This window comes from Furfurilactobacillus milii (assembly GCF_021654115.1).
GTDB classification, from domain to species: domain Bacteria; phylum Bacillota; class Bacilli; order Lactobacillales; family Lactobacillaceae; genus Furfurilactobacillus; species Furfurilactobacillus milii.
In genome coordinates this window covers 230,687-346,029 of the sequence record NZ_JAIWJF010000002.1, presented here as the reverse complement: position 1 = coordinate 346,029, position 115,343 = coordinate 230,687, and the positions used below count along the sequence as shown (strand labels likewise).

At 43.4% G+C, this 115,343-nt stretch carries 114 protein-coding genes, 3 tRNA genes and 1 other RNA gene (2 of these 118 running past the window's edge); 33 read left to right on the top strand and 85 right to left on the bottom strand.

The features are described from left to right. The 11 genes from atpA to LDK34_RS04015 form a co-directional block, all read right to left on the bottom strand. A protein-coding gene (atpA, locus tag LDK34_RS04065) for a F0F1 ATP synthase subunit alpha (RefSeq protein ID WP_017261246.1) crosses the window boundary here: on the bottom strand, nt 1-1,168 show its 5' portion. Its footprint begins 365 nt before the window's first position; 1,168 of the gene's 1,533 nt are visible here — the first part of the coding sequence; its start codon is at nt 1,166-1,168; its stop codon lies beyond the left edge, outside the window. 27 nt (nt 1,169-1,195) lie between these two features. After that, nucleotides 1,196-1,741, bottom strand: a complete 546-nt coding sequence (gene atpH, locus LDK34_RS04060) for an ATP synthase F1 subunit delta (RefSeq protein ID WP_017261247.1) — start codon at nt 1,739-1,741, stop codon at nt 1,196-1,198. Next, entirely contained in the window at nt 1,725-2,249 is a 525-nt protein-coding gene (gene atpF, locus LDK34_RS04055) for a F0F1 ATP synthase subunit B (RefSeq protein WP_017261248.1), read from the bottom strand. The genes atpH and atpF overlap by 17 nt, the downstream gene beginning before the upstream one ends. 47 nt (nt 2,250-2,296) lie before the next feature. After that, nucleotides 2,297-2,509: a F0F1 ATP synthase subunit C gene (gene atpE, locus LDK34_RS04050; protein ID WP_017261249.1), complete on the bottom strand. Its 213-nt coding sequence runs from the start codon at nt 2,507-2,509 to the stop codon at nt 2,297-2,299. Between the two features lie 25 nt (nt 2,510-2,534). Next, the gene (gene atpB, locus LDK34_RS04045) at nt 2,535-3,239 is read right to left on the bottom strand and encodes a F0F1 ATP synthase subunit A (RefSeq protein ID WP_161000782.1); all 705 of its coding nucleotides are present in this window, start codon (nt 3,237-3,239) and stop codon (nt 2,535-2,537) included. Nucleotides 3,240-3,744: 505 nt separating this feature from the next. Continuing rightward, on the bottom strand, nt 3,745-4,374 hold the full coding sequence (gene upp, locus LDK34_RS04040) for a uracil phosphoribosyltransferase (protein WP_017261029.1): 630 nt from the start codon (nt 4,372-4,374) through the stop codon (nt 3,745-3,747). A gap of 76 nt (nt 4,375-4,450) precedes the next feature. Further along, a complete protein-coding gene (gene glyA, locus LDK34_RS04035; RefSeq protein ID WP_236941503.1) occupies nt 4,451-5,689 on the bottom strand; it encodes a serine hydroxymethyltransferase in 1,239 nt (412 codons plus the stop codon). A gap of 103 nt (nt 5,690-5,792) precedes the next feature. Beyond that, nucleotides 5,793-6,818 (bottom strand): L-threonylcarbamoyladenylate synthase, encoded by a 1,026-nt coding sequence (locus tag LDK34_RS04030; protein ID WP_178942821.1) that lies wholly within the window; start codon nt 6,816-6,818, stop codon nt 5,793-5,795. A gap of 32 nt (nt 6,819-6,850) precedes the next feature. Beyond that, nucleotides 6,851-7,696, bottom strand: coding sequence for a peptide chain release factor N(5)-glutamine methyltransferase (prmC, locus tag LDK34_RS04025; protein ID WP_178942822.1), 846 nt, complete (start codon nt 7,694-7,696; stop codon nt 6,851-6,853). Next, nucleotides 7,689-8,771 (bottom strand): peptide chain release factor 1, encoded by a 1,083-nt coding sequence (prfA, locus tag LDK34_RS04020; protein WP_178942823.1) that lies wholly within the window; start codon nt 8,769-8,771, stop codon nt 7,689-7,691. Before prfA ends, prmC begins: the two co-directional genes overlap by 8 nt. Nucleotides 8,772-8,805: 34 nt before the next feature. Continuing rightward, nucleotides 8,806-9,381, bottom strand: a complete 576-nt coding sequence (locus LDK34_RS04015; protein ID WP_017261024.1) for a thymidine kinase — start codon at nt 9,379-9,381, stop codon at nt 8,806-8,808. A gap of 214 nt (nt 9,382-9,595) precedes the next feature. Here LDK34_RS04015 and LDK34_RS04010 point away from each other — a divergent pair, with 214 nt between their 5' ends. Both LDK34_RS04010 and LDK34_RS04005 read left to right on the top strand, forming a co-directional pair. Then, entirely contained in the window at nt 9,596-10,957 is a 1,362-nt protein-coding gene (locus tag LDK34_RS04010) for a Mur ligase family protein (RefSeq protein ID WP_178942825.1), read from the top strand. Beyond that, a complete protein-coding gene (locus tag LDK34_RS04005; protein WP_178942826.1) occupies nt 10,957-11,664 on the top strand; it encodes a type 1 glutamine amidotransferase in 708 nt (235 codons plus the stop codon). The genes LDK34_RS04010 and LDK34_RS04005 overlap by 1 nt, the downstream gene beginning before the upstream one ends. A gap of 109 nt (nt 11,665-11,773) precedes the next feature. On the opposite strand, the gene LDK34_RS04000 is transcribed toward LDK34_RS04005, so the two are convergent. The 9 genes from LDK34_RS04000 to LDK34_RS03960 all read right to left on the bottom strand — a co-directional run bounded on the left by LDK34_RS04000 (nt 11,774) and on the right by LDK34_RS03960 (nt 20,786). After that, nucleotides 11,774-12,358 (bottom strand): hypothetical protein, encoded by a 585-nt coding sequence (locus LDK34_RS04000; protein ID WP_236941502.1) that lies wholly within the window; start codon nt 12,356-12,358, stop codon nt 11,774-11,776. A 48-nt stretch (nt 12,359-12,406) separates the two neighbouring features. Then, the gene (locus LDK34_RS03995; RefSeq protein WP_178942827.1) at nt 12,407-13,765 is read right to left on the bottom strand and encodes an amino acid permease; all 1,359 of its coding nucleotides are present in this window, start codon (nt 13,763-13,765) and stop codon (nt 12,407-12,409) included. 12 nt (nt 13,766-13,777) lie between these two features. Next, nucleotides 13,778-14,197: a hypothetical protein gene (locus LDK34_RS03990; RefSeq protein ID WP_178942828.1), complete on the bottom strand. Its 420-nt coding sequence runs from the start codon at nt 14,195-14,197 to the stop codon at nt 13,778-13,780. Between the two features lie 352 nt (nt 14,198-14,549). After that, nucleotides 14,550-15,515 (bottom strand): mannose-6-phosphate isomerase, class I, encoded by a 966-nt coding sequence (gene manA / locus LDK34_RS03985; RefSeq protein WP_161002457.1) that lies wholly within the window; start codon nt 15,513-15,515, stop codon nt 14,550-14,552. Between the two features lie 91 nt (nt 15,516-15,606). Next, on the bottom strand, nt 15,607-16,614 hold the full coding sequence (locus LDK34_RS03980) for a serine hydrolase domain-containing protein (protein WP_178942829.1): 1,008 nt from the start codon (nt 16,612-16,614) through the stop codon (nt 15,607-15,609). A gap of 633 nt (nt 16,615-17,247) precedes the next feature. Beyond that, nucleotides 17,248-17,928 carry an ABC transporter permease gene (locus LDK34_RS03975; RefSeq protein WP_178942830.1) on the bottom strand — a complete coding sequence of 227 codons (681 nt, stop codon included), beginning with the start codon at nt 17,926-17,928 and terminating at the stop codon, nt 17,248-17,250. Between the two features lies 1 nt (nt 17,929). Beyond that, nucleotides 17,930-18,868, bottom strand: a complete 939-nt coding sequence (locus tag LDK34_RS03970; RefSeq protein ID WP_178942831.1) for an osmoprotectant ABC transporter substrate-binding protein — start codon at nt 18,866-18,868, stop codon at nt 17,930-17,932. Further along, complete coding sequence (locus LDK34_RS03965) at nt 18,868-19,512, bottom strand: ABC transporter permease (protein WP_178943484.1); 645 nt, start codon at nt 19,510-19,512, stop codon at nt 18,868-18,870. Before LDK34_RS03965 ends, LDK34_RS03970 begins: the two co-directional genes overlap by 1 nt. A gap of 2 nt (nt 19,513-19,514) precedes the next feature. After that, the gene (locus LDK34_RS03960) at nt 19,515-20,786 is read right to left on the bottom strand and encodes a betaine/proline/choline family ABC transporter ATP-binding protein (protein ID WP_225439176.1); all 1,272 of its coding nucleotides are present in this window, start codon (nt 20,784-20,786) and stop codon (nt 19,515-19,517) included. Between the two features lie 138 nt (nt 20,787-20,924). On the opposite strand from LDK34_RS03960, the gene LDK34_RS03955 reads away from it, so the two are divergent. Together LDK34_RS03955 and LDK34_RS03950 are read left to right on the top strand one after the other, a co-directional pair. Then, entirely contained in the window at nt 20,925-21,131 is a 207-nt protein-coding gene (locus tag LDK34_RS03955; protein WP_178942833.1) for a hypothetical protein, read from the top strand. Between the two features lie 90 nt (nt 21,132-21,221). Next, nucleotides 21,222-22,205, top strand: a complete 984-nt coding sequence (locus tag LDK34_RS03950; protein ID WP_178942834.1) for a LacI family DNA-binding transcriptional regulator — start codon at nt 21,222-21,224, stop codon at nt 22,203-22,205. A gap of 245 nt (nt 22,206-22,450) precedes the next feature. On the opposite strand, the gene LDK34_RS03945 is transcribed toward LDK34_RS03950, so the two are convergent. Continuing rightward, on the bottom strand, nt 22,451-23,461 hold the full coding sequence (locus tag LDK34_RS03945) for a zinc-dependent alcohol dehydrogenase family protein (protein WP_178942835.1): 1,011 nt from the start codon (nt 23,459-23,461) through the stop codon (nt 22,451-22,453). 543 nt (nt 23,462-24,004) lie between these two features. Between LDK34_RS03945 and scrK the strand changes: the two genes are divergently transcribed. The 5 genes from scrK to LDK34_RS03920 all read left to right on the top strand — a co-directional run bounded on the left by scrK (nt 24,005) and on the right by LDK34_RS03920 (nt 27,461). Continuing rightward, the gene (scrK, locus tag LDK34_RS03940) at nt 24,005-24,877 is read left to right on the top strand and encodes a fructokinase ScrK (protein ID WP_161004235.1); all 873 of its coding nucleotides are present in this window, start codon (nt 24,005-24,007) and stop codon (nt 24,875-24,877) included. Between the two features lie 41 nt (nt 24,878-24,918). Further along, entirely contained in the window at nt 24,919-25,695 is a 777-nt protein-coding gene (locus LDK34_RS03935) for a DUF6198 family protein (RefSeq protein WP_178942836.1), read from the top strand. Between the two features lie 33 nt (nt 25,696-25,728). Beyond that, complete coding sequence (locus LDK34_RS03930; protein ID WP_178942837.1) at nt 25,729-26,121, top strand: VOC family protein; 393 nt, start codon at nt 25,729-25,731, stop codon at nt 26,119-26,121. A 231-nt stretch (nt 26,122-26,352) separates the two neighbouring features. Then, the gene (locus LDK34_RS03925) at nt 26,353-27,177 is read left to right on the top strand and encodes an undecaprenyl-diphosphate phosphatase (protein ID WP_178942838.1); all 825 of its coding nucleotides are present in this window, start codon (nt 26,353-26,355) and stop codon (nt 27,175-27,177) included. A gap of 35 nt (nt 27,178-27,212) precedes the next feature. Further along, nucleotides 27,213-27,461 (top strand): hypothetical protein, encoded by a 249-nt coding sequence (locus LDK34_RS03920; RefSeq protein ID WP_178942839.1) that lies wholly within the window; start codon nt 27,213-27,215, stop codon nt 27,459-27,461. 101 nt (nt 27,462-27,562) lie between these two features. Here the strand turns inward: LDK34_RS03920 and LDK34_RS03915 are convergent, their stop codons facing one another. The 4 genes from LDK34_RS03915 to LDK34_RS03900 all read right to left on the bottom strand — a co-directional run bounded on the left by LDK34_RS03915 (nt 27,563) and on the right by LDK34_RS03900 (nt 28,816). Then, nucleotides 27,563-27,949 (bottom strand): hypothetical protein, encoded by a 387-nt coding sequence (locus LDK34_RS03915; protein WP_236941501.1) that lies wholly within the window; start codon nt 27,947-27,949, stop codon nt 27,563-27,565. A 212-nt stretch (nt 27,950-28,161) separates the two neighbouring features. Next, a tRNA-Gln gene (locus LDK34_RS03910) sits at nt 28,162-28,234 on the bottom strand. Between the two features lie 55 nt (nt 28,235-28,289). Continuing rightward, nucleotides 28,290-28,362 (bottom strand) — tRNA-Glu (locus LDK34_RS03905). A 193-nt stretch (nt 28,363-28,555) separates the two neighbouring features. Beyond that, on the bottom strand, nt 28,556-28,816 hold the full coding sequence (locus LDK34_RS03900; protein WP_017262262.1) for a hypothetical protein: 261 nt from the start codon (nt 28,814-28,816) through the stop codon (nt 28,556-28,558). A 154-nt stretch (nt 28,817-28,970) separates the two neighbouring features. On the opposite strand from LDK34_RS03900, the gene LDK34_RS03895 reads away from it, so the two are divergent. Further along, nucleotides 28,971-29,192 (top strand): helix-turn-helix domain-containing protein, encoded by a 222-nt coding sequence (locus tag LDK34_RS03895; RefSeq protein WP_017262261.1) that lies wholly within the window; start codon nt 28,971-28,973, stop codon nt 29,190-29,192. A gap of 90 nt (nt 29,193-29,282) precedes the next feature. On the opposite strand, the gene LDK34_RS03890 is transcribed toward LDK34_RS03895, so the two are convergent. Beyond that, nucleotides 29,283-29,732, bottom strand: a complete 450-nt coding sequence (locus LDK34_RS03890; protein WP_178942841.1) for a universal stress protein — start codon at nt 29,730-29,732, stop codon at nt 29,283-29,285. Between the two features lie 245 nt (nt 29,733-29,977). Here LDK34_RS03890 and LDK34_RS03885 point away from each other — a divergent pair, with 245 nt between their 5' ends. Then, a complete protein-coding gene (locus tag LDK34_RS03885) occupies nt 29,978-31,984 on the top strand; it encodes a cation:proton antiporter (RefSeq protein WP_236941500.1) in 2,007 nt (668 codons plus the stop codon). On the opposite strand, the gene LDK34_RS03880 is transcribed toward LDK34_RS03885, so the two are convergent. Both LDK34_RS03880 and LDK34_RS03875 read right to left on the bottom strand, forming a co-directional pair. After that, entirely contained in the window at nt 31,974-32,591 is a 618-nt protein-coding gene (locus LDK34_RS03880; protein WP_178942843.1) for a CHAP domain-containing protein, read from the bottom strand. The two genes, LDK34_RS03885 and LDK34_RS03880, sit on opposite strands and share 11 nt — an antisense overlap. A 53-nt stretch (nt 32,592-32,644) precedes the next feature. Next, entirely contained in the window at nt 32,645-32,878 is a 234-nt protein-coding gene (locus LDK34_RS03875) for a hypothetical protein (protein WP_161001678.1), read from the bottom strand. Nucleotides 32,879-33,054: 176 nt separating this feature from the next. Here LDK34_RS03875 and LDK34_RS03870 point away from each other — a divergent pair, with 176 nt between their 5' ends. Beyond that, nucleotides 33,055-33,591 (top strand): GNAT family N-acetyltransferase, encoded by a 537-nt coding sequence (locus LDK34_RS03870; RefSeq protein ID WP_178942844.1) that lies wholly within the window; start codon nt 33,055-33,057, stop codon nt 33,589-33,591. 98 nt (nt 33,592-33,689) lie between these two features. Here the strand turns inward: LDK34_RS03870 and LDK34_RS03865 are convergent, their stop codons facing one another. The 7 genes from LDK34_RS03865 to LDK34_RS03835 form a co-directional block, all read right to left on the bottom strand. Beyond that, on the bottom strand, nt 33,690-35,042 hold the full coding sequence (locus LDK34_RS03865) for a glucose-6-phosphate isomerase (RefSeq protein ID WP_017262254.1): 1,353 nt from the start codon (nt 35,040-35,042) through the stop codon (nt 33,690-33,692). 280 nt (nt 35,043-35,322) lie between these two features. Continuing rightward, nucleotides 35,323-36,225: a GRP family sugar transporter gene (locus tag LDK34_RS03860; protein ID WP_178942845.1), complete on the bottom strand. Its 903-nt coding sequence runs from the start codon at nt 36,223-36,225 to the stop codon at nt 35,323-35,325. Nucleotides 36,226-36,276: 51 nt separating this feature from the next. Further along, nucleotides 36,277-37,305 carry an ROK family glucokinase gene (locus tag LDK34_RS03855; RefSeq protein WP_178942846.1) on the bottom strand — a complete coding sequence of 343 codons (1,029 nt, stop codon included), beginning with the start codon at nt 37,303-37,305 and terminating at the stop codon, nt 36,277-36,279. Between the two features lie 380 nt (nt 37,306-37,685). Further along, nucleotides 37,686-38,052, bottom strand: a transfer-messenger RNA (tmRNA) gene (gene ssrA / locus LDK34_RS03850). 137 nt (nt 38,053-38,189) lie between these two features. Beyond that, a complete protein-coding gene (locus LDK34_RS03845) occupies nt 38,190-39,572 on the bottom strand; it encodes an Nramp family divalent metal transporter (protein ID WP_225439177.1) in 1,383 nt (460 codons plus the stop codon). 417 nt (nt 39,573-39,989) lie between these two features. Further along, nucleotides 39,990-40,247: a hypothetical protein gene (locus LDK34_RS03840; protein ID WP_236941499.1), complete on the bottom strand. Its 258-nt coding sequence runs from the start codon at nt 40,245-40,247 to the stop codon at nt 39,990-39,992. A gap of 37 nt (nt 40,248-40,284) precedes the next feature. Then, the gene (locus tag LDK34_RS03835) at nt 40,285-40,749 is read right to left on the bottom strand and encodes a MarR family winged helix-turn-helix transcriptional regulator (RefSeq protein WP_236941498.1); all 465 of its coding nucleotides are present in this window, start codon (nt 40,747-40,749) and stop codon (nt 40,285-40,287) included. Nucleotides 40,750-40,972: 223 nt separating this feature from the next. Between LDK34_RS03835 and LDK34_RS03830 the strand changes: the two genes are divergently transcribed. After that, entirely contained in the window at nt 40,973-41,548 is a 576-nt protein-coding gene (locus LDK34_RS03830) for a DUF5067 domain-containing protein (protein WP_236941497.1), read from the top strand. Nucleotides 41,549-41,565: 17 nt separating this feature from the next. On the opposite strand, the gene LDK34_RS03825 is transcribed toward LDK34_RS03830, so the two are convergent. The 3 genes from LDK34_RS03825 to LDK34_RS03815 form a co-directional block, all read right to left on the bottom strand. Further along, entirely contained in the window at nt 41,566-41,742 is a 177-nt protein-coding gene (locus LDK34_RS03825; protein WP_162854104.1) for a hypothetical protein, read from the bottom strand. 109 nt (nt 41,743-41,851) lie between these two features. After that, on the bottom strand, nt 41,852-42,847 hold the full coding sequence (locus LDK34_RS03820; protein ID WP_178942849.1) for a 3-hydroxyacyl-CoA dehydrogenase: 996 nt from the start codon (nt 42,845-42,847) through the stop codon (nt 41,852-41,854). A 281-nt stretch (nt 42,848-43,128) separates the two neighbouring features. Further along, on the bottom strand, nt 43,129-43,836 hold the full coding sequence (locus LDK34_RS03815; protein WP_178942850.1) for a nuclear transport factor 2 family protein: 708 nt from the start codon (nt 43,834-43,836) through the stop codon (nt 43,129-43,131). Nucleotides 43,837-44,480: 644 nt separating this feature from the next. On the opposite strand from LDK34_RS03815, the gene LDK34_RS03810 reads away from it, so the two are divergent. Beyond that, a complete protein-coding gene (locus tag LDK34_RS03810; RefSeq protein WP_161004221.1) occupies nt 44,481-44,816 on the top strand; it encodes a hypothetical protein in 336 nt (111 codons plus the stop codon). A 485-nt stretch (nt 44,817-45,301) separates the two neighbouring features. Here LDK34_RS03810 and nagB read toward each other — a convergent pair whose 3' ends face one another. The 7 genes from nagB to murB form a co-directional block, all read right to left on the bottom strand. Then, complete coding sequence (gene nagB / locus LDK34_RS03805) at nt 45,302-46,015, bottom strand: glucosamine-6-phosphate deaminase (protein ID WP_161004220.1); 714 nt, start codon at nt 46,013-46,015, stop codon at nt 45,302-45,304. Nucleotides 46,016-46,363: 348 nt separating this feature from the next. Next, entirely contained in the window at nt 46,364-48,181 is a 1,818-nt protein-coding gene (gene glmS / locus LDK34_RS03800; RefSeq protein WP_178942851.1) for a glutamine--fructose-6-phosphate transaminase (isomerizing), read from the bottom strand. Nucleotides 48,182-48,528: 347 nt separating this feature from the next. Then, nucleotides 48,529-49,881 carry a phosphoglucosamine mutase gene (gene glmM, locus LDK34_RS03795; protein ID WP_178942852.1) on the bottom strand — a complete coding sequence of 451 codons (1,353 nt, stop codon included), beginning with the start codon at nt 49,879-49,881 and terminating at the stop codon, nt 48,529-48,531. A gap of 52 nt (nt 49,882-49,933) precedes the next feature. After that, nucleotides 49,934-51,106, bottom strand: a complete 1,173-nt coding sequence (locus LDK34_RS03790; protein ID WP_161001666.1) for a CdaR family protein — start codon at nt 51,104-51,106, stop codon at nt 49,934-49,936. Continuing rightward, nucleotides 51,103-51,942, bottom strand: a complete 840-nt coding sequence (gene cdaA, locus LDK34_RS03785) for a diadenylate cyclase CdaA (protein WP_178942853.1) — start codon at nt 51,940-51,942, stop codon at nt 51,103-51,105. The genes LDK34_RS03790 and cdaA overlap by 4 nt, the downstream gene beginning before the upstream one ends. A gap of 103 nt (nt 51,943-52,045) precedes the next feature. Further along, on the bottom strand, nt 52,046-54,193 hold the full coding sequence (locus tag LDK34_RS03780; RefSeq protein ID WP_236941496.1) for a cation:proton antiporter: 2,148 nt from the start codon (nt 54,191-54,193) through the stop codon (nt 52,046-52,048). A 211-nt stretch (nt 54,194-54,404) separates the two neighbouring features. Continuing rightward, nucleotides 54,405-55,316, bottom strand: a complete 912-nt coding sequence (murB, locus tag LDK34_RS03775) for a UDP-N-acetylmuramate dehydrogenase (RefSeq protein ID WP_236941495.1) — start codon at nt 55,314-55,316, stop codon at nt 54,405-54,407. A gap of 234 nt (nt 55,317-55,550) precedes the next feature. On the opposite strand from murB, the gene LDK34_RS03770 reads away from it, so the two are divergent. After that, on the top strand, nt 55,551-56,312 hold the full coding sequence (locus LDK34_RS03770; protein ID WP_178942856.1) for an exodeoxyribonuclease III: 762 nt from the start codon (nt 55,551-55,553) through the stop codon (nt 56,310-56,312). Nucleotides 56,313-56,441: 129 nt separating this feature from the next. Beyond that, nucleotides 56,442-56,975, top strand: a complete 534-nt coding sequence (locus LDK34_RS03765) for a 3'-5' exonuclease (RefSeq protein WP_161004214.1) — start codon at nt 56,442-56,444, stop codon at nt 56,973-56,975. A gap of 162 nt (nt 56,976-57,137) precedes the next feature. Here the strand turns inward: LDK34_RS03765 and LDK34_RS03760 are convergent, their stop codons facing one another. The 4 genes from LDK34_RS03760 to LDK34_RS03745 form a co-directional block, all read right to left on the bottom strand. Further along, entirely contained in the window at nt 57,138-57,656 is a 519-nt protein-coding gene (locus tag LDK34_RS03760) for a GNAT family N-acetyltransferase (RefSeq protein ID WP_178942857.1), read from the bottom strand. Then, nucleotides 57,649-58,122, bottom strand: a complete 474-nt coding sequence (tsaE, locus tag LDK34_RS03755; RefSeq protein ID WP_178942858.1) for a tRNA (adenosine(37)-N6)-threonylcarbamoyltransferase complex ATPase subunit type 1 TsaE — start codon at nt 58,120-58,122, stop codon at nt 57,649-57,651. The genes LDK34_RS03760 and tsaE overlap by 8 nt, the downstream gene beginning before the upstream one ends. Nucleotides 58,123-58,221: 99 nt before the next feature. Then, a complete protein-coding gene (gene pta, locus LDK34_RS03750; RefSeq protein ID WP_178942859.1) occupies nt 58,222-59,199 on the bottom strand; it encodes a phosphate acetyltransferase in 978 nt (325 codons plus the stop codon). A gap of 28 nt (nt 59,200-59,227) precedes the next feature. Continuing rightward, complete coding sequence (locus tag LDK34_RS03745) at nt 59,228-59,932, bottom strand: uracil-DNA glycosylase (RefSeq protein WP_178942860.1); 705 nt, start codon at nt 59,930-59,932, stop codon at nt 59,228-59,230. A gap of 189 nt (nt 59,933-60,121) precedes the next feature. On the opposite strand from LDK34_RS03745, the gene LDK34_RS03740 reads away from it, so the two are divergent. Together LDK34_RS03740 and apf are read left to right on the top strand one after the other, a co-directional pair. Further along, complete coding sequence (locus tag LDK34_RS03740; protein WP_178942861.1) at nt 60,122-60,676, top strand: LURP-one-related/scramblase family protein; 555 nt, start codon at nt 60,122-60,124, stop codon at nt 60,674-60,676. Between the two features lie 381 nt (nt 60,677-61,057). Further along, on the top strand, nt 61,058-61,732 hold the full coding sequence (apf, locus tag LDK34_RS03735; RefSeq protein ID WP_178942862.1) for an aggregation-promoting factor: 675 nt from the start codon (nt 61,058-61,060) through the stop codon (nt 61,730-61,732). Nucleotides 61,733-62,357: 625 nt separating this feature from the next. Here apf and smpB read toward each other — a convergent pair. From smpB to LDK34_RS03630, 21 genes are all read right to left on the bottom strand, one after another. Beyond that, entirely contained in the window at nt 62,358-62,828 is a 471-nt protein-coding gene (smpB, locus tag LDK34_RS03730; RefSeq protein ID WP_017262226.1) for an SsrA-binding protein SmpB, read from the bottom strand. 39 nt (nt 62,829-62,867) lie between these two features. Then, nucleotides 62,868-65,234, bottom strand: coding sequence for a ribonuclease R (gene rnr / locus LDK34_RS03725; protein ID WP_236941493.1), 2,367 nt, complete (start codon nt 65,232-65,234; stop codon nt 62,868-62,870). 29 nt (nt 65,235-65,263) lie between these two features. Then, nucleotides 65,264-66,025 carry an alpha/beta hydrolase gene (locus LDK34_RS03720; protein ID WP_178942864.1) on the bottom strand — a complete coding sequence of 254 codons (762 nt, stop codon included), beginning with the start codon at nt 66,023-66,025 and terminating at the stop codon, nt 65,264-65,266. Nucleotides 66,026-66,152: 127 nt separating this feature from the next. Then, complete coding sequence (secG, locus tag LDK34_RS03715; RefSeq protein WP_017262223.1) at nt 66,153-66,395, bottom strand: preprotein translocase subunit SecG; 243 nt, start codon at nt 66,393-66,395, stop codon at nt 66,153-66,155. Nucleotides 66,396-66,504: 109 nt separating this feature from the next. Next, nucleotides 66,505-68,067, bottom strand: a complete 1,563-nt coding sequence (locus LDK34_RS03710; RefSeq protein WP_178942866.1) for a ClC family H(+)/Cl(-) exchange transporter — start codon at nt 68,065-68,067, stop codon at nt 66,505-66,507. Nucleotides 68,068-68,095: 28 nt separating this feature from the next. Continuing rightward, nucleotides 68,096-68,758, bottom strand: a complete 663-nt coding sequence (locus LDK34_RS03705) for a TetR/AcrR family transcriptional regulator (RefSeq protein ID WP_236941492.1) — start codon at nt 68,756-68,758, stop codon at nt 68,096-68,098. 203 nt (nt 68,759-68,961) lie between these two features. Continuing rightward, entirely contained in the window at nt 68,962-70,281 is a 1,320-nt protein-coding gene (gene eno / locus LDK34_RS03700) for a phosphopyruvate hydratase (protein ID WP_017262220.1), read from the bottom strand. Nucleotides 70,282-70,371: 90 nt separating this feature from the next. Next, nucleotides 70,372-71,133 carry a triose-phosphate isomerase gene (gene tpiA, locus LDK34_RS03695; protein WP_178942868.1) on the bottom strand — a complete coding sequence of 254 codons (762 nt, stop codon included), beginning with the start codon at nt 71,131-71,133 and terminating at the stop codon, nt 70,372-70,374. Nucleotides 71,134-71,850: 717 nt separating this feature from the next. Then, nucleotides 71,851-73,050 (bottom strand): phosphoglycerate kinase, encoded by a 1,200-nt coding sequence (locus LDK34_RS03690; RefSeq protein ID WP_017262218.1) that lies wholly within the window; start codon nt 73,048-73,050, stop codon nt 71,851-71,853. 198 nt (nt 73,051-73,248) lie between these two features. Next, nucleotides 73,249-74,265: a type I glyceraldehyde-3-phosphate dehydrogenase gene (gene gap, locus LDK34_RS03685; protein WP_178942869.1), complete on the bottom strand. Its 1,017-nt coding sequence runs from the start codon at nt 74,263-74,265 to the stop codon at nt 73,249-73,251. Nucleotides 74,266-74,458: 193 nt separating this feature from the next. Then, on the bottom strand, nt 74,459-74,959 hold the full coding sequence (locus LDK34_RS03680) for a phosphatidylglycerophosphatase A (RefSeq protein ID WP_178942870.1): 501 nt from the start codon (nt 74,957-74,959) through the stop codon (nt 74,459-74,461). Nucleotides 74,960-75,162: 203 nt separating this feature from the next. Beyond that, nucleotides 75,163-75,939, bottom strand: coding sequence for a glucose 1-dehydrogenase (locus LDK34_RS03675; RefSeq protein ID WP_236941491.1), 777 nt, complete (start codon nt 75,937-75,939; stop codon nt 75,163-75,165). A 324-nt stretch (nt 75,940-76,263) separates the two neighbouring features. Beyond that, on the bottom strand, nt 76,264-77,256 hold the full coding sequence (locus LDK34_RS03670; RefSeq protein WP_178942872.1) for a LacI family DNA-binding transcriptional regulator: 993 nt from the start codon (nt 77,254-77,256) through the stop codon (nt 76,264-76,266). A 30-nt stretch (nt 77,257-77,286) separates the two neighbouring features. Continuing rightward, complete coding sequence (locus LDK34_RS03665; protein ID WP_236941490.1) at nt 77,287-78,753, bottom strand: UDP-glucose--hexose-1-phosphate uridylyltransferase; 1,467 nt, start codon at nt 78,751-78,753, stop codon at nt 77,287-77,289. Nucleotides 78,754-78,769: 16 nt separating this feature from the next. Beyond that, complete coding sequence (locus tag LDK34_RS03660) at nt 78,770-79,939, bottom strand: galactokinase (RefSeq protein ID WP_178942874.1); 1,170 nt, start codon at nt 79,937-79,939, stop codon at nt 78,770-78,772. Nucleotides 79,940-79,983: 44 nt separating this feature from the next. Then, on the bottom strand, nt 79,984-81,417 hold the full coding sequence (locus LDK34_RS03655) for a glycoside-pentoside-hexuronide (GPH):cation symporter (RefSeq protein ID WP_178942875.1): 1,434 nt from the start codon (nt 81,415-81,417) through the stop codon (nt 79,984-79,986). Nucleotides 81,418-81,467: 50 nt separating this feature from the next. Then, entirely contained in the window at nt 81,468-81,713 is a 246-nt protein-coding gene (locus tag LDK34_RS03650) for a hypothetical protein (RefSeq protein ID WP_017262211.1), read from the bottom strand. 254 nt (nt 81,714-81,967) lie between these two features. Further along, a complete protein-coding gene (locus LDK34_RS03645) occupies nt 81,968-83,011 on the bottom strand; it encodes an aldose epimerase family protein (RefSeq protein WP_178942876.1) in 1,044 nt (347 codons plus the stop codon). A gap of 313 nt (nt 83,012-83,324) precedes the next feature. Next, a complete protein-coding gene (gene nrdG, locus LDK34_RS03640) occupies nt 83,325-83,906 on the bottom strand; it encodes an anaerobic ribonucleoside-triphosphate reductase activating protein (protein WP_178942877.1) in 582 nt (193 codons plus the stop codon). Continuing rightward, the gene (gene nrdD, locus LDK34_RS03635; protein ID WP_236941489.1) at nt 83,851-86,061 is read right to left on the bottom strand and encodes an anaerobic ribonucleoside-triphosphate reductase; all 2,211 of its coding nucleotides are present in this window, start codon (nt 86,059-86,061) and stop codon (nt 83,851-83,853) included. The genes nrdG and nrdD overlap by 56 nt, the downstream gene beginning before the upstream one ends. 236 nt (nt 86,062-86,297) lie before the next feature. Next, entirely contained in the window at nt 86,298-87,116 is an 819-nt protein-coding gene (locus LDK34_RS03630; RefSeq protein WP_178942879.1) for an aldo/keto reductase, read from the bottom strand. 163 nt (nt 87,117-87,279) lie between these two features. On the opposite strand from LDK34_RS03630, the gene LDK34_RS03625 reads away from it, so the two are divergent. Continuing rightward, nucleotides 87,280-87,600 carry a DUF898 family protein gene (locus LDK34_RS03625; RefSeq protein WP_161001639.1) on the top strand — a complete coding sequence of 107 codons (321 nt, stop codon included), beginning with the start codon at nt 87,280-87,282 and terminating at the stop codon, nt 87,598-87,600. A gap of 5 nt (nt 87,601-87,605) precedes the next feature. Here the strand turns inward: LDK34_RS03625 and LDK34_RS03620 are convergent, their stop codons facing one another. Then, nucleotides 87,606-87,932, bottom strand: a complete 327-nt coding sequence (locus LDK34_RS03620; RefSeq protein WP_178942880.1) for a YrdB family protein — start codon at nt 87,930-87,932, stop codon at nt 87,606-87,608. Next, nucleotides 87,925-88,329: a MerR family transcriptional regulator gene (locus LDK34_RS03615; protein ID WP_178942881.1), complete on the bottom strand. Its 405-nt coding sequence runs from the start codon at nt 88,327-88,329 to the stop codon at nt 87,925-87,927. Before LDK34_RS03615 ends, LDK34_RS03620 begins: the two co-directional genes overlap by 8 nt. A 129-nt stretch (nt 88,330-88,458) precedes the next feature. On the opposite strand from LDK34_RS03615, the gene LDK34_RS03610 reads away from it, so the two are divergent. Both LDK34_RS03610 and LDK34_RS03605 read left to right on the top strand, forming a co-directional pair. Beyond that, the gene (locus tag LDK34_RS03610; RefSeq protein ID WP_178942882.1) at nt 88,459-89,493 is read left to right on the top strand and encodes a serine hydrolase domain-containing protein; all 1,035 of its coding nucleotides are present in this window, start codon (nt 88,459-88,461) and stop codon (nt 89,491-89,493) included. 179 nt (nt 89,494-89,672) lie between these two features. Continuing rightward, nucleotides 89,673-89,744 (top strand) — tRNA-Arg (locus LDK34_RS03605). 390 nt (nt 89,745-90,134) lie between these two features. On the opposite strand, the gene LDK34_RS03600 is transcribed toward LDK34_RS03605, so the two are convergent. Continuing rightward, nucleotides 90,135-90,416: a helix-turn-helix domain-containing protein gene (locus LDK34_RS03600; protein WP_178942883.1), complete on the bottom strand. Its 282-nt coding sequence runs from the start codon at nt 90,414-90,416 to the stop codon at nt 90,135-90,137. A 160-nt stretch (nt 90,417-90,576) separates the two neighbouring features. Here LDK34_RS03600 and LDK34_RS03595 point away from each other — a divergent pair, with 160 nt between their 5' ends. The 10 genes from LDK34_RS03595 (at nt 90,577) to pnuC (ending at nt 98,154) form a co-directional block, all read left to right on the top strand. Further along, nucleotides 90,577-90,798 carry a helix-turn-helix domain-containing protein gene (locus LDK34_RS03595; RefSeq protein ID WP_178942884.1) on the top strand — a complete coding sequence of 74 codons (222 nt, stop codon included), beginning with the start codon at nt 90,577-90,579 and terminating at the stop codon, nt 90,796-90,798. Between the two features lie 30 nt (nt 90,799-90,828). Then, the gene (locus LDK34_RS03590) at nt 90,829-91,269 is read left to right on the top strand and encodes a zinc-ribbon domain-containing protein (protein WP_178942885.1); all 441 of its coding nucleotides are present in this window, start codon (nt 90,829-90,831) and stop codon (nt 91,267-91,269) included. A 22-nt stretch (nt 91,270-91,291) separates the two neighbouring features. Next, entirely contained in the window at nt 91,292-92,458 is a 1,167-nt protein-coding gene (locus LDK34_RS03585) for a zinc ribbon domain-containing protein (protein ID WP_178942886.1), read from the top strand. Between the two features lie 59 nt (nt 92,459-92,517). Further along, a complete protein-coding gene (locus tag LDK34_RS03580) occupies nt 92,518-92,931 on the top strand; it encodes a zinc ribbon domain-containing protein (protein ID WP_178942887.1) in 414 nt (137 codons plus the stop codon). A 2-nt stretch (nt 92,932-92,933) separates the two neighbouring features. After that, nucleotides 92,934-93,320 (top strand): zinc-ribbon domain-containing protein, encoded by a 387-nt coding sequence (locus LDK34_RS03575; RefSeq protein ID WP_236941488.1) that lies wholly within the window; start codon nt 92,934-92,936, stop codon nt 93,318-93,320. Next, nucleotides 93,317-93,556 (top strand): hypothetical protein, encoded by a 240-nt coding sequence (locus tag LDK34_RS03570; protein WP_236941487.1) that lies wholly within the window; start codon nt 93,317-93,319, stop codon nt 93,554-93,556. Before LDK34_RS03575 ends, LDK34_RS03570 begins: the two co-directional genes overlap by 4 nt. 361 nt (nt 93,557-93,917) lie before the next feature. Next, nucleotides 93,918-94,340: a hypothetical protein gene (locus LDK34_RS03565; protein ID WP_178942889.1), complete on the top strand. Its 423-nt coding sequence runs from the start codon at nt 93,918-93,920 to the stop codon at nt 94,338-94,340. A 376-nt stretch (nt 94,341-94,716) separates the two neighbouring features. Continuing rightward, nucleotides 94,717-96,645: an SHOCT domain-containing protein gene (locus LDK34_RS03560; protein ID WP_236941486.1), complete on the top strand. Its 1,929-nt coding sequence runs from the start codon at nt 94,717-94,719 to the stop codon at nt 96,643-96,645. A gap of 114 nt (nt 96,646-96,759) precedes the next feature. Beyond that, nucleotides 96,760-96,981 (top strand): hypothetical protein, encoded by a 222-nt coding sequence (locus tag LDK34_RS03555; RefSeq protein ID WP_017262197.1) that lies wholly within the window; start codon nt 96,760-96,762, stop codon nt 96,979-96,981. 405 nt (nt 96,982-97,386) lie between these two features. Beyond that, nucleotides 97,387-98,154 (top strand): nicotinamide riboside transporter PnuC, encoded by a 768-nt coding sequence (gene pnuC / locus LDK34_RS03550; protein WP_178942891.1) that lies wholly within the window; start codon nt 97,387-97,389, stop codon nt 98,152-98,154. A 280-nt stretch (nt 98,155-98,434) separates the two neighbouring features. Here pnuC and LDK34_RS03545 read toward each other — a convergent pair whose 3' ends face one another. Beyond that, nucleotides 98,435-100,759, bottom strand: a complete 2,325-nt coding sequence (locus LDK34_RS03545) for a glycoside hydrolase family 65 protein (RefSeq protein ID WP_236941485.1) — start codon at nt 100,757-100,759, stop codon at nt 98,435-98,437. Between the two features lie 527 nt (nt 100,760-101,286). On the opposite strand from LDK34_RS03545, the gene LDK34_RS03540 reads away from it, so the two are divergent. Next, nucleotides 101,287-101,739 carry a Fur family transcriptional regulator gene (locus tag LDK34_RS03540; RefSeq protein ID WP_161001626.1) on the top strand — a complete coding sequence of 151 codons (453 nt, stop codon included), beginning with the start codon at nt 101,287-101,289 and terminating at the stop codon, nt 101,737-101,739. A 57-nt stretch (nt 101,740-101,796) separates the two neighbouring features. On the opposite strand, the gene LDK34_RS03535 is transcribed toward LDK34_RS03540, so the two are convergent. The 10 genes from LDK34_RS03535 to LDK34_RS03490 form a co-directional block, all read right to left on the bottom strand. Next, nucleotides 101,797-103,221, bottom strand: a complete 1,425-nt coding sequence (locus LDK34_RS03535; protein WP_236941484.1) for an MFS transporter — start codon at nt 103,219-103,221, stop codon at nt 101,797-101,799. 86 nt (nt 103,222-103,307) lie between these two features. Next, complete coding sequence (locus tag LDK34_RS03530) at nt 103,308-104,774, bottom strand: multicopper oxidase family protein (protein WP_178942895.1); 1,467 nt, start codon at nt 104,772-104,774, stop codon at nt 103,308-103,310. 24 nt (nt 104,775-104,798) lie between these two features. Further along, nucleotides 104,799-104,969 carry a hypothetical protein gene (locus tag LDK34_RS03525; protein WP_178942896.1) on the bottom strand — a complete coding sequence of 57 codons (171 nt, stop codon included), beginning with the start codon at nt 104,967-104,969 and terminating at the stop codon, nt 104,799-104,801. Nucleotides 104,970-105,051: 82 nt separating this feature from the next. Continuing rightward, on the bottom strand, nt 105,052-106,611 hold the full coding sequence (locus LDK34_RS03520) for a PucR family transcriptional regulator (protein WP_236941483.1): 1,560 nt from the start codon (nt 106,609-106,611) through the stop codon (nt 105,052-105,054). 505 nt (nt 106,612-107,116) lie between these two features. Continuing rightward, complete coding sequence (locus LDK34_RS03515) at nt 107,117-107,779, bottom strand: nitroreductase family protein (protein WP_236941482.1); 663 nt, start codon at nt 107,777-107,779, stop codon at nt 107,117-107,119. Between the two features lie 86 nt (nt 107,780-107,865). Further along, entirely contained in the window at nt 107,866-108,711 is an 846-nt protein-coding gene (locus LDK34_RS03510; RefSeq protein WP_178942900.1) for an acetoacetate decarboxylase family protein, read from the bottom strand. Nucleotides 108,712-108,762: 51 nt separating this feature from the next. Further along, nucleotides 108,763-109,623: an SDR family NAD(P)-dependent oxidoreductase gene (locus tag LDK34_RS03505; RefSeq protein ID WP_178942901.1), complete on the bottom strand. Its 861-nt coding sequence runs from the start codon at nt 109,621-109,623 to the stop codon at nt 108,763-108,765. Nucleotides 109,624-110,156: 533 nt separating this feature from the next. Next, nucleotides 110,157-110,309, bottom strand: a complete 153-nt coding sequence (locus LDK34_RS03500; RefSeq protein WP_017262184.1) for a hypothetical protein — start codon at nt 110,307-110,309, stop codon at nt 110,157-110,159. Between the two features lie 173 nt (nt 110,310-110,482). Beyond that, on the bottom strand, nt 110,483-111,919 hold the full coding sequence (gene nhaC / locus LDK34_RS03495) for a Na+/H+ antiporter NhaC (protein WP_161001623.1): 1,437 nt from the start codon (nt 111,917-111,919) through the stop codon (nt 110,483-110,485). 508 nt (nt 111,920-112,427) lie between these two features. Next, on the bottom strand, nt 112,428-113,345 hold the full coding sequence (locus LDK34_RS03490; RefSeq protein ID WP_178942902.1) for a prenyltransferase: 918 nt from the start codon (nt 113,343-113,345) through the stop codon (nt 112,428-112,430). A gap of 191 nt (nt 113,346-113,536) precedes the next feature. Here LDK34_RS03490 and clpP point away from each other — a divergent pair, with 191 nt between their 5' ends. After that, nucleotides 113,537-114,133 (top strand): ATP-dependent Clp endopeptidase proteolytic subunit ClpP, encoded by a 597-nt coding sequence (clpP, locus tag LDK34_RS03485; RefSeq protein WP_178942903.1) that lies wholly within the window; start codon nt 113,537-113,539, stop codon nt 114,131-114,133. A gap of 152 nt (nt 114,134-114,285) precedes the next feature. Here clpP and LDK34_RS03480 read toward each other — a convergent pair whose 3' ends face one another. Beyond that, nucleotides 114,286-115,343: the 3' portion of an ATP-binding cassette domain-containing protein gene (locus LDK34_RS03480; RefSeq protein WP_178942904.1), read on the bottom strand. 541 nt of this gene lie beyond the right edge of the window; the window shows 1,058 of its 1,599 coding nt (coding positions 542-1,599); its start codon lies beyond the right edge, outside the window; it ends in the stop codon at nt 114,286-114,288.

The window sequence follows — 115,343 nt, the reverse complement described above, 5'->3', positions numbered from 1 at the left end:
CGTATGAAGATAGGTCCAAACGCAATGTCCCAGCAACCTTCTTCATGGCTTTAACCTGCGCGTCACCACCAACACGAGAAACAGAAGTCCCAGCATCGATGGCTGGACGAACACCTGAATAGAACGAATCTGAATTCAGGAAGATCTGCCCATCGGTAATGGAAATAACGTTAGTTGGAATATAAGCCGAAACATCACCGGCTTGGGTTTCAATGATTGGCAAAGCAGTCATTGAGCCCCCGCCCATTTCGTCACTTAACTTCGCAGCACGTTCAAGTAACCGTGAGTGAGTGTAGAAAATATCCCCAGGATAAGCTTCACGACCTGGTGGCCGACGAAGAATCAAGGAAAGTTCACGATAAGCAACGGCTTGCTTTGATAAGTCATCATAGATGATTAACACATGCTTACCGTTGTACATGAATTCTTCACCCATTGCCGCACCGGCATATGGTGCCAAGTACAACATTGGTGCTGGCTCAGAAGGACCAGCAGAAACGACAATCGTGTAATCCATGGCGCCTAATTGACGTAAAGTTTCAACCTGTGCACGCACAGTTGATTCCTTTTGACCAATAGCAACGTAGACACAGATCATGTCCTGATCTTTTTGGTTAACAATTGTATCAATAGCTAATGATGTCTTACCAGTTTTCCGGTCACCAATAATCAACTCACGCTGACCACGGCCAATCGGTACCAAGGCATCAATCGCTTTGATCCCAGTCTGTAATGGTTCACTAACGGACTTCCGTTGCATAACACCCGGGGCCTTAAATTCAACAGGGCGCGTGTGATCTGTTTTCATCTCACCCTTGCCGTCGATAGGTTGACCTAGAGAGTTCACAACACGGCCAATAAGGGCATCACCTACTGGTACTTCCATAATCCGGCCAGTCCGTTTAACGGACGAACCTTCTTGGATACCATCGTAAGCACCCAAAACAACGATTCCGACGTCATCGGATTCAAGGTTTTGGACCATCCCATACACACCGTTATCGAATTCAAGTAATTCGCCAGCTAATGCATTATCCAGACCATGAGCACGAGCAACCCCGTCACCAACGTAGGTTACTGTTCCCGTTTCTTCAACGGTTAGCTCTTCTTGATAGTTCTCAAGTTGTTGCTTAATCAGAGCGCTGATTTCTTCAGCTTTGATGCTCATGCGGAATTCACCTCTTTGTTTAAAAATTTATCGCGTCAAACTTTGACGGATATGTGCCAGACGGGTACGAATCGAACCATCAATCACAGTGTTGTTACTGTTGACGATCACGCCACCAATAATATCTGGATTAACAATTTGATTTACGTGTACAGTTTTAGCACCGACCCGCTTAGCAATGCTGTCCGCTAGCCGCTGTTTTTGAGTCTCATCGAGACTTACAGCGGTAGTTACATCAGCATAAACTGTTTGGTTTTGTTCATCATAGAGCCGTTTGAACTCATCAATGATTGCGACCGTATCATCCAACCGGCCGTAGTCGAAAAGCATTTGTAAAAAGTTATGAACTAGCGGACTAGTTGAGCTTAACAAAGGCTTCAAGAGGGCTTCTTTCTCGGGGTTCTGTAAACCAGCACCTGTCAAAACCGTTCCCAAATTAGGCACGGATTGAAAAACGCCTTGGACTTGGATGAGCTCATCATAAACCGGTTCCAGTTGCTGCTTTTCGTTTGCCGCGTCAAACATGGCACGACCATAACGACGAGCAACTTGCGATTTAGCGAGTTTGGTCATCTTTTCCCAACCCTTCGATATAAGAATCAATCAATGCCTTTTGATCGTCGGCATTTAATTGCTTGTGAATGATCTTGGAAGCAATCTCAATAGACAAATCAGCCACGTCTTTACGTGCGCTTACAAGAGCGTCTTGACGTTGTTGTTCAATATCAGAAGTTGCGTTCTCGCGTAACTTCTGGGCATCTGATTGCGCTTGGTTAATAATCTTGTCACGTTGTTGATTACCCGCATCCTTAGCATCAGCAACAATTGTTGAGGCTTCTTGATGTGAGTTGGCAAGTGCATCACGACGTTGACTTGCTAAACTTTCTGCATCAGAGCGTGACTTTTCAGCAGAATCAATGTCGTTAGCAATTTTCGTGGCCCGGTCATTCATCATTTTCGTAACGGGTTTCCAAGCAAACACCTTAACTAACCACATTAACAATACAAATGCGACCATATAAAACAGCATATCGCCGTAATCAAAACCCTTTTCAGCCGCTAAAACTAATGGTGAAAACATCTATTGGCACCTCCCTTGTCAGAATTAGTACTTCTTTAGTCTTGAAATTACTTGTTCATAACTAAGAAGGCGATAACGATAGAAATGATTGGCATAGCTTCAATTAAACCAACACCAATGAACATCGTTCCACGAAGTTGACCGGATAATTCTGGCTGACGTGCCATACCATCCAAGGTCTTAGAAATAACCATCCCGTCACCGACACCGGCACCGATAGCTGCCGCAGCAGCGGCAATTCCAGCAGCAATTGCTCCCATAATATTGAATCCTCCTAAGAAATTTTTATTCCTCTACCGTAACTTTCCGAGAAATATATACTGTGCTTAAGGTTACAAAAACATAGGCTTGGATTGCCCCGATAAATACCGAGAATCCCTGCCAAACAATCTCAAGTGGTAACGCTACAATAATCGTTGGAAGACCGTGTGAGAAGGCCATTCCACCAATCAGTTTCAACAACGTCTCACCAGCGAAGATGTTACCGTAAAGCCGCAAAGCCAACGTTAACAAGTTCGTGAATTCTTCGACGAGGTTAATTGGTAGTAATGCTGCAAATGGTTTGAGATAAGAATTTGAAATATAACCACCAAAACCGAACTTAACCACACCCAAGTAGTGAGCCAACGCTAGTGTAACCATAGCCATCGTTAGCGTCACAACTGGATTAGCAGTTGGACTACGAACATAATCAACGCCGTTCACAGAAACCTGTAGGAACAAACCTAACTGGTTAGCGAAGAAAACGAAAAGAAACGCTGTAAACGCAAATAATCCAAGCTGACCACCATCACGTCCAGGTAATTGACCACGAACAATGCCGTTGGTGAAATCAATTATCCACTCCAAAATATTTTGGCCACCGGTTGGCTTCATCGTAATTCTCCTCGATAGGAAGAAAACGACAAAAAACACGATGGCAAACGCAATTGTAATCGAGATAATGTTGGCGGTGTTAAAAGTCAGCCCCAAAAATTGGAAGGAATCCACTAAATATCACCTCTTTCCGTAACCTTAGTTGTGTTGCAATATTGTGAACCAGCTCGTTACAGTTATGTAAAAATAGCCATAAAATCCGAGCCCCTGCTGTTCAAAATACAGAAATATGATACCACCATTGAAAATCAATCGCAAAAGAATTTCGCATTCTCTAATGTCTGATTATTCCTACTCCGACAAAGATTTTAGCGTTTTGCAACCGTTCTCAACAACTTCGAGAAAATTATTTACATTGTTCTCCTTTCATTAACAATTTTTATTAATGAACACTTTTCTGATTGTGAAAGAATTCTAAAAACAACACAATTGGAAAGTGTTCTTATTATAGTTCAGTCACTGCGAATTAGTGTCTAAATCTTTTTTAGTTTGATTATTTGATTACCGAACACGTTGTTAGCAGTACCCCAAGGGTGAGCAAATTAAAAAAGCTTCCTGACAACTGATCATCAGGAAGCTTTAAATCTCTCATTAAATATTAGAATCAGAAAACAAATAACTACTTTGTGCCAAACAAACGGTCACCAGCATCCCCTAAACCAGGCATGATATAACCATCTTCATTGAGCTTTTCATCCAATGCAGCCGTGTAAATATCAACTTCTGGATGAGCCTTTTGTAAAGCTTTTACACCTTCTGGGGCTGCTACTAAACACATGAATTTAAAGCTGTGTGCACCGCGTTGCTTAAGTGCATCAATGGCCATAATCGCTGAGCCACCAGTAGCTAACATTGGGTCAACGACAAAAATCTGACGTTGATCAATATCAGCTGGCATTTTGACGAAATACTCTACGGGCTGCAATGATTCTTCGTCACGATACATCCCAATATGACCAACTTTAGCAGCAGGGATCAAGTTCAAAAATCCGTCGACCATTCCTAAACCTGCACGTAAAATTGGCACAATAGCGACCTTTTTACCGGCCAATTGTTTCTTTACTGTCTTTTCGATTGGCGTTGTTACTTCGACATCTTCCAACGGCATGTCGCGTGAAACCTCGTAAGCCATAAGTGTTGAAATTTCGTTCACAACTTCACGGAAGACCTTCGTGCCTGTATCCCGGTTACGAATTATCGTTAATTTATGTTGAATCAACGGGTGATCAAGAACCTCAAACTTCCCCATCGGATGCCACACTCCCTTTTATTTTCTGAACCTAATTCTAGTCGATTTTAGCTCTGAACGCGAGTGTAATTCTTGATTAATTCACATTAATTGGATGCGCATCTGTTAGTTGACGCACCTTAACTGCTACATCACGGGCCACGGTGGCATCTTCAGGGTGGTGAATGATCGACAGAATCAGTTCTGCAACCTGTTTGCTCTCCGCTTCACCAAAGCCACGAGTAGTAATCGCCGGTGTGCCTAAACGTAATCCAGAAGTAACACGTGGACCAGCGGGATCGTTAGGAATTGCTTCCTTATTCGTCGTGATATCGACAGCATCAAGTAAATCCTGTAAGGCTGCCCCAGTTAATGAGGTACTGGTAAGATCTAGCGTCATCAAATGATTATCCGTACCACCGGTCAAAATTTTAACCTGATCATCCTCATTGAATACACTTGCCATCGCTTGCGCGTTCTTGATAACCTGTTCGCCGTAGACCTTGAACGCAGGCTGCAAGTCTTCACCCAGCGCAGCTGCTTTACCAGCAATCACGTGTTCCAATGGGCCACCCTGAGTGCCCGGGAAGACAGCTGAATTTAACTTTTTCGCGTATTCAGCCTTAGCCAAAATCAGTCCACCACGTGGCCCACGAAGTGTTTTGTGAGTGGTTGTCGTGACAACATCTGCATATGGTACTGGACTTGGATGTAACCCAGTTGCCACTAACCCAGCGATGTGAGCCATATCAACCATAAGCTTGGCGCCAACTGCATCCGCAATTTCACGAAACTTCTTAAAGTCAATGATACGGCTGTACGCAGACGCGCCCGCAACGATTAATTTGGGATGAACTTCCTGAGCCTGTTTTAAAATGGCATCATAATCCAACCGTTGGCTCTCTGGATCGACATGGTAGCCATAGAAAGTATACGTTTTGCCACTGAAGTTAACTTTAGAGCCATGAGTTAAGTGACCGCCATCATCCAGTGCCATCCCCATCACGACGTCCCCTGGCTTAATGAGGGCCATGTAAGCCGCCATGTTTGCCTGCGAACCAGAATGCGGTTGCACATTAGCGTATTCAGCACCAAAGAGTTGTTTGGCACGGTCAATTGCAAGTTGTTCCACAACATCGATATATTCACAGCCACCATAGTAACGGTGACCTGGATAACCTTCAGCGTACTTGTTGGTTAAAACGGAGCCTTGTGCGGCCCGAACGGCATCTGAAACAATGTTTTCAGACGCAATTAACTCAATGGTATGCTGCTGACGGTTCCCCTCGTTGGCGATTGCTTGCCATAATTCTGGATCTGTGTCTTGATAACTCATCGGCAATTCCTCCTTGACAGGTTCAGTAACCTTACGTGATCTGATGGTATTTAATTCTTCAAACCATATCTTCATTTTACGCTAATCGGAAATTATCACGCAATCAGATTTGTGACGTCGTGAAGAAAACATTACCGGCAGACTTCTTTAAACGGTTCATGTACGCCAGCCCAAGTCCGTTGGCTGGGAAACCCTCGGCCAGAATATCTTTAATTTCACCTTCGTCGTCAAAGTGGCGCAATCCCGCAAACAGCAAATGACTAGCGGTCGTCACATTTTGTCCAAGTTCAAATACTTCTACGTTCGTTGGCAATTGCAATCCTGCCAAACGCTCTTTGGTCGCCATCAACCCTATTTGGACAGGCTGCTGACCAGCCCAGTCTAATGCGGACTGCCAATCACCATCGTTAACGATGTAAACCTGGGCGGCTGGCGCGTAGTGTTTGTACTTCATTCCAGGAGCTTTCGGTGTTTCTTTAGCACCAACCTTGTGAACTTCCGTCGCAACAGTTTGCTTAATTACCGCTTCGATTTGTTCAGGTGTGACTGCTCCTGGCCGCAAAATGGCGGGTTGATCGGTTGACATGTCTAATACCGTTGATTCAACGCCAACCTTGGTTGGACCATCGTCAACGACACCCGCAATTTTGCCGCTCAAATCATGTAACACATGATCGGCCGTGGTCGGGCTTGGCTTACCAGACGTGTTGGCAGATGGACCTACCATTGGCCGTCCTAAAGCTTTAATTAACGCCAATGTCGTCTTGTTGGCTGGAAAACGAAATGCTGCTGTGTCCAGACCACCCGTGACGGCTTTGGACAATACATTTGGCTTCAATTTAAAAATCATGGTCAACGAACCTGGCCAAAAAGCCGTCATTAATTTTTTGGCGGCCTCCGATAGTGGTTCTGTTAATGCGGCCACCGTTTCAACATCGGCCACATGAACAATCAACGGATTGTCACTTGGCCGTCCCTTTGCTTGATACACTTGCTTAACTGCTGTCTCATTTGTTGCATCGGCCCCCAACCCATAAACGGTCTCGGTTGGAAATGCAACCAACTGCCCATCACGTAATGCCGCAGCAGCAGCTTCAATTTCCTGGTTTGAAAAACGCTTCGTTTCCATGCCCTTACATCCTCCTGTTCTAAAGTTCCCGTTCACCGTTGAACTCGAATCATTCGATCATGACCGGTAATATCTTGTCGCAATGTCACGTGTGCTTCAGGTAAAGCCGTCTCAAACAAATGTTTGACCGACTTGCCTTGGGCAAAGCCAATCTCGAAGTACGCAACGCCCTGGTCTGTTAAGCAGTCGGCCAGTTGTTGTGCAATCCGTTCATAGATTGCTAAACCTTGGTGATCCGCAAATAACGCTTGATGGGGTTCATAATCTAACACATTTTGATCCATCAAAGGTCGCTCATCCTCACTAATATATGGTGGGTTGCTAACAATCAGGTCAAACGCCTTATCTTCCACAGGTTGAAACAAATCGCCAACCTGCCAACCGACGTTTGCTCCTAGCGATTGTGCGTTTCGCTTAGCAACCTGAATGGCAGAATCACTAATGTCTGTTCCTGTTACCTGCCAGTGTGGCCGTGCTAATGCCATGCTGATGGCTAATGCGCCACTACCCGTGCCAATATCCAAGACACTTTTAGCGACATCATCATGATCAGTCAACACCCAATCAACAAGTTCCTCAGTTTCCTGCCGGGGAATCAATACAGCAGGTGTCACCATAAATGAATGTCCGTAAAACTGGGTCTTTCCGATCACATATTGAGCAGGCTCGCCTTTTGCAATCCGTTGGACGGCCTGCTGATAGGCTTCCCACTGAGCTGCCGTCAGCACATCTCTTAAACGCATCAATAACTGGGTTCGCGACCAATTAAACAAATCCATCATAATACTGGCCGCTAAGTTGGGGTCAGTATTTTTTAACTGTTGGTCAAAACAAGAAGAAGCCCACTGCTGGGCTTCTAAAATAGTTGGTTTATCCACGATTTAACTCATCCATCTTTTCAGCCTGTTCGTTTAACAGCAAGGCATCAATAATTTCGTCTAACTCGCCGTTCATCACGCGATCCAATTTGTTCAAGGTCAAATTGATTCGGTGATCCGTAACCCGGTTTTGGGGGAAGTTGTACGTCCGGATTCGTTCCGAACGATCCCCAGTTCCCACAGCGCTCTTACGTTGCTCGTCGTATTCGCTCTGTTCACGAGAAGCGTAATAATCGTACACACGCTGTTTCAGAATTTCCATCGCCTTAACACGGTTTTGCTGCTGCGACCGTTGATCCTGCATCGACACAACCACACCGGTCGGAATATGCGTCATTCGAACGGCCGAACTTGTTTTGTTAATATGCTGACCACCGGCACCGGATGAACGAAACACATCAGTCCGGATGTCTTTTGGATCTAAGTCGATATCAACATCCTCGTACTCTGGCATCACACCAACAGTTGCGGTACTAGTATGCACACGACCAGCAGATTCTGTCACCGGAACCCGTTGAACCCGATGTGCACCATTTTCAAACTTCAGTTTGGAATAAACTTTATCGCCTGTGATCATCAGGACAATTTCTTTAAAGCCACCCACTTCAGTCGCATTTTCGTCGATGACTTCTACTTGCCAGCCTTGCTTTTCAGCATAACGAGAATACATGTTGAATAAGTCCGCGGCAAATAAGCTGGCTTCATCACCACCGGCAGCTCCGTGAATTTCCATGATGATGTTCTTGTCATCATTTGGATCCTTAGGCAGCATCAAAACAGTGATTTCCTGTTCCAACTGGACTTTTTCGTCTTCCAATTCTTTTAGTTCTTCCTTAGTCAGCTCTTCCATGTCAGGATCAAGCTTTTCATGAAGTAAATCATTATCGTCGCTGATTTCATCCATCACTTTACGATAACGACGGTATTTTTCGACCGTTTCACGAATGCTCCCCTCTTCTTTGGACAGCTTCATAAAGCGATCTGAATCCGCAATGACCTCAGGGTCGCTCATGAGTTCGTTAAGTTCCTCATAGCGGTCCGACACGGCCTGCAGTTTATTAAACATTTCATCCATAACTTCTGTCTCCTACTTCGCTCGTTCTGTCAGTTTACTTCTGTAAAGGCGGGTTAAAATAATGCTCACGGCACACTGGATAATAACTTTCATTTCCGCCAATCTGGACCTGTTCACCCTCATAAACGGGCTTATTATCGTGAAAACGGAGATTCATGATCGCCTTTTTGGCACAGAACCAACAAATCGTTTTCATTTCTTCAATCTTGTCAGCGTAAAGTAATAGGTATTTTGATCCCTCAAACAATTCGTTGCGAAAATCATTCTTCAGTCCAAACGTCATCACCGGAATGTGCAGTTCATCCACAACCTTAGTTAACTCCAAAATGTGGTGTTTTTGTAAAAATTGAGCTTCATCAACCAGCACGCAAGACGCTTCCGGATCAATTTCATTAACGGCCTCGAAGACGTTAGTATCTGCTTTAATGGTGTGAGCTGGACGCTTCAAACCAATTCGGCTTGAAACGTAACCTTCACCATCACGAGTATCCACGGCACTTGTCATAATAATGACGGACTTGCCTTGTTCCTCGTAATTGTGCGCAACTTTTAAGATTTCAATCGTCTTACCTGAGTTCATTGCCCCGAACCGGAAAAATAACTGTGCCATGCGATGCCTTCCTCTGTCAAAAATTTTATCGCTTTCCATTATACCGAATGGACCAATGCTTGAACAGCACGACGGCCAAACATGTTTGAACTTGCTTTTTCTGATCAAGAGATTAAGTAGTTAGTGAATTCATTAAAACTGAGCATCCGTCAATGGGTTTTAGACGAGATGTGCTAAACTGGCTAAAGTTAATTACAGATTAAAGGAGCTTTTCATGTCATTACGAAGCGGGGTTGCCACAGCAGTTGGCAAGACATCATACTGGTTTTTACACACATTTATGCACGGTGGTTCATCATTGCCTGGCAAACTAGCAGCTCGGATTGACCCCGAAATTTTGAAACATTTGGGTCAAAATTATGATGTCATCGTGATTACTGGAACAAACGGAAAGACACTGACGACTGCCCTAACCGTGCGTGTTTTACGCGAAAAATACGATCATGTTTTGACAAATCCCACTGGTTCAAATATGGAACAAGGTATTGTCGGCACATTTCTTCATGCCAAACGGTCACGGGGGCAACGGCCACTAGCTGTCTTGGAAGTGGATGAAGCAAACGTTATTAAAGTAACGCGCTACATTAAGCCCATTGCGTTTGTGTTCACCAACATTTTCCGTGATCAAATGGATCGTTATGGTGAAATTTACACGACGTACAAAAAGATTATTGATGGCGTGCGGCTTGCACCTGAAGCGACTATCATTGCGAATGGTGACGCTCAACTCTTTAACTCAGTTGATCTGCCTAACCCCAAAATTTACTACGGCTTCAATCACCTCCCACAAGGTGATATGAAGGCACCGACGAATACGGATGGCATCCTGTGTCCAAAGTGTCAGCACGTTTTGCACTATCATTTTATGACTTACGGTAACTTAGGCGATTACTTCTGCCCTAACTGTGGTTTCCACCGTCCAGAACTTAACTATGCAGTTACTAAATTAGGTGCCATGACACCAACTGCATCAACGTTTGATTTGGATGGGGAACCATTTAAGATCGGCATCGGTGGTTTATACAATATCTATAACGCGCTCGCCGCGTACGCCGTTGGTCGTTTTCTCAATGTAGAACCTGCTCAAATTCGCCAAGCTTTCACCAGTGATGAACGCGTCTTCGGCCGCCAAGAGGTCGTTCACGTCGGCGATAAAGACGTTACCTTGATTTTAATTAAGAATCCCGTTGGTGTGAACCAGGTTATCGACATGATTTTAACGGAACCTGAGGACTTCTCATTCGTCGGCTTACTCAACGCCAATTATGCTGACGGTATTGATACTAGTTGGATCTGGGATGGTGAGTTTGAAAAGCTTGGTACTGCCGGTACTGGCGAGAATCCCAAAATAAAGGCATTTTTGACCGGTGGCGAGCGCTATAAAGACATTACGTTCCGACTCAAGGTGGCTGGTATCGATCAACCGATGATTGAACCTGACTTAACTAAGGTCACTGCCAAGATCAAGGAACTGCCAACAAAAAAAGTGTATGTACTGGCAACCTATACAGCCGTGCTACAATTACGTAAACAATTAGCCAATGAAGGTTTGATAAAGGAAGGAATGGGTGCTTAATGGCTAACTATCATTTAACAATCGCCCATCTTTACGGCGATCTGATGAATACCTATGGTGACGTCGGTAATATTTTAGCAATGCAGTATTACGCCAAAAAAATGGACGCTGATGTGACGACTAAGTTGGTCAGTCTCGGTGATCCATTTGATCCTAATGATTTTGATATTGTTTTCTTTGGCGGTGGACAAGATTTCGAGCAAACCATCGTGGCTAAAGACCTACCAACAAAGGCGGCAGCTATTACCGACTTTATCGAAGACGGCGGCCCTACCCTAGCTATCTGCGGCGGCTTTCAATTACTGGGCCAATATTATATTGGTGCAGATGGCGAGCGGATTACTGGAACCAAGTCTATGAGCCACTATACGAAGAATCAACATGACCATCGTTTTATCGGCGATACGATTATCAAAGATGAACAAACTGGTGAAGTCTATCATGGCTTTGAAAATCATCAAGGAATGACATTTCTTGGTAAGGATGAGGCGCCACTAGGAGTTGTCTCTGAAGGTGCTGGTAACAACGGTGCGGATGGCACTGAAGGTGTCCACTACAAAAATGTCTATGGCACCTACTTTCACGGTCCCATCCTGACTCGGAACGGTGACATTGCTAAACATCTGCTAGTCGCCGCATTAAAGCGCAAGTATCCAGACCAAGATTTTAGTGAACGGGAAAACATGGTTATTCCAGCAACGTTCTAACGTTTACAAGAATTCAAACAACTAAAAACGACACAGCGTGAAAAATCACGCTGTGTCGTTTTTACGTTACGCTAAAGCCAAGTTTCAAAACAAACACTTTGACAACTATCTATGCTCTCGCATGTGGTGCAGCCAACTGTGGCCGTTCACCATTTCGAGCCTGGACCCAGTCGTCGTTGTCCCACTCTTCTGTAGCACGGCGACCACCAAAGTAATCCCATTCGGAATTACGCTCAACTTCAACAATCTTGTTACCGCCAGCAACCGTGACCCAATTATACGACCCATTCTCATGAGCGAATTTGACCCACAAAACTGGGAACTGGTGCTCCTCGCCATTAGCGTTCACATAAGAACGTTGCTGATTTTCCACAACCAGCAAAGATAGACCGCGCGCAAAATCTGGATCCGTATCGGTCCAAACATCTTCGGCCAACTTCTCTGCCTCCTGAGTGCCCGGCAATGGCTGATCAGGTGCCTGTGTATAGTTGTGGTAACTTTGTAAGTCCTGACCATCGTTTGCATAGATAGTGGTTACCTGTGCACCATGTAATAAAAACGTTGGCTGCTCTTGATAGCGTTCAATCGTGATTGGTTCGCCGTTCCGTTCATGCGATTCAGTTGAAATCAAAGTATAGTCGTCTGGAATCCATAAGTAACGTGATTTATGATCCTTTAATTGAACAAATGCCATGTTGATTTCCTCCCATTCATAAACCGGCATTGTTGCTTACATTGCGCGTTATTTCGTCCGTCGAATAATGTCTGTCTTTGTTCGTTTGATGATAAACAGCAAAACCAGCCAACCACCGACAACAAAGACTGACACAATTGTTAACGCATTAAATAACATCACAATGACAACAAATGCCAAAAAGCCCAGTACGAAATAGTCACTTACAGGTGTTAAGGGCGTCAAAAACGTCCCGTCACCGACACCTACCTTCTGCCGGTATCGCAAATGAGCCACAACAATCATGACCCAGACAAACAAGAAACAAGTAGTCGACATCGTTGCCAAAATCGTAAAGATTTGGTTGGGAATGATGCCATTTAAAATTAATGCAATGACGATAATTCCCGCCGAAAAGGTCAGTGCGTTGCCCGGCACCTGTGTCTTAGATAAACGGCCCAGCTTAGCAATTCCTCGACCATGATAGCGATTCGTCAAGGTATAAAGCATCCGACCGGTCGAAAACAGCGCACTGTTACAAGCCGATGCTGCCGCAGTGATAACCACAAAATTAATAATGCTGGCGGCGGCCGGTATTCTAGCAGCTGCGAATACTTGAACAAACGGGCTTTGGTTCGCATTGGCCACCGTCCACGGAATGATCGTCATGATAATGAATAGTGCACCGACGTAAAACAAAATGATTCTTACCGGCAGTTCATTGATTGCCTTGGGGAGAATCTTTCGGGGGTCTTTCGTTTCAGCAGCGGTGAGACCGATTAATTCAATGCCAGCAAAACTGAAGACAACCATTGGCAACGCGGTCACGAAGCCACGCCAGCCGTTTGGCATCAGCCCACCATGACTGACCAGATTCTGCAAACCAACGACCCCGTTAGCCGTTCTGACATGCATGACAATCATGACCGTACCAATGATAATCAATAAGATGATGGCCGCCACTTTGATCAAAGCAAACCAAAATTCCGTTTCACCGAACAAACGAACTGTGATTAGGTTCAGTCCCAGCAAAACCAGCAACAATACGAGCCCTGGTAACCATTGAGGCAGCGAAGGCCACCAGAATCGAAAGTAAAGCCCAACAGCAGTCAGTTCGACCATCGCCGTCACTAGCCAACACAGCCAGTATGTCCACCCTGCGATAAAGCCAGCCGTCTCTCCTAAATATTGGCGAATAAAATCGACAAATGAATTAAATCGTTCATCAGAAAGAAGCACTTCGCCTAGCGCACGCATGATGATAAACGTGACTACCCCCGTTAACATATAACTCAGGAGAATTGACGGTCCCGCCAAATGGATGGCACGGCCAGATCCTAAAAACAGGCCAGTGCCGATGGTGCCACCAATTGCAATCAGCTGAATTTGGCGATTGCGCAGATTACGCGCCAGTTGTTGTTGTGCCATACAGATGCCCCCTTACTGTGAGCCTGCCGACCACGGTGCCCGTTGGAACAACGCTAATGCCGCCGGTCCGTCCAAATGCTGCGTTTGATAAATAAACGCATCGTCTTGCAATCGATTATATAAATCTAAGTCCGTCTCACGCAGATGAATCATATCTGTGACATTGATTTCAAACGGTGAAAAAGACCCATCATCATTAATGACTGTCAGAAAAATGCTATGGTGACCGACAGCCGCCAGCATCGCGGAAATATTATTCTGTAGTCCCTTTAGGAATTGTTGCTCAGCAGGTGCCACGTCATCGTCAATCACAACACCGGCGAGTTGATGCTGATACTGCGCCGCGACATCATCTGTTAACGTGTCGTGTTCCACGAGCTGCTTCATTCGTTCATACATCATCATAAGTTGATTAAGTGCCGAACTTGGCATAATTGTCACCTTCTTGTCCCTTTGTCAGTCTCACTGAACCTGCTTAAATATCAGATTCACCATGTAGCCTACCCATTTTCAAAAATGACAGCCATCAATGATAACTACATTTTCGATGCAAACATTAATTTCTTTATTTCAATTGGTAAGTTCGGTTGATTTAATTTAGTTCCCGTCGCTAATCACTAAAACCACTATTTTCCGAATAGGTTTACTTGGCAAAATTAGCTTTTACGCTTGATTGATGGGTACACAAAAAGACCTGCTACATGTTAGTAACAGGTCCGGTTGACTTCTCAATTGTTCAATTAATGCTACTTCCAGTGACAGCGATTGTGAACTTTAATCAGCACTAAGCCTTAGCGCCGGGTTCGCTGGCGATGATTTGCACATCACCTTTAACGGTCCATTCCTTGATGCCAAACGGAATAATGAAGTGCATTCCCTTAACCAGGGTGTATGGCTGCTCACCGGGAACAATCAGTTCACCACGGCCATCAAGTACAGATGCCAAAGTGTAAGGCGCCTTGCCACGACTAAAGTGGGCTTCTCCACCGTTTGTCCGCCATTCATAAACCGCAAAGAATTCAGAGGCAACGAACTTTGTGATTGTGGCCTTGCCAACTGTTGTTTTTGTAATATCAAGCTTTGGATCAACGTGCGGTACCGTGGTCACATCGATACTTTGTTGCTTGTGTAATGGGCGTTTGCGACCCTTAGCATCCGTCCGGTCCCAATCGTAAACACGGTACGTTGTGTCCGAACTCTGCTGTGTTTCAAGCACCATGATCCCAGCGCCGAGCGCATGGATCGTGCCACTAGGAACATAGAAGAAATCGCCGGCCTTCACCGGTACTGTTCGGAACAACTTGTCCCACTGGTCATTATTGATCCAGTCAGCGAGTTGTTCACGAGTTTGTGCATGATGACCGTAATAAAGTTTTGCACCCGGTTCTGCGGCAATCACGTACCAACACTCAGTTTTGCCAAGTTCATGCTCATGCTCTTCCGCATAAGCGTCGTCTGGATGAACTTGCACTGACAGGTCCTCGTGGGCATCCAAAATTTTTGTCAATAATGGGAACACATCACCCTTAGCATTGCCAAATACTTCACGATGCTGAGCCCAAATCGTGTCCAATGATTCACCTTTGAATTCACCATTTACAACCGTTGCGGGACCATGTGGATGAGCAGAAATGGCCCACGCTTCACCGGTGTGATCCGTTGGAATATCATAATTAAAGCGGTCGTGAAGACCAGTGCCACCCCAAATTTTTTCATGGAACACTGGAATCATAAACATTGGTTCAGTCATCAAACGCACCCCTAATTGTAATTAATTTGGATTTAACCCACAGCTGGGCTATACACTTCTTTCAGTTTAGCACAGTGTGTCGGCCGTTATTTTAACCACCAGCAACTTCATCCAAAAAGGTTCGGTATAACGACGGTCGCCACTCAATAAAGCGGTGATTTTTTTGGCTCGGATGCACTCGATTTGTCAATAACACTAACCCCTGTTTCGTAACCCGATCCAAAATGATGATGGTGCCGGTAAACCCCGTGTGAAAACTGACCAAATGTGTGTTATCCGAACTCGCTAATAAATTCCACCCTAATGAACGGCCCAAGTCGTGCGATGGTGTTTGATCTGTCCGCAACAAGTCACGCGTCTTGGCAGCCAAGACGTCGTCACGATCACTTAAAAACCACTGTGCAAAAGTTGTCATATCAGCTAATGACGCAAACAACCCAGCAGAGCCGCAATGCTTGCCTAAAATAGCGGCTTTCGGATCATGAACACGTCCGCGAATCAGACCTTGTTGAGTCAATTCGGTTGGCACACTGTTTGACGGATCTGGTGTAAATGTCGCCGCAACCATTTTCAGCGGTTTCAAAACGTGTTCCTCAATAATCTGTTGCACTGGTTGATGATACACGGCTTCCAACACATAGCCAATAAAAATCAGGCCAATATCGGTATAATGGTCGCGCTGTTCAAACGTGTCACCGACTGGCAACTGTAATAACGCTTGTTTAAGCTGATTGGCGGGCAACTCATTACGATGTGGAATGTATCCCGCAACCGCCGACGTATGCGTCAGCAGATCCCGTAGTGAAATGCGTTTATCATGCCATCCAGGAACGAACTGGGCCAATTTATCATCGACACTAAGCTGACCTTGCTCAACTAATTGTAATAATGCCGTCGTGGTACCAACTACCTTAGTCAACGAGGCCAAATCGTACAGCATCCCCGTTTTTAACGGTTCATGTTCAGGCCACCACTGGGCATCACCCTTCACCTTTTGGTACACTTCTGAGCCATCGATCAACGCGTAACTGACCCCGGGTACAATCTGGTCATCCAACAAGTCCTGAATTACACGTTGCGTTTGTTTGTAATCACGCATTTACTGTCACCTTTTTCAATAAAAGGCGCTGTCGTCAACTACTTCAGTGAACAACAACGCCTAGCACTCAATTTAAATAACAATCCTCATTAGCTAAAAATCCTGAATTTCCTAGTAGCTAAATCATAGTAATGTAGCAGCCGTTACGCTAATCGGAAACGCCGTTCCATGGGACCGGGTTCAACCCGCACAAAACGCGGTTTTCTCCCTTGATTATGAGCCGTCAAACCACGTCTCATAAGTCATCCCGCAACACTAAGCGGTTAAATTCTCGCCGCCAAGTGTTGCCGACACGGAACTCTGTTTCCGGTCAGCTCCACTACTACAAGAGTTAAAATTCTACAAATTTCCATTTACATATTTTGCACGCAAACCTGTCACTTTGTTAACCGGAGGGCGTCAACATTGATACCGAGCCGTGAAAGTTGTGTTAATTCGAATGTTTCTCTCGAATTTACACAACGGACTGTCGTGAAGACTCGGATTTTCACGAGGCTTTACGGCGAGGTGAAAGACCGCGAATTTCGGGCTCGACCCGGTCCCACGGCGGGTGTATCAATGTTGACAACCGTAAGCGTAATCCACGCTCATTAAAGTAGTGGCGCGCCTAGTTATTGAAGTTACAAATACTGTCTACTCTTCTGCACCCTGCGCATGATTGCGTCGTGCCGAAGGATCAAATAGCTTTTGTAGCCAACCCAACACTGCGTCGGAAACAATGGCCATTAAAGCGGTCGGTAAAGCGCCAGCTAAAATGATTGCACCACCATTTGTGGCGTTCGTGCCCCTGATAATGATATCACCAAGACCACCAGCACCAACGAACGAACCAATCGCAGTGATTCCGATTGCCAGCACTAAAGCGTTTCGAATGCCTGCCATAATAACAGACAACGAAAGCGGCAGTTCAATGTAACGCAGCACTTCAAGACGGGTCATCCCCATCCCCTTGCCGGCATCCAGAACATCTGGATTAACGTTTAACATCCCGGTATACGTGTTTTTGATAATTGGCAATAACGCATACAGAAACACTGTCACGATAACGGTATTCACGCCAAGACCAAGGCCAAGCATTAACACCGACAACATTGCTAGAGACGGAATCGTTTGAATAACATTGGCAATTCCGATTACCCAGCCACTCAAATGACGATTACGGGCAATCAAGATGCCAATCGGAATACCAACGATTGCAGCAAACAACACGCCATAAATCGAAATAAGGAAGTGTCGGTTAAACTGACTCAAAACATATAAGCCATTATGCTCAAAATAATACAGTAATTGTTGCCATATATTTAGCTGACTCATATTACCGGCCCCCTTCAAAATAATGATGTTGATGCAAGTAACGTTGGGCAACCGTCGCAGGTTCCTCAAGATTATTATCCACTTCATAATTCAACTTCTGCATCGTGTTCAAACTGATTTTGCCGCTCAGTTTACGCAGTGTCTTCTTCAGTTGGGGATACTTCTTTAAGGCAGCATCATTGGCCACAACGCTACAGTTATAGGGCGGGAAGAAATTCTTATTGTCCTTTAAAACCTTTAAGTTATAACTCTTAATTCGCCCATCTGTAGAATAGCCTAACACAGCATCCATCCGACCTTGTGACAACGCTTCATAAACCAAACCAATTTGCATGGGATACAAATCGCCAAACGAAAACCCATAAGTCCGTTTGAAATCGGCGTAACCGTCGCCATGACGATTCTCCCAAATCGGATCAATTCCCACTTTCATCTGACTCGCGTGTGACTTTAGGTCACTAACTGTATTCACATGATTCTTTTTGGCATACTCTTTCGTCACCATCCACGCATAAGTATCCGCAAATCCATAGCTCGGGAAGTACGTCATGTGATAATGCTTCTTAAAGTATTGATGAACGTAAGCATCCGTTTGGGCCTGCGTGCGAGAGCGGTCAATCTTTTTACCCATGATTGACTCTAAATCCGTTCCCGTATAACGCACCGCAGATAAATCCGCATCGTTACGCTTTTGCGCGTTGAAAGTAACGTTACCTGAACCCAAGTTTGAAACAATCGTTGCCTTATAATTCGTGTCATGCTCAATCAGATCTTTCAGCATTTCTGCCATGATCTGTGATTCCGTTGTCGACATGGATGCGATCCGAACTGTCCCTGTTGACGAGTTGTTGAGACCGGGAAAACCACAGCCACTCAAAAGCATCACACCAGCTAGCGCAACAATGACTAATGACCAAACTTTTCTTTGTAAATGTCGCATTAGCTTTGACCTCCTTCATCGCCGGTAACCCGCGGTGTTAGAGCCTTTTCTAGCAGACCCAACAAATAATCCACAACTAGCGCCAAAATAATAACGGGAATCGAGCCACCAAGAATCAGGTCCCCCCGGTACAAGTTCAAACCGTTGAAGATAAAGTCCCCGAGGCCACCTGCTCCGATATAAGAAGCCAACGTTGCCCACGCAATGACGTAAGTGCCTGACAAACGGACGCCAGCCATAATCACCGGCGCTGCCAACGGTAACTCGACCATTCGAATGGACTCAAGTTGGCTCATGCCCATCCCTTTGGCAGCATCCAAGACACTGGGATTCACATCTTCTAATCCTAAGTACGTATTTCTTAAAATCGGTAACAACGAATAGATAAATAACGCAATGATAGCTGGTTTAGCACCGATACCAAACAGTGGAATCATCAATGCTAGTAGAGCCATCGCCGGTACCGTTTGTAAGACACTGGCTAGCCCAATAACAATTCCAGCAATCTTTTTAAAGCGTGTCAACAAAACACCAAGTGGAATCGCCACGATTACGCCAAGAAACAAAGAAATTCCTGAAATATACAGATGCTGCCACGTTTTAAAGATTAATTGGCCACCAAAATTTTGTAGGAAGGTGATCATCATTAATCACCCACCTTTGTCTCATCGGATGTTGTTGTACCAGCAGATTCTGCACTGGCTTGCTGACCTTGGGCAGACTTAGCAGTTTGACTCATGGCACTGTCAGAACTCGGTTGAGTCGTCCCCGTTGTCTCCTGATCATCATTGCCTGTACTTTCCAATTTATCATCAACAAATAGCGCATCGTACACGATGTCCACCAGTGCAGCCCGCGTCACGATACCGACCAGCTTGCCATCGTCGTCCACAACAGGGACGTTTTTATAACCGTGTTTCAAGATACGATCCACGGTATCACGAATGACCGCATTCTCATTTACATAGAAAATGCGTTCGTTAAAAATATCACCCAGTTGTTTGGTTGGTGAGTAGTTATCGTTTAGGGTCTCAATATCCACAAAGCCACGCAAATGATTTTCTTTATCCGTGACCAGTAGCGTATCAACCCGTCGGTCATGCATCAGCTTCAACGCTTGAACCAAAGTTGCTGATGAAACCATCGCAACTGGCGTTTTTAACATCACCTGACCAACAGTGGTGATACTTGGCTTAGCCTGAATAAGGCGGTCACGGCCAATCAGTTCCTCAACGAAGTCATTGGCCGGGTGGCGCAAGATTTCTTCTGGCGTGGCCACTTGAACCATTTTTCCGTGAGACATCACAACAATGCGCGTCGCTAACTTCAACGCCTCGTCCATGTCATGCGTAACAAACACAAAGGTCTTACCAGATTTCTGTTGCAGATTTTTTACAAGATCCTGTAACATTTCACGCGTCACGGGGTCCAATGCACTAAAGGCTTCATCCATCAGGATAATGTCCTGATCCGCTGCTAATGCACGGGCCACACCGATTCTTTGTTGCTGTCCACCAGATAATTCAGCTGGATAACGATCTAGGAAGCTGTCTGGTAGTTCCACCATCTCAATCATTTCTTTAGCCCGTTGATTACGTTTGTCCTCAGACCACTTCAATAAGCGAGGCACCAACGTGATGTTGTCACGAATCGTCATATGCGGTAACAAACCAATATTTTGAATCACGTAACCAATTCGACGTCGCAATTGAACCGGATTCATCTTGGAAATGTCCTGACCTTCAATCTGGATCGTGCCAGAAGTTTGGTTTAGCATCCGGTTGATCATGCGCATGGTCGTTGTTTTGCCGGAGCCAGAGGTCCCGATAAAACAGATAAACTCGCCTTTTTCAATTTCCAGGTTGAAATCTTCAACGGCAACCTTATTACCGGAGTATGTCTTGTTTAAGTGGCTCATCGATAAGAACACGGTTATTCACCCTTTTTCTCTAGTTTTAAAAATTTACTTGCCTAAATTCATTAATTAATTGATGTTACCTACCACCCTAACGTGTTCAGCGTGTAAAATGCAAGAAAAGAGGAAGGATTGGTCAGTTTGTCTCAACAAGAGCTTCATCAGCACCTCGACGCCATTCAACGACGGTTGGTAATCGCCGCTGTTCTGGCCTTAGGATTGTTGGTCGTCCGAATGTTTATCATCAACACTTTTATTATCGTTGCCTTCTGGGCATGCGCCCTTTACGTGCTGGTCTTGTTTGGCCTGTGGCTGTGGTTGGAGTGGCAATTGCTGTTCCGCCACTAATCCAGCTTATTGAAAGTAACCGAATATGCTAAAATTAGTTTAATCATTCACAATGATGGGCACTTAGTGTTGCAAACGGAGGAAGTTAACATGGCAAAACACGTAACGTTAGCAGATGTTGCCAAGCGCGTCGGGATGGCCCCGTCGACTGTTTCTCGCGCTCTGAGGGATAGTCCCCGCGTGACACCTGCCACGCGAGCACGAATTCATCAAATTGCAGAAGACATGAACTTTCAGCCAAATACGTTGGCGCAAAGTATTCGTAACCAACAAACAGACACAATTGGCATCATTGTCAGCAACATTCTTAATCCCTACTTCACGGAGCTTCTTCGTGGCATCGGCGATGAACTAGCTTTGTCCGGCAAACGCATGGTGCTGTTTAATACGGACGAACAAGCCGCTAAAGAAACACGTTTTTTAAATGCACTGACCGGTCAGATGGTCGACGGCTTAATTATTGCCAGTACTGGTGGGATTGATAATTACGATAAATTAACGCAAACCACGCCCACTGTTTTCGTGGACCGGGTGCCCAACGCAGACAGCATTCATCACTATGACGCCGTGTTGACGGATAATCCGGTAGCTGCCCGTGACCTGACCCAACGCTTGATCGATGCCGATAGCAAACGGATTGGTTTCATCGGTAGCCAGGTCGCTTTTTCAGCAATCGAACGTCTCAACGGCTACCAACAGGCGCTCACGGACAATGGTTTGCCGGCCAAACGTAACCTCACCCGCCAAACGGACTATACCCCTGCTGCCACGGCCAAAGCGCTCAACGAACTCCTACAACAAGAAAAAATCGATAGCCTGATAGTTGCCGACAGTGTTATCCTCAGCCAAGTCATGAAATTGCTCAAACAACAGGGAAAACTGGCGGGCTTTAAGTTGGGTACGTTCGATTACCTCAGCTGGTTTGATTACCTCGACGTGGATCTGGTTGCCGTCCAACAGTCGACATATGCGATTGGTCACGCCGCTGTGACAACTTTGCTTAATCGAATTGCGACACCGACTGCACCAGTTACGACCCAACGCTTACCAGTCACGTTGCACCAAAACTTTTAATATTCGGTCGTCGAAGTTGGCCCCGGAATGGAACCATCATTGACGGTCCAAGGAAAAGGCAAGCCACAAATGGTGGTCAGTATCCATTTGTAGAAATGCAATTAACCTTAAACACAGATTCGGATCATCGCTAATTAAATAGATCCTGTAGTAAGTAAAAGCACGCGTTCTCCTCACTCTTTAGTGAAGGAACGCGTGCTTTTTTGCATACAGCAAAGATTTAATTCTATAAAAATATTGCTTTACTATTTAACACTTTCGCTGACGTTCACGATGGCTTTGTTGACTTTGTGATCAAACTTGCCACCAAGAAAATCAGCAACTTGATCAAACGTTAATTCATCTGAAATTAATGATTCAACTAACTCCTGATGACCTGCCAAAAATGCCAGTGAATCTTCAAAAGCGTATGGATTGATGAAGGAACCTTTAATTGTCAGTTCTTTTTGGAAAATGTCGTAAGAGTTCAGTGCGAAAGTTTGATCTGGGTTAGCAACCCCAAACATCAAGACCTGACCACCCTTACCTGCAGCGTCAACTGCGGCAGCCTGAGTCGCAGGCGCACCAACAACTTCAACGACCACGTCATAACCAGAAGGAACAGTTTCAGTGCCGTTGTTATAAACGTTCTCAGCACCCAAACGTTTCATCAGGTCACGTTTTTGATCATTATGACCACTAACGTCAACATGTGTCACACCCAATGACTTAATCATCGCTGTAAAGAGTTGCGCGATAAAACCATCACCAATAATTAACACGTGTTGTGCAGGATCTAAATCCAGTAATTTCACCCCATGCACAGCACAACTAACTGGTTCGGTTAAAGCAGCCGCTTTAAAAGAGAGTTCATCAGGAATTGGGTAAACGACAGATTCTGGTGCAGTAACAAATTCTGCAAGTCCACCGTTCCGTGTTACACCGACGGCTGACAAGTTCTCACACAATTGTGGACGACCTTCACGACAGTAACGACAATGACCACAGTAAATGTTGGGGTCAATTGTCACCCGATCACCAACTTTAATTGTCGTGACGTCAGCACCAACTTCGACCACTTGACCTGAATTCTCATGACCTAAAACGATTGGTGGCGTTGCTTGAGCCGAACCTGGGAGTCCTTGGTAAAGATGCGTATCCGTGCCACAGATGCCTGCATATTTCATTTGGATTTTTACTTCATTGGCTGGAACCTTGGGTGCGTCGATATCACGCACATTCATCTCTTTTAAGCCTTCAAGAACAAGTGCCTTCATTTCATAAACCCCGTTTCTGATTTGTATGTGAATTTCATAACATTCGTTATTGTAAAAATTTCCCGCGGATGAAACAACCCACTTTTAAGGCAAATTAGGCCAAATTGACCCCAGTAGTCGACCATGTCCAAGCAGTATCTTCCCTTACTTCAGGCCTGTTACTTCAATGTTTTACTCACCTTCATTGCGTTTAAAACAAACGTTTGTCTCTATTGTTTTTAACCAGACCACATGAAAACGATTAACCATTTTCATACTGATTTTTCGCCTTTCAAAGACAAACGTTTGTCTCGGTGCTTTGACCGTCCATTGGCTTTCACAGCCGCCTAATTGATTTCCTTTACCCCCTTTAAAAGCCCATCACAACGGGAGTATAACAATCAACATGGTTAGTGATTAAGTTAACAATATCCTCAAATAAAGATTGTTCTCCTTTCTGTGTGTGGCTATGATTAGACATTGTAATCGCTTACAAGTTTTAAATTAATCATTCACATTTTTATTTCAACTACATTTACTGAGTATCAGAAAGGAAGCATCACTATGTTATTAGGCAGCGTTGAAGCAGGCGGCACTAAATTTGTTTGTGCCGTTGGTGACGAAAATTACCGTACGAAGGATATTGTTAGTTTCCCCACGACCACGCCGGCGGAAACCCTCCAAAAAACGATTGACTACTTTCGTCAATTCGACATTAAAGCACTATCGGTGGCCTCATTTGGTCCAATTGAACTACGCCGTAACGATCCCAAGTACGGTTACATCACCAATACACCTAAGCCTAACTGGGCAGATACAGACTTCATCGGCACATTAAAAGAGGCTTTTGACATTCCCATGTTTTGGACAACTGACGTCAATGGTTCGGCTTATGGTGAGTACGTTATGTCGACGCTAACCAATGAACGAATCAACTCATTGGTTTACTACACCATTGGTACCGGTGTTGGCGCCGGCGCCATTATTGATGGCGACTTTCTTGGCGAAATGGGGCATCCAGAAATGGGCCATGTGCGTCTCAAACGTCATCCTGATGACCTCGATTTCAAGGGTATTTGCCCATTTCACGGCGACTGTCTTGAAGGCTTAGTCGCTGGGCCAACGTTTGAAGCTCGAACTGGCAAACCTGGCAAGGAAGTCCCGTTAACTGACCATGTCTGGGACATCATGGCGTATTACGTTGCCCAAGCAGCATTGCAGGTCACGCTAATTATGAGACCCGGCAAAATCATTTTCGGTGGTGGCGTGGTTAGCGAGCCATTTTTAAAGAAAGTTCGACAACAGTTCAGTGAACTTCTGAACGACTACGTTAATGTTGGTAATCTTGACGATTACATCGCCATGCCTGCCATTAAACATAACGGCTCAGCGACACTGGGTAACTTTGCATTAGCATTGCGAGAACTACAAGCATAACGCGTTTCTTTGGTCCTATATTTAAGTGAGGAGTTTTCAACATGACGACACAATCAAACAATGGTCGGTCCATTTCCATGGGATCTTCAATCGGCCTCTTCGTTCTTTCATTGGTAATTAACTCGGCGGGAAATGTCTTAACTTTGGTCACGTCGTCAAAGATTCACCCATCTTTTCTTGGTTCCGCGTATTGGACGGCTGCTGAAGCCAATTTAGGGACTGCCATTCACTGGAATCTATTCTGGGCATTCCTTATCTTTGGGATGCTGACCACCGTCTTAAACGCTATTTTGGTTGGCAAATGGGAATGGCGCCGGGCTCTCGGCAACTTGATTTTTATGGTGCCCTTCTCAGCCTTGATTCAACTATTTGCGGATTTCTTTAACGGTGTTTATCCACAACTATTTGCTGGTCTCCCGCAGGCCCATGGCATTTGGATGATTAGCTTTTACGTCATTTTAAATTTTCTCGGCGTTGCACTCATCGCTATCGCAATTTCAATTTACCAACGCGTCAACCTCGTTTTGCATCCAGCAGATGATTTAATGCAGATTCTCCGTTTCAAATACTGTCGTGGTAACGCCAACCTAGCCATGTGGGCTTCTTACATTCCACCGACCATCATGGCCATCATTGCGTTTGCCATCACCCGCGACTTCACTAATTTTGGGATTGGCACCCTGTTTGCCTTCGTCTTCCAAGGCGGCATCACGGGAATCGCAGACCGTGTTGTGTTCCCCAACTTAAAACATCAAGCGTTGGATGTTGGCCATGCAGAAAGCGCCACACCATCCCCTTCGAAACAAACGAATGCTTAATCAAAAGTCACTCAAACTTGAAAGGATATCATTATGAAAATTACAGATTTTATCGACGACGTTCAACACGTGGGTATTCCAACAACAGATTTATCTAAGTCCATTGCTTTTTGGGAATCACTCGGTTTTACCAAACGGGGCCAATTCAAGAATGGCGACGGTCAAGTTGCTTTCATGACACTTAACCACCTCACTATTGAAACTTGGACAGCTGATGAAACGCCAATGAAGCCTGGTGCAATCAATCATATTTCCCTAAATACTAGTGACGCTGATGAAGCATTCATCGCTGCTAAAGACGCCGGTTTCACAATGATTGACCACGAAGTTCAATCACTGCCCTTCTGGGACCACGGGATTAAATACTTTAATATCCAGGGACCTAATGGTGAGATTGTTGAATTTTGCCAAATCCTCACTGCATAAAAACAGCATCACAAAAAGTTGAATATAAAAACCACAAAAAAGTTTGCCAATTTAAAACGGCAAACTTTTTTTGTGGCCTACTGTGTTATCCCAACCTTTACCAAACGTTTACATAGTTAATATAAACCCGACATTAAGTCATTACATTGCTCCGTTATACTGTGGCTAAAAGTTGATTAGCATCGCCCATTACCCACCAATCAACTAACTACAAAAAGCGGGGAAATCAACGTGTTAGATATCATCAAAGCAGCCATTTTAGGCGTCATTGAAGGCATTACCGAATTTTTACCGGTCAGCTCAACTGGTCACCTTATCCTAGCCGACCAGTTTATTAAGTTACATCAGTCCACCGCATTCATTAATATGTTCAACGTCACCATTCAACTTGGCGCAATTCTTGCCGTTGTGATCATCTATTTCCATAAGTTGAACCCCTTTTCGCCTCGTAAAACATTGGCTGAACGACAAGCCACTTGGCAAATTTGGGGGAAAGTCATCTTCGCAGTTCTCCCATCCGTAGTCGTTGGCCTATTACTCAATGATTGGATGGACGCTCACCTAATGAACTGGGTTGTTGTCGCCATCACGCTAATTCTGTACGGTATTTTGTTTATCCTCGTGGAAAACCACAATGCCGCACTGACGCCCACCATTTCAACAGTCCCGCAAATCTCTTATCGCGTTGCCTTTCTAATTGGCTGTTTTCAACTCTTATCTCTTGTTCCCGGAACATCACGTTCTGGTGCAACGATTCTTGGCGGTATTTTTCTCGGGGCCTCACGCCTGGCATCCACTGAGTTTTCCTTCCTTCTCGCCATTCCAACCATGTTTGGCGCCACACTGCTCAAACTGCTTAAGTTCTTCATGCATGGTGGCACGCTCGCTGGCGAGGAAGGTCTAATTCTGTTAACTGGCATTGTTGTATCTTTTGTCACCGCCTACATTGCGATTAAGGCGTTGCTCGATTACGTCAAAACAAACAACTTCAAACCATTTGGCTGGTACCGAATCATCCTAGGAATCATCGTTATTCTTTACTTTCTAATTGCCTAGTCTACTGACTATTAAACATGAAATGGAGGATTATCATGTTGAAAACGATGACTTTAAAACTTGTCTACCAAATTCCGTTTGGTGCCGGTGTCTTCTTCTTTTTGTGGGGCCTATTAGCCGGTCTTGATGCCTTACTTCTATCGCCCGTCCACATTCAATTTGCGATTCACCTTGGTACGATTGGATGGTTGCTGATGGTGCTGGGGTGGGCGCTACGTGCGATTCACCATTTGTGGCAGCACAGCTCAAACCAGCACCATCAGCACCTCAGTGGTCAATTGTAATTAGTTACGCTAAAAAACAAGTCGGGCCAGAAATGGCCGGCTTGTTTTTTAAATTTGGTGCTTAATAACATTACATTTAAACAGCAATTTAGCGACATCGTTTAAATGCTACCATTTAAAACCAATGATGTAAGCTCAGTAATACTGCCGAAAACTACCGTAACTTCGGGTAGTTGGTAAAAGCTACTCGTTTTGGCAACATCTAAAATATCATGATTCATTGCATAGATGACTATCTTTTTATTCGTTGCTAACGCTAACCCAAGTTCTGTATTACCACCCTTTCCCGCCGGATAAATCATGATAAACACCTCGCAATTCATCACGGCCGCTTTCTCATGAATCCCAATTTTCTTCAAATCTTCAAGATTAGCCACTGAGCTAGCGGTCCAATCATAGATATTTTGACATCCAGATTGATCCAAACGAGCCGCAACTTCACGGACAGTATGAATGTTAGCAAATGAGCTCGCAATGTAATACTTCATAAAATCACCTAATTAGCTTTGCTTATTTTTAAATTCGTCTTGTGTCCGTTCTGAAGAAACTTGAGTAAAAAAATCCTTACGAACTAGAATGAGCATTTAAAAGAAAACAAAAAAGAATTTCCAAGCCTTCCAACCTCGTACACGGTTCGTACACGGTTTTGAAAATAAGGCTTAGAAACCCTTTGACACCGGCGTTCTTGTGAACGCAATAATTGGGTATACTGGATTCGAACCAGTACATTACGGATTCAGAGTCCGGTGCCTTACCAATTTGGCTAATACCCAATAATCCATTATTAAAGTCGTAAATCTGCCAAGCAAGCGCCCGGGTGACTTTAAATCACCCCACTGGGGATCGAACCCAGAACTCCGCCTTGAGAGGGCGACGTCTTAACCAATTTGACCATGGGGCAAATTTACTTAATTAAGTATACAGTACTGACGGATAACGTCAACGCTTTAACGCATAAAAATGGCGACTTTTTTAAATTTTCATTTTTACTAGACGATTATAAACTCTCAATCTAACTAAAAATAACGGCTGTTGCAATAATGTAACAGCCGTTAAGCTACTAAAATAAAAACACCACCCTGCGGCGGCCATTATTAGTCTATCGAAATTTGTTTGCGAACAATTTTAAATGGCTCCTCAAAGTCTCGATCGTAGATATCACACAAGGCAACTATTAGCAAAAGCGGAATCGATTTAAGACTGGTATTGGGATCCTCGTATCGGTAAAAAGCTGATTTACTAATGCGAAAGTTGTAACGATCCTCCAGTTGTCGCAATACTTCCTTGCCAGTGAGACCTTTTTGCCTTCGTGAAACGTGTAACCACGTTTGAATATCAGTTGGTTTTGTATCCATGTTGCAAGTCAGCTCCTTTAGTGCTCATTTTATCAATTTATTGACGGGAATACGCAGTAAATAAGAAATTCGACTTGCGGGCATCGAGAATTAAGGTTACTATTCCCATATAAGGGAACGGTTTAAACATTTAATTATTAGGGGCGTGGTAACCATGGAAATTTTCCCAGTCTCGGGATGGCTGAAATCAAGGGGTATAACACAGCTTGAGGTCGCCGATCTATTGCAAATCAACAAAAGTACTGTAAGTCGCAAGTTACACGGACATTCTCAATTTAATGTTCGTGAGATTTCTTTACTTAACCAGCATTTTGGCATTCCGCTGGAAGTATTTATGCAAACGACACAAAGTGATGATCCTACTAAATTGTCTTAATAATTATCATGATTGTGGAGCACCAAATTAAACTCAAAAAAACGACGACCTGAATATCAGGTACGTCGTTTTTTGTTGTCAATTCTGAATCTATTCAGTTTCATCCTCTTTGACAACTAGCACATCTACGTCCGCATTACGCACCACGTATCCTGTTGTTGATCCGAGAATTGCTCGCTCAAATGCGTTTGTTCCAGTAGCACCGATAACAATTAAGTCGATGTCATGATGCTCTGGAAAAGTTTTCGCAATCGTCGGCTTAGGCGCATCCTGCATCGCAAAAGCTGAAATACGGTCAAAGCCTGTTTCTGCTTGCATCTTTTGAGCTAATTCGCCAACATATTTTTTTGCCTGCGTCAGCATGCCTTCTGACATCCCCGCCATTGCGTATTCAGGAGCTGCATACAATGGCGCGACCACTTGCAGTAATAGAATATCTGCGTCAGCCGCTTTAGCAATGTCAACTGCTTTACGCAGGGCCAATTGTGCGTTTTCTGAGCCATCTGTCGGAACTAAAATGCGTTTTGGTTTAAATGTCATGTTATGCCTCCTACATTTCATTGCGTTATCTTATTGTATTTATAACATATAACTATCTTTACTGCATTTTTTACGCCTATATTCCTGTTGTTGATCGTCAATCATCCTTGTCACAAAATTTGCTAGTAACTGTCGAGAATATTCAACAATATGCCAGTCTGTTTTTGAAGACATTTTTGTTTGCGTCGATCATTAATTTCGTCCATGATTGTCGTATACAGAATTTAACGAAACGGAGCCTTGATATGGAGAATACATTCTTTCTTCTCATCATTTTAATTTCAGTCGTGGCCGCTGTGATCATGCATCATCATCTCAACCGCGTGCCGCTCCCCATCGTCTTTATTGTGGTGGGGATTTTATTGGCGCTACTGCCGCTGTATCACCACTACATTTTTAATCCCAATTTATTTTTATTTTTCATCGTCGCTCCTTTACTCTATAACGAAGCACAATCGGCCTCTCGCTACTGGATAGGTCGCGGCGCCATCAACATTTTTTCGCTGTCCATCATGCTTGTCATCGCCACCGTGATTATCGTTGGTAGTGCACTTCACTTACTGTTTCCATTTCTGCCACTAGCATTAGCCATTGCGCTATGTGCCATTGTGACCCCAACCGATGCATCAGCAGTCAGCGCATTTGCTCAGCCCAATCCAAACTTCCAAGTACCCTTCACTATCATGCAAAACGAATCATTATTTAACGACGCATCCGGCTTTGTGGCGTTCGATCTGTCCCTGTTAGCCTTTACTACTGGTTCGTTTTCAGCTAATAGAGCCGTTGGGGTGTTTGCGTTAGAGTTTATCGGTGGATTAATCACTGGTGCAATTATTGGCGCACTCTTTCTAAGCATTCGCCATGAACTTATTCAAGCTGGTGATGACACGCCATTCGTCATGATTACACTAGAGTTATTGGTGCCATTTCTGGCTTATTTCGTTGCCGAACGCTTAACGTTGTCCGGAATTTTGGCAGTCGTCGCTGCTGGCTTGTTTCAAGGAATGGAAAATGATAGTTTACAGCTTGTTTCAAGTCGGGTACAGCTCGTCCGGTCAAATATATGGGAAATTGTTCAGGAGGCGCTCACAGGGGTTGTTTTCGTCCTTCTAGGCGTATCCTTGCCGACAATCATGGAGCAAATCATTTCTAAGCATCCAGGTCTCCTTGGTTTACTAATTCTTATTGGGATCGTGCTGTATGTTTTGAAATTTGTCATTCGCTTACTGTGGTCGCGTTTTTTAGTTTGGATGCACATTTCTAGCAACCATCGCTGGCAAGATGCCTGGCTAATGGCTGTCAGTGGTGCCAGTGGGACTATTTCATTGTCGTTAGCCTTCCTGTTGCCAACCATCAACGGTCGCGATTTAACTACTGATCGGAACGCACTTATCTTCGTCGTCACGGTGGTCATTTTAATCAGTCTGACGGTAGCTGCCATCGCTGTGCCAATTATCACAAAAATGCCCACCGGCACTCAGACAAAGCCGATGAGCCAGTGGACACGAGAAATGATTATGACCGCGATGAATAAGGTTCGTTCAAGCAAGGACGCACAAGCAGAAACGCACATCGTGGTCGATGCACTGAGCCAACAACTTCATCAAAACAATCGTCCGCATCGTCGTGAGCAACGGCGACTGTTTGAAATTACCGATGCTGCTGAACGTGAGGTCATTAACCGTAAACATGATCAGGGCGATTTCAGCGATGACGAAACACATTATTATCTGCGTTTTTTAGACCTGACCAAGTTTACATTCAATAATACTGTCTGGCAGAATCTATGGCTCCGAGTGCGTTTTGGTGTCCACTCCAGTCGTCTGAGCCGTGACCTTAAGTTTGGCGAAGAAATGTTTTTCACCACGCCATTGATTGCTGAACAATTTTATTGGCAGCGTCAATTCCATGCACACGGTGAAGACATTCGTCCTTTAGAAGAAGTTGGCTATCAGGCCGTCATGCACGCCCTTCGGCAAGAACGTCATCAACACGGCGAGATAACGACCGTCGAGCTACATGATGTGCAGCGTTTTTATCGGGAACGCCATCGTCGGATGAACATGCCAGATCCCGTTCCTCAAGTCGTTTATCAACTCTTTCTAACCGCATTCCACGCCGAATATGAATTTGTTCAAAACGCCCTCGACAAGGGCACCATTGATGTCGAAACAGCCGAATCACTTCAACAACACATTATCTTTGATGAAATGGCTTATATTCAAAATAATGCCGCATTTATCAAACAGTAAACGTAGATTGAGATGCCGTCGACAGCTTTTCAAAATGAATAATCCCAGCAATATCGTCGTTCATCGTTAGGGTACGCTCATGCAGTGCCTGACCTTCAAAATTTCCTTCCATAATGTTGAAGGTCCCGGTAATATCGTTGACTTCCGTCACATAGGCAACGTGCATCGATTTAAACGACACCACGGAACCTACCGTTGGTCGAAAATCGACTAATAATCCCCGCTGTGTTGCCGATTCCGCCCATTGGTCACCGTTACCCAGATAACTGTATGTGTTAACCGGAATTTGTTGTTGGCGCAAAACGGCCGCAACAAATCCCGTACACTGTCCTACTGGATAGCCATCAATGCCGTCATAGAATCCTTGTTGCCCAGCTTGTTTGGCCGCCATCAATGCTTGACCAGATAACAAATGAGTTCCGCTTATGTTCCCTGTTATCAGTGAACCGCTGTCTTGATTTTGAACCGCAGATGTCGTTTGGACTGTCGTTGTACCTGGCCAGGAAACTTGATCAGCCGATACTTGAGTATTTGAAAGACCAACCGTAATACCGCACGCACACCCTACTAACGTTAAACTAGTGGCAATTTGCTTGATTAATTTCATTTTGTTCCCTCCTACGCTGCCTTTTAATTCGCTGTATCCTGCTAATGATTGCCTTAGCGACTATAAACGTACGTATAGGTGCCGTCGTTATTTTTCTTAAACGTAAATTCATGTTGACGCGCATCCGAACAACGCCAACGCGAAAGTTCGTAATGAAGTGAACCACTTTGTTTTAATTTATAACTGACAGTTTTAATGGTTTTAGTTATATCTTCGTCAGCACGTTTAGCAGCACCGCGTAAAACTTTGTGTAAATCGTGAATAAATTCCGTTGCGTTTGTAATCATAATAATGGCCTTCTTTCGACTAATTTTTGCGTAATCATAATTTATAATTAATCGTTATCATTATTCAAAACAAATGCTTGTGAATTTTAAAATCATTTTTGGGCATGTAAGTTTATTCTGCTAAAATCCTTTTATTGGCGTACACTTGGGTCAATATAATATCTGGGGATGACTTCATGAAATTAACCTTATCTGGATTACAGCCAAACGAAGTTGCTGACTTTTGGCAATTAGCTTTCAGTAACCCAAACGCCGAGTGGACAAAATGGAACGGCCCCTATTTTCACGACGTTTTACCGACACGTGAAGAATTTGTGAACGGTCCCGCAAAAGACAAATATGTTCAAAATCCATTTTGCCAAGTTATTCGTGTCGATGACAAAATGGTCGGTATGGTCTCGGCCTATTACGACGATGGCAGACTTAAGCGTTGGTTAGATGCTGGCATTGCCATTTATGACCAAACAAATTGGCATCATGGTCTTGGCCATCAGGCGCTTGCCAAATGGATCGACACACTGTGGCAAATGGTCGACCTTCCTCACATTGGCCTCACAACCTGGTCCGGCAACGTCCGCATGATTGGGGTTGCTGAACATTTACACTTGAAGCGAGAAGCCACGATTCGACAGGTTCGTTATTGGCAGGGTCAATACTGGGATTCTGTGAAATATGGCGTCTTGCGAGATGAATGGCAGTCTCCCAAAGATTAATACGTAGCAAAACAAAACCGCACCTACTGAATTACTCAGCAGATGCGGTTTTACTCGTATAGTTGTAAAAATAATTGTTCAGTATCGCTTACGAATAATTATTTTTGAACACGTTTTTGAATTTCGGCGGTTTCCTTTTCAAAGCCAGGCTTACCTAAAAGAGCAAACATATTAACTTTATAGGCTTCAACACCTGGTTGGTTGAATGGGTTAATCCCGTTCAAGTAGCCAGAAATACCCACAGCAGCTTCGAAGAAGTAGATTAAGTAACCAAGTGAGTATTCCGTTTGATCAGGAATGTGAACGGCCATAACAGGAACATCGCCGTCTGTGTGGGCTAGTGTAACAGCGCGGAATGCTTGCGTGTTAACATAATCCATCGTCTTGCCTTCAAGGTAGCCAATTTGGTCAAGGTCGCTGTCTTCCTTAGGAATATCAATGTCATAATTTGGTTTATCCACCTTAACAACGGTTTCCATTAAGTTACGACGGCCTTCTTGAATGTACTGGCCTAGTGAATGCAAGTCAGTGGAGAAGTTAGCACTTGATGGGTAAATGCCTTTTTGGTCCTTTCCTTCTGATTCACCCATTAATTGCTTCCACCATTCAGCAAAGGAAGCCATGGTTGGTTCGTAGTTTTCCAACAATTCCGTCGTCTTGCCCTTGCGGTATAAAATGTTCCGCAAAGCAGCGTAACGGTAAGCATCGTTGTCTTCAATCTTGTCTGATGTGTAATCTTTAGAAGCATCTGCAGCACCTTGCATCAATTTATCAATGTCAGCACCAGAAGCAGCAATTGGTAACAAACCAACAGCACTCAATACAGAGAAACGACCACCAATACCATCAGGAACAACGAATTCTTCGTAACCCTCAGCATCAGATTCAGTCTTCAACGCGCCACGCGCACGGTCAGTTGTTGCATAGATACGCTTCTTAGCTTCGGCTTCACCATACTTTTCAACCAACTTATCTTTGAAGATACGGAAGGCGATTGATGGTTCAGTCGTAGTCCCAGATTTCGAAATAACGTTAACAGAAAAGTCACGGTCACCAATAACATGAATCAAATCGTGAACATATGAAGATGAAATTGAGTTCCCAGCAAACAGAACCAAAGCACCCTTACGTTCACTAGCAGGTAGTGCTGTGTAAAAGGCTTCGTTTAAGAAGTCAATGGCAGCACGTGCACCAAGATATGAGCCACCGATTCCAATGACAACCAATACTTCTGAATCACTTTGAATTTTCTTTGCAGCGGCCTTAATGCGGCTGAATTCGTCCTTATCGTAATTCGTTGGTAAATCGATCCAGTCACGGAAATCAGCGCCCGCACCTGTACCATTACGTAATTCTGAGTCAGCTGCAGTGACCATTGCCTGCATTTCACCCAGTTCATTATCGTGAACAAACTTTGTCAGATTCGAGCTATCAAAGGAAATATATGCCATGCTTCTCCTACCTCTTTCTTATAATGATTACGGTTACAAGTATACACTAATACATTGGTCTGTGGGCAATGAAAGCCAATTCATAAAATTGGTATATACCAAAATTAATAATATTTTTGCTCGTCATCCCCATGCCATCAACACCTAGACCACTCAAATCTTTTTTGGTCTAATTTTTAATTTTCTTCTCAATTGAATGACATAGAGCCCGTTCGTTTTTTTGTTTGCCAAACAAAAAACAGCAGACATCCATCGTCTGCTGTAACTTTTTTAAATGCTATTACATTGTTCCAAGCATGATACCACCAACGATAATCAAGACAGAACCGATGATGATATTGACCATTTCCCAATGAGTCTTGCGTTCGCCCAACAGCCAAATAGAACCAAAAGTAGAGATAATGATTCCCATCTGGGCCATTGAATAGGCAACCGCCAAACCAACTTTGATTGTGGCCAAGAACATGAACAGGTTACCAGTACCCCAGAAAAGCCCGGTAATAATGTTTTTCCAAGATGGTAACTGCCACATTTCTTTACGGGCACCAATCATGATAACGAACACGATTGCACCAAGGAACATCCCAATGGACTGTGGTAAAACAACGGCATGGGTAAAGTTCGTAACATCACCAACGTTACCCCATTTTTCAAAACTCTTGATCACAATCGTGTAAGCAACATAACCAAGGGTTGAGTACGTCAAAGCACGTGCACCGGCGCCAGTATTTTCATGACGATCCGTTTTTGTAGCATTGCGCTTGTCAACTCTTGACGTAAGCGCTGCCCCAATGATCAAGGCAATCACAGCAAGCGTACCCAACGTGTACTGACGGCCCGTTGTCCATTCTCTGAACAACAGCACGCCAGCTAGCGCGTTACCAGCAAGCTGCATCCCGGTCGAAATCGGGATCGTCTTGGAAACACCCAGTGCCTTCATGGAGGTAAACTGGCCGCCTTGACCAATTACCCAGAATAACCCGGATAAGATTCCGGCAATCCAAACCTTGGCATCCAATGTTGGTCGATAAATAAACCAAGCAATGATCCCAAAAACAACAGCCCCCATTGTCATACCGAGCGTTTGCTGAGCGGCAGAACCACCCAATCGGCCTGAAACAAGGCCAATACTCCCCCAGGCAATGACAGGGACTAAGGCAATAAGAATGTTTGTAACTCCCATGATTCAAAAATCTCCAATTCTCTAAATCTCTTCGTTGTCTAGTTTATTCAATTATTCAGCAAGCGTTGCCGCAACATTGGCTACTTTAGCAGCTTCACTTAAGTCAGCACCGTCGACAAAACGTAATGCTAGTGATGATGCACCGATAACACCGGCATCGTTACCCAGTTTAGCTAATTTCAGCGTTGTTGAAGCACGGACGGTTGAAAAGGCTTCCTGTTGGAATGTCTTGTCAACAAGGTCAAGTAAGAACTGACCAGCAGCTGACACGCCACCGCCAATAACAACGTAACTTGGGTTCAACACATTTGCCATGTTTGCAACAGCTAAACCAAGGTACTGGCCCACTTTGTTTGTTACTTCATTAGCCAAAAAGTCACCTTGTTTAGCTAAATCAAAGACAATCTTGGACGTGATTTCATCACCGTTGTCGACCATTTTTTTAAGTTTGGAGTTACCAGAATATTCTTCGGCAAAGTCGTGTGCCAAGTGAACAACACCTGTTGCTGAAGCGTAGGTTTCCAAACAACCATGTTTGCCACAAGTACATAAGTAACCACCAGGTTGAACGGTCACGTGACCAACTTCACCACCGGCGCCGTTAACACCGTGTTGCAAACGACCGCTGGCAATGATGCCACCACCAACACCGGTTCCTAAAGTAATGAAGTCAACGTCTGGTTCGTTGTTACCGGCACCCTTCCAACGTTCACCCAAGGCTGCAACGTTAGCATCGTTGTCCAACGCAAACTTCATGTGTGTACCAGCTTCGATCTGTTCCTTAGCATTTTGAGTGGTCTTCCAGTTCAAGTTGTAAGCGGCCGTTACCGTGCCATTTGCAAGATCAACTGTCCCTGGCGTCCCCATCCCAATACCAGCGAAATCGTTGGCACTCATTTTGTACAAGTCCAAGTGATGATTGATTGATTGCACAATATCAGGAATAATGTGTGAACCCTCATCAAGAATGTTGGTTGGTACGCTCCACTTTTGTTGAACGTCACCATCTAGGGTTAAAATCGCGAATTTAATTGTTGTCCCACCAAGGTCAACACCGATTAACTTTTTCTTCTTAGCCATAAAATTTTTCTCCTCAATTCTCTTCTTAACAAATAAACATGTAAAAGGTTTACGGTTTATTCTCTTACAATGAAAGCGTTTTTACAACCCCTTTTACATAACTTTTCTAATTTATTGATAACGTTTACAACTCACAAAGTCGTTAATCCGCGCGGCTTAGCGGGTTGTGGACTAGTCCATTATAAATTAATTTTTGTACGAAAAAAGTTTTCATTGTTTACTAATTAGGCTTACGGTTTTAAAGATTGCCTGTGTGAACGATTTTGCAGACGTACTTTTGTCAAAAGAAAAAGCGCCATTCTGACGATTTGCCAGAATGACGCGTTCTCTATGAATCTAGAATGAGCATTAATCTCATTCAGTTCATTACTAGTATAGTTTTATGGAGGTGGCGGGGATCGAACCCGCGTCCAAGCATATCGCCACCCGAACCTCTACGCTCATAGTCAAACCATTTAAATTTCACTAACCAAAACGCCGTTTGACCGGGCAACCGTGATTAGCTAAGCCTGATTAATCTCTTCTGCTCACTTCAGGCGTGAGTTAACAGCGTAGCCCAAATTTTTGAGACCCGTAACCCGCCACCTGGGCCGTAACGGACGGATCTACGTCAAGCTACAATTAAGCAGCTAAAGCGTAAGAATTGTTATCTTTTGCAGATAAAAATTAGGTAGCGTTTTTACGTGGACGCAACCCACGAAGCGCAATTCAAGCTCGACCTATACCTGTCGAATCCAGAACACCCCCGAAAGGTGCTCTATTATCATAACACGAGACCTTATAAACGTCTACGTATGAGGCTTGCCTTAAGGCTAACAAAAACGCCCACCAAATATTGGCAGACGCTTTATTTTTTACAAAGTAAATTCACCTTTAAACCCTGATCAGCCAGTGAAGACCCCAGCAATCAACCATAGGTTTAAAATAATCAATACGACAGTGACGAGCCATGCCGTCCACTTTACCCATGCCTTATTGCGGAAATCACCCATCAATTCTTTGTTACTGGTGAACAGAACCAGTGGCACCATGGCAAACGGTAACGCGACACTCAAGAAAACCTGTGATAACGTCAGCAAATTTTCAATCTTGGCCTCATTGCCATGATAGATAAAGGCAAATATCAGCACTGGCGTAATGGACATCAGTCGTGTTAACAGCCGCTGAGCCCAAAGCGGAATGCGAAGATGAATGAAACCTTCCATAATAATTTGCCCAGCCAGCGTACCGGTAATGGTCGAACTTTGACCAGAAGCAAGTAAGGCGATGGCAAACAGCATGCTGAGCAGTGGGCTGGCAATGGCACCCACAATCTTTGAGTTGCTTAACGCATTGAATAAATCAACAAAGCGACCGAGTTCACTGTTAGTGCCATAGAACAGAGCCGCACCCAGAATCAATAACAGACAGTTAACCACAAACGCAATCGTTAATTGAATGTTTGAGTCAGCAACTGTAAAACGAATGGCCTTTTTAACACTGTCGTGATCGTCACGATCCAAAGCCCGCGTTTGGGAGATAGATGAGCCCAAGTACAAGTCATGTGGCATAACCGTGGCCCCCACAATCCCTAATGCCAGATAAAGCATTGGTTTGTGCGTTAGCAATTGTCCCGGATGTGGCACGAAGCCAGCGAAAATCTGTGGTACGTTTGGCTGGGCCAGAATGACTTCATACAAGAAGACGAACAGGATAACCGCTACCAGTGTGGCCACAATGGCTTCAATTTTACGGAAGCCCATTTTCATCAACACTAGCAGCAGCAAAACATCAAACGCCGTGATAATCAAACCAACGATCAACGGGAAACCAAACAACAACTCTAGCGCAATCCCTGAACCAATAATTTCTGCGACATCCGTCGCCATAATTGCAAGTTCTGTAATGATCCATAGAAAGATTCCCATACCACGGGACGTTCGCTCACGGGTCATCTGTGCCAAATCTTTACCAGTTACAATTCCTAGCCGAGCTGACATTGCTTGCAACAACATCGCAATTAAACTCGACAACAGAATGACACTGATTAAAGCGTATTTGTACTGAGCACCACCGGCAATTGACGTGATCCAGTTACCAGGATCCATGTACCCAACGGCAATCAATGCCCCTGGTCCAGTATAGGCTAGTAACGTTCTGAAATAACCTGCGTGCTGCGGCACCAGAATGGAACCGTTCACCTCGTCCAAACTTTTGGCATGATTGCCAGTTGTATCAACAAAGTGTTTTTTCTTAGAAGTCTTCTCAGCCACCAACGTGTCGTCCATGACTTCTTTTTTTTCGTGTTTTTTGCTCATTTTCGTGCCCTCTTTTCCGTTTTGATTCCTGAATAATCAGGTCTAATCCTTCAAAGATGGTCGCTAGCGTCGCATCATCAAAAAACACATCAGTGATACTGATTGGCTTTTTGCCAAGTCGACGTAACATCGGACTGTTACGCATTTAATTTTTAGATTTTAAAACCGTCACAATCACTCCGTCTTTGCGAAATTGATAGTCCTTTTTGAACCACGTATACTATGTGCCGAAATTGCCCAAATTACAAGCCATAAAGGTCGTTTGAAAATGGTTACATTGAAGTTTTTTTGTTATTTTTATCAAATCCATAAAAAAAGATGCTGATCAACACAGCATCACGTTAATTTCATTAAAATAACATTCTCAACAGGTGTCCACATTTCATCTTACTGCAACTGATGTGTCTGTCCTGCCGCGTCACGCCAAGAGACCACATTAACATCCTGGTTGGTCGCATCAGCTAGCGCATCACCAATTGCGTCCTCTTTTTTGTTCATTAAAGAGACAAGTTGATCTGCACTCACATTGCTATTAGTCAGAACCAATAACACGCCCTGTTCAACATCGTGAATCTCAAAATGAGCTTGAACGCTCGCACCATTTACTAAATCAACACTGCCCTCATTCACAACGACTGTTGTCATTTACCAACTACCCCGTTTTCATTAAAATTGACTTATCTCATTTTGGCTTGCGCGAATCGTGTGTGCCATTTGGATCGGCAAACTTAGTTCCAAATTCACGAATAAAGGCTAACACTTGTTTAGCCTGATCCTCCCCGAATTCATTAATCCAAACACTGAAGCGGTGAGTAACCCGTTCACTAATTTGCGATTCCGCCTTGCTACCTTTAGCGGTTAGGCTGAGATTCATTCGACGACGATCATGACTATCCGCAAATTGCTTAATCAAGTCTTTGGTTAATAAGGCACGAATTTGACGAGAAACTGCGCTCCGTGTAACATTCCGACGTGCTGCAATTTCCATCAACGTCAAGTTTTTCTCCCGCGAGACATCGTGCAAAATCAAATACTGTTCAAACGAAATTTGATACTCTGCCGCTGGTCGTGACACAAATTCATCTAAGTATTTTAAAAAGTGAATATAAACATCAATTGATTCATTCAATAATTCTTCGTTGGCCATTTGCTTCTTCCTCCATTTACAAACGAGGCACCACCAAAAAAACGACTACCGTGGCCTACATACTCATCTACTATTATATACATAAACGGTGTGGCTTCTAGGAAAAAGGCCTACGCCTTTGTGCAACCGTTTTAACCACATTAATTGCGTTAATAAATAAAATAGTGCACGATAAAATAAACGTTAGCTACGAAAATATAAATATACCTTTTTGGAGGTTTTCATGAATAAAATCGTCTCTCCCTTATTAGTCATGGCTATTTCAGCCACTGTATTGACTGGTTGTGCACCATCAGCAAAGCACTCGCCATCATCTCAACGTCAAACATCGAGTAAAAAAGTTTCTAGTGAATCAACACGAACCACTCGGGCAAATAAAAAAGCACCGGTAGCGACGTTTGCAAACAATACGCTTACATCCAGCACCGGTACTATTAAAATTACAGGCCAACGTCAAGTTGCCTCGGCATTTCCAAACCATCAGCAATTGCTCATCACTTACGAGTACTCAAATCAATCGACAAAACAGCAAGTGCCATCAGATTTGTGGTCAAAACATTTTAAGGCCACCCAGGATGGTAAAAACTTAGTTAGTGGTTCATTATCACTGTCGGGTCAAAACAGCGACAGCGACAATGATGACATCAACAATTCTGTGACGCCAGTTGATGCTGGCCAACACGTCACAGTGGCAGCCATGTATAAAATTTCGCCGTCAGCTGGCCCGGTCACATTGACCGTGCATGATGGTCAGAAAAACATCGGCACGACGACATTGACAATCAATGGAAACGAATAGATTAACTGAGAAATCATCTACTGTCGCCACTGCTTAGGACTCCACAGTTGCCCTTCCATCGACCCATGCAAACTTTCAATTTCATCGCGCTGTTCCTTGATTAAATCAATTGCTGCATCAACAGTCACCCGATTGTCGTCCGTTCGCAATTTTGCTAGTTCATCTAATACCCATTTTGCATCATGATCATTCATAAAGGGTCTTCCTCCTTAGGCGTGTTACGGGTAGTGTAGCATGTCATCCGGTGAAACACCCTTTATTTTGCTTGCCACTTTATGAGCATTAGTTTCGAGTCGGTTCAAATTATCCCTTTAAGAAATTTTCATCCTCAAAGGCTGGGTTAGGATAGTGGTAAAATCCTTCTCCGCTTGAGACACCAAGCTTTCCTTTATCAAGGTAGTCCGTTTTCAACATCGTCGCCAACTGTTTGAAGTCTGGATCTCCAGTCGTTGTAACATAGTTCTGAATAATATTGTAAACCGTCTGAATGCCGACCACATCTAGAATCGCAAACGGCCCTATCGGTGAACCCGTCACGATCATCCAAGTGCGATCAATCGTTTGTGGATCACCGACACCCTTCAAATACAAAAGTTGTGCTGCATTCAAAAACGGCACCAAAATTGAATTCAAGATGTAACCGGGCTGTTCTTTTTTAACTTCAATTGCAATCATGCCAATATCCTTTGCAAACTGAACGATCGTCTGATAAATATTTGCATCAGTCCCCGCGTGCCCCATGATTTCGGCAGTATTGTTCTTCCAGATTTCATTAGCAAAGTGCAACGCAAGAAACTGTTTAGGACGCCCAGTTGCTTCTGCAAATTGACTTGGAATTAGTGTAGAGGAATTAGTGGCAAAAATCGTTTTGCTGGGGGCTACTTGGCTTAATTGTTGATAAAATTTTGTTTTTAAATCCAACAGTTCAGGAATGGCTTCAATCACCAAGTCGCTGTCCTGAACGGCAGTTTTCAGATCCGTCGCATAGCTTATTCGAGCTGGAGTCTCTCGCGCAACTTTTTCCGCATCCTGAATTCTGCCAATAATAGCGTCCGGTAATCCAGGCAACAAGTTAGCATTATAGTTTGTTCCCTTCACAAGGTTACTGAACTGACTTTGCGAGCTCGCAATTTGACTAGCATAGATTTCAGCCAGTCCACCAATACGCGTCTTGGCTTTATCAATTACATCATCATTGATGTCGTAAATAGTGACATCAAACCCCTTAAAGGCGACCTGAAACGCGATTTGACTCCCTAAAACACCGCTGCCTGCAACAGTTACATGTTTAATTGCCATGATTATCTCCCTTTCCAAATCTTAGTTCGGCTTTAAAAACTTTCCGCCTTTAATATATGATTTCATTAACGCGAGAGATATTATTCATCCTTAAAAAATGAACCAATTACACTGTTTTGTTTACAATGAAAGAACGGTAACTTTTCCAACGAAAAAAGGTAACTGCCAGTTTTCTTTCAACATAGCAGTTACCTTGGTATTCTAGTGTTTTTCAAAAATCACAAACTAGTCTCCCTAATTATTCTCATCAAAAGTGGTGTATTAGTTTTTTGCTAAAAAGTTTAAAACATCGGGTGTCCATTTGCACTATGGTTTGGAAACGGTTGCTTCACAGCCCAGTGTTCAACTAATTGACCATCGCGAACCCGAAAGATGTCAACTTCGGCCATTTCGGTCGCTGTCGGAGAATCCTGCCTAATAACATGCAAATACACAAGATCATCTCGGTCAGCTACACTGACAACCGTACGCTTCGACTCGCGCAAACTGCCTTGAGGACCAAACAAAACCCGATAATAATGCGTAAATGCTTCTGCGCCATCAGCAATGCTTGGATTGTGTTGGATGAACTCTGGCGCCACATATTGCGTCACTGCAGAGACATCGTGACGATTAAAGAAGGCATTCCAAAAAGCCAACACGACTTGGCAATTCGTAAACGGACTCAAATCAGGCGTTCCATCGTCATTTAACAGTTGAACACTACCGGTAAACCGTTGGGGGCCCTTTTCCGAATCAAACCGAACGCCGACTAACGTATGCCGGTTAAAATCCATCGTTTCGGACATTGCGCCGCGTAATCCCGACCAATTTAAATTGAATACGCCGTCAGCGAGCCGCGTGATAACTGCATCTACATTGCGTTGTTGCAGCGTTTCATCAACTGTCGACGTCCAGGACAAATGCGTTTCATCTTCGACAACGTCAATAAATTGACGTCCATCATCCTGTTTTACCAAAATCTTGCGATTAAAAAGTTGCATAGTCATCTAACCCCACCCCCGTTTTATTAGTCTTACGGATATTAAGTGTGTAGGTGACGCCCGTCATGCAGTCCCAAAATGCCCAACAACACCATAATCAAAATTGCGGTAATGGCAATGATTGCTAGTTCAACCTGAAACCCCATAAGCTCATCTCCTTAATTAATAACTTCTTTCCATACATCTATTTTAACCGATTCTGCTTGTTTTGTAACCGCTTACAACTCGAATTATTTTAAATTACTTCTGTTTACTAAATCGTGGGACTGCTGCCCAACAGAGAGTCATACTAATACAGAAACTTGAGGGTCTCACAAGGCTTTGATACTGCGATGAAGATTTTTGAATCACATGGTTCTTGAACTGATCAAGTAGTCCCTAATGATCAATTCCTGATAATAGGTCTCTTGGAACAAGAAAACTGTAAAGCACGCTATAAAAGTATTTTTAAAATAGCCATTGACAGCGCTTTCATTATTAGGTATATTGTTCTTGTAAGGTATTTAGTAATTACCTTCTAATCAATTCTCTTTCTCTCTTATGCCGGCCACCGTCGCAAGATGGTGGTTTTTTTTACTCTTTTTTCGTCAACAAATAAGTTTCATGCGATAATAGACTAGCGTTGTTTTTACAGAAAGGAGTCATATACGATGGCAGAAGAACCAGCACCATTAGAAGAACCAGGCCATGAATCGTTAGACATGATTGAGGAAATCACCCGAAATGATGGCTCAAAGTACATGGAAATTGGCAACATGGTCCACAATGGGCGTGCAGAATTTGCAGCCGAGAAAAAGTTCATTAAAGAGGTCCGCATTCTAAAACTCAATATTCCTGAATCAGCAAACGTGATTAAATATGAAGATTACATTAATCATCATTTTCTCATGCAAGGTTGGGATATGGATCACTGGGAAGAATGGATTAAGACACCAGAAATGCAAGCTGTTGTCGATGCTATTCTCAGAGAAAACCAAGTCGGTTAACAAAAAAAGCGGCCAAAAAAGGAACCGACGGGCATCGGTTCCTTTCAAGGGCCATTTAGGTTAGGAACACCAAATCAACGATGTACCGTTCCAAGGCGTCATTGGGGTGAACGTCCTTGGAAGAGGAAGTAAATAAATGGTAATTTAAAGTTATCACGTATTTTAAATTATGTCTATCCATATTTTAATGTTTTTATTAGAAAAATAACCAAATTGCCATTTATAAATGATGCTTTGGTTATTTTTCTTCATAAACACGCAGGTATTGGGACATAACACTTCAGCTTAAATCTTAGTGAAATGGCAACAAGCAGCTCCCCTTCAATCGCAAAATTCGCGCAGATGAAAAATTGTCGTAAATGCGAGCCATAGCGCTGTCTTTTGCCCATTTAACACAAATAGACGTTCATGGGCATCCACCCATGAACGTCTATTTGTGTGACCTGAGAAAGCTTAAACGTGTTATATCTGCTTTCTTTTTATTTCTAGTATTTCTTGCTGAGCTTTGAAGCAGCTGCTTCGTCAATCACAACGATAACATTGTCGTGGTTCTGTAATGAGCTAGCAGGTAAATCAGGCGTAACAGGTCCCTCAATCATACCCTTCACTGCATCTGCTTTTTCTTCACCATAAGCTTCCAGCAAAATTTGTTTGTCCTTTAAGATTGAACCAATCCCCATAGAGTAAGCATACTTAGGAACCTCTTCCTCGTTATCGAAGAAACGTGCGTTGGCAGCAATAGTAGATTCAGTTAATTTAACCTGATGTGTTGTGGAATCAAATGGCGTACCTGGTTCGTTGAAACCAATGTGTCCATTACGGCCTAATCCAAGAATACCTAAGTCGATTGGGTTATCAGCAATTACCTTGTCGTAACGCTTCGTTTCAGCTTCAGCATCTTTGTTTAACCCATCTGGCAAATATGAGTTTGCAAATGGCTTCTTGTTAAAGAAATGCTCGTGCATGAAGTAGTTGTAACTTTGTGGATGATCAGGTCCAAGACCAACGTATTCATCCAAGTTTACAGAAGTCACATGACTAAAGTCCAAGTCTGAACTCGTAATTTCATCATATGTTGAAATTGGCGTACTACCAGTTGCCAACCCAAATACCTTAGCACCATTAGCTAATGCGTCCTTAAACACTTGAAAACCTTGCTTACCGCCTTCAGCGGCGTTCTTTACAACAATAACCTTCATGTCGAGTCTCCCTTTTTCTTATTGGTATAGTCCAATTATAACAGGTCTAGACAATTTTACAAGTCACCTAAGCTGTAAATCTGATTTTTGTTTGTCACTGCTTTCTTCATACCAGTAAGGACTGACCGTTCAGCCGATTCAGAGGGACTTGGTAAATAGAGCGAAACCCGTGGCATGAGTTCTTTTTGAACAAACGCTGTGAGCGGCGCTATCGCATTACAAATTTCTTGCTTAAACGTAATAGCACCTGATTTCCAAAGTAGGAATCAGGTGCTATTACATTTAATGCTTATTCTCAAAAACAGAGATATGTCACAGCTTCTGTCCAAACTAAAAACAAACTATTTATTATTGAACCGTGACACTCTTAGCCAAATTCCGTGGTTTATCAACATCTAATCCCTTAAGCAAACTCGTGTAGTAGGAAATTAGTTGGGCCGGAATGATGGTTAATAATGGCGTTAACATCTCATCGACGTCTTCCAAAATGATATCATCATGTGCTTTAGCCAACGACTTCGTCACAATCGTCATGATGTGAGAACCCCGAGCGGCAGTTTCTGCCAAGTTACTACGTGTCAGTGAAGCAGTTCTTTCTTGAGTAATGATACCGATGACCGGCGTGCCGGACTCAATCAATGCAATTGGGCCGTGTTTTAATTCACCTGCGGCAACCCCTTCGGAATGAATATAAGTAATTTCCTTTAATTTCAACGAGGCTTCAAGTGAAACCGCATAGTCAATGCCACGCCCAATGTAAAAGGCATCACGTTGATCGACAAAATTATCTTTAGCAACAGCTTCAAAACGTTCTTTCTGATCAACTAAAGCTTGGATACCATTAGCGACCAGTCCCAATTGGCGACGTAAGTCAAAATCGGCTGCGGCCACTTGTTGCGTTGCTTCTCCTAATGCCTTAGCAATAATAGCTTCAACAGCAATTTGAGCCGTATAAGCCTTGGTCGAAGCAACCGCAATTTCTGGCCCCGCGTTTAACAGCATTGTGTAAGTTGCTTCACGCGATAACGTTGAGTTTTGCACATTTGTGATTGTCAAACTGTGATAACCCTTTGCGTTTACCTCAGTTAACACTTCACGGGAATCAGCAGTTTCACCACTTTGACTCAGAAAAATAAAGAAAGGATGTTTGGAGAGAATGGGTGAATTATAAGCAAACTCTGAGGAAACGTGGGCTTCGGTCGGCACCGCTGCTAGCCGTTCAAATAAACGTTCACCGACTAGACCAGCGTGGTAGCTTGTCCCCGCAGCAACAATATACAACCGGTCGGCTGATTGCAGATCCGCCAACAGTTCGTCATCGATAGTCACTTGTCCGTCGTCATTGAAATACGTTTGCACTAATTTACGCATGACAGTTGGTTGGTCATCAATTTCTTTCAACATGTAATGTGGATAAGTTCCCTTATCGGCCTCACTGGCATCCATGCTGACGTGGAATGGCAAACGGGTAATGTGGTGTCCTTCTTCATCTTCAATGTCCACTTTTTCGGGCGTCAAGATCATGATTTCGCCATCCTGCATCTCAATGAAATCATGAGTGTAGTTCAGCATTGCGATGGCATCTGAGCAAACAACATTAAAGCCATTGCCGACACCAACTAACAATGGGCTTTTATTTTTAGCAACAAACAAGGTGTCCGGTTCTTCACGGTCCATCAGCAAGAAACCGTATGAAGAATCCCCCACCAAGTAAAGCACCTTGCGGAAGGCCTCTAAGGTTGTTAAGTTATCATGTTTGACAAAATAATCGATCAATTGAACGACGACTTCAGTATCCGTTTCACTCTTGAACGTTACATCTTGGAGATACTTGTCTCTTAATTCGATGTAGTTTTCGATGACGCCATTGTGGACCAAGTAAAAACGCCCATCAGCGGATACTTGTGGATGTGCATTGGCAACACTAGGCTGTCCATGTGTTGCCCACCGCGTATGCGCAATTCCCGTAGAACCGTGGACATCTTCACCGATTGCCTTAGCCAGATCAGCCACTCGACCTTTTTCTTTAACTAAGTAATCTTTACCATTTTGGTCGTTCACGTAGATTCCGGCTGAATCATAGCCACGATATTCCAAACGACGAAGGCCATTCATCAACATTTCAACCGCATTTTCGTTTCCTGTCACTCCAACAATTCCACACATAACGTTCATCCTTTTCAAATTGGTATAGACTATTATAATACGTTTTCTTTTTTGAAAGCAGTATTATAATAACGTTTTTAGGCACAATACGTCAACCTTTTGTCTTTAGTGGTCTATATGATTACCAAACTTTAATTTTCTCTAAAAAGGAACATTAAAGACAAAGCCAACAAGCACGGCTAATATCGACTCAACATGCTGAATTCGTATTTGACTACATTAACGTCATATATCAAACCGCAAACAAAAAGCCGTGCCTCCAGAAATGGAAACACAGCTTAAATTATCGCGTTCATTGCTTATGCTCATCCGCCAACAAAATAATCAGCCTTCAGTATGCGTTGCCGCTATTCAATACCGACTTCTTGACGCACAACGTCAGCGATTTCATCGACATAACCGTCAACAACTTCCTGAGTTGGTGCCTCAGCCATCACCCGCAACAATGGCTCAGTGCCACTTGGACGAACCAACACACGTCCATCACCATTCATTTCAGTTTCGACCTTTTTAATGATCGCCTGAATCTGGTCATTTTCCAAAGCCGCCTTTTTATCAGCAACTTTTACATTAACCAACTTTTGAGGATATGTCGTTACTTCACTGGCCAGTTCGGACAACTTTTTACCAGTCGTTTGAACAATGTACATAAGTTGTAAAGCAGTTAACATGCCATCACCGGTTGTATTGAAGTCCAAGAAAACAACATGTCCAGACTGTTCTCCACCGACGTTATAGCCATCCGCTAACATCTTTTCAACCACGTATCGGTCACCGACTTGCGTTTGCACGCTGTGCATTTCATTGCCTTCCAGAGCCTTATAAAGGCCAAGGTTACTCATCACAGTGGTAACCACCGTGTCTTTCTTAAGACGACCATGTTCATGCATATATTTACCACAGATGAACATGATCTTATCACCATTAACGATGTCACCATTTTCATCTACGGCAATACAGCGATCACCATCACCATCGAACGCAACACCCATAGTGGCACCTTTCTCAACAACGAACTGTTGTAGTGCCTCAGGGTGAGTGGAACCAACGCCATCATTAATGTTCAACCCATTAGGATTCGTAGCCATCGTGTCAAAATCAGTGTCTACATCTGCAAACAAACGTGACACCAATTTACTGGTAGCACCGTTGGCCGCATCCACGGCAATGTGCAAACCATTTAGTTGATCAGGAATCGTTTGCTCCAAGAATTGCGTGTATTTGGCAGCACCTTCTTGATAGTCTTCAACGGTCCCTAGTCCTTCTGCCGACGGACGTGGTAATTCATCTTTAGGCGCATCCAAAAGGGTTTCGATTTCTTCTTCCAAAGAATCAGATAGTTTAAACCCATCTCCACCAAAGAACTTAATTCCGTTATCTGCAACTGGATTGTGAGACGCCGTAATCATGACACCAGCATCCGCTTGTTGTACCCGGACAAGATAGGCTACTCCAGGAGTTGTAATAACACCGAGCTTAAGTACTTCAATCCCAACTGACAGGAGCCCTGCAATCAGTGCTTCTTCCAACATTTGACCCGAAATACGCGTATCATGCGCCACCAAAACCTGTGGTTGATGATCTTCATCGGCGTGCTCCGTTAACACGTACCCGCCGGCACGGCCAAGTCGGAATGCAAGTTCAGGACTCAAATTCTGATTTGCAATGCCTCGTACACCATCTGTTCCAAAATATTTCATTTGTTTCTTCCTCACTTCGTCGATTGTCCCTAAAGACTTGTTTATTTACTAACTAGTTGCTACTGGCAGCTGAACTACTGGACGCACTTGTGCTACTGCCCGTTTCGCTGCTACTCGCCGAGCTATTTGTATCACCACTACTAGAAGACGTTTCACTGCTACCAGCCGCTTCACTAGATGATTCATCAGAGGAACTTGTTGACGAATCGCCATGCTGAACCCCATTACTATCTGCGTTACTGGATGTCACTTTAATCGTGACATTGGCAGTCGTCTCAGAATAGCTTCTAATGCCACTGGCAGAAGGTGTTAGATTAACTTGTTGCTTGGTCGTTCCAATTGGCAGACCAGAAACATCTACGTTAGCTACTATACTACTCTTTAATTTGCTAATCGCACTCTTTGTGCCGTATGCGGTCAAACTATCAACGTCACCGGTGATCGAATAACTCTTACCATCCTCAGCATTCTTCGGCTCGTAATTAACCTTAACCTTCTTAGAACTTTCGTTGGATGTAATTGGCACGGTCACACTAGCCGTTGAAGGTGTCATCACCACGTTAACTGTATGGCCATTAGCATCTTGAGCCTCCAACTGAACAGTCGCCGTTAAAGTTGATGTACTATTCTTAGTCAAATTAATTGGCGCAACCACTTGGGCTACCTGTTCAACTTCAGACGTCGCACCGGTTACCGTAACGCTATTAACTGACGTTGTTGGCGTGCCAACCTGATAGCCGCTTGCCAAACTGTTGGCGTCATACTTCACGTGGACAGGCATTGTAATCGTTTCACGATGGGCAATCGTGACATTGATTGTCTTCGGCTCAATTTGATAGGTTAATTCTTTGTTGAGTCCATCGGCCTTCAACGTCACCTTGTGTTTACCCATTGACAGCTTTGACAAGTCTGCATTAATGCTAAAGTTCTGCGTGTTCGTCGTTGCCGTGACTAATGCAGCCGGTCCTGTGATTTTAACTTTAACTCGTTCTGGATAACCTGTTACAAAGTATTTATTTGAATTGATATTTAGTTGCAGTGGCATCGACACTGTTTTCGTTTTGGTCGAAGTCAGTGAAGATACCCTACTAGGATTGTCCTGACGTGCTAAACGGGTGTCGTTGCCTGTTGAACCGGTCACGTAAACAACTAAGAAAATGGCCAAAACTAACGCTGATAAACGGTAGAAGAGCGTGCTATTGAGAAAGCGATTAAACTTTTTCATTTATGGCCACCTCCCCTAAAAATTCGGTTAACAATGTCCAAGAACCAATTGTGACGTTCTGGCTCTGCCGGGATCAATTGTTTGCGAAGGTAATTTAAATAGTCTTCCTGAGTCAAATTACGCATCATTTCATTATTCCGCGTAAACATCACTTCGCCAGTTTCCTCAGAAACAACAATGGTCAACGCATCCGTTACCTCGCTAATCCCCACAGCAGCACGATGACGTGTCCCTAACTCTTTAGGAATCAAATTACTATCTGATAACGGCAAATATGCGGTAGCAGACGCAATTCGATTATCCTTAATGATAACGGCGCCGTCATGCAATGGTGTGTTGGGGATGAAAATGTTGATCAATAGCTCGCCGGTCACGTCCGCATCCAAATCAATCCCAGTTTCAATGTACTCTTCCAAACCAGTTTCCATTTGAATAGAGATTAGCGCCCCGATTCGGCGTTTGCTCATATATTGAATGGCCCTATCCAACGCATCAATTAACTTTTCTTCGTCGTCATGAGCCGTCCGGCCTCGTTGAATGAATGAGCCGCGGCCCAAACGCTCAAGTCCTTGCCGAATTTCCGGTTGGAAGATGATCACTAGGGCAATAACCCCCCAGTTAATGATCTGGTCCATGACCCAGGAAACTGTCTCTAAGCCCAGATACCAACTAGCAATCTTAATAATGATAATCACAAGGATGCCGCGGAACAACGTCACTGCTCGCGTGCCTCGTAATAGCATAATCAGCTCATAAATAACAAACCAAATCACTAGAATGTCGAGCAAACGTGCTGCGGCCGTCCAGGTGAACCAGTTGCTAGGATTAAGTAACATAACACTCCTCCTAAAATCGCCAAATATTGGCGTGCAATCTTCGCATTACGCGACAAATCGCTCATTTAAGTATAGCAGATTTACCATCATGCAAACCAATCCACTAGCTTGTTGCCTCCGTTTGCAAATCTTCACCAAGCATCAACACATTTTCCGAGTAGTTAACGTATTGGCGCAAGTTAGCTGCCATTACAGCATTGATCCGCCCAGCATCCAACAATTCTGTCACCGCTGAACGTTCGGCTGCGAGCGCACGCACCCGCAAGTCCCGTAAATTAGTTTCATACTGGAGCTGTCGAGCACTGCCATTTGTCACAGGATGACGCCGTTCAATCCGGTAGCGGTAGTGGACAATCAAATGGTACACACTTTGTCGTTGCTGTGCGTTTTTCTTGGCGTTATGGACTTTAAAGAAACGTGATAACAGGGCAATCGCTGCCTTGGCAGTTTCCGTTTCAACTAACTGACGCTGCTGGCGAAAGGTAACCATATCATTGCCGGTCATTAAAATTCGTAGACGCCGTAAACCGTGTCGAATCAAACGCCTAGCTGTTCGCCAAGCGGGTAAGGCTTCCCGTCGCTGATGGGCATCCACATTACGTAACCGCCACTTGATTTGGCGACGGTAATAACGAAAATTCCAAATATTGACTAAGCCAGCATCATGTAACTCTTGTAGCCGTTTCAACTCACCTTGCAAAGCAATTCGACGAATATCAACTTCAAAATCGATCATTATTTTCACATCTTCGGAAGGCTGCGTTCGCATCTGTAACCGTCGAATAATAAATTGATAATCGAGAATCAAGTCATACGCAGCCCGTTGATTTTCAGGCCGTCGCAGTGACTCCAGCACTCTAACTGCCGTTTTAGAAAGGTATGTTTTTGCCTCATCTACCGACATTAACGGCACCGTTTCGCCATCGTCGGCCTCTTCTTGCGCAGTCAATTCTTCCAAAGTGTCAACCTGACTACCTCGGGTCAACAGCATGGCCCCACGCCGACTGATCAATGGCAATGTCACTGCCGCGATGACCAAACTCAGCACAATAACACCAGCAGCGACAAACAAAATTAATGACCGTTCCGGAAATGCATCTCCATTACTAATGGTCGCCGGAATCGTCAACACACCCGCTAACGTAATTGCACCACGAACACCTGTTAAACCAGAAACAATCGCTGTTTTAACCGTAACTGGCTCCGTATTCTTATGTTCAATACGCCAGTTTTTGCTTAAACGACTCAATGTACCATAAACATAAATCCAAACAGCTCGCAGGATAAAAAGGATGAGCCAAATCACAACGACATAGCCGATTGCACGCCACGTTCCTGTTGCCGGATCAGCAATTGTTGCCTTCGTCGCGCTAGGCAACTCATCCCCAAGGATAATGAACACAATCCCGTTTAACACGTACACCACAATATCCCATGTCCGCTCAATCAAAAGCCGTTGTTCCGGTAAATCCTCAACAATTCGGTTTTCTGAAACATGGGCTAAAACACCAGCCGTGACAACGGCAATAACGCCAGAAGCATAAATCGCCTCTGCGCCGAGATAGATCACAAAAGGCCCCACTAGCTGTAACACTGTGTTAAACACTGGGTCATTGATTCCCGAGCGCCTCAACACCTCCCGCAACATTTGTAGTCCTGTCATCACGACAAAGCCGACCACAAAACCGGCAATACTGGTGTAAAGGAAGTCGCCAGCAGCAGACCACAGTGAAAAGGTTCCAGTCACGGCCGCTGCTAACGCATATTTAAATCCAATCAGACCGCTGGCATCATTGATCAAACTTTCGCCACTGACCAGATGAATAATTGCGGACGGTAAACTCACCTGCTCAGCAATAGATGTTACCGCTACGGGATCCGTGGGTGACAAAATAGCGGCCAACGCAAATCCCACGGATAACGGCAAGCCGGGAATGAGCAAGTGAAATAACCAGCCGCCTAGTAATGTGGTTAAGAACACAAGTAAGACTGCGTTTGCCAAAATTGGCCCCCGCAATGTCCACAACTCACTTTTTGGAAAACGCCGCCCATCATTAAATAGTAGTGGCGCGATAAATAATAATAGGAACCAATCAGTTTCGAGTGGAATCGTAATGTGAAAAATAACGGACCATAATAGTCCCAAGGTCACTTGAATCAAGCTGACCGGAATGGCCTCCAAGTAGTGTCCCAGTACGTTTGACAGCAGCACTAGCAGGACAAGAATGATCACCGCTTCAATAATATTCAAGTTGTTGTCTCCCTTCCTGTGGCCACGTATTGGCACCACGCTCAACATGCATCTACTTCTATCATACAAAAAAATTGACGCATGACCAATCAGATTGGCCTGCGTCAGCAGATAAAATAATGTTATTTAAAGTTTGAAAACTCACCTTTGTTTAATTAACTGTTTCAATAAGCCAGCAAGTACGTTAATACGCTCAGCCGACAGCAAACATTTAGTTGTCACCAATGATCCTAACTTCTGTTTCAAGATGTACACCGAACTTGGCATAGACCGTTTCTTGAACATGGTGAATAACTGCTAGGTAATCCGTGGCCGTCGCTTCACCAACATTCACGATGAAACCAGCGTGCTTGGTTGAGACCTGCGCACCACCAGATGTATAGCCGCGTAATTCGCTGTCCGTAATCAATTTGCCAGCAAAGTAACCCTCTGGTCGTTTGAACACAGAACCGCAGGAAGGCAATTCCAGCGGCTGTTTGGCGGCCCGCCGTGCATTCAAATCGTCCATTTTTGCCCGAATTGTCGTTGCTTCGCCTGGTACTAAGGTAAAACTAGCACCGACAACAATATCACCGGTCGTTTGAACCAGACTGTGTCGATAACCAAACGCCATCTCTTCAGCAGGATATGTCACGAACTCACCAGCACGTGTCAACACATCAACAGAGCTAACAATGTCTTTGACTTCCCCACCATATGCGCCGGCGTTCATGAAAACTGCTCCACCAACACTGCCGGGAATGCCAGCTGCAAACTCAAAACCAGTCAGGTGATTTTGATAAGCAACCTCAGTCGCATCAATTAACGCTGCACCAGCATCAGCAGTGACCGTGTTACCCGTCACAGTAATCGTCTTCATTTGGGTCAGAATAAGTACCAACCCACGAATGCCACCATCACGAACAATCAAGTTACTAGCATTGCCGATGACCGTTACTGGCATCTCGTGAAGTCTGGCAAAATCGACAAACTTTGCCACTTCAGCGCGCGACTCAGGAAATGCGAGCCAGTCAGCTGGCCCGCCGGTTTTCGTATTTGTGTAATTCCCCAATGGTTCGTTTTGCATCACCTTGCTGGACGCAAAAACAGTTTTTAAATCAACCTGTTGCATGATGTCACCCATTTACTTTCTTCATTAATTAACCGTTTCGGTTTCACTTTGCAATAAAGTGGCTTGTTGCCACAATTAGCTGGTGCCCGTAAACCTCGTCCTATTCTACCACGATTTGAGTTCAAACCAGTTTTCCTTATTAAAGACTTCATTTTTTACGGCTGTGGTAAAATCAACTTGTTAAACTACATAGCGCGACCACCGGTGGACAACGCCGCTCACACAAAATTCTTGGAGGATAGCATCATGAAATTTGTATCATGGAATGTTAACGGATTACGAGCAGTTTTAAAAAAGGGCTTTGAACAAACGGCGATGGAGTTAGACGCCGATGCTATTTGTATTCAAGAAACCAAGATGCATGAGGGTCAAGCGACGGTCAACCTGCCCGGCTACCATCAGTACTGGAATTATGCCGATCGTCCAGGCTACTCAGGCACAGCCATCTTTACCAAACATGAACCGGTGAACGTCACCTACGGCATTGGCGTCGATGAATACGATCACGAAGGTCGCGTGATTACGTTGGAATACCAAACGTACTACCTGCTCACGAGTTACACACCTAACTCTGGTCAAGAGCTTAAGCGGTTAGACTACCGTGACGGCTGGGACGCAGCCTTTTCCGCTTATGTAAATGAATTAGCGACTAAGAAACCCGTCATTTTCTGCGGCGATTTAAACGTCGCCCATGAGGAAATCGATCTCAAGAATCCTAAGACCAACCGTCAGCATGCTGGCTTTACAGACACCGAACGTGACAACTTCACGGCTTTACTGGGTACCGGATTTACGGATAGCTTCCGGCACTTCTATCCCGACCTAACCGGCCAATATTCATGGTGGAGTTATCGTTTTAACGCTCGTAAAAATAACGCCGGATGGCGAATTGACTACTTCGTTGTATCAACGCCTTTGATGGCTAAAGTCACCGATGCTAAAATCCTTAATGATGTGCTTGGCTCTGATCACTGTCCAGTTGCCTTAGAAACAGAAGCGTTGGACTGATCCTAGTTCGTTAATCAGCCCCTTGCCTGAACCCGTTAACAGATTTCTTTACATTTAAACGTGAAGGCCTTAGACTGACATAATAATTTAAGTTTAACGTTACCCAATGATTAAGGAGGTCACAGCGTCGTGAATTTTGTCGCAATGGATTTTGAAACTGCTAGTGCCAAACGCCACAGTGCGTGTTCATTGGCACTAACCATCGTCAGACAAAACAAGGTCGTCGATGAATTTTATACGCTGATTAAACCCGACACAGAATTCTCTTGGCGTAACACGCAGATTCATGGCATCCATGCTAGTGATGTCGCGGACGCGCCAACCTTCCCAGAAATCTGGCCACACATTAATCAGTTTTATACAAATAACCAACTTGTCGTGGCTCACAATGCCCCATTTGATAATGGCGTATTGAAAAGCACGTTAGCTCACTATGATCTGGCACCAGTCCACTACTTGACCTTAGACACGGTCAAAACAAGCCGTCGCTTTTTCCCAGAATTTCCAAACCACAAACTTAATACTGTCAGTGAACGGCTTCATGTCAATTTGGAACACCATCACAATGCGCTAGATGATAGTTTAGCTTGCGCCAATATTTTAATCTACCAAGATCAACAGTTTGGTGCTTCAGCGATCAAGCCATTTGTAAAATTACAATAACTTATCTTGATTCCCGTAACCTACCATCGACAATAAAAATCGTTTCGCCACAGATTTACATCTGATGGCGAAACGATTTTTATTTTTGCTAGTGCATTTTGACAGAATTAATACTTACAACATTGTCGATTAACCCTGACCTCAGTGACATTTATGCACGACCTACGCCTGATACCCATGATGAACCGTTAACGTCATTTCCTGGGCAGGCACCTCATCCCCGACAGCATTCACAACAGAATCAGAATGAGTGACCTTAAACCCTAAATTGCGATATAGCCGTTTGGCATACGTATTCTCCAACTGCACTGTTAAAACGATATTCGTTAGCGAACTGGCCGTTTTTGCCCAATAAAGCATTTCTTCCATGAGGGCTGACCCGAGCCCCTCATTCCAATACGACTTTAGAATGGCTACTCCGATTTCGCCAACGGTTTCATTTTTAGCAATGATACTGGCAACGCCAATCAACTGACCCCCATAATCTGCTACCATCAGATGATTTTGTGGTGAACTGATCATCACCCGTAATTGAGCGGCTTCCTCTTCAACAGACAAATGTGCCAAGGCAGGATCAGCAGTGAATGTGGTAGATTCTTTTTTTAAATCTTCCAATAAGGTTAGCAGGTCTGCTGCATCATTTTCAGTAACAGGCCGAATGTCTACAGTTGGTTCACTCATCGTATTGTGCCTCCAATTTATCAGTCATTTTTTGATAGTGTTCACCTTGTGGGTCAAACGTTAGGGTGCGTCGATCAATATTACTTTCATCACGGTGTAAATGAATTGTTAACCGGTCGGCCGGCAACTCACCCTTAACAAACTGTGACCACTCAACGACACTGACACCTTGCCCGTTAAAATATTCATCGAGGCCCAAATCATCACCACCGCCATTTTCCAGTCGGTATACATCCATGTGATACAGTGGCAAACGGCCTTCTTTATACTCACGAATGATGGTAAACGTAGGGCTTTTAACATACCTGTGGATGCCTAAACCGGCCGCTAATCCCTTAGTCAGGGTCGTCTTACCAGCACCAAGATCGCCATCCAATAAAATAACATCGCCCGCAGACACCAGCTCTGCAAGATGTCGCCCAATAGCCTGTGTTTCTTCGTCAGTCTTCGTGGTGATTGAAAACATGTGTGATCCACTCCTCAAACGTGCTTAACGCGTCATTCTTTGAATAAAAATCGCCATCCCAAAACAAGTGGAATCGCGATTAATTGTGACATTATCTAACTACTTAACGGATTGTGCGGCTGTGATGATTGCAACCTTATAAACATCTTCTTCGTTACAGCCACGAGAAAGATCAGATACCGGTTTGTTCAACCCCTGTAGGATTGGGCCGATTGCTTCAAACCCACCAAAGCGTTGAGCAATCTTGTAGCCAATATTACCAGATTGTAATTCAGGGAAGACAAACACATTTGCGTGACCAGCAACTTTTGAGCCAGGTGCTTTGGCCGCGCCGACCGTTGGTACAAACGCAGCATCGAATTGTAATTCACCATCCAGTGCTAAATCAGGCGCCTGTTCGTTAGCTAACTTAGTAGCTTCTTGAACCTTAGTCACCATGTCGCCCTTAGCGGAACCCTTGGTTGAAAAGCTCAACATAGCAACCTTTGGATCGATATCAAAAACCTTCGCCGTGTGGGCCGATTCAATAGCAACTTCAGCCATGCCAGCAGCGTCTAATTCGATATTAATAGCACAATCGGCAAAAACATAACGTTCGTCACCCTTTTGCATCACAAACGCACCAGAAATTCGTTTGACACCTGGCTTGGTTTTAATGATTTGAAGTGCTGGGCGAACCGTATCGCCAGTTGGGTGAACAGCACCAGAAACCATCCCATCAGCTTGGTCCATGTAAACCAACATCGTGCCAAAGTAGTTAACATCCTTTAACCAATCTGCCAACTGTTCGCGCGTGTTCTTACCAGCACGACGTTCAGTGAGGGCATCAAGCATGTCCTTCTTCTTATCTTCAGGATACGTTTCTGGGTCAATCAATAATACGCCGCTGGCATCCAAATTGTTGTCAGCTGCGGTCTTTTCAATATCGGCCTCGTGTCCCAAAATAATTGGCTTTACCAAGCCATCCTTGGCCAACCGAATCGCAGCACCCAAGATCCGCGGGTCCTGACCTTCTGGAAAGACAATGGTTTTGTCTTGACCACCAATTTTATCCTTTAAACTATCAAATAAATCCATGCGTGATTCCTCCAATAATTTAGTCTAATTACCCATTTTTTAAATCCGCCATCGAAACCGAAGCTGGTAGCTGCCAATTAATGGGGGCTTCCCCCATCGCAACCAACGCCTCATTTGTTTTCGAAAACGGTTTGGAACCAAAAAAGCCACGATATGCAGAGAGTGGACTCGGATGTGCTGACTGCAACACAATGTTAGTATGCGTATCAATCAGTTTAATCTTGTCTCGAGCAGCTCGACCCCAAAGAATGAAGACAACCGGAGTCTCACGTTCTGACAATCGTCTGATTGCCGTATCGGTCAGGCGTTCCCAGCCTTTACCAGCATGAGAGAATGCCCTGCCATCTCGAACCGTCAGAACGGAGTTGAGTAATAACACGCCCTGCTGAGCCCATGATTTTAGAAAACCGTGATTCACTGGCGCAATCCCCAAGTCATCCTGCAATTCCTTATAAATATTTTGAAGCGACGGTGGCACTTGCACACCCGGCATCACAGCAAAGCTCAGACCAAACGCCTGATGCGGTCCATGATACGGATCCTGTCCTAAAATAACCACTTTAACATCTTGAAACGGCGTCCATTCGAAAGCCGTGAAGATGTGGTTCATATCAGGATAAATTGTTTGCGTGCGATATTCCTGCTTCAAAAAGTTGTGTAATTCTTGGTAGTAAGCCTGTTCAAATTCAGGCTGTAAAATATCCCACCAGTCATTATGAATAAACGGTTTCATTCCCTGCACCTCAACGTTTATTGTAGCAGACCTCTAGCGTAAAATACATTATCAACTAACTGTCTTCATCAATCTAAAAGATAGTCGAGAGAAACAACGAGTTTCCCGCGGTTCAGAGCATGGACCGTGTTACAATCAAACGTAGACAACAGTTTACTAAATCACTCGTCCTTATAATGGAGACTAATCATGCGTCAGTTATACATTAGACAAACCCCGGGCGTTTTAAACGGTGTCCGCCCCGTATTAGATGTTCATCGACAAACACTCTACCTAATCTCCGGTCAGTTCGGCTGGTCACGGGCACAATTAATTGCTTCTTCTGCCTCAGGTGAAGCTCTGGCGGAAGCAAAACAACTCTCTTTAGGCATTATGCCAAAGTTTGCCATTTACTTTAATGGTAAAGAAGTTGGCTCGGTTCGACGCACATTTGGTTTTTGGCGCGAGGTTATTTATATTCACGGTCTTAACTGGGTCGTTATAGGTAACCTCATGTCTGGAAAATACAAGATCTACCATGGCACCCATATTATTGCCAGTATGCGCCCAGTTGACGGTTCAGACGGTGGTTATGATCAACTCAGTGTGGCTAACCATTCGGCCGAACCTGTCTGCTTGCTGATTGCGGCAATCATGGATCGTTGGTCCAAACAAAATGGGCGGCGGCGCCTCGTTCATAATCAGCCCCTTCGTTTGGGGCAAGAACCAAAAACGCTTGGGCCCGAATATCGAGAAAAGGAATAAATTAGTAAAGAAATTCGCTGTGATTATCGTTATTTGATGATTCACGGCGTTTTTATGTGCGACAAATGCCGTTAAATCAACGTTTTGAGGGATAGTTACATGTTTGTAATCATGCTCATTGCCGTCAGTTCGGCAACACTTCAATAATTTTCGAGTTATAAACATTATCATGTTACAAAATATTTCAAAAGCATCTTTATGTGACAAAACGCTCTGATTTTGTAATGTCTACGGTATTTCGTTGTTATTTACACCATGTATAGTAGGCATCGTTGTTTGGAAGAGAACAACACCCCAGCCACGAATCCTCGTGAGGGGTTGCCAAGCGCGTCGCCAATTAAGATGCGACGCCATACACAATATAGGAGTGAAAATTTCTACATGAAGATCAAACAAATTTTGTTAACTACTTTAAGCGCCGGTGCTTTATTAGCCGCTGGAACTGTTGCCGCAAACGCAGACTCAAACGTTACTGTTAAGAGCGGAGACACTGTTTCCGCATTGGCATATGCCAACAACACAAGCATTGATGCAATCATCAACGCTAACCAGTTGCAAAACCAGGGAGACTTAATCTACGTTGGTCAAAACTTGATTATCCCTGACGGCACTTCCAACACTACAACAACTACGACAACACAAGCTGCAGCCCCTGTTCAACAAGCTGCACCAGTTGCACAAACACAGCCTGTTGCTAAGACACAAGCTCCAGTAGCTCAAACAACTACGCAAGCTGCTCCTGCACAACAGACTGCCCCTGTTCAACAAGCTCAAACTACACAAGCTTCAACCACACAAAACACACAGGCTGCCTCAACTTCAACAGCTTCATCATCTGACGAAGCTGCCATGGCTTATATCGCTGCCGGTGAATCTGGTGGTAGTTACAGCGCTCGTAACGGTCAGTACATTGGTAAATACCAATTGAGTGCTGACAAGTTGAACGGTGACTACTCTGCTGCTAACCAAGAACGTGTTGCATCTGCTTACGCTGTTTCACGTTACGGTTCATGGTCAGCTGCTGCTTCCCACTGGGCTGCATACCGCGGTTGGTAATCAACTGTTAATCTAACTATGTTCTGATTTAAGACTCATCTTCGGATGAGTCTTTTTTGTGATCTCTTTTAAATTCCTAAAAGTACACAAAAAAAGATCCTGCAATTAGCGCAGAATCGTTTTCTCTTACATTTTTTGTTCATTATTCACTGTCTCTTCTGCCGTTACGTCGACCAGAAACGCCGTTCCCTGAGGACCGGATTCAACCCGCACAAATCGCGGTTTTCATCCTTGATTATGAGCCGAAGAACACGTCTCATAATTCATCCCGCCACACTAAGCGGCCAAATTCCTGCCGCCAAGTGTGGCCGACACGGAACTCTATTTCTAGTCAACTCCACTCAATAGCTATCGTTATTTGATCTGCGGCCCGCAATCACAATCGATGCGAACCAAACACTCTACAGTAACTGAAGGGCGTCAACAGTGATACCGAGCAGTGCAGGTAACGTTAATTCGAGTGGTTTACTCGAATTTAGGTTACGGACGGTCGCCAAGACTCGGCTTTTCACGAGTCTTGGCGACGAGGTGAAAGACTCCGAATTTTAGGAGGCATGAACCGGTCCCACAGCGAGCGTGTCATTGTTGACAACCGTAAGCGGCAGTAAAGACCCTACAAAAGTGATTATCGGCGGCGCGACAATGCACGATCGATATCACGTTGTTGGTCGCGTTTCTTCAATGTCTCACGTTTGTCATAAGAATGCTTTCCTTGTGCCACACCAATCAGCACCTTCGCAAAACCATGCTTGATGTAAACCTTTAATGGCACAATGGTCATCCCTTTTTGGGACACTGCCGACTGTAACTTACTAATTTCTTTTTGATGTAGCAATAGCTTTCGTGTACGCAACGGATCGTGGTTGAAACGATTTCCCTGCGTAAACTCGGCAATATTGACATTCATGAGGTAAGCTTCCCCATCTTTGATCGACACAAACCCGTCACCAATCGTGATTCGGGCCGCCCGAACGGATTTAATTTCCGTCCCGGTTAGTGAAATACCAGCTTCATATGTGTCGAGAATCGAATATTCATGACGCGCCTTACGATTATTTGCCAGCGCGTCGTTGCCAGTTTGTTTTCGTTTGGCCATGTTCACGCCTGCCTTTCGTTCAGCATTTTGGTCTTAAACTTACTTTTTCCGGTCACCGTGAAAATTGGTTTTACCACTACGACCAGCCTTATTGCGATTACTTTGATAGTGGTTAAATTTCTTGCCACCATTCTTCTCATCACGTTTGGCATTGTTATGGAAGTTACGGTTACCACGGTTATCGTTTCCACGACGGCCGCCATTGCCATGATTATCATGGGCCACACGGATGTCTGTCGTTGGCGCAGTCCGTGGGTCCACGATGGTAAAGTCCACTGCGGCAGCATCCTTATCGACCTTTTCCAAATGAACCTTGATTGGCTGGCCAATTTGGAAGATGTGATGATGCCGTTCACCAATCAGGGCTAAATGACTTTCATCGTAATCGTAAAAGTCATCCTTCATGTTAGAAATGTGAATAAGTCCTTCAACCGTGTTTGGCAATTCCACAAACATCCCAAATTTCAGAACAGAGCTGACAACCGCATCAAAATCCTCGCCAACGTGATCAGCCATGTATTCGGCCTTCTTCATGTCATCGGTAGCCCGCTCAGTATCGATTGAACGACGCTCGCGTTCAGAAGTATCTTGGGCAATCTGTGGTAGCTTATCTGCGTATTTTGCCTTAGCAGCATCACTATCACCGTTTGCTGCATACCAGCGAATCATCCGGTGAACCATGTCATCTGGATAACGACGAATTGGTGACGTGAAGTGTGTGTAGTATTCAGCACCAAGACCAAAGTGTCCTAGCGGCTGATCTGAATATTTTGCCTGCTTCATGGAACGAAGCATCATGGTTTGAACCATCTGCTCTTCAGGTGTTCCGGCAACTTCCTTCAACACAGACTGTAACATCTTCGGTTTCAGGTTGTTTGGATCACCCTTGGCATTAATTCCAAAGACATTCAACAAATCAAAGAAACTCTTTACCCGATCACCATCTGGTGTTTCATGGACACGGTATAAGAATGGGACATGCATCCGGTCATAATGTTCAGCCACGGTTTCATTAGCAGCCAGCATAAAGGATTCAATCATCCGTTCTGCCAGGCCACGTTCACGTAACTCAATGTCGGTCGGATGCCCTTCTGTGTCAACAATGATCTTTGCTTCTGGAGCATCGAAGTCAATTGCACCACGCTGGTGACGTTTCTTAACCAGAATCTTGTGTAATTCTGCCATCGTTTCAAACATGCCAACAAGACTGTCATAACGTTCCATGGTTTTGGCATCATGAGCTTCCAAAATCTTATTAACGCCCTTATAAGTCATCCGGGCATGACTCTTCATCAAGCTAGGATAAATTTTATGGCTAACGACCTTACCAGTACCATCAATTTCCATGTCACAGGTCATTGATAAACGTTCAACGCCCTCGTTCAGTGAACAAATGCCGTTTGATAAGCGTTTTGGCAACATTGGAATAACGCGGTCAGTCAGATAAACAGAAGTTCCACGTTTGTAAGCTTCTTTATCGAGCGCAGAACCTTCCTTCACGTAGTAACTAACGTCGGCAATGGATACGCCCAGATGATAGTTACCATTTGGCAGTTTCCACGCAACGACTGCGTCATCCAAGTCCTTACTTTCAATACTATCGATGGTAACTAACGGTTGATCAGTAATATCAACTCGACCAGCCTTGTCAGCTTCTTGCACCGTATCAGAAATTGCATTGGCTTCATCCAATACTTCCTGTGGAAATTCGGAAGGCACATCATGAGCGTAAACGATTTGGAGAATATCGATACCTGGTTCGTCGGCGTTCCCAATCACCTTCGTGGCCACACCACTTAACAACTGTGGATTGAGATCCGTTGGATAACCGGTAACATCGGCCGTGACAACTTCACCATCAACTGGATGAATACCGCCGTCGAGTACATCAAACGTATAACTGCCGAGTTTCTTATCTTTAAGGAGCACTTCACCAATAACACTAGGCAACTTGGCGTCACGTTTGGACCTAAACTCACCAACGATTTGTGTGTAGTGGCGCTCAGTCACTTTTGTTACTTCACCTTCAGGTCCACGATCAGATCCCGGTTTAGATGGGCGTAAAATCTTCATCTCAACCGTGTCACCTGTCATTGCATGCTTGGTATGATCTGGATTGATGTAAGCATCTGGTTGTTCATCATCATATGCGACGAAACCAAACCCCTTGTCGTTACCATGGAAAGTTCCTGATAACCCAGCTGCCACTTTAACAATGGCCCACTTACCGGTATCCGTAACAGCCACTTTGCCAGCACGTTCCAACCCAGCAAGTGCCTGCACGCTTAGCGTGAATTCAGCTTCTGGTTGTTTAAGTGCAGTGCCGATTTCGGCCGCTGTAAACGAGCCCTCCTGATTGGCGTTTAAAAACGTCAAAATTTGTTGTTGTAAATTGCTTTCTGTCATAATTACCTCATTTTTACTTTCGCGTTAGGTTAAAACAGTCGTTCAAGAAATGCTTCAACGTCTGTTTGCAATTGGTGATGCGCGTTATTTACTGTTAAAACATGGCCCGCGTTCGGATACAGCTTAAACGTGACATCTTTATTTAAACTCTCCATTCGTTCATTAAAAGCCGCCCCACTGCCAGGATCAATCATTTGATCCGCATCACCCTGGGCGATAAAGAATGGCTTATTAATCATTTGTAAATTTGCTGCCACTTGTGTTTGGACAAAGGCTTCAATGTCGCTCAACTGTTCTGGATTGTGCTGAGCTAACCAGTCGAGACTTTGTTGCTTTTCATCCGTTGACATTTGTGTACGTGAATAAATTTTGTTGCTCAAACTTAAAAAGCTTTGTGGCACATTCGTTTGACCAACCCGAATAACTGGCGATGCAAACGTCCCACCACCGACTAACGTATTATCAATTTCCAATAAGCGCGTGGCAAACAAGCCGCCCATAGATAGACCAAAGACTGCAATCTGTTGATAACCGTGTGCTTTTAGAAAGGCCACTGCATCTTGCGCGTTCTTCAGCCAAGCGGCCACGCCGCCCTTTGTGATAATATCTTTGGGCTCCATGGTGCCATGACCGGCGAATATTGGGGCATAGACTGTATAACCATCACGCGCCAAGCCACGCCCAATCATCCCCATGTCATTGCTACTGCCAGAGTATGCATGCAGCAACAAGACTGCGTTTGCACCCGCCTCAATAAACAGTGGTTCTGGTTGACGAAAATGAATTGTCATTCTTTCCATCCTTTCACTGAAAAATTGCATGAAAAAAAGCCGGGACTAAGCCCAGCTTTGTCATACATCAATGAAGATGGCACGAGGCCATCACCAATTTGTAAACGTTAGTCGTCAAAAAACAAGCCTACTTATGCGAGGACAAGTACACTAACGCCAAGGCAATAGCAAAGAACAAAATGCCAAGGATTACTGTAACCCGTTGCATAAAGCCTTCAAAGCCCCGTGACTTTTGTTGAGCAAATAAGTCGTTTGCACCGCCGCCAGACAAGGCACCTAATGCATCATCTGTTTTCGTGGGTTGCATCATGACTGCAATAACGATTAAGATTGCGATCACAATCAGTGCAGTTAACAAAAAATTATACAAAGTGGTTCCTCCCATTCAAACTTCGCGGTATGTCTCAACTAATTTAACATAAAATGGTGGGGATTGCTAGTATGAGCATGCTACTAGACGTATGCAAACAGTTAATTCCTCAGTCTTCACCACGCACACTAATTTGCTCTGCCATCCCGGCAATTCGTTCACGAATAAAGGCACGATTATCATGTTGTGTTTCCACAATCAAGGTATCACCGGCACGCAAAATCGTATCGCCGTGCGGAATAATCTGCCGTTCGCCACGATGAACACCAATTAATAGAGCATTGGTCGGCCATCTAAATTCCCGTACCTGATGGCCAACTAAAAACGAACCATCGAACACAGGTACTTCAATTCGGTCCGTAAAACCAGCAGCTCGTTCCTCCGTCGGTGACAACATTCGTCCCAATAAGGATTCATAAATCGGCGCGCCACCGCACACATCTACTGTAATATAGGCAACTAGACAAACCACGGCTAAAGGCATCAAATGTTGCAATGACCCGACCATTTCCGTAATCAAGAGAATCGCCGTGAATGGTGCTTTCCCAATTCCGGCGAAATATCCTGCCATTGCAAAAATAACTAAGTTGACCACGTAAATACTAGGCAGTAAGCCCATCATGACCATCGCCCGGCCATAAATTGCACCGATGACGGCACCTAACGTTAAAATCGGTAAGAAGATCCCACCGGGTAATCCAGAGCCATACGCCACCATCGAGAATACGAACCGAACCACAAACAGCCCGATGAGCACCCAAATGCCTGGATGGATGCGTGCCAAATCCAAAATAACGCTATTACCGCCGCCCAAACTGGCCGTCCACCACCAACCAACAGGAACGGTTAGTAGCAGTGCCACAATGCCGTCTAAATAACGCGGCAGTCTTAACTTAGCGTACCAACTTGGCAAACGCAGCAAAACGGTTTGATACAACCGTCCTAATAAGCCCAAAATAATGCCCAATACGATCAAATGACCGTAATCACGTAATGGTAGTCCACTGGAGTACGGAATATGTAAAACTGGCGTTTGTCCGAAAAATGCCAGTGACACAAAGTTTGCGACAACAGCACTGGTTAACGATGTCAGCCAAACCAACGGTGAAAAATTATGATAAATTTCTTCCAAAACAAATAGTGTACTGGCAATCGGTGCATTGAATGCCGCTGACAAACCTGCCGCTGCCCCACTGGCGATTGCGACCCGGCGATTAGTCCCTTGATGGCCACGAAGCGTGGCGTAGCCTTGCCCCACAGCAGCCCCAAGTTGAATCGAAGGACCTTCCCGACCCAACATCAGACCAGAACCAATCGCTGCAATGCCACCAACAAACTTTTTCCAGAGTGTTGGCCACCACGGTTCGTCAAACTCCCCAGCCAATTGACCCTCAACTTGGGGAATCCCAGACCCACTAATTTGTGGACTGGTCTTAACCAGTAGCCCCACTAAAATGCCCAAAATAATCATGCCCAAAAGCCACGGTACAATTAACCAAGGTTGGTGATGCATCGCCGCATAACCCATTTTCACCAAATCAAGACCATGCTCAATTGCCAGGCGAAACAAACTAACAATAAGCCCCGCCACTAATCCAACTGCTAAACCTGTGATGACAGTTCCAACCCGCGTTAGATCGTGCGAAAGTCGGCGTTTACTTTTTTTCTTCAAATGATCATCTCTCTTTTTAGGACAGTTTTTATAAGAATGTTCGATTATACTCATTCACAAAATATTCAATAATCAACCGGACAGGCTGATCATCAATTACATTTAACTGCTCAGGTAAAAGCAACTGCGTCTTCTTTAAATTATAGTAATCAGTCAATACCTTCGTGAGATTCAAACTATGGCGCAACAAAAAGTGACGGTCAATTAGGCCGCGCACCATCACGCGATCTTGCAACAATAAAACATCCCACTGATACGTGCGAAAAAGTCCGCGCTTTACACCGGTCTCGAAGTAAATAATTGCTTGCTGCTGTTGCTGATTAAGTGCATCTTGCAAATTGCGATAATCTGAATCATTTGCTGACTTCAGGTCAGCCAAGAATTCATCAGAAATTGTTCGTGAAATTGTCAAAGATTGATCGAACAGCATTTGAAACTGACGAAAAAAGTTTGCCACATCCCCATTAAGCTGAGGCATGTCAAGGTCCTCTATGTAGTCTAAGTACAACTTAACAACAGCGTGCACAATGTCTTCTTTCGAGCTGAAATATTTATAAGCCGTTCTTCGTGAAACCCCCATTACTTTAATCAGGTCGTTCATTGTTAGCTGGCTAAAGCCTTCCCGCATAAAAACAACGGCCATTCGTTCTAATAGCGCATGCCGTTTTGCCACCTCACGTTGTGTTGCCATGTAGCTCCCCCGTTTCATTGTTGCCAAAAACATTCAAATTCAGTATAGGTGAACAAAGTAAACACATTAATGACTTCATGTATATTTCAGCTTTTCTTTTGAATCTTTAGAATTTCATAATCTATCAAAACTTGGCGACAAAAAAATCCCCACTTCGAAAAGTGAGGAATTTTATTATCATAACAACCTATTTCAATACGAAATTACTTGTTGATGATGGCATTACGAGCTTGTTCACTCAAGTTATAGAATGAGTGGATGCCCTTGTATTCAGCGGTTGTGCCTAATTGGTCTTCAATCCGCATCAACTGGTTGTACTTAGCGATCCGTTCAGTCCGGCTCATTGAACCAGTCTTGATTTGGCCGGCGTTTGTAGCAACAACCAAGTCAGCAATCGTTGTGTCTTCGGTTTCACCAGAACGGTGAGAAACGATGGCAGTGTAGCCAGCTTCTTTAGCCATTTCGATAGCTTCAACAGTTTCAGTCAAAGTACCGATTTGGTTCAACTTGATTAAGATAGCGTTAGCAACGCCCATCTTGATACCCTTAGCCAAGTAGTCAGTGTTAGTAACAAACAAGTCGTCACCAACAAGTTGTACTTTCTTACCTAACTTAGCAGTTAAAGTTGCCCAGTCATCCCAAGTGTTTTCATCCAGAGGATCTTCGATGGAAACGATTGGGTACTTGTCAACGATACCTTCAAGTAAGTCAGTGAATTCTTCGGCAGTGTAACTCTTGCCGTCACCAACCAAGTCATACTTCTTAGTGTCAGTGTTGTAGAATTCTGATGCAGCACAGTCAAAGGCGATTGAAATGTCCTTACCAGGTACATAACCAGCCTTAGTGATAGCTTCAACCAAAATTTCAAATGGTTCTTCATTGTTCTTCAAGTCAGGTGCAAAACCACCTTCGTCACCAACGGCAGTGGAGTAACCACGGTCGTTTAAGATGCTCTTCAAAGCGTGGAATGTTTCTGAACCGTAACGAACGGCTTCTTTAATTGTTGGCGCGCCGACAGGCATAATCATGAATTCTTGGAAGTCAACCTTGTTGTTGGCATGCTTCCCACCATTGATAACGTTCATCATTGGTGTTGGCAGAACGTGCGCATTGAAACCACCTAAGTAGTTGTAAAGCGGAACTTCAAGTTCGTCAGCAGCTGCACGGGCAGCGGCTAATGAAACACCTAAGATGGCGTTCGCGCCTAATTTACCCTTGTTTGGTGTACCATCAAGCTTGATCATTGCTTGGTCGATAGCAACTTGGTCAGTAACATCGTAACCAACAATTTCCTTAGCGATGATGTTGTTTACATTATCAACCGCTTTAGTAACACCCTTACCTTGGAACCGGCTCTTGTCGCCGTCACGTAATTCAACAGCTTCGTGTTCACCAGTTGAGGCACCTGAAGGAACGATTCCACGGCCCATTGCACCACTTTCTGTGTACAATTCAACTTCAACAGTTGGGTTACCGCGTGAATCTAAAACTTCGCGTGCATAAATATCTGTAATAATAGACATCTTATTCTCTCCTTATATGGGTAAATGTAGTCGCAATGACTTCCCTACCATTATATGTGTTACGCGTTTCACTATCAAGATTATGAGCAATTATTTTCCAGGATCATTGCTAATAAGTTCCAGAAATGATTCAGGTTGGAGGCTAGCATTGCCGACCAAAACCCCATCGACGTCCTGTTTCTGCATGATCGTGTTTATATTTGCAGGCTTAACAGAACCGCCATATAATACTCGCACTTCGTCAGCAATTTCATCATCGTAAACGTCTGCGACCGTTTGACGAATCAGATAACAGCCTTCCTCAATTTGATCAGGTGACGCCGGTGTACCCACACCAATCGCCCAGCTTGGCTCATACGCAATAATCGCAGTTCCTGCCTGCTCCTCATCAACGCCCTTTAACGCCTCAATTACCTGAGCAACAACCCAGTGAACAGCATCATTAGATTCTCGCTGCCCCATCGTTTCATCACAACAGATAATCGGTCGCATATGGTTCCGAAAAACGGCTTGAACTTTTAAATTAATCATCTCGTCGGTTTCACGGAAAATCTTCCGACGCTCAGAATGTCCTAAAATAACAAAATCAACGCCAGCTTTGCTTAACGCATATGGACTGGTTTCACCGGTAAACGGACCATTGTCCTCAAAGTAACAATTTTCCGCGCCAACTTCTAAAGGCATGTCGCGAGTCTGATCAACCATTTGTTCTAAAAACAAAGCAGGTGCACAAATAGCTGTTTCTAACTGCATCGCATTAGGCAAATTGCCTCTAATACCATTTACAAACGATTCTACTGAGTCCGCAGTCTTATTCATCTTCCAATTTCCAACAATCATTGGAATCCGCATGGGTTAGCCCCCTCTTCATAATGGGTCTTAGCATTACTCTTTTAATCTGTCAAAGCACTCGTTGCCAAACGAACACTCACAACTCTTTCTCCTACACATGCATTGTAGTGAAATCGATCCTAAAAAGCCAGTTTCACCTTGCCTGATTGCTTTGGTAAGCAGTGACCTGTCGTTGCGATGACCGAAGACGCCGTTTCGTGGGGAACGTTTCAGCCCGCTGAAGTACACGGTCTTCAACTCGATTCTGAACCGAAAACCACGTTTCAGAACTCGTCCCACAATACTAAATGGCAAAACCCGCCATCAAGTATTGTCGACACGAAACTCTGTCTTCAGTCATCTCCACTCACATATAAGTCGCCAGGACCTTCAACAGATATATTAGTACACATTTAAATTTGTTGCTCGACCACTTCTTGGGCTTTTCAAGGTTATATGACTATGAGCTGGAGGGCGTCAACATTGAAATCAAGACGTGCAAGTGGTGTTAATTCGGTGGTTTTGTGCCGAATTTACAGCACGGACGGTCGTGGAGACTCAGGTTCTCATGAGGCTTCACGGCGAGGTGAAAGACTCCGAATTTCAGGAGGCTTGAACCGGTCCCACGGCGCATTTCAATGTTGACAACCGCAAGCGTCCTTAACCACTCAAAACACAAAAACGCCCGCCAACCTGTTAAGAAACAGATTGGCGGGCGTTAAGTAGAAAGGTATTAAATTACTTGTCGCTGATTGCTGCGATCCCAGGTAAAGTCTTACCTTCAAGGTATTCAAGGGAAGCACCACCACCAGTGGAGATGTGAGTCAATTTGTCTGCAACACCCAATTGTTGAACGGCAGCAGTTGAGTCACCACCACCAACGATTGTTGTAGCATCCAAGTCACCCAAGAACTTACCAACAGCTAAGGTACCCTTAGCAAAGTTAGGCATTTCGAAGACACCCATTGGTCCGTTCCAAACAACAGTCTTAGCATCACGCAAAGTGTTTTCAAATAATTCAACAGACTTTGGACCGATGTCAAGAGCCATGTAGCCATCAGGAATTGAACCATCAACAGTTTCTGCAGGTGAGTCATTCTTGAATTCCTTAGCAACAACAGAGTCGATTGGCAATACAAGCTTGTCGCCAGCCTTTTCAATGATTGCTTTGGCTGTGTCGATCTTGTCCTTTTCAAGCAATGAGTTACCAACTGATAGGCCTTGGGCAGCAAAGAAGGTGTAAGCCATCCCACCACCAACGATAACCTTGTCAGCTTTGCTCAATAAGTTGTCGATAACACCGATCTTATCAGAAACCTTAGCACCACCCAAGATAGCAACGAATGGGTGAACAGGGTTATCAACAGCGTTACCTAAGAACTTGATTTCCTTTTCCATTAAGAAACCAGCAGCAACTGACTTGCCGGCTGCTTTCATGGCCGTTGCGATACCAACGTTTGAGGCATGTTCACGGTGAGCAGTACCAAAGGCGTCGTTAACGAAAACGTCGCCAAGTGAAGCCCAGTATTGACCCAATTCAGGGTTGTTACCAGATTCCTTCTTGCCATCCAAATCTTCAAAACGGGTGTTTTCGAATAACAGAACTTCGCCGTCTTTCAAGTTGTTGATGGCGTCTTCAAGTTGTGGACCACGGGTAGTTGGTACAAACGTTACAGGTTTGCCCAATAAGTTACTCAAGCGTTCTGCAACAGGACGCATGGATAATTCCTTTTTGTCCTCTTCAGTCTTAACACGACCTAAGTGACTGAATAAGATGGCACGGCCACCGTGATCCAGAACATAGTTAATCGTAGGTAATGCAGCCACGATTCGGTTGTCGTTACCAATCACGCCGTTTTTAATCGGCACATTAAAGTCAACACGCATTAAAACTTTTTTTCCAGTTAAATCTAAATCAGAAACAGTTAATTTAGCCAAGGTAGTTTCCTCCCAACGATTTTTGCGTACGCATATATTTTAACGATTTTTAATGGTAAAAGCCACTCACAGCCCAATTTTCTGAAAACAAACGTGACTATTTGTGAACCATTCCACTAAATCATTCAAAGAAAAAGGCGGGCGGAGTCTTCCTCCTCCCGCCTTTGCCACATTTAATCAAAAACGTAATGATTTAAATTAAGCTTCCAAAATGGCGAACTTCAACAACGTACGGATCATGTTGCAAGTGAAGCCCCATTCGTTGTCGTACCAAGCAACAGTCTTAACTAATTGACTGTCACCGGCAGTTGTAACTTCCGTTTGAGTTGGGTCAAATACGGAACCGTGTGAATCGTCGATGATATCGCTTGAAACGATTTCGTCGTCGTTGTAACCAAAGGCTTCGTTGCCTTCAGTGTGCTTCTTGATAGCTGCGTTAACTTCGTCAGCAGTAACTTTCTTGTCCAGAACAGTTACTAATTCAGTTAATGAACCATCAACAACAGCAACACGTTGTGCGTGTCCTTGTAACTTGCCGTTCAATTCTGGGATAACCAAACCAAGGGCCTTAGCAGCACCAGTTGAGTGAGGAATCGTGTTAACAGAAGCAGTACGGTTGTTACGAGGCTTTGAACCACGAGGGCCATCAAGGATTGATTGCGTTGATGTGAAGGCGTGAACCGTCGTCATCGTACCAACCTTGATACCGAATTCTTCGTTCATGAAGTAAGCCAGTGGTGCAAGACAGTTAGTCGTGCATGAACCAGCGGAAACGATCTTGTCGTCGTTGCTCAAAACGTCCAAGTTAACGCCAGGAACAACAGTTGTGATCTTACCAGCAGGTGCTGAGATCAGAACACGCTTTGCGCCGGCATCCAAGTGGGCTTGTGACTTTTCTGCTGAAGTGTAGAAACCAGTACATTCAAGCACGTAGTCAACACCATCGTTCTTAACCCAAGGAATGTTCTTTGCATCGCGTTCTGCGTATACAGGGATTTCCTTACCGTCAACGACAATGCCCTTGTCCGTTGAACTAACTTCACCAGGGAACTTACCATGAGTGGAGTCATACTTGAGTAAGTAAGCCAACATTGAAGGTGTAGTCAAATCATTGATTGCAACAACTTCGATGTCGTTAGTGTTCAATTCGTGGATCCGCTTTAAAGCTAAACGACCGATACGGCCAAATCCGTTGATACCAATTTTAACAGTCATTGGTGAACTTCCTCCCTTAAGGAAAATATATGTTTAACACAGATGTAATTATATGACAATCGACCAAATCCTGCAAACGTTAGGATCGTTTTCACAAGTGCTTTCATTCGCTTACATTTGATTGTTTCATAAGCGTGACGCGACTTAGCAGAAGATTCTTCCGTTTGCTAAAAGTTCAAATTCTTACCAAACTCTAAGCGTATTTGTGTGCCATTTTTGCAGCCACCGCTGCTGCAATCGCACCAATGATATCATCAATAAAGGTATTGACCTGGTCGGTTTTTTCTTCATCCAGCCGTTTGATCACGCCTTCTTTAACCTTATCCACATAGCCATAGTTGGTCACACCGATCGTGCCATAGATATTTGCGATGTTGAGCGCCAGTCCCTCATCGACACCAAACACGCCGGCATCATTTCTGATAATCGATTCCAACGGTTCCTTCAGTTGATTCTCAGTTGCCAGTCGATCCAACTCAAGCGCCACCATTACGTTGTTCATCACTTCGCGTTTGTGGAGTACATCCTCAGTTTCCGTTTCAAACTCGCTGAGCGGAACGTCTGGTAAATAGTCGCGTTGCATGTCCTGCGTAATCGCAGCAATCTCTTTGTAGGTAATATTTTTGGCTGCTAACTGGTCAGTTACCAGCTTATAAGCAGCCTGATCCGGGTATTTAAATGATGCGTTATTCATATCTTAAATGTCATTCCTTCCGTAAATCTAAATGTGTTAACCGGTCAGCTCAGTAAGATGGCGGCCTTCTGCACACCTATTCTAGCGTACACATATTACTCATAAAAAGCATGTTAGACGGGTTGAAGTTTACCAATTGCAAGCAAAAAAGCGGAACAGGTTTCGATCCGCTCATTTTTGCACAGTATATTAATTTGGACTAATCACTGGAACATTATTCCACCATCAACTGCTAAGGATTGACCAGTAATATAGTTGGCCTGATCAGAAACTAAGAAGGATACGTAGTTTGCAATATCCTCAGGTTCCTCACCACGACCAAGCAAAATTGAATCGACAAACTTTTGCCGTGTCTCTCCAATAGCCGCACCAGTACGCTCTGCAAAACGCGCATCAATTTCGTCCCACATCGGTGTTAGAACAATACCAGGATTGTATGCGTTAACCCTAATCTTATCTGGGCCAAGTTCTTTTGCTGCTGCCTGAACTAGTCCGCGTGTGGCAAACTTTGTTGAAGAGTACAGGCCCAGCATTTCAAAGCCCTGCATTCCAGCAATTGATGAAGCTAGGATAATGGACCCGCCAGCATCGCCATTCTTACGTAATGCCTTTGGTGCCGTTTGTAGAGCCCATACTTGGGATTTGAGATTGATGTTTAGAATATTGTCAACCTGTTCTTCTGGGGTATCTTCAATGGTGTCCACCCAATCAATCCCAGCGTTAGCAACAAAAGAATCGAGGCGTCCATACTTTTCCAGAGCAAATTGAACTAAATCTGTATTGGTTTTCTTGAATTGAACGTCGCCAGCAAATGCTGAGGCTTCGCCACCGTTCGCTTTGATTTTATCAACAACGGAAGTTAGTTTTGATTCAGTTCGACCATTGACGACAACAGCCAAGCCATCCTGCGCTAATCGCAAAGCAATTCCAGCACCGATACCCTGACCGCCACCAGTAACAATTGCAACTTTCTTACTCATAAAAAATACCTCATTTTCTGGTTTGTCTAAAGTGACTGAGACACTTTTATTGTAAGCGCCGTCATAGCAACTGTCTATTACTTTCGTTTTACACTCGCCAGGTAGACCAAAACATAACATTTCAACTTGAATCTTAGTGAAACAGCAACAGGCAATTCTTCTTCAACCGTAAAAGTTCATGTGGGTGAAAAATTGCCGCAATCGTGAGATAAAAAAATTCGTTCATTTAGCAAAAAATGCGATGCTCATGGGAATCACCCATAAACATCGCATTTGTGTTACCTATGAAAGTCAAACCGTGTTAGATCCTGCTTTTAGTCCTGTTCAAAATTTTGTGCTTTCACGTTGAACCAACCGCGTACCCAACACAATCTTCTTTGCTATCGGATGATCGGCTTTAGCAATCTCCTGGGCTAACTGAACCGCCGCCTCACCCATGTGATTAGTCGCGACGTGCACCGCAGTTAATCCTGGAATCGCATAACTGGCAATCGATGTGTCATCAAACGTAAGCAGTTGAACACGATCAGGCACGCTGATGTTAGCTTCGTTCAACGCTTTTAACGCTCCAACTGCCATGGCGTCATTTGTAATGATAAACCCGTCTGGCAATTGGTCCTGTAAGTCACCAATCAATGCTTTCATTTGTTGGTAACCCGATTGACGCGAATAATCGCCTTGTGTAACGAACGCTTCATTGTATTCTTGGCCCATTGCCATCTGAAACGGCGCTTTTCGCGGATCCTCAATGACTCGCTGACGGTCTGTGGTCATCTCCGTGCCGCAAATCATTCCAATATGGCGGACACCGGCGTCAGTTAAGTGAAGAACCGCATCACTTATCGCATATTGAAAATCCGTAACGACCGAATCATAACCTAATCCCATCGCATCGAAATCCACAAATACAATCCGATCCGTAATGCCCGTTAATTTAAGAATTTCCGCCTGAGAATACTTACCCAGTGCAATGATCACGGATGTATCCTCGTGAATCTGATCCAAGGATCCAGCAAAGACCGTTTGAACTCGAAAACCTGCTGTCATTGCCGCATGCTCAATGCTAATGCGAATCGACATATAGTACAGATCTTCCATTTCCTGCATTTGGGAATACCATTCAACCACTGTGACTTGTTTGACCACATTAGTTTGATGATTCCGTTTGCGTTTGGAATAATTCAGCGCCTCGGCAGCCTCAAAAATCCGTTGCCGCGTTTCTTTGCTGACCGCCATCGTCGCATCATAGTTAAGCACACGAGAAACAGTCGCAAGTGAAACATTTGCTCGTGTTGCAATATCTTTCAGCGTTGCCACTGTCTCTCACCTTCCCACACATTCAAGATATTATTCAATCGCTTTAATAAACCGAGCTTGTGCCTCACGACCAGCAGCATTCCACTTGAACACACCAGCATCCTCCAAAACGCGACCAAAGACTTTACCAATCGCATCGTCAACTACTTGTTCGACATTATCATTCGTAATCGTATTGTTTTCCTTGAGCTCCTCTGCCCAAGTACGGTGATAGTCCGCCATGTCGTTTGGTTGATCCAACAAGAATTTTTGAACTTCTTGCATTTCGGTCTTCAAACGAGCAGGCAAAATTGCACGGCCCATAACTTCGATTAAACCAATGTTTTCTTTCTTAATGTGTTGCACATCCTTGTGAGGATGGAAAATGCCATCCGGATAAGCGGTGGAAGTTTGGTTGTCCCGCAACACGATATCGAGAACAAATTGGTCACCGTTCCGATAAGCAATTGGCGTAACCGTATGATGTCGGGTCTCACCGTCATATGCTTTTACAGAAACTGCTGGATCATCATAATGATTCCAAACTTCACGAATGTGTTCAGCAGCATCTGCAACGCTCTGCTGGTTAGTGCCGGTCAAACGAATTGTCGACATCGCCCATTTCACAACACCACACTTAACGTCTGGATAATCAGCTAATTTAAACGTTGAAGCAATCGGCGCCTTCATCATTGGGAAGTTGTGTCGACCACCCTGATAATGTTCATGGCTCAACATAGAGCCACCCACAATCGGTAAATCAGCATTGCTACCAACGAAATACTGTGGAAATTGCGTAATAATCTCAAACAAATTAGTAAATGTTTGCCGATTAATTTTCATTGGGACATGTTGTTGATCGAGGAAAATCGCATGTTCGCCGAAGTATGCGTATGGCGAATATTGGAAGCCCCATGGGCGACCACCCACCGTTAGTCGAATCACCCGGTGATTACTTCGTGCGGGATAACCAAGGCGACCTAGATAACCTTCATTTTCCAAACATAACTGACAAAGTGGATAACCACTCGCTGCTGTGTGGGCGGCTGCCGCAATCGCTTTCGGATCCTTTTCCGGTTTGGATAGGTTAATTGTGATTTCCAAATCGCCAAACGTTGTTGCTGAATTAAAGACAATGTTTTTTGCAATTGCCTTTGTTTTAATGTAGTTATTGGCTTTACTCAAGCCGTAAAAATACTTTGTTGCTGCTTCAGGACTAGTCTGATAATCTTCCCAGAAACGTTCATTGACCTGGCTTGGTCGTGGTGTCGTCAAGTCCATCAGCTGCGCATCCAATAGCTCACGGGCTGTTTGATTATCTTCAATTTTACCGTTTTCCACGGCCGCATTAACCAGCGCCTCACTGACAGCTTCAACACCATTGCCCTCTAAGGCAACAGCCATTTCATCACCAATTAAGGCAAAAATCCGATTTCTCAAATAAACCCGGTCTAGCGGTTCTGCCGCGCCATTCTGAACAGCTAAGCTAATTAAATTCTCTACTGCATCTTCTACCATAATGTCACTCCTACGTTTATGCCGTAACTTCGTGAGTCCCATCGGCAATTTCAGCCACGTAAAAGTCTGCTGCATAACCAAAGCGCTTCAGGTACGTGTCGCCAACAACTTGCTTAACATGATCAACTTGGTCGCGTTTAACGATTGCAATTGCGCAACCACCGAAGCCTCCACCGATGATCCGAGCACCAAGAACACCGTCTTGTGCCCAAGCAGTATCAACTAGCGTGTCGAGTTCTGGGACGCTCACCTCATAATCATACTGCAATGAGATGTGTGATGCGCTAACAAGGTGACCAAACGTCTTTAAATCATGATCATCCAATGCCTGTTTGGCATCAATTGTCCGCTGGTTTTCAAACACAGCGTGGCGTGCCCGACGGATCAAGGTAGCATCGTTAATTAGGTAGGTTGCTTGGTCAAATTGTTCTTTGGTCAAGTCACCCAATGTTTTCACATCAACACCCTGTTGAATGCGACGCAATGCTTCTTCACACTGTGAGCGACGTTCATTGTACTTCGAACTAGCCAAGTCATGAGACTTGTTACTGTTCATGATTAAGACAACGTTATCGCCTAAATCAACCGGATAATATTCATATTTCATGGTGTTAACGTCTAGGAACATGGCTTGGTCTTTTTTACCCATGCCAATCGCAAACTGGTCCATGATACCGGAATTCAACCCAATATAGTCATTTTCAACTTGTTGACCAGCATAAACTAAGTCCATCTGTTCAACGTCGAGGTTGTAAAGTTTCTTGGCAATGACGCCAACCAATAATTCCAAAGATGCTGAGGATGACAAACCAGAACCATCAGGCAAGTTACCATGAACGTATAAATCAAAGCCATGGTCAAACTTGGCCCCTTTCTTTGCTAGTTCGTAAAGCATCCCCTTTGGGTAGTTACCCCAACCGAAATCCTTGTTGAAGGATAAGTCGTTTACATCAAAAGTAAGCACGCCATCCTTGGGTAAGTTCCCTGAGTACAAACGAACCGTGGTATCTGTCCGTGGTGAAGCAGCGCCGTATGTGCCTAATGTAATTGCACATGGAAATACGTGACCACCGTTGTAATCAGTGTGTTCACCGATCAGGTTGATTCGGCCAGGTGAGAAGAAAACAGACTGTGGTGCGACATCAAAAGCATCTTGATATTCTTGTTTAATACTTGCTGCATCCATAATGTATAAACCACCTTTTAACATTTTTTATTGCTGCATTTTAATTACTTAATCTTGGCGATATCTTCTGAATCCGCACCAAGCTTCTTTTCCAATTCCTTAACAACTTCAGCGTGTTTAGCTTCAGTCAAGGTAACTTTGGCAAAGTACACAATGGCAGCGATAACCAACATAACCATTGGTGCGTAGAAAATGTAGGTCTTGAAGTTCAACATCTGTGAGGCAGAAATGTCACTCGGCTTTGCGTTACCAATCATCCCTGCATGAACCGCTGCAATACCGACAATCCCGTTCGCAAACGCACCGGCGACCTTATCAATCAGTGGACGAACAGCTAATGTAACTGATTCATTACGTGTTCCCAAATGTAACTGGCCATATTCAACACAATCAGTAATGGTCATCAATGCAGCTAAGAAAATCATTGGGTATGGGAAGAAAATAAATGAGATAGCTAACAAAACCATGAACAGGTTCGTTCCAGCAAAGTTGAAAATGATGTAACCAACCAACATCAAACAAATGCCACCGACATAAATGGCCTTCCGTTTGATTAAGGTTTCTAAGAATGGGAATAAAATAACTGAAATAATTCCAAGAACCGCAGTTACGGCACCAACAAGTGAGAATTCACCTGACTTGCCCATTACGTACTTAAAGTAATACAAGAACAGTGAGTTGGTGATAACGTAACCGAAAGCCAACATAAAGTATGAAAGTGATAACCACATTAATTGGTCATTTTTAAATAGAACTCTGAAAATACCAACAATCCCGACTTTTTCAGTATTTTCACGAATAATATTGTCTTCTTCTTTGGTCCCCAAAGCAGTGGCTAAAGCACCGAGGAAGGAAACAGCACCAATCAGAATAGCGAAACCAACCCAACCGATTTGAGTTTGTTGGCCTTTGGCGCCACCAAACCAACCAGATACAAGTGTAACTGTTGGCATAATGACAAGTGCAACACCTTGTGCACCTAAAGTTGATCCGAAACGGGCAATCGTCCCAAAGCGAGCACGCTTTCCAGAATCAACGGTCAAAGCAGGTAACATTGACCAGAACGAAATATCCTTAAATGAATAAAACACATCCAAAATAACAAACGCAATACCAAACAAGATTAAATAGAGAGTAGGCTTGTTAACAGTTAAGCCGCCAAAATCTGTAAAGATCAGAATTAACATGATGGAACTGATTGTGGCCCCAATCATCAACCAAGGCTTGAATTTGCCCCATCGGGTTCTGGTGTTATCAACGGCACCACCGATAAGTGGGTCGAAGACGATTTCAATGAGTCGAATTGCGACCATCGTTATCGTAACAGCACTGATCATCTTGGCATCATTTGCATGATTACCTGAACTAAATAATTGACTAGTAACGAAAATAACAAAATAAGTGCTAAGTGTTGCATAGAATGCGTCGTGACCAAACGCCCCAAGCGCATAGGATAAATATTGTTTAACTTGATTCATTTTCAAGTTCTCCTTTTTCCATTCGACTCATTTAACGTTCGTTTGTCGAATTAGTTATAGCGACGCTCAATGACTTTTTCGAGAATGGCATTACGTTGCTTCTCTTTTGCCATGTCGAATGATGTTTCTTCCAAACCGTTGAAATCTTGCACGAGCAAAACGGATTCAAGGTACAACGTCAATTGACGTTTGATGTACAACTTGTTTTCCTCACCCTCGCGTTGCGCATTACCGCCCAACACCGCCCGTGCAAACTTATCAGGGTCAATTTTGATTTTCTGATTCTTATCAGCCATCTTGCTAACCTCCAAATAAAATAGTTATGTAAGCGATTTCAAAATCGATAATAACAGTTTTACTAAAAGTTTCAACAATGTGATTTTGTATACAAATGCTATGCAACCGGTTGTTTTGCCTACCTAATCAGTTTCATAGCTTTTAAATATTTTTACTAAAACTTTTTAGCTTCTTTTTTCAACTGACAAACAAAACGTCCGCTTGACATCAGCTGCTGCTGAACATCAAACGGACGTTATTTAGCCTAATTAAACTATTTCATTTCCCGATATTGATAACTGATGCTATACGTTTGTGGTGCATTTGCTGGTAACACAACATCACCAAAACCATCGTGATGAATGGCATCTGGTAGCCACTGTGCTTCCATGGCCAAGGCCGTATACGGATGACTGGCCTGATAAGCTTCGTCCTTATCATAGGCTAGTGGGTCGGCCGTAAAAATCACTAAGCCGTTCCGGCTAGAATATAGGTCCACAGCGCGGCCACTAGCCGGGTCACTGACCGTTGCAATCGGCGTATGTTCATCCCCATTGACACGATAGGCATCGTCGAATTCTTTGCCACCGTTTTCTTCTTTCAACTGAGCCAAATGATCTGTCACAGTACCCGTCTTACTGAAATCATAGGCCGTACCAGTAGCATCACTGAGTTCACCAGTAGGAACTTTTTCGCTGTTCAACAAAACGCGCTGCTTGCCATTAATGTGCAACTGTTGCGTGGTCAGTGCTTCGTTATCCGTCACATTAAAGTATGTGTGTAACGTAGGATTAAATAGTGTCTTAGCTGTTGCCGTACCCGTAATTGACCACGTTGCCCGGTTAGCGTTCGTCAAACTATAGGTCACAAGAACGTCCATGTCGCCATGGAAATTATCCTCACTACCCTGAACGCTAATTCCTAATGTAACGGAAACAGTATCGCTCGTCTCTTGATGGCCAACAACCCGCCAAACACGGTCAGAGAAGCCATGTAAACCACCGTGCAACGTGTTTTTGTTTTCGTTCTGATCACTGTGATAAGTCGTCCCATCAATGTCATAAGTCGCTTGGCCGATCCGACCAGCTACCCGACCAACTGTCTTACAAACATAAAACGGTGTGGCTTCGTAATCCTTGAGTTGGTCATAGCTGATCAACAAATTCTTACGATTGTTACCATCAGGCACGTCAAATCCCTGCCACGTTGCCCCTAACGTTAATACACGCAATGATACTTGATTATCATTACTTAAAATTAATTGGTCGACTGACCGACCGTCACTTAATTTACCAAACGGTTGCTGACTAAAATTCATAAAGGATGCCTCCACAATTTTTACTAAACTTTACTAGAGCCATTATAGGTTTTGATGGAAGCGGTTTCAAGAGCATTTAATTAACTCCTTCTTCCAACTGGCCTCTTAGACAGAAAAAACATTTCAAAAACTAGCCATTTTAACATCTAGCTTTTGAAATGTTTTACAGAACATTCGTTTTCGCAGAACTCAAACGTTGAAGTGAAATACGTAGAACAAAAAATGAAGAACCGTAGCGATAAACCGATCCCACGACGAGTATGCACACTTGCCCACCACAGCTGACAATCAACATGCGCATAACCATCAGCAATTAACGAACGAGTTTGTCCCAAATCACAACCTTGTCTTGAGCTAACGACTTCGGCACATCAATAATTCGTTGGTTCGAACTCCCACGAAATTGCAGCGTTAAGTCCTTTTTTGACTCAAGGAACCGCCCATCAACCAAAATATCAATCAACGATAATAACTCAAGCTTGTCATCAGAATCCTTCAGCAACTCGTCCCACTTGTAACCGGTCCATGACCAAATATCTTTGTCGTGGCCAAACTCCCGACGAATTCGTTTGCACAGCTGAATGCACACATGCGTGTTGAGAAATGGTTCGCCACCCAATAGGGTCAAACCTTGGACATAATCCTGACTCAAATCCGTGATAATTTGATCCTCTAGATCTTGTGTATACGGATGACCATAATGAAAGTTCTGTGCGGCCACATTGTAGCAACCTGGACAATGAAATAAGCAGCCGCTCACGTATAAGCTGCAACGCACGCCTTCCCCGTCAACAAAGTTAAACGGTTTATAGTCCGCTACATAATCTAAACTGTGCTCACTAGCGAGCCATTCTTTGGGTGTCGGATTGTTTGGTCCTTTCATACGCTGCTGCATGTTTAATCATCTCCGAAGTCATGTTTTTCTTTCGTGACGTAATCTCAATGTGGCGACCGTGAACCATTGGACGTTGCTGTGGGTTGCCCAAATAACCACACGTCCGTTTGACCACGTCACAATATTGCGGATCGTGATTGCCACATTGTGGACACTCAAAGCCCTTGGCTGTCGCTTTGAATTCACCCTTAAAGCCACATTTGAAGCACTGGTCAATAGACGTATTTGTGCCTAGATAGCCGACGTGATCATAGGCCCAGTCCCAAACAGCCTCGAGAGCTTTAGGATTCTGCTTCAAGTTCGGGTACTCACAGTAATGAATAAATCCACCCGACGCATATTTAGGAAAAACTTCTTCGAAAGTCAGTTTTTCAAACGGTGACGGGTGTTTACGAACATCATAGTGAAAACTATTCGTGTAATACTCTTTGTCTGTCACGTCAGCTACCCGACCAAATTTCTCAATGTCATCCTTGGCAAACGTGTCGGTTAGCGATTCAGCCGGAGTGGAATACAGACTATAGTGATACCCGCTTTCCTTTGCCCATTGATTACATTTTTCGCGCAGTGCGGCGACAATCTTTTCAGCGAAATCGTGCGCTTCAGGATTATGTTCCCATTTAGGTCCATAGAAGGTCGTGCACACTTCATAGATACCAATGTAACCAAGTGAAATTGTCGCCCGTTCATTCTTGAACAACTCATCAACGTCGTCGTCTGCTTTAAGTCGTTTGCCAAACGCACCGTACATGTAGAGTAGCGGTGCATTCTCCGGTTTAGCTTCTTTCGTTCGCTCAATTCGGTAAGCCAGCGCAGTATGACAAACGGCCATGCGTTCTTCAAAAATATCCCAAAATAGCTTCTTGTCGCCGTGTGCTGATAACGCAATCCGTGGCAAGTTGACGGTCACTACACCTAAGTTCATGCGGCCAGAGTTAACTTCCACGCCATTTTCGTCTTTCCATCCTTGGAGAAAAGAACGACACCCCATTGGCGTCTTAAAACTGCCAGTGAGCGACTTGATTTTGTCATACATCAAGAGATCTGGATACATTCGTTTGGTCGAACACTCAATTGCTAATTGCTTAATATCATAATTAGGATCTTGTGGATTCAAGTTGAGACCGCGTTTAACAGTAAAAATCAGTTTCGGAAAAATTGCGGTCCGGTGTTCTTTTCCCAAGCCTTTAATCCGAATCTGTAAAATAGCCCGTTGAATTTCACGCTCGATCCAGCTGGTTCCCAATCCAAAGTTCACCGTTGTAAATGGCGTCTGCCCTTGCGACGAATACAACGTGTTAATTTCGTACTCCAAGGCCTGCATGGCATCGTAAATATCTTTTTGCGTCTTCTGACGTGCGTAATCCTCGCGTTTGTCTTCGGCGACCCACTGTTCAGCATCTGCCATGTGCTTGTCGTAATTCAGTTGCGCGTATGGTGCCAGCAGCTGATCAACTCGGTTTGCCGAACACCCACCATATTGAAGTGACGCAACGTTGGCAATGATTTGTGACATTTGAGCGGTCGCTGTTTGAATGGAATGTGGCGATGAAACCCACGCGTTACCAATTTTAAAACCATGCGCCAGCATTTCATCGAAGTCGATTAGGCAGCAGTTTGTCTCAGGTGTGACTGGTGAATAGTCAAGATCATGCCAGTGAATGTCACCACGCAAATGGGCCTTAGCCACGATATCTGGTAGCATTTTTAAACCAATAGCTCGACTCGCTGCACCAGCCTCAAGGTCACGCTGCGTGTTAAAAACATGACTGTCCTTATTCGCGTTTTCATGAACCACGTCCGCGTCCCGACTAAACAACCTTTGAATACGAGCCTCAACACTGGTCGCTGCTGCAAATTGATCCTGGTCATGCTTAAAATAGGCCTCATAAGCATCAGCAGCTTCCATTTGATCGTGTTTCAATAAACTATTATGTAAAACTCGGTGAATTTCTGCTGTTGGAATAGTCTCTAAATCGTGCAGTGCATTCACAAGGTCATGTTCAATTTCGTTAATTAAATCTTCGTCACTGACCAATTTGTGGAGGACAAACACAATCTTATAGGGGTAGAATTGAGTCATTGCTCCGCCGCGTTTTTGAACTGGCAACAATTTTAATATTGCCAAGGGATTCGTAATTTGAACATTCTCCATTCGCTCACAACCTTTTATTGATGATAGTATTTATAATACTGGTTGCGAGCTTTAAATCAATATGTGGTATGTGGATATCCTGTGGATAACTATATATGGTGTGCAATTAAATGATTCAAGGACAAAATTGCCTAGATAACGAAATGACAACCTGTTGTGTAACACAACAGGTTGTCATTTTTTCGCGTTATCGTTTGTTTATTGCGTTTGTGTTACAAAATTTCGCCACAAGGCACTTAAAATTCTTCGTAAACCGTGGGATCCTGATTGAACGTCCGTCCATCAGGCTTAGTGAGTTGATTTATTGCAGTGATGTCTGCCTGGTCTAAATCAATTGCATCCAAATTCAAGTTTGCCCGTTGCCGATCACCATGTGCTGCCTTAGGTAATGGCACGACATTTAACGACTGTTCCCAGCGCAAAATCACTTGACCAACGCCACACTGATGTTTATCAGCAATTTGTTGCAACACTGGATCTTTCAACATCGCCGAGGCACGCCCTAGTGGACTCCACGCTTCAGTGATGATGCCATTTACGTAGTCATACCGACGTTGCGCTTCTTGATTAAAGTACGGATGAAGTTCGACCTGATTGACTACCGGCTGAATGCCAGTTTCATTTCGCAAACGATCAATGTATTCACCAGTAAAGTTTGAAACACCAATGTACTTAACATACCCACGGCGTTGCGCTTCGATCAAAGACGTCCAAGCTTCCACATACAAATTCTGTTTAGGATTGGGCCAGTGGAGTAGAAACAAATCGAAGTAATCTAAGCCACTTCGATATAGGGATTCTTGAACGGCACTAATCGCATCGTCATGATGATAGTCGCGACCGGGCAACTTTGAACTCACAATCAACTGATCACGATCGACATCGCTGGCTTTAATGGCGGCACCCACTGCGCCTTCATTTTCATAGCTAATAGCCGTATCGATTAGGCGGTATCCTGTATTAATAGCTTGTTTAATCGTGTTCATACCAGTCTCGCCCGTCAGTTGATACGTACCAAAACCGACTTTAGGTAATTCAAATTTTGTTTGACCCATCTGCGCACCTCTTCTTAGTTTTCACATTCAAACAAGAGTATCATAAACCGGATTGCCTGTGACCTGTCAAGTCGGCTGAATCCAGCGAAACCCATTGCTAACACAATCCGGAATTAGTAGAATCAAGTTATTAAACTATTATTATGAATACGAGGTTTCTAGTATGGAAATGAAATATGGCCGCAATTCTTTCTTTGATGGTGGTTTACTCGCTTACATCGGTTGGTCAATTTTAGGCTTTCTTGTCACCTTTTTCACTTTAGGTATTTGTTATCCATGGTCGATTACGATGCTCTACGGCTGGCGAATCAATCATACAGTCATTGATGGTCACCGAATGCAATTTACCGGTTCCGCCGTTGGCTTATTTGGCAACTGGATTAAGTGGCTGTTGCTGTCAATTATTACGCTAGGCATTTATAGCTTCTGGGTTCGCATCAAACTAAATGACTGGAAAGCCAAAAATACGCGTTTCATCAACTAACCCGACTATGCATTTAACGCATGATCCAAAATTGTATTAATCGTAATCATGATTAAGTAGACAATTGCCAATTTTGAACTAAACCTTTGAGCGACCAAAACACCTGTGCCACCAAATAAAACACATTCGGCGATTATTCGACGACTTTCTGTCAAGCGATTGGGAGAGGCCGGCGCCATAAACCGCGTCCAAAAGATGATGGCAGCAATGGGGATTAAAATACCAATTACCAATTTACTCGTTAAATTGCCTCTGAAGCCACTCCAAACAATCAATAACAGGGTGGCCTGTTCGAATACGAAACGAACGCCATCGTTTGCCAGTTTAAGCATTTCCCTCGCCTGCCTTTTTCAATGTTCTCTGAAGCGTAGTTAAGGGTTCGCCATTCATCACCTGTGACTCCAGGATGTTGGTGATTTTTGCTAACCGCGTAAACAATTCGGCCTTTTCTTTAAAAGATTGTTTTTGTCCGGCAATAAATGAAAGTGTGTCATCGTAGCATGCCGTCGTTACCGGCGTTTCAAAAAGGACCATTATTTGTTTAATCGTCTTAACGTCAACGTCGGCTTTACGAAGATTAATAATCATTTTGACGACATCTAAATCAGTCTGAGCATACTCACGATACCCATTTCCACGGCGGAGCGGTTGAAACAGTTCGGCCCGGTCATAATATCTTAGCGTTTCAACAGTGCAGCCTGCTAACTTAGCAAATTGAGCAATATTCATCTGCTTTCCCTTTCGATTCATCAGCACTAACATTGCGCTCAATATAACATTGGTGTACAGACAAGGGTCAAGCAGTTTACGGCAATATCTTTTAGATATTTAACAACAGAAAGCGTTAAAAACATAATTATGAAATTTGATAGTCTTTTCAATGAGCTTACTGACATCAATGCTCACTACCACTTCAATGGTGCATTAGCAGTGCTGACGCCATCTCAAACGCTCTACCAGCATGCTTCGGGTTACGCCAGTTTTGAACGACACACACCATTTACAGATGAAACAATCATGGGCATTGGTTCACTTACCAAGCAATTTACCGCTACTGCGATTCTTCAATTGGTGGAAGCTGGTAAACTCAGTTTGAATCAATCGCTTAAAACATATTTACCTGATTATCAGCTTGGTGATAAGGTCACAATTCGACAATTGCTCAATATGGACTCTGGTATTCCAGATTACACAGATCTTATTGTTTCCAAAGCTGAAGAAAAAGCCCAACATACGGGCTTATCGTCAGAAGCCACAGAAGTCATGATCAATAAAATATTAGGTACTGATTTCTCACTTAAAACGATTGTAAGTATGATTAATGGCAAACAGTTGGACTTCAAACCAGGTTCACAGTTTGCATACAGCAATACTAATTACGCTTTACTAACTGAAATTCTAGAACAAGTGACCGGCACTCCCTATGCTGCCTATATTCAAGAGCACATTTTGACTCCACTGACCCTTTCCAACACCCACGTTGGCACAGAGAAAAGTCAGGTAGACAGTTATCTTTACCAAGGCAGCAATGTCGTCAACCTTGGTCGAGGCAATCACCAACTTGGTGACGGTGCCATGGTAACAAACTTAGTCGACCTTAAAAAATGGGCCTGTGCGACCACGACAAACGCTTTATTATCATCCGCTAGCCAGCATTTGTGCTTTAACTTAAAACATGAAAAATACGGCATGGGTTGGATGAAAATTAACAGTTGGTATTGGCACAGCGGTCAAATTCTTGGCTACTGGTCAGACTTTTTCTTATCCCCTGAACATGATTTAGCCATGGTGTATTTATATAATGTCTCACCTACTGATGAAATCGTTCAGGATTGGCTAAAGGCTTCAGACGATTGGCGTGAACGATTCTTAACCTCATTTAATCCTAAGTAATTCAATGCACACTGTCGTTTATAGTGCAGACAAACTGACAAATAGTTGGCCATTCATAAGCAGCTAACTTTCCTTTCAACCGGGAACCAACCAATTCCATTGAAAATCGGTTAAATAGACTTGTGTTTCCGAACCGTTTTCGCTAATATAGTAGGGTACCTGTTTGGTATAAACGGTTTGCGCTTGTAGTGTAATGGATCGCACGTAAGATTCCGGTTCTTGAGATGAGGGTTCGATTCCCCCCAAGCGCATCGGAAGATTCAATAAAGTGAGACACAGTTAACCGATGTTGCTATTTCAGGCGATATCGGTTTTTTGATTGAATAACGTATGACATCGGATTTAATTTCAAAAGCATTTTGAAGTTGAGAGGTCTTTGAACACTGGGAATGATAATTTATCATTCCCTTTTTGTGTATCGGAAGAAAGATCTGCTGATTAGTAAATTAAAATTTTGACTTTAAATCCCTCCAAAAATCCTACTAGTACTTTCGCTAAGTTTCTTGCCAGTCTTTCTCGTTATGCCCATTGAGGATGGTTATTAATTTTCTTGTCACTATTATTGGTGACACCTATAAAATTCAGTAGTGAATTATTTTACGTATTAGGAGCTCGTTATTACTGTATTCATCAATTAAAGTCTATTTTTGCTGATGCTGGAACGGTATTCTGCCGGGCCGTTCTTTTAATAACTTCATTTCTTGTTTAGCGATGTTGTTCAAGTCAAGTTGTAAGAAATCGCACAACGCAAACAAAAGTGGAATTGCCATTTGACCAGAAGTAACTGGTTTACTAGCGTGCTCATATCTGGAAATCATCCCTGAAGAATTTGGAATTCCATAAATTTTTAAAATGTTTTCAGATAGTTCCATTTGTGTCAAACTTTTTTCAATTCGTGCTCGCTTAATGGCGTCTCCAAGCATATTGCCATCTCCTCCACAATAAAAAACATATATTATAGAGTGTTGCACAGCCGCTACACCCGTAGCAACTGCAAAGTAAAAGTAGTTGAAGGGCTACAATTTTCGAATTATAATTCAGAAGTGAATATTTCTAACTTGCAAAGGGATTAGGTGATTCATATTGAAAGCAGAAAATAATCAAATTTCAAAAATGGAAACGACAAAAAGATTACTGAATTATTTTAAAAAGCATGGAATTACTCAAACAGACGTTGGTCTGACGATTAATATGCACCGCACCACTGTAAACCGACGATTACATGGTCAAGGCTCCTTCACGGTGGATGAAGCGGAACAGATACATCAACGCTTTAAAGTTCCGTTAAAACTTTTCTTTCCGTAATAGACCATTTTAGTTATCGGAGGTATCAGTATGAAATTTTGCCCTCAATGTGGCACACAAAACAAATCTAGTGCTCAGTTTTGCATAAACTGTGGTTTTCATTTTGAAATCAATGAATCTGAAACTCCTGATTCTGCCACGATTGCATCAACAACATCATTCAACACTCCTGAAGAACACTTTGAGCCATCGCCTGCACCAAAAGTTGAACCAGAAAATAATCAAACAAATGTTACTCATCAAGATAATCTAAAAGGCCGTAATCTTGGCGTCACAATAGCAATCATTATCGGTGGTTTTAGTGGTGCTTTCTATGCGAGCGGTTGGGGAGTTATGGCAACCGCCTTCAATATATTAGGTGGTGTAGTTATTACAGAACTCAATGGTTCAAGCCTAAATAAACACAGCATCTTTCAAATTTTTCTTATGGGCATAACAGCAAGCATAGTAACATTCATGTCAATTTTCTAAAAATTAAGGAGTAATGCCAATTATGAACAATAATTCTATTATCTGTCCTCACTGCGGTACCAAGAATAAACCAACCGCACAATTTTGTATCAATTGTGGCAAAAGTCTTCAGGGCGTCCAAACCAGTCAGGAGAGTCAAACAAAGACTAATCATCATAAAAGCATCGCCAGAAACAGTATCATTCTTCTAGTTTTGCTGGCCCTTGTAGCCGGTACTATTTGGTCTCAAACATTACCTAAATCTGCTAAACATCATTTTTCCGCTGTTAAGGCCACCAAAGTTTCTAACTCTCCCAAAAAGAAAGTACATAATTCAAAAACTGAAACTAAGGAACTTGACCAGCTTTCATCATCAGATTTAAAAAAGCTTGGTATCAAATTTCAAATACAACAATATATTGGTGCTCAGTCACAGTATCATCGGTTGTTCATAAAACTTTCAAATCCTACCAACAAAACAATTCAAATTTCTCCGAACAAAATTACTTCAAGTAACAGTGACATTGGCGTTGAGGCTGCTTCGACAATGATAAGTCTTGCTCCGCATGCAAAGAGCCAAGCATACTTAGTTTACAGTCAGGTCATAGGAAATTCCCTGGATAATCTAGAAACAACCAATGGTTACTGGGACTATGGACAAAGTGATTTAAAGCTACAACCTTTGAGTGATACAGAAAAGTTACCAAACGATACTACACAGCCTAATCGAAAAGGCGACACAGTTAATCCAAATGCTGACAGCAGTTCCAGTAGTATTGCCAGTTCCTCTAGCTCGCAAGCTAGTCAGTCGATAACCTCGAGTGCTCAGGCAATTGCTGCTGTTAAAGCAAAAATTGGAACAAGTATTAACGGTGTTCCAGTGAGCTGGAGCACCATGGGAACTGCTGGAAGTGAAATGAGTCAAGACACTAATGGCAAATCATGTTACTGGGTTCGAGGCCGACGTTCTACAGACACTAATATGAGTAGTTATGACAGTTTGGACTTCTACGTTTACACAGATGGTACTGTCGTTCCAGATGCTGACAACAATTACGGTAGCGATGCTGATAATAACAATAGCAGTAATGCTGACTCCGATGATAATAATTCTGAGGACAACGATAACGATGATGATTCCGATAATAATGATAGCGACAACAATAACACTGCTGACACTAACGATGACAACAGTGACGATGATGAGTAAGGCATTCTAAAGCAACTGAGAATATTAATCTGCCGCAATACACTAAGGAGAATTTCAACATGGTAGTCAATAAATATAAAAAATGTCCACACTGTGGTGCTAAAAACGATGTAAACGCAAAGTTTTGTTTGAAGTGTGGCTCTGACCTAAAAAATGTCAAGATCACGACAGATTTACCCGGTACTTACTGTCTACCAATGAGCTTAGATACTGAGGGGGCCAAAGTAATTACTGTCGGAGCAATACCAGCCGGTTATAGTCTAGCTTCTACTGTTGAAGTTATAGGTGGTGGTGAGAATTACATGATGGCTTGGCGTTCTCTGATGGAAAGCCTAAATGCGATGCTTCCAGTTAAGCATTTTGACGGTATTGCAAACTACCGTGTTCTATCCCCTTTTCAAACTTCTATTCAGGACGCTAAATTAACACTTATCTTGTATGGTGATGGCATCACTAAAGACAAAGGGCAATAAATATGGGAACAAAATACTGTACCAATTGTGGAGAAGCAAATGCACTTGATGCCGAATTCTGTATTAACTGTGGAATGAAGTTTCCTAATAAAAGTGATTCACCTCAGAACAAGGTTTCAACTCCAGTGAAAGTTAAGTCATCTTCCCCTTCTACTTCTCCGAAAAGGAAAGTAACTCCACAAGCCGACCTTACAAGTTTACGCAAACAGAGTCGAAACTTTTTCATACTCATAGTTGTTTTAGCAATTATTGTTTTAGCAGGTGTACAAATTGGAAAATATAATAAAACTAATGAGCAAAAACAAAAAATCGCTAAAATAATTGATGATTATTGGGTTAAAGGAACCTTTGATACCTCAATTAACGTTAAAAAAAGCAGATTGAGATGACAGCAAAAGATGGAACACCAGCAAAATCTGGCATAGAAAAATCTTACGCATACGGAAGTCAATACGATAATAGTTTAAATACCTTACGAGAAGACTCAACAAATATGTCTAACGACATCGAAAAATCGCTTGGTTCCAAATGGAAGCTGATGATTATGAACCCCGATAGAAAGGATTCTGTGATAATGATTTTTGAAAATGGAAACGAACTTTATGATTTCCAGGACAATCAATAATAAAGTCACTTTTCAGTACATGAGCGGCATGGCAAAGACTCCGCTAATTCAAAATCTTGTGAGGAGATGAAAAATCTAAATTCAAAGAACACAGTGCTGATGGAGGGTTAGGCACCGAATGAGCTCATAGAATTCCAGTTGCTGGTAGCGCCCCCCACTATTCAACCAACTACTTAAAAGAACACTAGCAACAATTATTATATATGCAAAACCACTCTTACTGACATTTCCAACAAGAATCAAACAGGCCATGCACACATTACTTACAATTTTGATGATAAGGCAGTATGCAAAGCAACTATTGACTACGTCGAGAGTAACTTTTCTATACAGGATGTAAACTAAAACATGAGGTCACGACATGGACAAAAATAAAGAACCCAACATACTAACTTCAATATTTACTATCATTTTTTTGATATTTGTTATCGGTATGTCAGTTCACACCATTGGTCACTTTTTCGTTAATAATTCAGGTGCCACCATTGTAGGTAACACATATGTAACTTCAGGTGGTAAAGACTATTTAAAAATAAAATCAAAGTCGACCCTTTCTATCGTCAACTATGATTTGAACACAGATAACGCCACATGGAACGATATTAGTTATAAGCGAAGTGGCAATCGCTTATTACTTGATTCGGACGATTTGCATAATGCTTTTCCAAACTTAGAAAATAACGTTACTGAATACATTCAGCTTACCAAAAACGCAAAAAAGGCTATCAAGGTCGTTAAAGATGATTCAGGTTCATTAAAAGTTCACCTCAAATTAAAACAGTAGGAATAGGAGAAAAGTATGGATGTGCAATATTTCTATTATCCATTTCCGTAATGCTATTCTGGAGAACTTGGACTGACACTCTAGCGATGATATCGCTTATGTTTTTGCTATTCGACATCGATTTCTGGCTGGTCAGACAAAGAAAACGATTCAATTGACCGCAGGCAAATTGTTGACGATCTTCAGATAACGGTAGTCACCTCCAAGGCCTCGATATTACGAATCTGTTTTCTGATAAATGAAAACAGTTAGACTCTGGCAAAAGATATTCACTGCAGAGTCTATTTAAACAACGTCACATAAGTCAAAAAAATCACTTATGTTTTCATGTCACAAATTCATTATATATTTTTTGAACTCATTAAAAGGAGATACTATGAACGAATTTTCGGAGCAAACCAGTAACGGTTTTCAACAACTAACTAACTTAGATAATAAGTATCATTTTTCTTTAAGTCCTGTCCCTTTCAATTCATTGTCTGATTTTTTTGACTCAATAGAAAAAAACGACACACGCCGATTTATCGGTTATAGAATTCACGAACTCTTATCAGATCTTGGTAGTATAAATTCGGAAAATAATATAAAAGAAATACTTAACATGTTGATATGTGGAGCTAAGCGAGACGCAAGTCTGTCGTCAGATAAGCAAAGTCCAGTAACCCAGATATTAAACTCATTATTCGAAAATGTTGATAATAGCGACGATCAAAGTGCCGTTTTAAAACTCCTTTATGAAAAATTACCACTTTCAACAGTCGACCAGTTTGTTTCTGATCAGCTTGAAGAAAATCCTTTTTTTAACATAATCGATGAGTCTAGAATATTTTTTAGTTCATCCTGCTTAGTATGGAAAAAGAAAGCCTCCACAAGGCACGTCTCATATCAAGGCTTTAGAGGTGCTTTTAAACATTTATCAGCAGGCTCTTATGATTATAAACAGACTACTGACTACGATTTACAGATTGTTAACGCCGGGGAGGTTCTAATAACTGATCGTCACATTTATATTCATCCTGATCCTAATGATTTAGAATCACATCCCCAAACAATTGATTTAAACAACATTATATCTGTCCAAAGAACAACCATTGTTGCCAATAAGAAGAGCATAGATGGAGTCATGTGTTCTCAGCCAAATTCAAGTTTTTTTCTGGAAAGTAGTGACTTTCGCACCCATAGAGAAGTCAATAATGTTGAAATCATTTTTTCAATTTTAAAGAGAGTGGTAACAAAAAATACCACTAATATGATTCCTGATGTGGCTAAAATCACAAATAGCGGACTTATATTTTCAGGTGATGAAAACCTGCTTTCCATGAGCGAAAATGAACTTAAGCAAAAAATTTTTTCCACAACCAATTTAAATGTTTCAGTTCAAATAACACATGCTATTAATTTCAATGATGTTGATGCTGAAGATATTTACGTGTATCTCAAAACAGCCTCAGATTCTCGAAGTGTTCATGATATTGTTGAGAAAAATGATAAAGTTATATTTTTCGAAAAAATTGTACTGCCGTTGAGTCGACTTATATCTAATTTGAATATCCAAGGCGCTGCTGAACCTACAATCAATATTTACGACACATTGCGAACTGAAGATACAAAACAAACAACCATTCGCATAGCGGAAATATCAGTACTTTCCTTCTCTAGTTTTCTCCCGTTGAACGATTTTAAAACCAACGTGTACTCTAAGACCTCCGTCTCAGATGACGCTATATACGAATCACTGGATGATTGTCTTCAAAAAGCAAGAGCAATGGTAAAATCTATAGATACCAAGCCAACTATTATAAACTTTTCAAGTGAATCAGATACTGTGCTTGCTTTTAGCATTAAGCCAAAAGAATTACCCAAGATAATAGCTAGTTTTGTAAGAAACAATGAACTTTGGACTGAATTAAAAAATGAACTTTTTCTAGCTTATAAATATTTGATGGAACATTGCACATTCAAAAATCATTTCATTTTGGTTCTCGCTTCTCAATCCAATCTACTTACTTCTAACATACCCTCCACTACTTACGATTTTTGGTTTAAAATCAGTGAATTAAATACTGATACACTCGATTTGCAAGATGATAATCAAACAAAAGCGTATTTTGAAAATATCAGTCAAGATATCAATATAATGGGTCAATATGTCATTCAATCCACATCACCACACAGTCAAAATGAATTTGATTCAACAGGCGCTGATTATGATAAATTAAGAAAACTCAAAGAACTTTTAGACGATAATATTATTACTGAACAGGACTTTGAAAAAGCCAAAAGTCAAATTTTGGGCTTACAGTAACGGAATAGTGTTCATCAAAAACTATTCCTGCCATTCACAGGCACATAATTACCCCTCCTCAAAAACGCATGCTAAACTCGTACTCATACTTAGCAAACACAAGGAGGAATAACTATGATTACAATTTTCCATAACGAACTTGGCCATCACAGCATTCACTTCCCTAAAGGTAAATACATCACATTTAACCTGATTCACCCGGCGCCAACTGCCGCCTACCGCATTGAAATTCTGGATACTAACTTGGACGGCGTTAAACGCCTGCAATTACGTTTCAGCCACCTCGGTCAGATTTTCAAACTGCGCGACCAACAACTTAGTTTCCAACTCATCTAGTTGACTCACTCCCCCCTCAATGAGGCATCTAGATGTTGTGGCTCCACAAAATGGGCTTTCGTAGCCATTTTGTGGAGCCTTTTCTTGTTCTGACACGGTTTTAACCGTGAAATGCAAAAATTACTGCAGATTGTTTTCATTCATTTTCATGAATTTTGCATACAATATATAGATTTTTCAAAAAAGTTTTCACATCATCTTGTGTCCATCACAAAATAGCTCTCAGTGCCGCCATCACGGTCTCAAATCGCCACGCAGCGTTAACTCATGCTACATACAATAAGCGTTTGACAGGCATTTTGTTTTCCACGGTCTGGGTGCTAACATATCTATCAGTGCGTTGCAGGCCTGAATCTTTTACTTCTACCGGGCCACAAATACAAATCATAGAATGGAGATCTTTTCATGCGTCACGTTACCAATTATTTTAAGTTTCTCGGCCACCAGCTAACTGGCTGGCACAAGGCTTCATACTGGCTCTTTGGTTTTTCATTGGGTGCACAAGTGATGACCTTAGTTTCAAACCCCTTCAGTTTGGTTAGCCTGATTACGTTCATCGGAACAACACTTGGGGTACTTTGTATCTTGGCCATCAACCAAGCTAAGAGTGTTAACGGCTTACTTGGTGTGTTATCTGCACTTTGCTTTATTTATGTTGGTTTTTCTGCCAAAAACTACCTGTCCATCGGTGAACAGATTGTTTACATGGCAACACTTGACCTGCCAGTTTTGCTAAGCCCAAGCTGGAACAAAAACATGGTCAGCAAAATTCGTTCATTTACATGGCGCAGTACCACAGTTGCTATTATTGCTACATTAATTGTTTACGGGATCTCCGGTTACGTCATTGGCGCAGTTACCAACGACCCACGTCCTTGGATTGATGCCATTTCATTCAGTATCTCCGCATGTGCCGGTGTCATCTGCTTCATGCGGTTCAAACAGCAGTATATCTGGTGGGTTGCTTCTGGTTTAGCACAAATGGTTTTGTGGGCCGTTTCCTTCCGTCAAGGTGACGCTACGTTAGCCATGTTTGTTAACAGTTCTGTCTACTTGATGAACGACTTCTTAGCCTTCACTATCTCACCTTGGTACAACAAAAAGAACCAAGCCGCTGAAGCTAAGAAAGAAACAGCTTACTTCGAACAAATGGATGCTGTTCACCAGAACTAATTTCCGCATCAACACATAGATAGAGCAACGCACAGCTAAATTTATCGAATAAACCCCGGCAATTTTGAAGTTGTCGGGGTTTTCTCGTGCCATTTACACTATTTCTATAATTTGGAGCATGAAACCTCAGTTTGAATTTGGTGAAATTGCCGTAACTGCGAGACATAGCATTGTCTTTTGTTCATCTAACTCAAACAAAATGCGACGTTCATGAGAAAGCCCCATAAACGTCGCATTTGAATTATCTGAGAAAGCTGGTCGCCCTCTCCTAATATCAGTTCTATTTCTCCGTTAAATTAACGGTCATCATCCGTTTGACTGGTGCTTTGCTGCTTAAGGCCACTTCCTGTCCGTCACAGTAAATTGTCACCTGATCACCCTCAATCAGGCTAAAGTGCGCTTGATTACGTGTGATGTGCATTTCAAACTGACTGCCACGATAACGAATCTTAAACGTCAATGCCGACCACTGAACTGGTAAGTGTGGATGAAACTCCAAGCCACGGTCAGCGCGAATCATGCCGGCTACGCCTAACGTCATTTCCATCCAACTAGCACCCATGTTGCCAACATGCACCCCGTCTTGGGAATTGCCCTGACTATTGTTTAAATCAGTTAGGATTGATTCGGCAATATAACGGTACGCTTTGTGATGCGCTAAAATTCGATGCGCCAGAATACTAAAGATTGGGCGCGACAACGATGAATCGTGTGTCGTTAATGGCTCATAGTAATCAAAATCACGTTTGAGCTGTTCAATATCTTGGTCGGCTGGGAACAATAAATCACTCATTAGTGTATCGGCTTGCTTGTTGACTTGATGGCGATACAAACGCATTGGGTGGTAATGAAGCAACAACGGGTAATTATCCCGTGGTGTCTGATCGAATGGCCAAATCTCCATGTTAAATGCACCATCATCCTGCATCTTGACACCGAGTTCCTTATCAAACGGCACGTACATGCTATCTGCAATGTGTGTAAAGGACTGTAATTCCTTTTCAGTCACCCCAAGCTCTTCTAACTTACTTGGATGACTCTTCTTAAGTTGTTTGGCGTAGCTAACGGCTAGACGTAGATTGTGTTGAGCCATCCGGTTGGTGTAATAATTGTTATTCACCATTGCCGAGTATTCATCGGGTCCGGTCACTTTGTTAATCACAAACTTGCCGCCCTGAGGCCCATCAATACCGAAGCTGCCAAAACGTTGCCAGAAGCGCGCTGTCTCTAAGATCAGTTCGAATCCCATCTTTACCAAGAAATCCTGATCATCTGTGACCTGCACGTATTCAGCGACCGCATACGCGATATCCGCGTTAATATGAACAGCCGCCAGACCAGCAGGAAAGTATGGCGACGCCTCCATCCCGTTGATTGTCCGCCAAGCAAACATTGCACCGCCGTCCAAGCCAAAGTCTCGGGCCTGACGTCGCGCCTCATCCAACGTATGGTAACGATACGTCAGCAACGCCCGGGCCATCTGTGGATCTGTATAAATGAAGGCCGGTAGCATAAACATTTCGGTATCCCAGAAATAATGCCCTTCATAACCTGCCCCAGTGAGTCCTTTGGCCGGAATGCTGGTCTTTCCATCGTGACCAGCAGACTGATGCAGATGGAAGAGATTGAAGCGGATCCCCTTTTGCGTCTCAGGATCACCGTCAATCCGAATATCCGAATTGTGCCAGAACTCCTGCATTTTGTGGGCAGATTCTGTAAACAAGGTTGAAAACGAATGATGCTCTAGATGTGCGTTTGCGTTTTTCAAGTATTGCGTATGGTTCATCGCGACATCCATAAGACTGTGAATCCGCCCGACGGAATAACCGAAGTCGAAGGATTCTGCCAACCCTTGCTGGAGGTCAAGGTCCATTACGTATTTGGGCATACCGTCCGAACGGTCAAACTTGACCAAGGAGTCTTCACCCAAATAACGCCACATAAGTACTAGTCCCAATTGACTCCGTTGCGTCGTGATCTGCATGGCCGGAAAGTCCGCATTCAAAAACTGCCGGTCCAAAATATTATTTCGCGACACCGCACGAATATCGCCATCCCTAGTAAATACCTGGTCAATGTAGGGGTGCTGTTTGTACAGCTTTACCGCCCCGCTAAAGTTAATCGGCCGAATGGTGTAGCTGACACAGTAAATGCCATCATCAGCCTGTGACGCAAACGTCGATAAGGATAACTGAAGTATTTTTCCAGAAGGTGTGGTTATCTCAAACAGTTCATTGAGTAACCCCGTTTCCATATCAAGGTTTTTATCCACAACTCGAGTGGCAAATGTCGTTTGATCCGATCGTTCTCCATCGACCTCAATGACGAGGTATCGTGGATCAGGTAACTGAGCGATGGTTTGGTTATTCTCCGGGTAACCCGCGTATGATTCCCCATATGTAATGTGGCTCAAATCATAAAAGCCATTCACAAATAGGCCAGACATCCCCTCATCTAATCGCAGGTTCCCCTGTAATGGATTGCTGGCACGCACGCCTAGATGTCCGTTTGCCAACGCGTAGATGGTCTCTAAGAATGAAGCATTACGGTTCGTTAAATCCTGTAAGTGAAGTTGAAACGACTGTTTTTGCTCACTTATTGCCATATGAATTACCTCTCCAACAAATCAGCGTTATCATCGTGTTTATCATAGTGCAACCGCTTCAATATGCGCAAGATTTTACCTTTAAACTACTGAATAGTGCTGCCGAATCACTGATCACTGCCGGTTGTCACCGTTGATACACATGCATGTAACAGCAGATTCAATTGCGACCCATTCTCTTATTTTTAACGGTAATATAGCTAAATGTACTACAACATGAGTGAAGCCGGTTGAGGGCAGAATTCCGTGTCAGCAATTCTTAGTGTTGGTTTGGGCCACTTAGAATTGCAGGGCGAGCTTGGAAACGTGGTCTTGGGTTCCAAGTCGAGGTTGAAGACCCTCGGGGTTTGAGGGGCTGAAACCGGCGAAACGAAATCAATCCACTCAGATTTTGAGGGATTGATTTTAATGTTGTAATTTCAGACATATCGTCAATTACATGAGTCCTTGACAATTCATCTAATTGGTATTTAGATAGAAAAGTGTTTTAATATTAAGTTAGAACAAGTCTAAGGAAGGAGTTGCCTATGGCACAGGTTATTGATGAAGCAGCGGTAAAAGTATTAAAGGACAAACATCTGCGGGTTACCCCGCAACGGCAGATTGTGCTCCATTACCTCATGACACACCACAATCATCCTGACGTTGGCACCATGTTTGACGAACTGAAACCCGTTCACCAAGGACTAAGCTTGGCAACGATTTACAATACGTTAAATACGTTAGTCGAAACAGGGATTGTGATTGAACTAGAAAACGGTGATGCCGGAACACACTATGACTACTTTGGACGACCACATTTTCACGCCGTTTGTCAGAACTGTGGGAAGATTACGGACATCTTTTATGATGATTTCGCTAATCTGGAAAGCGCTGCGGTTAAACAGTCCGGTTACATGATTACCGAAGATCACATCGAACTCTATGGTTATTGTCCAGATTGCCAACGCAAACTGGGACTAACACCAGATGCAAAATAAATCAGATATAAAAAAATCGTCGCTCACAATTAATGTGAACGGCGATTTTTCTTACCCCTACTTCGTTGGTGCCTGTTTACCACGCGGCAAGGTAAACGTTAATGCCAGACCTAAGATTCCGATAATCAGAAATGTTAAGAACGTCATCTGATAGCCAGTCAGTGTAGCCTGATGTAAACCTTGAGCAGCCTTGTGCGCATCTGTCACCCGCGTCAAAATAATCGTGGCGGCAGCAACCCCTGCCGATCCCAGAATCTGACGAGCAGTCGTTGTCACAGCGGTTCCGTGAGAAATCAGTTTATCCGGCAATGAGTTTGCCCCCAACGTAACGGCTGGCATCATAACAAATGCATTTCCACCTTCAGTCACAATTGAAGCCAAAATCAAGCTAAACACGTTTAAATGACGGGCAAAGATAGTCAGGTAGCCAAACCCAAGCACAATCAAAATCATCCCTGTAAGGACAACGTTTCGTGGTCCAACGCGGTCCATCAAATGACCGGATAGTGGGTTCAACAGACTGAGACCCACGGCCGCTGGAACCAGTGACAAACCAGAAAATAGTGCTGATAAACCGAGCACGTTTTGATAATACAACGGCAACACAATCGTGGTCACAATCAGTGCAATGTAAGAGGGTCCCGTTAGCAACACACCAGTCGTGAACAAACGACTGTGGAAAACTCGTAATTCCAATAGTGGCTGGTCACGATGTAACTGACGATAACAAAAGCCAATCAACGCCAGAATACTGATAATTAGCAGCGTTGTCAGCCACCAGTTAGCCCCCTTTACCCCAATTTGATTAAGGACGTACAAGACACCGATGAATCCCAGCGAATAAATAATCGACAGCCAGTCCATTGTTGACCGATTAACTGGCATAACATCTTTAATCGTCCAGAAAGACAGAATAAACACAGCGGTAACGAGCACAAAGAACAATACGAACAGACTACGCCAACTTGCAAACGAAAGGACAATCCCGGAAACGATTGGTCCGGTTGCTAAGGCAGATCCCATGATTAGCCCTGCTGTGCCCATTGTTGCTCCCCGATGATCTTCAGGCGTAATCGTCAGCAACACCGTCTGAAACGATGGAAAGATGATGCCAACGCCAAGTGCCTCAATCAAACGACCAATTAGCAATACTGGGTAACTCGTCGCCGTCATACACAGTAATGTCCCAAACGCAAACATAGCGGTCACCCAACGAAATAGTGTTGTAAATTTAACGTTGTTCAGTAGCCACGGACTCACGGGAATCATGACACTCATCACCAACATGAATCCGGTCGTCATCCACTGCACTTGTGGTGCCCCGATATTAAACGTGCGCATCAAGGTCGGATATGCAGTCGATAAAGACGATTGACTGATGGACATACTGAACGTGCCCGTCAGTAACGTAATAATGAACCATAATCGATTATAAACGTGCCCTCTATTGTCGACACTCGCTGTTTTCTCTTTCTCACTCATACAAATGCACTTCTCTCTATGTGTTCGCCGACTCACATAAAAACGGCGTCTGAATTATTCAAGACGCCGCTCATATTAGCCAACGATTAATTTTGGTTCGTTCGGTTGTTAACATCATCCATGCTTAGCAAGTGGAACGTTTGTGAGTGGTCTGGATCGTAAGCTTCAATCTGAGCCATCATCCCAGTATCCTCGTGTTCCAAAATGTGGCAATGATACATGAAGACCCCAGGCACATCAAACATAACCCGAATTCTAACAGTCTCACCAGCATTAACACCGACAACATCCTTGTAGCCGTGTTCATTTGGATAAGGTGCCTTACCATTCCGTGATAGGACTAAGAAGTGACAGCCATGCATGTGGAACGGGTGAATCATGCCACTACCCATGTCATTTGTGTTAGTTACATCCCAGTCGACGACATCGCCCAACTTCTGTTTGCGATCGATCCGTTGCATATCAAACAGCTTACCGTCGAGGCGGACTTCGTCATCCATACCTGACATAACTGTCTTTTCAACGGGCAAACCTGGCGTTGGTTCCCAATCAGCCAAATCAACCAAGTGATCTGGCAATTGTGTGTTATCTGGTTCAAAGTCGTCAATTTCAAACGTCATCAACGGCACATCATCAGACATCAATTGAACCCTGTCTCCCGGCTTGTGATCACCAAAATCGACGATAACTTCTGCCCGTTCAGCACAGGTCAGCATCAATTTAGTCAACTTAACTGGTGCTGGCAAAATACCGCCATCAGAGCCAACTTGGGTGAATTCGTGATCATCACTAAAGTGCAAACGGTATTCACGCCGGTCAGCACCGTTCAAAATCCGTAATCGAATCCGTTGGGTAGTGACCTTAAAGACACCATTTACAGTACCGTTAACTAACGGCGTGTCACCTAACGTACCATCCACGTCATAATCTGCATCATAATCCAATTGATTGTCGTGATAACTACGATCTTGCAAGATAACCGGAATGTCATCAACGCCATAATTGCGTGGGAATGGTAGCTTACTCTCGACGTCGTCAGTTACAACAACTGCCGCTGCCAAGCCGTTCCAGACCTGACGAGCAGTGTTCGGACATGGGTGCGGGTGAATCCAGTCCGTTTGGGCCGGTTGATTCAAGGTGAAGTCAATGTCACGAGATTCACCAGGATAAATTGGCGCATGTGGCCCACCATCTGTGACGGGGCCAGGCACATTAAGTCCATGCCAGTGCAACGTTGTCACTTCAGGTAATTCATTGACGATATGCACGTGATAATGGACACCATCTTTCAACACGACCGTTTGGCCCAACAAGGATGCATTGTAGCCCCATGTCTTCGTCTTAGCACCGGGTAAAATTTGTGTTTCACCAGCTTGCGCGCGGATGGTATACCAAACATCATTACCATCCACTTTATCTGGTTTTAATACACTCGGAATTGTTAAGGGCTTTTCCGGCACATCCGGTACCTTCAACGGCACATAACCCCCGTCATGCAAATCATAAACAGGTTCATCGTAAAAATAATCGTTGTAAACCTTCTGTTCACTCATGCGAACGCCTCCTATAAATATGTATCATGATTTTGACTTGCGAAAAGCACACCAGCAATCAATGATGGCTTGCAATAACATCCCCACTGCCATCACTTCCATCGCCAGCATGTTCTTGTTAGCAAATACTAAATAAAACAGAAACGCATACAAAATCACGAAAAAAATCGTGATGGGTTTAGAACCAGTTCCCATAATTCCACCTCCCGAGTACATTGTATTCATTCTAAGTTAAAATGTCATCGCAGAAGGCTGAAAAATTTCAATTTAATTTGGATTACAGATCTAAATCACTTAATCTAAACTCATCACTTTCGGGATCCGTCGTTGGAATTGATTTATCGATCACATATTTGTTTTTCTCCAAAAAAGCGCGAACTTTGAAGCTGGAAGCCAATTTAAAACAGGTCTCAGCATTTTTGACATCAATGCCTGTTAGCTCAGTGATATGTGTCAACCGATTTCTAAGCGTATTAGGATGAACAAACAGTGACTTAGCCGTTTGCGTCAAGTTACAGGTAGACTCAAGATAGACATCTAAAGTTTTAACAAGTTCGGTATGATTCTGTTTATCGTAAACCATGAGTGCTCTTAAAGCCGGATTAATAAAGAACGGTAAAATCTCGATATGATGCACTCGAGCTAACACAAGATCAAAGAATTCGTCTTCGCAAAAAACAACTGTTTTTTCGTGATCCCGCAATTTCGAAGTGCGAGTGCAAACCATATTGGCTGCAATGGTGTCCTCCGGTCTAGTGTAATAGTTCGATACAATGAATCGACAACCGGCCTGTGCGGCCACTTTTTTCAATTTATCTTTAAACGAGTCACAGTTATAGGCCTGCAAACCAATGGAGATAAGTGCTAAACACTGATGATGAAAAATTGTAAACAAACATTGTTTAAACAATGGTGTCATCAAATATTTTAACCGTTCTTTAAGTGCGGTCGCCGATTGTCCAGATTCAGGTTCACAACGAATTAATACCATCGCATTTGGTAAGGTCACGTGTTGCTTCGCAAACTGGGCTGGAAATAAACTACGCTGTTGTTCCGTTAATAACATTGTCAGTAGTTCATCTTGCGGTGTTGACGCCGATAAGGTGATATGTTGTTTAATCATCACTTGGCCTAACACTTCCGCCAACATCGGCAACATTGTAACTACTTTCGCGTTTAGCGGTGTTTGAACCGTAGCCATAGCAAGATAGCCTAAGGGCTGCTCATGATTAGTAATCGATGTTACTAAAACTGGCATTGTTTGTGTAGCAGTAGCTAACCGTCGTAAATGAATCTTCAATCCATCGCTACCGGCCAAATCACGTTGTTGAAATAACCATGATTCGCCATGAGTAGGTTTGAATGCACTTTCAAGAGTAGTTGTCATTGACTCATCAGTTGCTATCGTTGAAATAATTTTGCCGCTTAAGTCAAATAAAATTAATGGATTTTCCAGCATTTCACTAATTTGACGAATGCAGGTATCAAAATCATCATTTATGGCGTTAATGGCCTGTTTACTAACATTGTGCTGGACAACCGTTTTTAGCTTTAATAAACCCGCAATATCGTTAAACAACTGCAGAATATCCTTATCGTCAACAGCTTGATTTGAACTACGTCGATGGTTGATTTGTCCCAAAACAAACTCGTCAAGCCTTATAGTTAAAGTCCCGTCGTCATTTTTTACGACACCTAACGTGCCATCTTCGTCAGCTTTAACAAAAGCATTAAACAATTTCACATTCTCAATACTGTTGTCACCAATTTCTTGCGACACATCAACACTAAGCTCCCAATTCGTAGCGATATGTTTAAGCAATTCTTTTAATTTCATCGTTTCATCCTTTCAATGATCTCTTCGGGGCTGACGTCTTTAACGTGTTAAAGTCGCAAATGATAGCACATTTCATACTTAATCGTACCCAATGTAAGCGCTACCGTAAAGACGTAAAAAGTCATGTAAGATAGCAGTTTTGTGTATTTCCTGTAATCATTTAATCTTGTTGATTACAGCCTAAAAAATCTGTAAGCTTTTTACGGACAAAGTTATGTTCATTATGAATAACGACTTGGCTTGAACTAGTAATCAATAAACAATCTAGCATTCATCGCAGCCATCCAGTAGATGAAATTTAGCCCAGTCAGCCGGTATAGGTAAGGCATCAGCTTGACAAGCGTACAGGCCTATTTTCTCCATAAGCATCGAACTGAATGATTTTCCTTTATTCAAATACTTAAAACGTCGTTTAATAAAATTAAAAAACAAAAAAATGGTTATCGAGTTTTTAAGCTCGACAACCATTCGTTTTAATCGATTAGTTTATTTGAAAGAGCACAGATTAAAGGAAGTCAGTTAACGTCTTGGCGTCATAACGGTCTGTGTGAAGAATATCCTTGCTCTTATCAGCTTTACCGACAGCAACTGCCATTACCGGAACGAAACGCTTTGAGTCTAACCCGACAGCTGGAATGATCTTTTCGAAATCATAGCCTGACCAAGCATTAGCGTCATAACCATGTGCCCGAGCAATTAACAATAGTTGCATGCCCACAACCGAGCCATCAATAGTTGCATCTAAGGTCAGGAAATCACGAGATGCATTTTCATAGAGTGGTAGGAAAGTTCCTAAAATCTGGTCCAAACGTGCTTTATCAATTTTGCCGTCTTTGTAAACTTTTGTCCAAACGTCACGATAAACTTCGTGTGACTGTGTGTCACCTGCAATAAAGATAATTGCAGATGAAGAATCAATTTGAGGATAGTTAAATTTCATGGCAGCAGATTTTAACTTTTCTTTTGCTTCTGGTGTGTCGATGACCACAAAATGCCATGATTGTAGATTACATGCGGATGGTGCTGAAGTGGCTTCTGAAATCATTTCTTGCAATTCATCACGTGAAATTTTTACCGATGGATCAAAATTACGAACTGAATGACGATCAAACATAACACTTGAGAAATCATTGTTAACCAATTTTTTTGTCTCTGTTGCTTCTGACATCATCATTGCCTCTTTCGTTTATAATGTTCGTGCCCAACTAACTAATTAAATAGTAATGGTATCGCTTTCATTTGGCAACCTAAAGCCTAAATCATGTAAGTCGTTGCCGCTGGGTTGATAACACCACGGTCATAGTGGCCTGTAATCAAGTATGGCGCCATCTTGTCAGCATCAACTGATTCTAGCTTCAAGGTGTTGTACATGGTCGATGTAGCAAAGTGGAACCATGCAGCACCAAGTGGCTTAAGCACTGGTAATTCGCCAAATGGATCGTCATCAGTGGAGTCAACCTTAATGGCTAAGCTGCCTGGTTCAACTCTGTCAGCCAAGTTGCGCATTTGCGTCGAAACTAACTCAACGTTTGTAAAGTGATTTGTCCCATCTTCATGTTGATCCAAGTCGTAGTTAAAGAAGAATGAGCTCATTTCAGCTTCTTTGTTCAGTGCCAATTGACCCGCAAATTGTTTCATGATAGAAGGATCATTTAATTCACCCGCTATCCAGGAAAGGTCTAATAGACGTTTGCCGTGACGATCAACAACTGCACTGGCAGAATTGTCGTTGCGTCGTAATTCAATATTGTCAGCTAACTTCTTTGGAATGCCCGCACCTTCACGACCAGCGGTCAGACCAGCCTCAGCGCCAGGACCATGCAGCAATAATTCAAGTGGATAAGCGCCCATCATCTTACCTTGATAGCTAACAAGAGCGAATAAACTCTGTTCCAAATAAGGTGCACCGAATGTTGGTTTGCCCATGTGAACAACGTAACCACAAACAACTGGTGCCATCAATTGCAGTGGTGCAGGAATCAATTTCTTTAAGATTGCCTCGTCAGTTGCATATGCAAACCCAATCCCCTCTTGATCATTCATACTTGGTGACTTCAAAAAGTTTTTTACGTCTTCTTCGCTTGCAACAAAACTAGCCATAATTAATCTTCCTTTCATTAACAAAAGTCATTTTAAACAGGTACTTTACGATTACATAATGCCATCCATGACATGAACATCAGGTGCACCGTTGTTAACAATGCGGTTTACCCGGTCAGAAATCAGCGGATTGTATTCTGGGTGAGTCAAAATGTAGAAGTCATTGTTTTCAAGTGCCTTAAAGACTGTGTCAGCGATAGTGTCAATTGGCTTACCATTTGTGATCACATACTTTGCAAATTGTTGACCCTTCAAGTAAGCTTCACTTGAGTAGTAAGGGTCAGATGGATCACTGTATTGTGCTGGACGGTGGTTTTCAGTGTGGTAAAGGTCCGTTTGAACAAATCCTGGACACATAACGTGCATTTCAATGTCGGCGTTAATGCGTTGAAGGTCATAAGCAGTTGCCTCTGTCATCCCTACAGCGGCAAACTTGCTGGCGTGGTACGAAGGCATCCCTGGTGTGTCAACGAGTCCGGCAATGGAAGCAACGTTCAGAATGGCAGCATGTGTCTTTTGCTTCAACATAATTGGAATAATCCGCTTCATTGCATAAACTTGGCTCATCACGTTGATATGCATGATCCATTCCCAATCACGGGTTGGTAACTCCCACATCCGTCCTGGCAATGCGATACCGGCGTTATTGATTAATAAATCGATTTGATTAAACTTAGCCATCGTTTGATCAACTGCATCGTTAACGGCATCCTCTTTGGTGACATCCGCGGCAATCATAATGGCGTCAGCACCAGCATCCGTAACATTCTTGTATGTTTCCTTCAATGCTGGTTCATCGATATCAACTATTGCCAACTTCATGCCCCGACGAGCACCTTCTTCAGCAATAACCTGGCCAAACCCGTGGGCGGCACCAGTAATAAACATAACCTTATCCTTAAAATCCTTCATAACAGCCTACTCCTCCTAAACGTTTTCACGACGTTCTAGAAATCGTTATTGTTGTGCTTATGAACGTTATGAGTACGTTTTAATATAAAAATTTTTGTGAACTTATTACCAAAAAACTCCCCTGGAGATATTCAAGCATTGCGTTGACAACTTTTGAATACGCCTTAATGGTAACGCTTACATTCATTCTCAATAAGGGACAATCCACACAAAAAACTAAGAACAGGACTGTACCTTTTTCACATTGTCGCAAACGTGCTCTCACCCACTGAAGTCTGTGCATAACCCTTTTTCCTGCCTCATAGTCGTAACGCGCTTCGACACCCCAGAGACCTGTGCATAACACAAAACGAGCGCTGTAAAGGCAAAGTTCACCTTTACAGCGCTCGTTTTACGTTATTGCTCGGTCTCTACCGGGGGTCGTCACGCTCATAAAAAAACCGCAACCCCATCATTTTCATGACGAGATTGCGGGACTAAATGCTTTTTGATGTACTGAATTAGAGACGATCAGAAAAGCCTACCAACCGAAATTACTTAGCCTTTGGAGCTGCTTCGATCGTGTCAGTCTTACCAGCAGCCCAACGTTGGATTGCGGCAATTTCTTTTTCACGGCGAATACGACGTTGACGTTTAGCAACGGGACGTTGGCCGGCGAATGAGTTCAATGGTTTCTTTTCTGCCATGATGCTTCTCCTCTCAATACTGTGTTTAATAACACGTAATACTATACCAGCTTTAGACAACGTGAGCAAGTCCGGTTTAGTCATCAATGTAATAACCGCACCACAAACGGCCATAATAATTATTTTATTTTGGTCACGACTTCGTTCACACGCTACCGTTTTAACCGGACGTATTACTCTTCTACAGCCGTTGAAGCCGTGACCTGCTTAAAATTTTCTGACTCCGTTTTTGCAACATCTTGATGCTTCAAACCGATACCAGTCAAGCCACTTAATATAGAAAATACTGGTGACAATAAGCTAAATAATGCGAATGGTAAGTATTGCATCGTTGGAACACCAAGCGTGTTAGCTGCGAACACGCCAGCAACACCCCACGGAATCAAGTAGTTAATAACCGTTCCGCCATCTTCAAGCGCCCGTCCCAATGCGACAGGAGCCAATCCGGATTCGTCAAATGTTTTCTTGAATGCCTTACCTGGAAGGATAACGGATAAGAATTGTTCACCGATGAAGATGTTAACGCCAATACTTGAGAGAACGACCGCAATGATCCGTTTGCCATCGGAGTTTAAATGTTTCGCAAACGGCGTCATCACGGCGTCAATCAACCCAAATTGCATCAACAAGCCACCAAGTGATAAGGTCAACACGATCAGTGAGACCGTTCCCATCATGCTTGCAATACCGCCACGTGATAGTAATAAATCAACTTCTTTATTACCGGTGTGAGAAACAAATCCTGCTTCAATGATGCTAGCAATTTTAGTTAACTTAGTGCCTGGATGCTCGATCAGTAACATCACCAGCGAAACACCAATGTTTAAAAACAATGTTGGAATCGCTGGTACTCGCCGCCATGCACAAATGAACATGCAAGCAATCGGTACAATCGCCCAAGCTGAAATAGTAAAGTTGTTGTCTAAAATGTTGATGACATGATTGATGCTGGCTAGACTAGCACCCTTTTCGCCGCTTCCCATAATGGCAAATACAACTAACGCAATAATAAATGCGGGAATGGTGGACCACATCAAGTTCATAATGTGTTTGAATAAATCTGCGTCAACAACCGCTGCGGTTAAGTTGGTTGATTCGGATAGCGGTGACGATTTATCACCAAAAACCGCGCCGGAGATAATCGCGCCTGCCACTAAAGCTGGGTTAACGTGCATCGTAACGCCCATCCCGAAGAACGCAATGCCGACTGTAGAAATAACGGTAAAGGCACTGCCAACGGCGCTACCAACCAATGCGCAGACGACAAACACAGAAGGAACGAACCACTGAACACTGATTAAATGAAAACCGAAAACCATCAAGGATGGAATGATGCCAGCAGCAATCCATGTACTAATTAACGCACCAACCAGAATGAAAATGAAAATTGGTACAATCCCGGTTTCAATCCCGTCCTTGATTCCTTCGTTAATTAACGACCATGGCAAGCGGTGAGCAACACCCCATGCCATCAATAATCCCATAACTAACATAACGGGAACTTGGGGCGATAAACCAAATTTAATAACGCCAAATCCCATAATTAACAACATGCCTAGTAAAACAATTAGTGCTTCGTTACGACCAACTTTAAATGTTTGTTTTTCCATGTGAATACCTCATTTTTTGAATGTCCAGATTGTTGTAAACGTTGAGTGTCATTCATTGAGGTTCTATATCGAGGATTGCCCCCACAATTTTCTGTCATTTTCCATTGGCCCCCTTTTCTCTCTTTTTAATGCCGGACTGCGGCGCCATTTTCCTAAACGTGTACCTAACTTCTGAATCCGAAGTTATGCAACACTCTCAAATACAAAAAATCGTCCCTGCTATGCAATTATGCATAACAGGGACGATTAGTTTACCGTGGTACCACCCAGCTTAATAAAATGAGCCTAGCACCCATCATATTCACTCTCGCTGGGATAACGGTCCAACGGTGCCCGGTCATTTTCGTTTTCAGGTATTTCGATGAGATGATCCTGATCGGTTCGCAGCAACCACCGACTTCCTGACACACAGATCATTCACTACTAGGTTTGAAAACAATGATTAAATGTTGATTAGGAATATACTAGCATTTTAATCGTTTGTCAAATGATTTTTCTGATTTTATTTTTACAGCCATGCGCCAATTGCAAACAGTGCGGTGTACCCAATATAAAATAAAGATGTATTTTTAATGACTTTCATGTACGTTTTCTGCTTGTCTTGAACTGCGTAGAACGGTTTAATTCCCCGCCACATAATTGGCAGCAACACCACACTTAGCACAGTAATCCACGGGGCTAGTCCAAAAACCAAGTTTACAATTGGCCATAAACTGCCAGCAATCAATAAGACTTGCATCACTTTGACAGCTCGTTTGCGGCCAATGAAATAAGCCAGTGTATGACGATTGTTTTTGATATCTTCGTCGAGATCTGCCGTATTATTCCCTAATTGAACGGTAAAGAACAGCAGCGTAATTGGTAAACATAATGCAAACGTCGTGCCTGCCACGCCCCATGTAAACGGACGCTGACCGTAAATGCTGATGTAAACACAGACGAGTTCAATTAAATACGTAATGGAAAGAGCGACCACAGTTTCACAAATTGGCATGGCATTTAATGGGTACGGACCAGCAGTATAGAAAATGCCAATCAAGTAACCAATAATCCCAAACAGCAATACCGGCCATCCGGTGCGCATAACTAGAATAACCCCAGGGATTGCAGAGACAACGTACAGGGCAAATGCTAGCCACCACACACCACGTTTGGGCAAATGCAGCCGGCCAATTGGATTTGTATGCGTGGCGTACCCTTCGCAATCCGCCGCATGTACGTAGTCGTAGTAGTTATCGGACACGTTAACTGCGAGATCAAGAATAAACACGTCCACCAAACACAACACGACGTTAATCCAATTCACCATACCGTACTGATACTGAGCAATCGCCGACCCTAAAATAAACCACATAATGTTTAACGGCGCGATATAAATCTCACTTAACGTGACAAATACTGGCCACGTTAACCATTTTTTATTCATCTCTAACTCTCCTAACTCCTTGACACTCTAAGGCTATCACATTGTACACAACTTTTTATCACATTTTTTCAAACAATCGCACCATTTTGTTTGACCTTTTCTGACCTTTGGGTTAAACTACAATTACGTTGATTAGCAGAGCACCATTACAAGTGCTAAATGACAACGCAAATTACAAGGAGGCCTCAATTATGGCTTTGATTCCAACTGTTATTGAACAGTCCAGCCGTGGCGAACGTGCCTACGACATTTACTCACGACTATTAAAAGACCGGATCATTATGGTTTCCGGACCAATCGAAGATGACATGGCCAACGCCATCATCGCTCAATTGCTCTTCTTGGATGCCCAAGATTCTGATAAAGATATTTACATGTATATTAACTCACCCGGTGGTGTTATCACTTCCGGAATGGCAATCTACGACACCATGAACTTTGTTAAGTCTGATGTTCAAACGATTGTCATGGGAATGGCTGCTTCAATGGCTTCCATTCTGGCAACTTCTGGTGCTAAGGGCAAACGTTTTGCCTTACCACACTCAGAAATCTTGATTCACCAACCTTCTGGTGGTGCTCAAGGTCAGCAAACCGAAATCGAAATCGTGGCTGAAGAAATTCTGAAGACACGGAAGATGATTAACAACTTGCTGGCTGAAAAGACTGGTCAAGACATCGAAACCATCAATAAGGACACTGAACGGGATAACTACATGACCGCTGAGCAAGCCTTAGATTATGGTTTAATTGACCACATTATGACCAACTCCAGCGAAATGCGAAAGTAATCATAATAAGCAAGCAAAGACCTTCGTCAAATGACGAAGGTCTTTTTGCGTTTACAGTAAATTGAGGGGGCCATATTTGTTCATTGACCATTTTTAACACCGTTCTGATGATAGCGGTCTGAATCATCCGGACGACCACTCATGAGTAATTTTTAGTTGAGCACTTCTAAACGCCCATTGTTCAGTTGGTAGCGACGATCATACTTGGATAACAACTCATGTGGAATATGGTGATCCACCTCAATCATTGTCAAATTAGACAACGACAACAATGTGTCATGAATCTGTCTTGCAGTTGTCACATCAAGGGAAGCGGTTCCCTCATCAATCAACAATACTTGTCGTTTAAACAGTAATGCCCGCGCAATTTCAATACGCTTTAACTGACCGCCAGAAAGATTTTTACCGCCTTCTGTTATTTGCTGATCCAGCTTGGATTCATTGATAACATCACTGAGTCCCGCTTGTCTGACAGCAACTAAAATCGCGCTCTCAGGGAATGGCATCCCCAACGTTAGATTAAATCTGATAGTCTCGGCAAAGATAATCGGTGTTTGTGAAACCTTGCTAAACAGAGTCTCTACCTGAACCTCGTCATAGTCTTGCCCATTGAGTAACAGTTGACCGTGTGTAACTGGCAACTCCTTTAACATAACCGACAACAATGTTGATTTGCCCACTCCAGATGGCCCTTGAATCAACACTTTTTCGCCTTTCTGGACTCGCAAATTAATGACATTTAAAATGTCGCGATGTTCACGTTTAAAGCTAACATTTGTCAATGTCAATTTCTGAAACTGAGTCGATTTCATGGGCAGCTCCGCCGTTGTGTCTTTTTTGGGAATACTTCTGCGCAACTGTTGGCGAACAGCCTTAGTACTCCCAATCTGGTTAATACAAGTCAGCATTTGATTGACGCTGTTTAAAATCATGTTAGTTGAATATTGGACTGCGACAAATTCCGGTAACGTTAACATTCCTGAAATAGTCAGGTAGATACCGATGGCAATCGGCGTTTCTGAAAATAGATAAAACAAATACATTAGCAGACTGTTGGCCAGTGCAATGCGATTCTTAAGTGCAGCATTCGCCCCTTCAACCCCACCGACATCCCTGAATAGCTTAGTTCTGTAACCAGCCTCAGCATGATAGCGACGAATGGTCATTGCCCCGTGTAACAGGTCCTTTACGCGTGTGGCCAACTGTGCAT

Excerpts from the sequence above, each read along its gene's own strand:
- atpH (WP_017261247.1), bottom strand. The coding sequence starts at position 1,741 with ATGACCAAACTCGCTAAATCGCAAGTTGCTCGTCGTTATGGTCGTGCC.
- atpF (WP_017261248.1), bottom strand. The coding sequence starts at position 2,249 with ATGTTTTCACCATTAGTTTTAGCGGCTGAAAAGGGTTTTGATTACGGC.
- atpE (WP_017261249.1), bottom strand. The coding sequence starts at position 2,509 with ATGGGAGCAATTGCTGCTGGAATTGCCGCTGCTGCGGCAGCTATCGGT.
- upp (WP_017261029.1), bottom strand. The coding sequence starts at position 4,374 with ATGGGGAAGTTTGAGGTTCTTGATCACCCGTTGATTCAACATAAATTA.
- glyA (WP_236941503.1), bottom strand. The coding sequence starts at position 5,689 with ATGAGTTATCAAGACACAGATCCAGAATTATGGCAAGCAATCGCCAAC.
- LDK34_RS04030 (WP_178942821.1), bottom strand. The coding sequence starts at position 6,818 with ATGGAAACGAAGCGTTTTTCAAACCAGGAAATTGAAGCTGCTGCTGCG.
- prfA (WP_178942823.1), bottom strand. The coding sequence starts at position 8,771 with ATGGATGAAATGTTTAATAAACTGCAGGCCGTGTCGGACCGCTATGAG.
- LDK34_RS04015 (WP_017261024.1), bottom strand. The coding sequence starts at position 9,381 with ATGGCACAGTTATTTTTCCGGTTCGGGGCAATGAACTCAGGTAAGACG.
- LDK34_RS04010 (WP_178942825.1), top strand. The coding sequence starts at position 9,596 with ATGTCATTACGAAGCGGGGTTGCCACAGCAGTTGGCAAGACATCATAC.
- LDK34_RS04005 (WP_178942826.1), top strand. The coding sequence starts at position 10,957 with ATGGCTAACTATCATTTAACAATCGCCCATCTTTACGGCGATCTGATG.
- LDK34_RS04000 (WP_236941502.1), bottom strand. The coding sequence starts at position 12,358 with ATGGCATTTGTTCAATTAAAGGATCATAAATCACGTTACTTATGGATT.
- LDK34_RS03995 (WP_178942827.1), bottom strand. The coding sequence starts at position 13,765 with ATGGCACAACAACAACTGGCGCGTAATCTGCGCAATCGCCAAATTCAG.
- LDK34_RS03990 (WP_178942828.1), bottom strand. The coding sequence starts at position 14,197 with ATGCCAAGTTCGGCACTTAATCAACTTATGATGATGTATGAACGAATG.
- manA (WP_161002457.1), bottom strand. The coding sequence starts at position 15,515 with ATGACTGAACCAATGTTTATGATTCCAGTGTTCCATGAAAAAATTTGG.
- LDK34_RS03980 (WP_178942829.1), bottom strand. The coding sequence starts at position 16,614 with ATGCGTGATTACAAACAAACGCAACGTGTAATTCAGGACTTGTTGGAT.
- LDK34_RS03975 (WP_178942830.1), bottom strand. The coding sequence starts at position 17,928 with ATGAGTCAGCTAAATATATGGCAACAATTACTGTATTATTTTGAGCAT.
- LDK34_RS03970 (WP_178942831.1), bottom strand. The coding sequence starts at position 18,868 with ATGCGACATTTACAAAGAAAAGTTTGGTCATTAGTCATTGTTGCGCTA.
- LDK34_RS03965 (WP_178943484.1), bottom strand. The coding sequence starts at position 19,512 with ATGATCACCTTCCTACAAAATTTTGGTGGCCAATTAATCTTTAAAACG.
- LDK34_RS03960 (WP_225439176.1), bottom strand. The coding sequence starts at position 20,786 with ATGAGCCACTTAAACAAGACATACTCCGGTAATAAGGTTGCCGTTGAA.
- LDK34_RS03950 (WP_178942834.1), top strand. The coding sequence starts at position 21,222 with ATGGCAAAACACGTAACGTTAGCAGATGTTGCCAAGCGCGTCGGGATG.
- LDK34_RS03945 (WP_178942835.1), bottom strand. The coding sequence starts at position 23,461 with ATGAAGGCACTTGTTCTTGAAGGCTTAAAAGAGATGAATGTGCGTGAT.
- scrK (WP_161004235.1), top strand. The coding sequence starts at position 24,005 with ATGTTATTAGGCAGCGTTGAAGCAGGCGGCACTAAATTTGTTTGTGCC.
- LDK34_RS03935 (WP_178942836.1), top strand. The coding sequence starts at position 24,919 with ATGACGACACAATCAAACAATGGTCGGTCCATTTCCATGGGATCTTCA.
- LDK34_RS03930 (WP_178942837.1), top strand. The coding sequence starts at position 25,729 with ATGAAAATTACAGATTTTATCGACGACGTTCAACACGTGGGTATTCCA.
- LDK34_RS03920 (WP_178942839.1), top strand. The coding sequence starts at position 27,213 with ATGTTGAAAACGATGACTTTAAAACTTGTCTACCAAATTCCGTTTGGT.
- LDK34_RS03915 (WP_236941501.1), bottom strand. The coding sequence starts at position 27,949 with ATGAAGTATTACATTGCGAGCTCATTTGCTAACATTCATACTGTCCGT.
- LDK34_RS03900 (WP_017262262.1), bottom strand. The coding sequence starts at position 28,816 with ATGGATACAAAACCAACTGATATTCAAACGTGGTTACACGTTTCACGA.
- LDK34_RS03895 (WP_017262261.1), top strand. The coding sequence starts at position 28,971 with ATGGAAATTTTCCCAGTCTCGGGATGGCTGAAATCAAGGGGTATAACA.
- LDK34_RS03890 (WP_178942841.1), bottom strand. The coding sequence starts at position 29,732 with ATGACATTTAAACCAAAACGCATTTTAGTTCCGACAGATGGCTCAGAA.
- LDK34_RS03885 (WP_236941500.1), top strand. The coding sequence starts at position 29,978 with ATGGAGAATACATTCTTTCTTCTCATCATTTTAATTTCAGTCGTGGCC.
- LDK34_RS03880 (WP_178942843.1), bottom strand. The coding sequence starts at position 32,591 with ATGAAATTAATCAAGCAAATTGCCACTAGTTTAACGTTAGTAGGGTGT.
- LDK34_RS03875 (WP_161001678.1), bottom strand. The coding sequence starts at position 32,878 with ATGATTACAAACGCAACGGAATTTATTCACGATTTACACAAAGTTTTA.
- LDK34_RS03870 (WP_178942844.1), top strand. The coding sequence starts at position 33,055 with ATGAAATTAACCTTATCTGGATTACAGCCAAACGAAGTTGCTGACTTT.
- LDK34_RS03865 (WP_017262254.1), bottom strand. The coding sequence starts at position 35,042 with ATGGCATATATTTCCTTTGATAGCTCGAATCTGACAAAGTTTGTTCAC.
- LDK34_RS03860 (WP_178942845.1), bottom strand. The coding sequence starts at position 36,225 with ATGGGAGTTACAAACATTCTTATTGCCTTAGTCCCTGTCATTGCCTGG.
- LDK34_RS03855 (WP_178942846.1), bottom strand. The coding sequence starts at position 37,305 with ATGGCTAAGAAGAAAAAGTTAATCGGTGTTGACCTTGGTGGGACAACA.
- LDK34_RS03845 (WP_225439177.1), bottom strand. The coding sequence starts at position 39,572 with ATGGACGACACGTTGGTGGCTGAGAAGACTTCTAAGAAAAAACACTTT.
- LDK34_RS03840 (WP_236941499.1), bottom strand. The coding sequence starts at position 40,247 with ATGACAACAGTCGTTGTGAATGAGGGCAGTGTTGATTTAGTAAATGGT.
- LDK34_RS03835 (WP_236941498.1), bottom strand. The coding sequence starts at position 40,749 with ATGGCCAACGAAGAATTATTGAATGAATCAATTGATGTTTATATTCAC.
- LDK34_RS03830 (WP_236941497.1), top strand. The coding sequence starts at position 40,973 with ATGAATAAAATCGTCTCTCCCTTATTAGTCATGGCTATTTCAGCCACT.
- LDK34_RS03825 (WP_162854104.1), bottom strand. The coding sequence starts at position 41,742 with ATGAATGATCATGATGCAAAATGGGTATTAGATGAACTAGCAAAATTG.
- LDK34_RS03820 (WP_178942849.1), bottom strand. The coding sequence starts at position 42,847 with ATGGCAATTAAACATGTAACTGTTGCAGGCAGCGGTGTTTTAGGGAGT.
- LDK34_RS03815 (WP_178942850.1), bottom strand. The coding sequence starts at position 43,836 with ATGACTATGCAACTTTTTAATCGCAAGATTTTGGTAAAACAGGATGAT.
- LDK34_RS03810 (WP_161004221.1), top strand. The coding sequence starts at position 44,481 with ATGGCAGAAGAACCAGCACCATTAGAAGAACCAGGCCATGAATCGTTA.
- nagB (WP_161004220.1), bottom strand. The coding sequence starts at position 46,015 with ATGAAGGTTATTGTTGTAAAGAACGCCGCTGAAGGCGGTAAGCAAGGT.
- glmS (WP_178942851.1), bottom strand. The coding sequence starts at position 48,181 with ATGTGTGGAATTGTTGGAGTGACAGGAAACGAAAATGCGGTTGAAATG.
- glmM (WP_178942852.1), bottom strand. The coding sequence starts at position 49,881 with ATGAAATATTTTGGAACAGATGGTGTACGAGGCATTGCAAATCAGAAT.
- LDK34_RS03790 (WP_161001666.1), bottom strand. The coding sequence starts at position 51,106 with ATGAAAAAGTTTAATCGCTTTCTCAATAGCACGCTCTTCTACCGTTTA.
- cdaA (WP_178942853.1), bottom strand. The coding sequence starts at position 51,942 with ATGTTACTTAATCCTAGCAACTGGTTCACCTGGACGGCCGCAGCACGT.
- murB (WP_236941495.1), bottom strand. The coding sequence starts at position 55,316 with ATGGGTGACATCATGCAACAGGTTGATTTAAAAACTGTTTTTGCGTCC.
- LDK34_RS03770 (WP_178942856.1), top strand. The coding sequence starts at position 55,551 with ATGAAATTTGTATCATGGAATGTTAACGGATTACGAGCAGTTTTAAAA.
- LDK34_RS03760 (WP_178942857.1), bottom strand. The coding sequence starts at position 57,656 with ATGAGTGAACCAACTGTAGACATTCGGCCTGTTACTGAAAATGATGCA.
- tsaE (WP_178942858.1), bottom strand. The coding sequence starts at position 58,122 with ATGTTTTCAATCACCACGAAGACTGACGAAGAAACACAGGCTATTGGG.
- pta (WP_178942859.1), bottom strand. The coding sequence starts at position 59,199 with ATGGATTTATTTGATAGTTTAAAGGATAAAATTGGTGGTCAAGACAAA.
- LDK34_RS03745 (WP_178942860.1), bottom strand. The coding sequence starts at position 59,932 with ATGAAACCGTTTATTCATAATGACTGGTGGGATATTTTACAGCCTGAA.
- LDK34_RS03740 (WP_178942861.1), top strand. The coding sequence starts at position 60,122 with ATGCGTCAGTTATACATTAGACAAACCCCGGGCGTTTTAAACGGTGTC.
- apf (WP_178942862.1), top strand. The coding sequence starts at position 61,058 with ATGAAGATCAAACAAATTTTGTTAACTACTTTAAGCGCCGGTGCTTTA.
- smpB (WP_017262226.1), bottom strand. The coding sequence starts at position 62,828 with ATGGCCAAACGAAAACAAACTGGCAACGACGCGCTGGCAAATAATCGT.
- rnr (WP_236941493.1), bottom strand. The coding sequence starts at position 65,234 with ATGACAGAAAGCAATTTACAACAACAAATTTTGACGTTTTTAAACGCC.
- LDK34_RS03720 (WP_178942864.1), bottom strand. The coding sequence starts at position 66,025 with ATGACAATTCATTTTCGTCAACCAGAACCACTGTTTATTGAGGCGGGT.
- LDK34_RS03705 (WP_236941492.1), bottom strand. The coding sequence starts at position 68,758 with ATGGCAACACAACGTGAGGTGGCAAAACGGCATGCGCTATTAGAACGA.
- eno (WP_017262220.1), bottom strand. The coding sequence starts at position 70,281 with ATGTCTATTATTACAGATATTTATGCACGCGAAGTTTTAGATTCACGC.
- tpiA (WP_178942868.1), bottom strand. The coding sequence starts at position 71,133 with ATGCGGATTCCAATGATTGTTGGAAATTGGAAGATGAATAAGACTGCG.
- gap (WP_178942869.1), bottom strand. The coding sequence starts at position 74,265 with ATGACTGTTAAAATTGGTATCAACGGATTTGGCCGTATCGGTCGTTTA.
- LDK34_RS03680 (WP_178942870.1), bottom strand. The coding sequence starts at position 74,959 with ATGAATAACGCATCATTTAAATACCCGGATCAGGCTGCTTATAAGCTG.
- LDK34_RS03675 (WP_236941491.1), bottom strand. The coding sequence starts at position 75,939 with ATGAGTAAGAAAGTTGCAATTGTTACTGGTGGCGGTCAGGGTATCGGT.
- LDK34_RS03665 (WP_236941490.1), bottom strand. The coding sequence starts at position 78,753 with ATGGTAGAAGATGCAGTAGAGAATTTAATTAGCTTAGCTGTTCAGAAT.
- LDK34_RS03660 (WP_178942874.1), bottom strand. The coding sequence starts at position 79,939 with ATGGATGCAGCAAGTATTAAACAAGAATATCAAGATGCTTTTGATGTC.
- LDK34_RS03655 (WP_178942875.1), bottom strand. The coding sequence starts at position 81,417 with ATGAATCAAGTTAAACAATATTTATCCTATGCGCTTGGGGCGTTTGGT.
- LDK34_RS03650 (WP_017262211.1), bottom strand. The coding sequence starts at position 81,713 with ATGGCTGATAAGAATCAGAAAATCAAAATTGACCCTGATAAGTTTGCA.
- LDK34_RS03645 (WP_178942876.1), bottom strand. The coding sequence starts at position 83,011 with ATGAATTTTAGTCAGCAACCGTTTGGTAAATTAAGTGACGGTCGGTCA.
- nrdG (WP_178942877.1), bottom strand. The coding sequence starts at position 83,906 with ATGCAGCAGCGTATGAAAGGACCAAACAATCCGACACCCAAAGAATGG.
- nrdD (WP_236941489.1), bottom strand. The coding sequence starts at position 86,061 with ATGGAGAATGTTCAAATTACGAATCCCTTGGCAATATTAAAATTGTTG.
- LDK34_RS03630 (WP_178942879.1), bottom strand. The coding sequence starts at position 87,116 with ATGGGTCAAACAAAATTTGAATTACCTAAAGTCGGTTTTGGTACGTAT.
- LDK34_RS03625 (WP_161001639.1), top strand. The coding sequence starts at position 87,280 with ATGGAAATGAAATATGGCCGCAATTCTTTCTTTGATGGTGGTTTACTC.
- LDK34_RS03620 (WP_178942880.1), bottom strand. The coding sequence starts at position 87,932 with ATGCTTAAACTGGCAAACGATGGCGTTCGTTTCGTATTCGAACAGGCC.
- LDK34_RS03615 (WP_178942881.1), bottom strand. The coding sequence starts at position 88,329 with ATGAATATTGCTCAATTTGCTAAGTTAGCAGGCTGCACTGTTGAAACG.
- LDK34_RS03610 (WP_178942882.1), top strand. The coding sequence starts at position 88,459 with ATGAAATTTGATAGTCTTTTCAATGAGCTTACTGACATCAATGCTCAC.
- LDK34_RS03600 (WP_178942883.1), bottom strand. The coding sequence starts at position 90,416 with ATGCTTGGAGACGCCATTAAGCGAGCACGAATTGAAAAAAGTTTGACA.
- LDK34_RS03590 (WP_178942885.1), top strand. The coding sequence starts at position 90,829 with ATGAAATTTTGCCCTCAATGTGGCACACAAAACAAATCTAGTGCTCAG.
- LDK34_RS03585 (WP_178942886.1), top strand. The coding sequence starts at position 91,292 with ATGAACAATAATTCTATTATCTGTCCTCACTGCGGTACCAAGAATAAA.
- LDK34_RS03580 (WP_178942887.1), top strand. The coding sequence starts at position 92,518 with ATGGTAGTCAATAAATATAAAAAATGTCCACACTGTGGTGCTAAAAAC.
- LDK34_RS03575 (WP_236941488.1), top strand. The coding sequence starts at position 92,934 with ATGGGAACAAAATACTGTACCAATTGTGGAGAAGCAAATGCACTTGAT.
- LDK34_RS03570 (WP_236941487.1), top strand. The coding sequence starts at position 93,317 with ATGACAGCAAAAGATGGAACACCAGCAAAATCTGGCATAGAAAAATCT.
- LDK34_RS03565 (WP_178942889.1), top strand. The coding sequence starts at position 93,918 with ATGGACAAAAATAAAGAACCCAACATACTAACTTCAATATTTACTATC.
- LDK34_RS03560 (WP_236941486.1), top strand. The coding sequence starts at position 94,717 with ATGAACGAATTTTCGGAGCAAACCAGTAACGGTTTTCAACAACTAACT.
- LDK34_RS03555 (WP_017262197.1), top strand. The coding sequence starts at position 96,760 with ATGATTACAATTTTCCATAACGAACTTGGCCATCACAGCATTCACTTC.
- pnuC (WP_178942891.1), top strand. The coding sequence starts at position 97,387 with ATGCGTCACGTTACCAATTATTTTAAGTTTCTCGGCCACCAGCTAACT.
- LDK34_RS03545 (WP_236941485.1), bottom strand. The coding sequence starts at position 100,759 with ATGGCAATAAGTGAGCAAAAACAGTCGTTTCAACTTCACTTACAGGAT.
- LDK34_RS03540 (WP_161001626.1), top strand. The coding sequence starts at position 101,287 with ATGGCACAGGTTATTGATGAAGCAGCGGTAAAAGTATTAAAGGACAAA.
- LDK34_RS03535 (WP_236941484.1), bottom strand. The coding sequence starts at position 103,221 with ATGAGTGAGAAAGAGAAAACAGCGAGTGTCGACAATAGAGGGCACGTT.
- LDK34_RS03530 (WP_178942895.1), bottom strand. The coding sequence starts at position 104,774 with ATGAGTGAACAGAAGGTTTACAACGATTATTTTTACGATGAACCTGTT.
- LDK34_RS03525 (WP_178942896.1), bottom strand. The coding sequence starts at position 104,969 with ATGGGAACTGGTTCTAAACCCATCACGATTTTTTTCGTGATTTTGTAT.
- LDK34_RS03520 (WP_236941483.1), bottom strand. The coding sequence starts at position 106,611 with ATGAAATTAAAAGAATTGCTTAAACATATCGCTACGAATTGGGAGCTT.
- LDK34_RS03515 (WP_236941482.1), bottom strand. The coding sequence starts at position 107,779 with ATGTCAGAAGCAACAGAGACAAAAAAATTGGTTAACAATGATTTCTCA.
- LDK34_RS03510 (WP_178942900.1), bottom strand. The coding sequence starts at position 108,711 with ATGGCTAGTTTTGTTGCAAGCGAAGAAGACGTAAAAAACTTTTTGAAG.
- LDK34_RS03505 (WP_178942901.1), bottom strand. The coding sequence starts at position 109,623 with ATGAAGGATTTTAAGGATAAGGTTATGTTTATTACTGGTGCCGCCCAC.
- LDK34_RS03500 (WP_017262184.1), bottom strand. The coding sequence starts at position 110,309 with ATGGCAGAAAAGAAACCATTGAACTCATTCGCCGGCCAACGTCCCGTT.
- nhaC (WP_161001623.1), bottom strand. The coding sequence starts at position 111,919 with ATGGAAAAACAAACATTTAAAGTTGGTCGTAACGAAGCACTAATTGTT.
- LDK34_RS03490 (WP_178942902.1), bottom strand. The coding sequence starts at position 113,345 with ATGAATAAAAAATGGTTAACGTGGCCAGTATTTGTCACGTTAAGTGAG.
- clpP (WP_178942903.1), top strand. The coding sequence starts at position 113,537 with ATGGCTTTGATTCCAACTGTTATTGAACAGTCCAGCCGTGGCGAACGT.